Annotated in this window: 104 protein-coding genes and 1 tRNA gene (2 of these 105 only partly in view); 49 read left to right on the top strand and 56 right to left on the bottom strand. The window is 60.8% G+C overall.

Features of this window, described 5'->3' with window-relative positions; genetic code table 11:
• The 3 genes from NE357_RS26520 to fdhA all read left to right on the top strand — a co-directional run.
• Positions 1-17 carry the 3' end of a sarcosine oxidase subunit gamma gene (locus NE357_RS26520; protein ID WP_169432213.1) on the top strand. It extends 616 nt beyond the left edge of the window, so only the last 17 of its 633 coding nucleotides appear in the window; the start codon falls outside the window, past its left edge; its stop codon occupies positions 15-17.
• 218 nt (positions 18-235) lie between these two features.
• Positions 236-1,093, top strand: a complete 858-nt coding sequence (purU, locus tag NE357_RS26515) for a formyltetrahydrofolate deformylase (RefSeq protein ID WP_007959808.1) — start codon at positions 236-238, stop codon at positions 1,091-1,093.
• 202 nt (positions 1,094-1,295) lie between these two features.
• Entirely contained in the window at positions 1,296-2,495 is a 1,200-nt protein-coding gene (fdhA, locus tag NE357_RS26510) for a formaldehyde dehydrogenase, glutathione-independent (protein ID WP_011336270.1), read from the top strand.
• A 55-nt stretch (positions 2,496-2,550) separates the two neighbouring features.
• Here the strand turns inward: fdhA and NE357_RS26505 are convergent, their stop codons facing one another.
• On the bottom strand, positions 2,551-2,853 hold the full coding sequence (locus NE357_RS26505; protein WP_074692150.1) for a hypothetical protein: 303 nt from the start codon (positions 2,851-2,853) through the stop codon (positions 2,551-2,553).
• Positions 2,854-3,119: 266 nt separating this feature from the next.
• On the opposite strand from NE357_RS26505, the gene NE357_RS26500 reads away from it, so the two are divergent.
• Positions 3,120-3,677: a DUF2780 domain-containing protein gene (locus NE357_RS26500; RefSeq protein WP_011336267.1), complete on the top strand. Its 558-nt coding sequence runs from the start codon at positions 3,120-3,122 to the stop codon at positions 3,675-3,677.
• A gap of 1 nt (position 3,678) precedes the next feature.
• Here NE357_RS26500 and NE357_RS26495 read toward each other — a convergent pair whose 3' ends face one another.
• Complete coding sequence (locus NE357_RS26495) at positions 3,679-4,566, bottom strand: acyltransferase (RefSeq protein WP_169432212.1); 888 nt, start codon at positions 4,564-4,566, stop codon at positions 3,679-3,681.
• 174 nt (positions 4,567-4,740) lie between these two features.
• Here NE357_RS26495 and rloA2 point away from each other — a divergent pair, with 174 nt between their 5' ends.
• The 3 genes from rloA2 to creC all read left to right on the top strand — a co-directional run bounded on the left by rloA2 (position 4,741) and on the right by creC (position 7,575).
• Positions 4,741-5,244, top strand: a complete 504-nt coding sequence (gene rloA2 / locus NE357_RS26490) for a retropepsin-like aspartic peptidase RloA2 (RefSeq protein ID WP_169432211.1) — start codon at positions 4,741-4,743, stop codon at positions 5,242-5,244.
• Between the two features lie 232 nt (positions 5,245-5,476).
• Positions 5,477-6,157 carry a two-component system response regulator CreB gene (gene creB / locus NE357_RS26485; RefSeq protein WP_169432210.1) on the top strand — a complete coding sequence of 227 codons (681 nt, stop codon included), beginning with the start codon at positions 5,477-5,479 and terminating at the stop codon, positions 6,155-6,157.
• Positions 6,157-7,575, top strand: a complete 1,419-nt coding sequence (gene creC / locus NE357_RS26480) for a two-component system sensor histidine kinase CreC (RefSeq protein ID WP_169432209.1) — start codon at positions 6,157-6,159, stop codon at positions 7,573-7,575. Before creB ends, creC begins: the two co-directional genes overlap by 1 nt.
• An 11-nt stretch (positions 7,576-7,586) precedes the next feature.
• On the opposite strand, the gene NE357_RS26475 is transcribed toward creC, so the two are convergent.
• Positions 7,587-8,597: an acyltransferase family protein gene (locus NE357_RS26475; RefSeq protein ID WP_169432208.1), complete on the bottom strand. Its 1,011-nt coding sequence runs from the start codon at positions 8,595-8,597 to the stop codon at positions 7,587-7,589.
• 167 nt (positions 8,598-8,764) lie between these two features.
• On the opposite strand from NE357_RS26475, the gene creD reads away from it, so the two are divergent.
• Positions 8,765-10,135, top strand: coding sequence for a cell envelope integrity protein CreD (creD, locus tag NE357_RS26470; RefSeq protein ID WP_169432207.1), 1,371 nt, complete (start codon positions 8,765-8,767; stop codon positions 10,133-10,135).
• A gap of 87 nt (positions 10,136-10,222) precedes the next feature.
• Here the strand turns inward: creD and NE357_RS26465 are convergent, their stop codons facing one another.
• From NE357_RS26465 to NE357_RS26430, 8 genes are all read right to left on the bottom strand, one after another.
• Complete coding sequence (locus tag NE357_RS26465) at positions 10,223-10,852, bottom strand: glutathione S-transferase (protein ID WP_169432206.1); 630 nt, start codon at positions 10,850-10,852, stop codon at positions 10,223-10,225.
• A 161-nt stretch (positions 10,853-11,013) separates the two neighbouring features.
• Complete coding sequence (locus NE357_RS26460; RefSeq protein WP_169432205.1) at positions 11,014-11,193, bottom strand: hypothetical protein; 180 nt, start codon at positions 11,191-11,193, stop codon at positions 11,014-11,016.
• A complete protein-coding gene (locus NE357_RS26455) occupies positions 11,190-12,320 on the bottom strand; it encodes a PepSY-associated TM helix domain-containing protein (RefSeq protein ID WP_169432204.1) in 1,131 nt (376 codons plus the stop codon). The genes NE357_RS26460 and NE357_RS26455 overlap by 4 nt, the downstream gene beginning before the upstream one ends.
• 74 nt (positions 12,321-12,394) lie before the next feature.
• Complete coding sequence (locus NE357_RS26450) at positions 12,395-14,821, bottom strand: TonB-dependent siderophore receptor (protein ID WP_169432203.1); 2,427 nt, start codon at positions 14,819-14,821, stop codon at positions 12,395-12,397.
• A gap of 122 nt (positions 14,822-14,943) precedes the next feature.
• Positions 14,944-15,915 (bottom strand): FecR domain-containing protein, encoded by a 972-nt coding sequence (locus NE357_RS26445; protein ID WP_169432202.1) that lies wholly within the window; start codon positions 15,913-15,915, stop codon positions 14,944-14,946.
• The gene (locus NE357_RS26440) at positions 15,912-16,430 is read right to left on the bottom strand and encodes an RNA polymerase sigma factor (protein ID WP_169432201.1); all 519 of its coding nucleotides are present in this window, start codon (positions 16,428-16,430) and stop codon (positions 15,912-15,914) included. The genes NE357_RS26445 and NE357_RS26440 overlap by 4 nt, the downstream gene beginning before the upstream one ends.
• Positions 16,431-16,541: 111 nt before the next feature.
• Positions 16,542-17,249, bottom strand: a complete 708-nt coding sequence (locus NE357_RS26435) for a 3'-5' exonuclease (protein WP_169432200.1) — start codon at positions 17,247-17,249, stop codon at positions 16,542-16,544.
• Positions 17,246-19,186, bottom strand: a complete 1,941-nt coding sequence (locus NE357_RS26430; RefSeq protein WP_169432199.1) for a putative nucleotidyltransferase substrate binding domain-containing protein — start codon at positions 19,184-19,186, stop codon at positions 17,246-17,248. The genes NE357_RS26435 and NE357_RS26430 overlap by 4 nt, the downstream gene beginning before the upstream one ends.
• Before the next feature lie 253 nt (positions 19,187-19,439).
• Here NE357_RS26430 and NE357_RS26425 point away from each other — a divergent pair, with 253 nt between their 5' ends.
• Positions 19,440-19,886 (top strand): response regulator, encoded by a 447-nt coding sequence (locus NE357_RS26425; protein WP_169432198.1) that lies wholly within the window; start codon positions 19,440-19,442, stop codon positions 19,884-19,886.
• 69 nt (positions 19,887-19,955) lie between these two features.
• Here the strand turns inward: NE357_RS26425 and NE357_RS26420 are convergent, their stop codons facing one another.
• The gene (locus tag NE357_RS26420; protein ID WP_169432197.1) at positions 19,956-22,133 is read right to left on the bottom strand and encodes a malate synthase G; all 2,178 of its coding nucleotides are present in this window, start codon (positions 22,131-22,133) and stop codon (positions 19,956-19,958) included.
• A 454-nt stretch (positions 22,134-22,587) separates the two neighbouring features.
• On the opposite strand from NE357_RS26420, the gene NE357_RS26415 reads away from it, so the two are divergent.
• Positions 22,588-23,106, top strand: a complete 519-nt coding sequence (locus NE357_RS26415; RefSeq protein WP_011336250.1) for a glycine cleavage system protein R — start codon at positions 22,588-22,590, stop codon at positions 23,104-23,106.
• A 223-nt stretch (positions 23,107-23,329) separates the two neighbouring features.
• Here the strand turns inward: NE357_RS26415 and rarD are convergent, their stop codons facing one another.
• The 5 genes from rarD to NE357_RS26390 all read right to left on the bottom strand — a co-directional run bounded on the left by rarD (position 23,330) and on the right by NE357_RS26390 (position 28,911).
• Entirely contained in the window at positions 23,330-24,217 is an 888-nt protein-coding gene (rarD, locus tag NE357_RS26410; protein ID WP_169432196.1) for an EamA family transporter RarD, read from the bottom strand.
• A 66-nt stretch (positions 24,218-24,283) separates the two neighbouring features.
• The gene (locus NE357_RS26405) at positions 24,284-25,258 is read right to left on the bottom strand and encodes a serine/threonine protein kinase (protein WP_169432195.1); all 975 of its coding nucleotides are present in this window, start codon (positions 25,256-25,258) and stop codon (positions 24,284-24,286) included.
• A gap of 115 nt (positions 25,259-25,373) precedes the next feature.
• Positions 25,374-27,275 carry a PhoX family protein gene (locus NE357_RS26400; RefSeq protein WP_169432194.1) on the bottom strand — a complete coding sequence of 634 codons (1,902 nt, stop codon included), beginning with the start codon at positions 27,273-27,275 and terminating at the stop codon, positions 25,374-25,376.
• 72 nt (positions 27,276-27,347) lie between these two features.
• Positions 27,348-28,112 carry a TOBE domain-containing protein gene (locus NE357_RS26395; RefSeq protein WP_169432193.1) on the bottom strand — a complete coding sequence of 255 codons (765 nt, stop codon included), beginning with the start codon at positions 28,110-28,112 and terminating at the stop codon, positions 27,348-27,350.
• Positions 28,113-28,170: 58 nt separating this feature from the next.
• Positions 28,171-28,911: a ComF family protein gene (locus NE357_RS26390; protein WP_169432192.1), complete on the bottom strand. Its 741-nt coding sequence runs from the start codon at positions 28,909-28,911 to the stop codon at positions 28,171-28,173.
• A 91-nt stretch (positions 28,912-29,002) separates the two neighbouring features.
• On the opposite strand from NE357_RS26390, the gene bioB reads away from it, so the two are divergent.
• The 11 genes from bioB to NE357_RS26335 all read left to right on the top strand — a co-directional run bounded on the left by bioB (position 29,003) and on the right by NE357_RS26335 (position 43,718).
• Positions 29,003-30,058 carry a biotin synthase BioB gene (bioB, locus tag NE357_RS26385; RefSeq protein WP_169432191.1) on the top strand — a complete coding sequence of 352 codons (1,056 nt, stop codon included), beginning with the start codon at positions 29,003-29,005 and terminating at the stop codon, positions 30,056-30,058.
• 67 nt (positions 30,059-30,125) lie between these two features.
• Complete coding sequence (bioF, locus tag NE357_RS26380; RefSeq protein WP_169432190.1) at positions 30,126-31,304, top strand: 8-amino-7-oxononanoate synthase; 1,179 nt, start codon at positions 30,126-30,128, stop codon at positions 31,302-31,304.
• Entirely contained in the window at positions 31,297-32,028 is a 732-nt protein-coding gene (locus NE357_RS26375; protein ID WP_169432189.1) for an alpha/beta fold hydrolase, read from the top strand. Before bioF ends, NE357_RS26375 begins: the two co-directional genes overlap by 8 nt.
• Positions 32,021-32,833 (top strand): malonyl-ACP O-methyltransferase BioC, encoded by an 813-nt coding sequence (gene bioC, locus NE357_RS26370; RefSeq protein WP_169432188.1) that lies wholly within the window; start codon positions 32,021-32,023, stop codon positions 32,831-32,833. The genes NE357_RS26375 and bioC overlap by 8 nt, the downstream gene beginning before the upstream one ends.
• Positions 32,830-33,510: a dethiobiotin synthase gene (gene bioD, locus NE357_RS26365; protein ID WP_169432187.1), complete on the top strand. Its 681-nt coding sequence runs from the start codon at positions 32,830-32,832 to the stop codon at positions 33,508-33,510. The genes bioC and bioD overlap by 4 nt, the downstream gene beginning before the upstream one ends.
• 106 nt (positions 33,511-33,616) lie before the next feature.
• Positions 33,617-33,913, top strand: a complete 297-nt coding sequence (locus tag NE357_RS26360) for a pyrroloquinoline quinone biosynthesis protein PqqE (RefSeq protein ID WP_169432186.1) — start codon at positions 33,617-33,619, stop codon at positions 33,911-33,913.
• A gap of 274 nt (positions 33,914-34,187) precedes the next feature.
• Positions 34,188-35,993, top strand: a complete 1,806-nt coding sequence (locus NE357_RS26355) for a phenylacyl-CoA dehydrogenase (RefSeq protein ID WP_169432185.1) — start codon at positions 34,188-34,190, stop codon at positions 35,991-35,993.
• Between the two features lie 262 nt (positions 35,994-36,255).
• Positions 36,256-38,370, top strand: coding sequence for a cytochrome-c peroxidase (locus NE357_RS26350; protein ID WP_169432184.1), 2,115 nt, complete (start codon positions 36,256-36,258; stop codon positions 38,368-38,370).
• A gap of 208 nt (positions 38,371-38,578) precedes the next feature.
• The gene (locus tag NE357_RS26345; RefSeq protein ID WP_169432183.1) at positions 38,579-39,868 is read left to right on the top strand and encodes a GGDEF domain-containing protein; all 1,290 of its coding nucleotides are present in this window, start codon (positions 38,579-38,581) and stop codon (positions 39,866-39,868) included.
• A gap of 90 nt (positions 39,869-39,958) precedes the next feature.
• Positions 39,959-41,755, top strand: coding sequence for an acyl-CoA dehydrogenase C-terminal domain-containing protein (locus tag NE357_RS26340; protein ID WP_169432182.1), 1,797 nt, complete (start codon positions 39,959-39,961; stop codon positions 41,753-41,755).
• 184 nt (positions 41,756-41,939) lie between these two features.
• Positions 41,940-43,718, top strand: a complete 1,779-nt coding sequence (locus tag NE357_RS26335; RefSeq protein ID WP_169432181.1) for an acyl-CoA dehydrogenase C-terminal domain-containing protein — start codon at positions 41,940-41,942, stop codon at positions 43,716-43,718.
• A 228-nt stretch (positions 43,719-43,946) separates the two neighbouring features.
• Here the strand turns inward: NE357_RS26335 and NE357_RS26330 are convergent, their stop codons facing one another.
• Positions 43,947-44,876, bottom strand: a complete 930-nt coding sequence (locus NE357_RS26330; RefSeq protein WP_169432180.1) for a LysR family transcriptional regulator — start codon at positions 44,874-44,876, stop codon at positions 43,947-43,949.
• 169 nt (positions 44,877-45,045) lie between these two features.
• Between NE357_RS26330 and NE357_RS26325 the strand changes: the two genes are divergently transcribed.
• The 4 genes from NE357_RS26325 to NE357_RS26310 all read left to right on the top strand — a co-directional run bounded on the left by NE357_RS26325 (position 45,046) and on the right by NE357_RS26310 (position 47,517).
• A complete protein-coding gene (locus NE357_RS26325) occupies positions 45,046-46,329 on the top strand; it encodes an aspartate aminotransferase family protein (protein ID WP_169432179.1) in 1,284 nt (427 codons plus the stop codon).
• A gap of 252 nt (positions 46,330-46,581) precedes the next feature.
• Entirely contained in the window at positions 46,582-46,938 is a 357-nt protein-coding gene (locus tag NE357_RS26320; RefSeq protein ID WP_169432712.1) for a type II toxin-antitoxin system RelE/ParE family toxin, read from the top strand.
• Positions 46,931-47,251: a helix-turn-helix domain-containing protein gene (locus NE357_RS26315; RefSeq protein ID WP_169432178.1), complete on the top strand. Its 321-nt coding sequence runs from the start codon at positions 46,931-46,933 to the stop codon at positions 47,249-47,251. The genes NE357_RS26320 and NE357_RS26315 overlap by 8 nt, the downstream gene beginning before the upstream one ends.
• Positions 47,252-47,358: 107 nt before the next feature.
• Positions 47,359-47,517, top strand: a complete 159-nt coding sequence (locus NE357_RS26310; protein ID WP_065259115.1) for a YqaE/Pmp3 family membrane protein — start codon at positions 47,359-47,361, stop codon at positions 47,515-47,517.
• A gap of 3 nt (positions 47,518-47,520) precedes the next feature.
• Here the strand turns inward: NE357_RS26310 and NE357_RS26305 are convergent, their stop codons facing one another.
• The 15 genes from NE357_RS26305 to rpsU form a co-directional block, all read right to left on the bottom strand.
• Positions 47,521-49,329 carry a S9 family peptidase gene (locus NE357_RS26305; RefSeq protein WP_169432177.1) on the bottom strand — a complete coding sequence of 603 codons (1,809 nt, stop codon included), beginning with the start codon at positions 49,327-49,329 and terminating at the stop codon, positions 47,521-47,523.
• Complete coding sequence (gene pqqE, locus NE357_RS26300) at positions 49,295-50,467, bottom strand: pyrroloquinoline quinone biosynthesis protein PqqE (protein WP_169432176.1); 1,173 nt, start codon at positions 50,465-50,467, stop codon at positions 49,295-49,297. The genes NE357_RS26305 and pqqE overlap by 35 nt, the downstream gene beginning before the upstream one ends.
• Positions 50,439-50,714 carry a pyrroloquinoline quinone biosynthesis peptide chaperone PqqD gene (gene pqqD, locus NE357_RS26295; protein ID WP_007959876.1) on the bottom strand — a complete coding sequence of 92 codons (276 nt, stop codon included), beginning with the start codon at positions 50,712-50,714 and terminating at the stop codon, positions 50,439-50,441. Before pqqD ends, pqqE begins: the two co-directional genes overlap by 29 nt.
• On the bottom strand, positions 50,711-51,463 hold the full coding sequence (pqqC, locus tag NE357_RS26290) for a pyrroloquinoline-quinone synthase PqqC (RefSeq protein ID WP_166223334.1): 753 nt from the start codon (positions 51,461-51,463) through the stop codon (positions 50,711-50,713). The genes pqqD and pqqC overlap by 4 nt, the downstream gene beginning before the upstream one ends.
• Positions 51,464-51,484: 21 nt before the next feature.
• On the bottom strand, positions 51,485-52,396 hold the full coding sequence (gene pqqB / locus NE357_RS26285; protein WP_169432175.1) for a pyrroloquinoline quinone biosynthesis protein PqqB: 912 nt from the start codon (positions 52,394-52,396) through the stop codon (positions 51,485-51,487).
• Between the two features lie 84 nt (positions 52,397-52,480).
• Positions 52,481-52,555: a pyrroloquinoline quinone precursor peptide PqqA gene (gene pqqA / locus NE357_RS26280; protein ID WP_003444522.1), complete on the bottom strand. Its 75-nt coding sequence runs from the start codon at positions 52,553-52,555 to the stop codon at positions 52,481-52,483.
• Between the two features lie 159 nt (positions 52,556-52,714).
• Positions 52,715-55,141 (bottom strand): pyrroloquinoline quinone biosynthesis protein PqqF, encoded by a 2,427-nt coding sequence (pqqF, locus tag NE357_RS26275; RefSeq protein WP_169432174.1) that lies wholly within the window; start codon positions 55,139-55,141, stop codon positions 52,715-52,717.
• Positions 55,142-55,179: 38 nt separating this feature from the next.
• A complete protein-coding gene (locus tag NE357_RS26270) occupies positions 55,180-55,974 on the bottom strand; it encodes a carbon-nitrogen hydrolase family protein (RefSeq protein WP_169432173.1) in 795 nt (264 codons plus the stop codon).
• Between the two features lie 12 nt (positions 55,975-55,986).
• Positions 55,987-57,669 carry a flavin monoamine oxidase family protein gene (locus tag NE357_RS26265; protein ID WP_085709206.1) on the bottom strand — a complete coding sequence of 561 codons (1,683 nt, stop codon included), beginning with the start codon at positions 57,667-57,669 and terminating at the stop codon, positions 55,987-55,989.
• A gap of 146 nt (positions 57,670-57,815) precedes the next feature.
• Complete coding sequence (locus NE357_RS26260; RefSeq protein WP_169432172.1) at positions 57,816-58,277, bottom strand: Lrp/AsnC family transcriptional regulator; 462 nt, start codon at positions 58,275-58,277, stop codon at positions 57,816-57,818.
• Between the two features lie 56 nt (positions 58,278-58,333).
• Positions 58,334-58,410 (bottom strand) — tRNA-Ile (locus NE357_RS26255).
• A gap of 15 nt (positions 58,411-58,425) precedes the next feature.
• Complete coding sequence (locus NE357_RS26250; RefSeq protein ID WP_169432171.1) at positions 58,426-62,172, bottom strand: bifunctional diguanylate cyclase/phosphodiesterase; 3,747 nt, start codon at positions 62,170-62,172, stop codon at positions 58,426-58,428.
• 125 nt (positions 62,173-62,297) lie between these two features.
• Positions 62,298-64,145 carry an RNA polymerase sigma factor RpoD gene (rpoD, locus tag NE357_RS26245; protein ID WP_039768067.1) on the bottom strand — a complete coding sequence of 616 codons (1,848 nt, stop codon included), beginning with the start codon at positions 64,143-64,145 and terminating at the stop codon, positions 62,298-62,300.
• 67 nt (positions 64,146-64,212) lie between these two features.
• Positions 64,213-66,180, bottom strand: coding sequence for a DNA primase (dnaG, locus tag NE357_RS26240; protein ID WP_169432170.1), 1,968 nt, complete (start codon positions 66,178-66,180; stop codon positions 64,213-64,215).
• Between the two features lie 484 nt (positions 66,181-66,664).
• Positions 66,665-66,880: a 30S ribosomal protein S21 gene (gene rpsU / locus NE357_RS26235; RefSeq protein ID WP_002551877.1), complete on the bottom strand. Its 216-nt coding sequence runs from the start codon at positions 66,878-66,880 to the stop codon at positions 66,665-66,667.
• Between the two features lie 199 nt (positions 66,881-67,079).
• Here rpsU and tsaD point away from each other — a divergent pair, with 199 nt between their 5' ends.
• Positions 67,080-68,108 (top strand): tRNA (adenosine(37)-N6)-threonylcarbamoyltransferase complex transferase subunit TsaD, encoded by a 1,029-nt coding sequence (gene tsaD, locus NE357_RS26230; protein ID WP_169432169.1) that lies wholly within the window; start codon positions 67,080-67,082, stop codon positions 68,106-68,108.
• 20 nt (positions 68,109-68,128) lie between these two features.
• Here the strand turns inward: tsaD and plsY are convergent, their stop codons facing one another.
• Positions 68,129-68,698 (bottom strand): glycerol-3-phosphate 1-O-acyltransferase PlsY, encoded by a 570-nt coding sequence (gene plsY, locus NE357_RS26225; protein WP_169432168.1) that lies wholly within the window; start codon positions 68,696-68,698, stop codon positions 68,129-68,131.
• 74 nt (positions 68,699-68,772) lie between these two features.
• On the opposite strand from plsY, the gene folB reads away from it, so the two are divergent.
• Complete coding sequence (gene folB / locus NE357_RS26220; protein WP_034155079.1) at positions 68,773-69,129, top strand: dihydroneopterin aldolase; 357 nt, start codon at positions 68,773-68,775, stop codon at positions 69,127-69,129.
• The gene (gene folK, locus NE357_RS26215; RefSeq protein WP_169432167.1) at positions 69,120-69,641 is read left to right on the top strand and encodes a 2-amino-4-hydroxy-6-hydroxymethyldihydropteridine diphosphokinase; all 522 of its coding nucleotides are present in this window, start codon (positions 69,120-69,122) and stop codon (positions 69,639-69,641) included. Before folB ends, folK begins: the two co-directional genes overlap by 10 nt.
• A 41-nt stretch (positions 69,642-69,682) precedes the next feature.
• Here the strand turns inward: folK and NE357_RS26210 are convergent, their stop codons facing one another.
• The 11 genes from NE357_RS26210 to NE357_RS26160 form a co-directional block, all read right to left on the bottom strand.
• Positions 69,683-70,912, bottom strand: a complete 1,230-nt coding sequence (locus tag NE357_RS26210) for a multifunctional CCA addition/repair protein (RefSeq protein WP_169432166.1) — start codon at positions 70,910-70,912, stop codon at positions 69,683-69,685.
• A 63-nt stretch (positions 70,913-70,975) separates the two neighbouring features.
• Positions 70,976-72,538, bottom strand: a complete 1,563-nt coding sequence (locus NE357_RS26205; RefSeq protein ID WP_169432165.1) for a SpoVR family protein — start codon at positions 72,536-72,538, stop codon at positions 70,976-70,978.
• A complete protein-coding gene (locus tag NE357_RS26200) occupies positions 72,535-73,806 on the bottom strand; it encodes a YeaH/YhbH family protein (protein ID WP_169432164.1) in 1,272 nt (423 codons plus the stop codon). Before NE357_RS26200 ends, NE357_RS26205 begins: the two co-directional genes overlap by 4 nt.
• 203 nt (positions 73,807-74,009) lie before the next feature.
• Positions 74,010-75,932 (bottom strand): PrkA family serine protein kinase, encoded by a 1,923-nt coding sequence (locus tag NE357_RS26195; protein ID WP_064599839.1) that lies wholly within the window; start codon positions 75,930-75,932, stop codon positions 74,010-74,012.
• Between the two features lie 298 nt (positions 75,933-76,230).
• Positions 76,231-76,560 carry a thiosulfate sulfurtransferase GlpE gene (gene glpE / locus NE357_RS26190; RefSeq protein ID WP_007959911.1) on the bottom strand — a complete coding sequence of 110 codons (330 nt, stop codon included), beginning with the start codon at positions 76,558-76,560 and terminating at the stop codon, positions 76,231-76,233.
• Between the two features lie 33 nt (positions 76,561-76,593).
• Positions 76,594-77,475 carry a symmetrical bis(5'-nucleosyl)-tetraphosphatase gene (locus NE357_RS26185; protein ID WP_169432163.1) on the bottom strand — a complete coding sequence of 294 codons (882 nt, stop codon included), beginning with the start codon at positions 77,473-77,475 and terminating at the stop codon, positions 76,594-76,596.
• Entirely contained in the window at positions 77,475-77,855 is a 381-nt protein-coding gene (gene apaG, locus NE357_RS26180; RefSeq protein ID WP_169432162.1) for a Co2+/Mg2+ efflux protein ApaG, read from the bottom strand. Before apaG ends, NE357_RS26185 begins: the two co-directional genes overlap by 1 nt.
• A 113-nt stretch (positions 77,856-77,968) precedes the next feature.
• Positions 77,969-78,793 carry a 16S rRNA (adenine(1518)-N(6)/adenine(1519)-N(6))-dimethyltransferase RsmA gene (gene rsmA, locus NE357_RS26175; RefSeq protein WP_169432161.1) on the bottom strand — a complete coding sequence of 275 codons (825 nt, stop codon included), beginning with the start codon at positions 78,791-78,793 and terminating at the stop codon, positions 77,969-77,971.
• Positions 78,790-79,779, bottom strand: coding sequence for a 4-hydroxythreonine-4-phosphate dehydrogenase PdxA (gene pdxA, locus NE357_RS26170; protein ID WP_169432160.1), 990 nt, complete (start codon positions 79,777-79,779; stop codon positions 78,790-78,792). The genes rsmA and pdxA overlap by 4 nt, the downstream gene beginning before the upstream one ends.
• Entirely contained in the window at positions 79,776-81,092 is a 1,317-nt protein-coding gene (gene surA / locus NE357_RS26165) for a peptidylprolyl isomerase SurA (RefSeq protein WP_169432159.1), read from the bottom strand. Before surA ends, pdxA begins: the two co-directional genes overlap by 4 nt.
• Positions 81,073-83,874 (bottom strand): LPS-assembly protein LptD, encoded by a 2,802-nt coding sequence (locus NE357_RS26160; protein ID WP_169432158.1) that lies wholly within the window; start codon positions 83,872-83,874, stop codon positions 81,073-81,075. Before NE357_RS26160 ends, surA begins: the two co-directional genes overlap by 20 nt.
• A gap of 130 nt (positions 83,875-84,004) precedes the next feature.
• Here NE357_RS26160 and NE357_RS26155 point away from each other — a divergent pair, with 130 nt between their 5' ends.
• The 3 genes from NE357_RS26155 to NE357_RS26145 are packed head-to-tail and all read left to right on the top strand — an operon-like array spanning position 84,005 to position 86,461.
• The gene (locus NE357_RS26155; protein WP_169432157.1) at positions 84,005-85,024 is read left to right on the top strand and encodes an aminoglycoside phosphotransferase family protein; all 1,020 of its coding nucleotides are present in this window, start codon (positions 84,005-84,007) and stop codon (positions 85,022-85,024) included.
• A complete protein-coding gene (gene murU, locus NE357_RS26150; RefSeq protein ID WP_169432156.1) occupies positions 85,021-85,692 on the top strand; it encodes an N-acetylmuramate alpha-1-phosphate uridylyltransferase MurU in 672 nt (223 codons plus the stop codon). The genes NE357_RS26155 and murU overlap by 4 nt, the downstream gene beginning before the upstream one ends.
• A 1-nt stretch (position 85,693) precedes the next feature.
• Complete coding sequence (locus NE357_RS26145; protein WP_169432155.1) at positions 85,694-86,461, top strand: TerB family tellurite resistance protein; 768 nt, start codon at positions 85,694-85,696, stop codon at positions 86,459-86,461.
• A gap of 48 nt (positions 86,462-86,509) precedes the next feature.
• Here the strand turns inward: NE357_RS26145 and NE357_RS26140 are convergent, their stop codons facing one another.
• Positions 86,510-87,499 carry an alpha/beta hydrolase family protein gene (locus NE357_RS26140; protein ID WP_169432154.1) on the bottom strand — a complete coding sequence of 330 codons (990 nt, stop codon included), beginning with the start codon at positions 87,497-87,499 and terminating at the stop codon, positions 86,510-86,512.
• Positions 87,500-87,572: 73 nt separating this feature from the next.
• On the opposite strand from NE357_RS26140, the gene NE357_RS26135 reads away from it, so the two are divergent.
• The 10 genes from NE357_RS26135 to trpE all read left to right on the top strand — a co-directional run bounded on the left by NE357_RS26135 (position 87,573) and on the right by trpE (position 99,696).
• The gene (locus tag NE357_RS26135) at positions 87,573-89,972 is read left to right on the top strand and encodes a PAS domain-containing sensor histidine kinase (protein WP_169432153.1); all 2,400 of its coding nucleotides are present in this window, start codon (positions 87,573-87,575) and stop codon (positions 89,970-89,972) included.
• Positions 89,973-90,602 (top strand): response regulator, encoded by a 630-nt coding sequence (locus tag NE357_RS26130; RefSeq protein ID WP_007959929.1) that lies wholly within the window; start codon positions 89,973-89,975, stop codon positions 90,600-90,602.
• Positions 90,603-90,820: 218 nt separating this feature from the next.
• Positions 90,821-91,945: an ABC transporter ATP-binding protein gene (locus NE357_RS26125; RefSeq protein ID WP_007959931.1), complete on the top strand. Its 1,125-nt coding sequence runs from the start codon at positions 90,821-90,823 to the stop codon at positions 91,943-91,945.
• 48 nt (positions 91,946-91,993) lie between these two features.
• The gene (locus NE357_RS26120; RefSeq protein ID WP_121187472.1) at positions 91,994-93,037 is read left to right on the top strand and encodes an ABC transporter substrate-binding protein; all 1,044 of its coding nucleotides are present in this window, start codon (positions 91,994-91,996) and stop codon (positions 93,035-93,037) included.
• Between the two features lie 163 nt (positions 93,038-93,200).
• The gene (locus NE357_RS26115; protein WP_085709229.1) at positions 93,201-94,448 is read left to right on the top strand and encodes an ABC transporter permease; all 1,248 of its coding nucleotides are present in this window, start codon (positions 93,201-93,203) and stop codon (positions 94,446-94,448) included.
• Between the two features lie 12 nt (positions 94,449-94,460).
• Positions 94,461-95,285: an ABC transporter permease gene (locus tag NE357_RS26110; protein WP_085688449.1), complete on the top strand. Its 825-nt coding sequence runs from the start codon at positions 94,461-94,463 to the stop codon at positions 95,283-95,285.
• 108 nt (positions 95,286-95,393) lie between these two features.
• Entirely contained in the window at positions 95,394-96,542 is a 1,149-nt protein-coding gene (locus tag NE357_RS26105; RefSeq protein WP_169432152.1) for an iron-containing alcohol dehydrogenase, read from the top strand.
• A gap of 114 nt (positions 96,543-96,656) precedes the next feature.
• The gene (gene rpe, locus NE357_RS26100) at positions 96,657-97,331 is read left to right on the top strand and encodes a ribulose-phosphate 3-epimerase (protein WP_003228808.1); all 675 of its coding nucleotides are present in this window, start codon (positions 96,657-96,659) and stop codon (positions 97,329-97,331) included.
• Positions 97,328-98,146, top strand: a complete 819-nt coding sequence (locus NE357_RS26095) for a phosphoglycolate phosphatase (protein WP_169432151.1) — start codon at positions 97,328-97,330, stop codon at positions 98,144-98,146. Before rpe ends, NE357_RS26095 begins: the two co-directional genes overlap by 4 nt.
• 71 nt (positions 98,147-98,217) lie before the next feature.
• Positions 98,218-99,696, top strand: coding sequence for an anthranilate synthase component I (trpE, locus tag NE357_RS26090; protein WP_169432150.1), 1,479 nt, complete (start codon positions 98,218-98,220; stop codon positions 99,694-99,696).
• Positions 99,697-99,766: 70 nt separating this feature from the next.
• Here the strand turns inward: trpE and estP are convergent, their stop codons facing one another.
• Complete coding sequence (gene estP, locus NE357_RS26085) at positions 99,767-101,677, bottom strand: esterase EstP (RefSeq protein WP_169432149.1); 1,911 nt, start codon at positions 101,675-101,677, stop codon at positions 99,767-99,769.
• A 403-nt stretch (positions 101,678-102,080) separates the two neighbouring features.
• Between estP and NE357_RS26080 the strand changes: the two genes are divergently transcribed.
• From NE357_RS26080 to NE357_RS26065, 4 genes are all read left to right on the top strand, one after another.
• On the top strand, positions 102,081-102,674 hold the full coding sequence (locus NE357_RS26080; protein WP_025113531.1) for an aminodeoxychorismate/anthranilate synthase component II: 594 nt from the start codon (positions 102,081-102,083) through the stop codon (positions 102,672-102,674).
• Between the two features lie 9 nt (positions 102,675-102,683).
• Complete coding sequence (trpD, locus tag NE357_RS26075) at positions 102,684-103,733, top strand: anthranilate phosphoribosyltransferase (RefSeq protein WP_169432148.1); 1,050 nt, start codon at positions 102,684-102,686, stop codon at positions 103,731-103,733.
• The gene (gene trpC, locus NE357_RS26070; RefSeq protein ID WP_119427656.1) at positions 103,730-104,566 is read left to right on the top strand and encodes an indole-3-glycerol phosphate synthase TrpC; all 837 of its coding nucleotides are present in this window, start codon (positions 103,730-103,732) and stop codon (positions 104,564-104,566) included. The genes trpD and trpC overlap by 4 nt, the downstream gene beginning before the upstream one ends.
• A gap of 135 nt (positions 104,567-104,701) precedes the next feature.
• On the top strand, positions 104,702-105,400 hold the full coding sequence (locus NE357_RS26065) for a lipoate--protein ligase family protein (RefSeq protein ID WP_169432147.1): 699 nt from the start codon (positions 104,702-104,704) through the stop codon (positions 105,398-105,400).
• Positions 105,401-105,410: 10 nt separating this feature from the next.
• Here NE357_RS26065 and crp read toward each other — a convergent pair whose 3' ends face one another.
• Entirely contained in the window at positions 105,411-106,055 is a 645-nt protein-coding gene (gene crp / locus NE357_RS26060; RefSeq protein WP_169432146.1) for a cAMP-activated global transcriptional regulator CRP, read from the bottom strand.
• Between the two features lie 235 nt (positions 106,056-106,290).
• On the opposite strand from crp, the gene NE357_RS26055 reads away from it, so the two are divergent.
• A complete protein-coding gene (locus tag NE357_RS26055) occupies positions 106,291-106,713 on the top strand; it encodes an OsmC family protein (RefSeq protein ID WP_003228794.1) in 423 nt (140 codons plus the stop codon).
• A 237-nt stretch (positions 106,714-106,950) separates the two neighbouring features.
• The gene (speD, locus tag NE357_RS26050; protein WP_007956315.1) at positions 106,951-107,745 is read left to right on the top strand and encodes an adenosylmethionine decarboxylase; all 795 of its coding nucleotides are present in this window, start codon (positions 106,951-106,953) and stop codon (positions 107,743-107,745) included.
• A 61-nt stretch (positions 107,746-107,806) separates the two neighbouring features.
• Here speD and coq7 read toward each other — a convergent pair whose 3' ends face one another.
• The 6 genes from coq7 to hemJ all read right to left on the bottom strand — a co-directional run bounded on the left by coq7 (position 107,807) and on the right by hemJ (position 112,304).
• Entirely contained in the window at positions 107,807-108,454 is a 648-nt protein-coding gene (gene coq7 / locus NE357_RS26045) for a 2-polyprenyl-3-methyl-6-methoxy-1,4-benzoquinone monooxygenase (RefSeq protein WP_007956317.1), read from the bottom strand.
• A 106-nt stretch (positions 108,455-108,560) separates the two neighbouring features.
• Positions 108,561-108,899 carry a histidine triad nucleotide-binding protein gene (locus NE357_RS26040; RefSeq protein WP_003228789.1) on the bottom strand — a complete coding sequence of 113 codons (339 nt, stop codon included), beginning with the start codon at positions 108,897-108,899 and terminating at the stop codon, positions 108,561-108,563.
• An 80-nt stretch (positions 108,900-108,979) separates the two neighbouring features.
• Entirely contained in the window at positions 108,980-109,768 is a 789-nt protein-coding gene (locus NE357_RS26035; protein WP_169432145.1) for an SDR family NAD(P)-dependent oxidoreductase, read from the bottom strand.
• Between the two features lie 61 nt (positions 109,769-109,829).
• Positions 109,830-110,780, bottom strand: coding sequence for a DUF805 domain-containing protein (locus tag NE357_RS26030; RefSeq protein ID WP_169432144.1), 951 nt, complete (start codon positions 110,778-110,780; stop codon positions 109,830-109,832).
• 93 nt (positions 110,781-110,873) lie between these two features.
• On the bottom strand, positions 110,874-111,842 hold the full coding sequence (locus NE357_RS26025) for an NAD(P)H-dependent flavin oxidoreductase (protein ID WP_169432143.1): 969 nt from the start codon (positions 111,840-111,842) through the stop codon (positions 110,874-110,876).
• Positions 111,843-111,875: 33 nt separating this feature from the next.
• Positions 111,876-112,304, bottom strand: a complete 429-nt coding sequence (gene hemJ, locus NE357_RS26020) for a protoporphyrinogen oxidase HemJ (RefSeq protein WP_169432142.1) — start codon at positions 112,302-112,304, stop codon at positions 111,876-111,878.
• Positions 112,305-112,439: 135 nt separating this feature from the next.
• Between hemJ and argC the strand changes: the two genes are divergently transcribed.
• Both argC and erpA read left to right on the top strand, forming a co-directional pair.
• On the top strand, positions 112,440-113,474 hold the full coding sequence (gene argC / locus NE357_RS26015; protein WP_115079390.1) for an N-acetyl-gamma-glutamyl-phosphate reductase: 1,035 nt from the start codon (positions 112,440-112,442) through the stop codon (positions 113,472-113,474).
• 166 nt (positions 113,475-113,640) lie between these two features.
• Positions 113,641-113,991 carry an iron-sulfur cluster insertion protein ErpA gene (erpA, locus tag NE357_RS26010; RefSeq protein ID WP_003228776.1) on the top strand — a complete coding sequence of 117 codons (351 nt, stop codon included), beginning with the start codon at positions 113,641-113,643 and terminating at the stop codon, positions 113,989-113,991.
• A gap of 74 nt (positions 113,992-114,065) precedes the next feature.
• Here the strand turns inward: erpA and NE357_RS26005 are convergent, their stop codons facing one another.
• Positions 114,066-115,157 (bottom strand): anhydro-N-acetylmuramic acid kinase, encoded by a 1,092-nt coding sequence (locus NE357_RS26005; RefSeq protein ID WP_169432141.1) that lies wholly within the window; start codon positions 115,155-115,157, stop codon positions 114,066-114,068.
• 3 nt (positions 115,158-115,160) lie between these two features.
• Positions 115,161-115,343, bottom strand: partial view of a peptidoglycan DD-metalloendopeptidase family protein gene (locus NE357_RS26000; protein WP_169432140.1) — the 3' portion only. Its footprint extends 1,242 nt past the window's final position; 183 of the gene's 1,425 nt are visible here — the last part of the coding sequence; its start codon lies beyond the right edge, outside the window; its stop codon occupies positions 115,161-115,163.

Raw genomic sequence — 115,343 nt, 5'->3', positions numbered from 1 at the left:
TTAGCGTTCAGGCCTGAAAGATCAAAAGCCACCCCCTCACCCCAACCCTCTCCCCCAGAGGGGAGAGGGGGAAAGGGAGCCGATCTCGGTTGTTCTTGCGATCTATATTCAACCGCGAACTTCAGGTCGATGTAGCTCTGCAGACACTTCGGTCAGTCCCCTCTCCCTCCGGGAGAGGGCTAGGGTGAGGGGAAACTCCCTGACACTCCGCACAAAGAACAGGAGTCACCGCACCATGAGCCGCGCCCCAGACACATGGATTCTGACCGCCGACTGCCCCAGCGTTCTCGGCACCGTGGACGCGGTGACGCGTTTTCTGTTCGAGCAGGGCTGTTACGTCACCGAGCACCACTCGTTCGATGACCGGCTCTCGGGCCGCTTTTTCATTCGTGTGGAATTCCGTCAGCCCGACGGTTTTGACGAGCAGTCCTTCCGCGCCGGCCTCGCCGAGCGTGGTCAGGCGTTCGGCATGATCTTCGAGCTGACCGCGCCGAACTACCGGCCAAAAGTGGTGATCATGGTCTCCAAGGCCGATCACTGCCTCAACGACTTGCTCTACCGCCAGCGCATCGGCCAGTTGTCGATGGACGTGGCGGCGGTGGTGTCGAACCATCCGGACCTCAAGCCGCTGGCCGACTGGCACCAGATTCCCTACTACCATTTCCCCCTCGACCCCAACGACAAACCGGCCCAGGAGCGGCAGGTGTGGCAGGTGATCGAGGAGGCCGGTGCCGAACTGGTGATTCTCGCCCGCTACATGCAGGTGCTGTCGCCGGAACTGTGCCGCAAGCTCGATGGCAAGGCGATCAACATTCACCACTCGCTGCTGCCGGGCTTCAAGGGTGCCAAGCCGTATCACCAGGCCTACAACAAGGGCGTGAAACTGGTAGGCGCCACCGCGCACTACATCAACAACGACCTGGACGAGGGGCCGATCATCGCCCAGGGCGTCGAGGCGGTGGATCACAGTCATTACCCCGAGGACCTGATCGCCAAGGGCCGCGACATCGAAGGCCTGACCCTGGCCCGGGCTGTCGGGTATCACATCGAGCGGAGGGTGTTTTTGAACGCCAATCGCACCGTCGTTCTTTAGATCGCCATCGCGAGCAGGCTCGCTCCCACAGGGTTTTGTGCTGATCACAGATCTCAGTGACACCAGAAATCAACCGTGGGAGCCAGCCTGCTGGCGATAAGGCCATAACAGGCAACACAAGAATCAGCATCTGTACCCGAGCACTTAACGCGCTGCCTGCCTGGGTGGCGCGGTTCCATAAAAACAACAGCGAGGTGAAAGCATGTCTGGCAATCGTGGTGTGGTGTATCTCGGCGCTGGCAAGGTCGAAGTACAGAAAATCGACTATCCGAAAATGCAGGATCCGCGCGGCAGGAAGATCGAGCACGGTGTCATCCTGCGTGTGGTTTCAACCAACATTTGCGGCTCCGACCAGCACATGGTGCGCGGCCGTACCACCGCCCAGGTCGGTCTGGTGCTGGGGCACGAGATCACCGGTGAAGTGATCGAGAAGGGCAGCGACGTCGAAAGCCTGAAAATCGGCGACCTGGTGTCCGTTCCGTTCAACGTGGCTTGCGGGCGCTGCCGTTCCTGCAAGGAGCAACACACCGGCGTCTGCCTGACCGTCAACCCGGCTCGCGCCGGCGGAGCCTACGGTTACGTCGACATGGGCGACTGGACCGGCGGCCAGGCCGAATACGTGCTGGTGCCGTACGCCGACTTCAACCTGCTGAAACTGCCGGACCGCGACAAGGCCATGGAGAAAATCCGTGACCTGACCTGCCTCTCCGACATCCTGCCGACCGGTTACCACGGCGCCGTTACCGCTGGCGTCGGTCCGGGCAGCACCGTGTACATTGCCGGCGCAGGTCCGGTCGGTCTGGCTGCTGCCGCTTCCGCCCGCTTGCTGGGCGCTGCGGTCGTGATCGTCGGTGATGTCAACACCATCCGCCTGGCCCACGCCAAGGCTCAGGGTTTTGAAATCGTCGACCTGTCGAAAGACACTCCGCTGCACGAACAGATCGCCGCGCTGCTGGGCGAGCCTGAAGTGGATTGTGCGGTGGACTGCGTCGGCTTCGAAGCCCGTGGTCATGGTCACGACGGCGTCAAATCCGAAGCCCCGGCCACCGTGCTCAACTCGCTGATGGGCGTGGTGCGCGTAGCCGGCAAGATCGGTATTCCGGGCCTGTACGTGACCGAAGATCCGGGTGCCGTGGACGCTGCCGCAAAAATGGGCAGCCTGAGCATCCGCTTCGGCCTCGGCTGGGCCAAATCCCACAGCTTCCACACAGGGCAAACCCCGGTGATGAAGTACAACCGCCAGCTGATGCAGGCGATCATGTGGGACCGCATCAACATCGCCGAAGTGGTGGGCGTGCAGGTCATCAGCCTCGACCAGGCGCCGGAAGGTTACGGCGAGTTCGATGCGGGTGTGCCGAAGAAGTTTGTGATTGATCCGCACAAGTTGTTCAGTGCGGCGTAAGTCGTAGCCAAAAAAAAGAGCAACCGGTTCGGTTGCTCTTTTTTAAACATCTAACTCACAATTTAACCGAGCATTTGCTGGCATCACCATCGGTGACTGCACACTCAAGGTTTTTATCCCAACCCGATCCAGTAGGCGTAATTGGAGTGCTTGACTCTAAAACAGTCGTGACGCCCAGACTGCCTTTACCATCATTCTGACAAATGAGCTTGTTTCCGCTTTTAATGCGTGCAGCTGTAAATACCGGATCTTCCGCGCCTCCGGAATCGGTCACGGAGACCTTTGGGCATTCCAGTGCATGAGCAGTGCTCAGCATTGCCAGGCAAGCCAGCGCACCCGCGAGAACTTTCAGTTTCATTGGTCGTACTCCGTTACGTAATTGGAGTTCAGATATTCCATTTCCCCTTCTAGATTTCCAACTGTCATAAATGACAGGTTTTTAGTTCTATTTGTAATGGTTGCTGCAGAGCTTAGAAGTAAATGAACTCAGGACGAAATGTTTTCCTGTGGTTGATGCAAGAAAACACAGCTTCTGTCTGGGGGAACATGCTGCCGCCAACTCGGTCAAACCGGCAGATTGAGCGCCTGTATCCGGCGCAATCCACGCCACAAGAGGATGTCTGAATGAAGATTTCACGCGGTTTTGCCCTGGCATCGCTCCTGACCCTGGCGGCAGGGCCGGTGTTTGCCGGTTTCAGTTTGAATGACGTGGCCGGTGCGGTATCGGGCATGCAGGGCGGCGACAAGGCCGCCGCCGCGGCGCCGACGTCGGAAACCGCCGGTCTGTTGAGTGCCTTGAGCGCGCTGAACGTCACGCCGCAGCAAGCGGTCGGCGGCACCAGTGCGATGTTGGGACTGGCGAAGAACCAGCTGAGCAACACGGACTATTCCGAACTGGCCAAGGAAGTGCCGGGCATCGACAAGCTGTCGGGCGGCGCAGGCAATCTGGCGGCGTTGAGCGGCTTGCTCGGCTCATCGGGCAAGTCCGCCGGACTGGAAAATGCGCTGGGCAACGTCAAGGACACCAATGACCTGAACAACGCCTTCGGTGCGTTGGGCATGGACAGCGGGATGGTCGGCCAGTTTGCCCCGATCCTGCTGCAATACCTCGGTCAGCAGGGTGTCGGCGGTTCGCTGCTGCAAAGCCTGGGCAGCATCTGGGGCACCGGCACCAACGGTTGACTCAGCGGCGCTCGCCCTTGAGTTCGGCGATACGCTGATCCTTGAGGGTCCAGAGCTGGTTGACCCAGTTCTGGACCTTTTCGCGAAACACCGGATCGTTTTCGTAATCGCCCTGCCACAGGGCCGGATCCAGCTCGCGGGTCTGGATGTCGATGATCACGCGTGGCACGTTGCCGCTGATCAGGTCCCAGAACCCCGGAATCTTCGGCTGTGGATAAACCACGGTCACATCGAGAATCGCGTCCAGTTGTTCGCCCATCGCCGCCAGTACAAACGCCACTCCGCCCGCCTTGGGCTTGAGCAGGTGGCTGAACGGTGACTGCTGCTGAGTGCTTTTGGCAGCGGTGTAACGCGTGCCTTCCAGATAATTCACCACCGTCACCGGCTGACGCTTGAACAACTCGCAGGCAGCCTTGGTGATTTCCAGATCCTTGCCCGCCAGCTCCGGGTGCTTCGCCAGGAACGCCTTGGTGTAGCGCTTCATGAACGGGTAATCCAGCGCCCACCAGGCCAGGCCCAGGAACGGTACCCAGATCAGTTCCTTCTTGAGGAAGAACTTGAAAAACGGTGTGCGCCGGTTGAGGGTCTGGATCAGTGCCGGGATATCGACCCACGACTGATGGTTGCTGATCACCAGATACGACGTGTCGCCACGCAGATCATCGCCGCCCCGGATGTCCCATTGCGTCGGGATGCACAGGCGGAAGATCAGTTTGTCGATTTCCGCCCAGGTTTCGGCGATCCACATCACCGCCCACGAGGCGTAATCGCGAAAGCGTCCCGGCAGGATCAGCTTGAGCAGGGCGAACACCATCAGCGGGCCGAAGAGCACGAGGGTGTTGGACAACAGCAGCAGGGTGACGAGACAGCCGGTGAGCAGGCGGCGCATAAGCAACTCTATGAAAGCGGATGGGCGCGCCATGATAAGTGGCTTCGGCTGACAGGCCAAATCGGCGGTGACGAATGTTTCACCTTTGGCGCGTTAGCCTTGCGGGAACGATCAAGCGAACAGCGGTCTAAAATCTCGCGTCAGACGCCCCCATTTCCGAAGGAAGCCCATTACGTGAAATCCCTCCTTGCATTGCTTTCCCTCGTTGCCCTGCCGGTGCTGGCCGCCGAGCCGACCCTGTACGGGCGCTACGAATACATCGCGCTGCCGGAAATCGGCGGGCAAGTGCTCAAGGCGAAAATGGACACCGGCGCGCTGACCGCCTCGCTGTCGGCCAAGGACATCGAGACGTTCAAGCGCGACGGCGAAGACTGGGTGCGTTTCCGCCTGGCCACCAAGGACGCCAGCAACAAGGTGTACGAGCACAAGGTTGCGCGGATCAGCAAGATCAAGAGTCGCTCGGATGAAGAAGACGAGGGCGAAAGCACCGAAGTGGCCAAGCGCCCGGTGGTCGATCTGGAGCTGTGCCTGGGCGACGTCAAGCGTACCGTGGAGGTCAACCTGACCGACCGCAGCAACTTCAACTACCCGTTGCTGATCGGTGCCAAGGCCCTGCGCGAGTTCGGCGCGGCGGTGAACCCGGCGCGGCGCTTCACGGCCGACAAGCCGGACTGCTAGTCGAGCGTCGAGTCTCGCAAATGCTGTTCCTTTTTGACGGTGTCTGTTGCCGTCATGCTGCGTTGCCGCTCCTTGCCATAGCGGGCTATGACTCGTCGCGGCGCCTTGCCTGACGACAACAGCCACTCGTCAAAAAAGAAACGCATTTGTGAGACGCGACGCTGGTGGTCTCATTGACGTAACGCCGGGCTTGGGGCACCGTTCGCGCACTTAATCCACAGGCTCGGACGCCATGCCTCATATCCTGATTGTCGAAGACGAAGCGGCGATTGCCGACACGCTGATTTTTGCCTTGCAGGGCGAGGGCTTCACCACGACCTGGCTGAGTCTCGGTGCGGCGGCGCTTGAGCATCAGCGCCAGACGCCGGCGGATCTGATCATCCTCGACATCGGCCTGCCGGACATCAGCGGTTTCGAAACCTGCAAGCAGTTGCGTCGTTTCAGCGAAGTGCCGGTGCTGTTCCTCAGCGCCCGGGATGCCGAGATCGATCGCGTGGTAGGACTGGAAATCGGCGCCGACGATTACGTGGTCAAGCCGTTCAGTCCACGGGAAGTGGCCGCGCGGGTCCGGGCGATTCTCAAACGCATGGCGCCCCATGCGCCGGTCGACGCCTGGTCGGGGATGTTTCGCATTGATCCCGAGCGCGTGCAGATCAGCTATCGCGGTCAGCCCTTGAGCCTGACCCGCCACGAATTCCGTCTGCTGCAATGCCTGCTCGAACAACCCGAGCGGGTGTTCAGCCGCGAGCAACTGCTCGATGCGCTGGGCGTGGCGGCGGATGCTGGTTACGAGCGCAGCATCGACAGCCACATCAAAAGCGTGCGCGCCAAATTACGTCTGGTGCGCGCCGAAGCCGAGCCGATCCAGACCCATCGCGGCCTCGGCTACAGCTACAGCCCGGGACACAGCTGATGCCGCTGGGGCTGCGGATCTTTCTGGTCTACGTGCTGTTCATCGGCCTGACCGGTTATTTCGTGCTCAACACCGTAATGGAGGAAATCCGTCCCGGCGTGCGCCAGTCCACCGAGGAGACCCTGGTCGATACCGCCAACCTGATGGCGGAAATCCTCAAGGACGACTTCAAGGCCGGCACCCTCAGCCAGAATCGCTGGCCCGAGCTGCTCCGGGCTTATGGCGAACGCCAGCCGAAAGCGACGATCTGGGGGCTGCCGAAAAACCAGGTCAACCACCGCATCTACGTCACCGACGCCAAGGGCATTGTGGTGCTGGATTCCAGCGGTCTGGCGGTCGGTCAGGACTACTCGCGCTGGAACGACGTCTACCTGACCCTGCGCGGTGAATACGGCGCGCGCTCCAGCCGCAGCGATCCGAATGATCCGAATTCTTCGGTCATGCACGTCGGTGCGCCGATTCGCGATGAGGGCAAGATCATCGGCGTGGTCACCGTGGCCAAGCCCAACAGTTCGTTGCAACCTTACGTCGACCGTACCGAGCGCCGCCTGCTGGCTTACGGCGCCGGGCTGATCGTCCTGGGCCTGCTGTTGGGTGCGCTTCTGTCGTGGTGGTTGAGCCGGGCGCTGCACCGCTTGACCGGTTATGCCCAGGCAGTCAGCGAAGGGCGTCGGGTGCAAGTGCCGCATTATCGCGGCGGCGAGCTGGAACAATTGGCGAGTGCCGTGGAGCAAATGCGCACCCAGCTTGAAGGCAAGGCCTATGTCGAACGCTACGTCCATACGCTGACCCACGAATTGAAAAGCCCGCTGGCGGCGATTCGTGGTGCCGCCGAACTGTTGCAGGGCGAAATGCCGTTGGCGCAACGCCAGCGTTTCGTCGGCAATATCGATCGTGAAAGCGCACGGATGCAGCAGTTGATCGAACGCCTGCTGAACCTGGCGCAGGTCGAGCAGCGGCAAGGTCTTGAAGAGCGCGTCGCGGTGCCGCTGGCGACATTGATGGCGCAAACACTGCAAGCGCAGATGGCCCGGATCGAAAGCCGTCGGTTGCGGGTCGAGCAAGTCGTCGAAGCGGATCTATCGGTGATCGGCGAGCCTTTCCTGCTACGACAGGCCCTGGGCAATCTGCTGGAAAACGCGCTCGACTTCACCCCTGAACAAGGTTTGCTGCGCTTCAGCGCCGAGCGGGCCGGTGAGCAGGTCGTGTGTTGCCTGTTCAACGAAACCGCGCCGATTCCCGACTACGCTCTGCCGCGTCTGACCGAGCGTTTCTACTCGCTGCCACGCCCGGACAGCGGGCGTAAAAGTACAGGGCTTGGGCTGAACTTCGTCGAAGAAGTGGTCAAGTTGCATGGCGGCTCGATGCACATCGCCAACGTGGCGGATGGCGTGCGGGTGTGTCTGCGTCTGCCTTGACCGTCAAACAATCAGGATGCTTTTGGCACTTCTGCGACCCTGGCTCCGTTTCTGCGGCGTGCCCATTGCAGGGCCGGTTTCTCGATCCACCGCCAGGACACGCTGGCCAGAACCATCACGATGAGGGCTGACACCAGCATTGACGGGATGAACGCCAGCGAAGTCTTGTTGATCACCAGTTGTTGAACAGGGAACGCGTAAAGATAGAGGCCGTAAGAGATGTCGAAGCGCCCCCGGATGGTGTGATCGACATATGAAAGGCCCAGGCTCAGTGTCGCAAGAGCCATGCACAGTGTGGAGACCACACCGGTCAGCGGGGTTCCCGCGACGGCAACCATCAGGCCGGCGCAGGCCGCCAGTATGGTCAGTCTGCGGCGTGTCGAGCAAAAGACACGGGTGCAGAACGCCCCTAGCGATCCAGTGAAAAACGCTATACCGGCGCAGCCATACACGGCCAGCTTCTGTGTCAGGGCGCTCGGCGTGCTGTTTCCCAGTACATAGGTTGCAATGCAAAACATCATCAGCAAAGCGGCGGGCATCATGGCCCGGCGAAACAGACTCAGCGCGCCCGCCACCAGAATGTAAAAGGCGAATTCGATCTTCAGCGTCCACAGGCTGCCGTTGAAAGACTCGCTGAAGATAAAGCCTTCGGTAATTTCATCGATTGCCGCGCGGCCGAACAACGAGATGCGCAGGAAGTCGATCAGTGCCGAAGGGCGTGTGATGTACCCCTGCGCAAATATCCCTCCCGCCACAAACGTCATGACGAAGGCGCAGGCAATCAGCGCCGGGAAAATTCGCGCGACACGTTTGGCCAGGTAGTCGGCGAAATTTCTGGCATTGAGAAAGCTGTGGGTAATCAACAGACCGGAGATCGCGAAGAAGGCAATGACGGCCATTCCACCCAATGAGTTGTAGCCGGCGATGCCCGGTTCTTCCTGACCCCAAAGTGCGAAGTGGTGACTGACCAGCACCATCAGTGCCGCAAAATGCCTGATCAAGTCGAATGAGTTGTTTCTCAACGGAATAATCCTTGTCCAAATCCTGTCCCGAATAACGTGTAGCGATCCTGCACTCGATAATGGGAAAAGCGTTTTACAGGGTTTTCCACACAAAGCCCACAGAACCTCCATCACAAACCCACACAGCATTTGCAGACTTGCTCCATTCCAAACAAGGGAGCGTTCTGATGAACCGAAATCTGACTTTCAAGCTCGGGGCCATTGCCCTGCTGATCCTGGTACTGCTGGTCCCGCTGCTGATGATCGACGGCATCATCGATGATCGCCAGCAACGGCGTGACGGTGTGCTTGAAGACATTGCCCGCAGTTCCAGCTACAGCCAGCAGATCAGTGGGCCGGTGATGGTGGTGCCGTACCGCAAGGTGGTACGCACCTGGAAGACCAAAGAGAAGAGTGACGAGCGTTATCAGGAAATCAGCGAAGAACGTGGCCGCCTGTACTTCCTGCCGGAGCGCTTCGAACTCGACGGCCAGGTGCAGACCGAACTGCGTGCCCGTGGGATCTACGAGGCGCGGCTGTTCCATGCCGACAACCGCATCAGCGGGCATTTTTCGCTACCGGCGCAGTTGGGGATCAAGGAAGACTTCGTCGATTACAAATTCGATGCGCCGTTTCTGGCAATCGGCATCAGTGATATTCGAGGCATTGAAAATGCCCTGAAACTGGAACTCGGTTCGCAACGCCTGGACTTTGTGCCCGGCACGCAAGTGGGCTGGCTCGGCGAAGGTGTTCGGGCGACGTTGCCTGCACTCGATACCACTCAGGTCACGGAACTGGCCTTCGGCTTCGATCTGCGCCTGCAAGGTACCGGTTCGCTGCAGGTGCTGCCGGTGGGCAAGACCAGCCGCGTGAACCTCGCTGCCAACTGGCCGCACCCAAGCTTCATCGGCAACTTCCTGCCGGCCAAGCGCGAGATCACCGATCAGGGTTTCACCGCCGATTGGCAGACCTCGTTTTTCTCCACCAATTTGCAAGAAGCCATGAACCGTTGCGTGTCGGGCAATGATTGCGAGGCGTTCAACGGGCGCAGTTTCGGCGTGAGCTTCATCGATCCGGTGGATCAATACCTGAAGAGCGACCGGGCGATCAAATATGCGCTGCTGTTCATCGTCCTGACATTCGCCGGTTTCTTCCTGTTCGAAGTGCTGAAAAGCCTGGCGGTGCACCCGGTGCAATACGCGCTGGTGGGTGTGGCGCTGGCGTTCTTTTATCTGCTGCTTTTGTCGTTGTCCGAGCACATCGGTTTTGCTCTCGCGTATCTGTTGTCGGCCAGCGGTTGCGTGGTGTTGATCGGGTTTTATGTCTGCCACGTGCTGCGCAGCGTGCGCCACGGCTTGAGTTTTTCGGCGGGGCTGGCGGCGTTGTACGGTTTGCTCTACGGCTTGCTGAGCGCCGAGGATTACGCGCTGCTGATGGGTTCGCTGCTGCTGTTCGGTCTGCTCGGTGTGTTCATGGTGCTGACCCGCAATCTGGACTGGTACGGGATCGGGCAGAAACCGGCCAAACCGCTGGAATTCGATATCGGAGCGGTGCAATGAGTCGGTTCGTGGGGCTGCGTGAGGAGCAGCGGGAGGCCGAGGTGTTGATGACGCTGATCTTTGCGTCGTTGCCTCCCGCCCCGCGCATCAAACTTTCGGCATCGTCGCTATCATCGACGGCCGCTGGCTCACTTCAAAGAACCAATTGGCCAGCTGCGGGTTGGCTTCACGCCAGCCCAGATCCGGGAAGCGCAGATCCAGATAACCCAGCGCACAGGCCACGCTGATCGAAGCGACGTCGAAGTGGCAGGTCAGTTCGGCAATCGCGTCGCGCTCCAGCAGGGCGAGGGCGCGGCGGATCTTTTCGCGCTGGGCTTCGAGCCATTCGTCCCAGTGTTTTTCCGGGGCGCGCAGCACTTGCTCGTAACGCACCATGACCGAGGCGTCCATGATCCCGTCGGCCATCGAGGCCAGCGTCAGGCGCCGCCAGCGGGCCGAGCCGTCGCGGGGAATCAGCGGATTGCCGACGTGCTGGTGGTCGAGGTAATCGAGGATCACCCGACTGTCATGGATGACATTGCCGTCGGCCAGGCGCAGGGCCGGGATCTTGCCCAGCGGGTTGTCTTCGTTGAGGGCAGGATCCGGGCTGACAGGGCTGAGCACACAGTCCTGCAGCGCGACGCGATCCTGCTGGCCGGTCTCGTGCAGCAGCACCATGACTTTGCGCACGAACGGGGACAGGGTGTTGTGGAACAGGGTCATGCTGGGAGCGGACATCGGCAGGATCTCGGTCAGGGGCAATGACGGGCAGCATAGCCTGTCAGCGCCTTGGCTCAAGCTCTTTGTGGGAGCGAGCCTGCTCGCGATAGCGTCTGTTCATTCACAATCCAGGTGACTGAAAATCCGCTATCGCGAGCAGGCTCGCTCCCACAGGTTTTTCAGCTTCGCTGCAGTAATCCCTTCAATCCCAGAATTGCCGGCACTCCGAGGCCAATCCAGCTCAAACCATCCCAGATCCCGTCCCCCAGCAGCGCCGCGAACAGGCCCGCTGCACTCAGCAGCGCGATCACCAGCGGTGTGCTGAAGACCTTCCAGAAATTCGACTGACGCGGCTTCATGCAGAGGCCTGCGCCGGTTCCAGCACCGGTCTTGCGGCCCTGCGTCGCACCACCCACAGATACACGCCGCTGGCGAGGACGATGATGGTCAGCACGTCCAGCGTGGCCCAGAGGATTTTCATCGGCATGCCGCCGTAGTCACCAAAGTGCAGCGGCTGCGACATGCCCATGGCGTCCATGTACCACGGCCGTTCGGCGACTGCCGTGACCTGCAGGTTGCTGGCGTCGATCAGCACCGGCGTCAGCAGATGCGAGGTCAGGTGGGTGCCGCCCTTCATGAACACCGAGTAATGGTGCTCGCTAGAGAAGCGGGTGCCGGGGAAGGCGATGAAGTCCGGTTTCATCCCCGGAGCGACTTCGCCGGCGATATCCAGCAGGCGGGTGGCCGGGGCGAGGTGAGTCAGCGGTGGCGCATCGCGGTAGGGCGCGATCATGGTGTTGAGCGAATCGTTGCGCCAGGCCGCGATGATCAGATCGGCACAGGCGCTGATCACCCCGGTGACGCCGACCACCAGTGCCCAGGTCAGGGTCACGATGCCGATCAGGTTATGCAGGTCGAGCCAGCGCAGTCGGGTGGATTTGTCCCGGCGCACGCTGCCGAAATCCAGGCGACGCATGAACGGCAGGTACAACACCGTCCCGGACACGATGGCGACCACGAACAACACACCCATGAACGCCAGCAGCAACTTGCCCGCCAGACCGGCAAACATGTCGACGTGCAGGCGCAGGATGAACAGCATCAGCCCGCCATTGGCCGATGGTGTTTCCAGGGCTTCTCCGGTCCGCGCATCAAGCATGAAGGTGTGCGAGGCATTCGGCTCGGTGCCGGCAGTCTTCGCCATGATCGTCAGCACGGTGTTCGGCTCGTCGTCTTCGAAACCGAAATACTGCACGACTTCGCCGGGGCGATGGGTTTCGGCGGCTTGCACCAGTTGCGCCAGATTCAGGTGCGGCGTATCGGCCGGCATCTCGCGCACTTGGGGTGCGTCACCGAGCAGATGCTCGATCTCGTGATGAAAGATCAGCGGCAGGCCGGTCAGGGCCAGCAGCAGCAAAAACACGGTGCAGATCAGGCTGGTCCAGGTGTGGACGAACGACCAGCGGCGAATTGTTTTACTTTTCATTTGATGACCTTAAAGAGCACCAAAGCCGTCCACGAGGGACGGCCTGGTTGCCGGGCCGGTTTCAGCTCAGACGCTTACCACTTGTAGGTGGCGCTGGCGATGACGCTGCGCTGGTCGCCGTAGTAGCAGTAGAAGCTGTCACAGGTAGAGATGTAGTCCTTGTCCAGCAGGTTGGTGGCGTTGACTGCCAGCGACGCGCCTTTGAGGCTGTTGTCCAGGCGACCGAGGTCGTAATGCACGCTGGCATCGAACACGGTGTAGGCGTCCGCCTTGCCCAGCCAGGTGTTGGCCTTGTCGCCGTAGGTGTTGCCGGTGTAGCGCGCACCGGCGCCGATGCCGAAGCCGTCGAGCACGCCGCTGTGCCAGGTGTAGTCGGCCCATAGCGAGGCCTGCTGGTTCGGCATCAGTTGCAGACGATTGCCCTTGTCGACGCCGTTCTGCACTTCGGATTTGGCCAGGGTGTAGGCGGCGATGACTTTCAGGTTGTCGGTGACATCGGAGGTGGCTTCCAGCTCCAGGCCTTTGACTTTCACCTCGCCGGTCTGGCTGGTGATCGATACGCCGTTGACGAACGAGCTGACCGAGACGTTTTTCTGGGTCAGGTCATACACGGCTGCGGACAGCAGGGTCTTGCTGCCCGGTGGCTGGTACTTGATGCCCAGTTCCCATTGCTTGCCTTCGGTGGGCTTGAGCGATTCAGTGGAGGAGGCGTCGGCGCCACTGGTGGGCTGGAAGGATTCGGCGTACGACAGGTACGGCACGAAACCGGAGTCGAACACGTAGCTGATCGCCGCGTTACCGCTGAAGGCCTTGTCGCGCTCGGTGTTGGTCGCATCGGCCTTGTTGATGAACTGGGTACCGGTGTGCACCCAGTCTTCACGGCCACCGAGGGTCAGGCGCCATTGGTCCAGGGCCATCTGGTCCTGGATGTAGAGGCCGGTCTGGTAGGTCTTCTGGTTGTAGTCATAGAACGCGGTGGAGCGCGCCGGACGCACGATCGGCTGACCATGGATCGGGTTGTTCACGTTGATGTCCGGCGCACTGCCGAAGATCGAGGTGTAGTTGGTATTGCTGCGCTGGTGATCCAGACCCAGCAGCAGGGTGTGGCGGATGTCGCCGGTGGCGAAGTCGGCCTGGAAGTTGTTGTCCACGGCGAACTGGCTGATGTCTTCGTCGACGATGGTGGTCGAGCGGCCAACGTTGCCGTCATTGTCCACTTGAGTGAACGGGTAGGAGCCGACGGTAATGCCCTGGAACGACAGATCCGACTTGGTGTAACGCAGGTTCTGCTTGAACTGCCACACATCGTTCAGGCGATGTTCGAAGGCATAGCCCAGCGCGTAGTAGGTGCGGTCGTAGTATTCCCAGTCCGGATCGCCGAGGTTCTTGTGATGGGAAACCTTGCCGAACGGCATGTCGATCTTGGTGCCCTGCACCGGCAGGAACTGGCTGGTGATGCCGGTATCGTCGCGGGTGAACTGGGTCAGCAGGGTGAATCTGGTGTCGTCGTCGATGTTCCAGGTCAGGCTCGGCGCGATGTTGTAGCGCTTGTTTTCGATGTGGTCGATCTGCGTGTCGCTGTCACGCACCACGCCGCTGAGGCCATACAGGAACTGACCCGCTTCGTCGATCTTGCCGGTGCTGGCGAAGTTGATCTGACGGTGGTTGTCGCTGCCGTATTGCAGCTGGATTTCGCTGCTCTGCACATCGCTCGGGCGACGGCTGACCATGTCCAGCAGGCCGCCCGGCGGGGTCTGGCCGTACACGGACGAAGCCGGGCCGCGCAGCAGGGCGAGGCGGTCGAGGTTCCAGGTTTCCTGTTTCGGGTTGGCGTACACGCCTTTTGGCAGCGGCAGGCCGTCGAGGAACTGAGTCGGTTCGAAGCCGCGCACGCGCAGCCAGTCGGCGCGGGTGTCGCTGCCGTAGCTGCTGGCGGTGATGCCCGGCATGTAGCGCACGGCGTCATCGAGACTGTGCACGCTGCGATCGTCCATCTGCTGGCGGGTGGCGACGGAAATCGAACGCGGCGCTTCGACCAGCGCGGTGTCGGTCTTGGTGCCGGCGGCAGTGCGAGTGGCGGTGTAGCCTTCGACCGGGCCCCAGGCCGTTTCGGTGTTTTCCACACTGATCACGGAAGTTTCCGGCAACGCCAGCACGCCATCCGGCACGGCGACCAGAGTGTAGGTCCCGGTGCCGCTCTGTTGCAGTTGCAGACCCGTGCCACGCAGGGCCGCGCGCAGGGCGCCGGCCGCGTCATATTGGCCGTTGACCGGCGCCGAGGTCTTGCCCGCCGCCAGTGCCGGGTTCAGCGACAGCGTGAGGCCGCCCTGGCTGGCGATCTGGTTAAGGGTGGTCGACAGGGGCGCGGCCGGCAGGTTGTAGGCGCGTACGCTCGAGGCCTGTTCAGCGGCGATCAGTTGGCTGCTGGCCAGCGGGGTGCAGAGGACAATGGCGACCGCCAGCAAACTGGGGCGCAACAAGGTGTCTAGCGAACGGGACATACGGCGGCTCCTGAATGGAAATATTTCTCAATTGCCTGTGTGCCGGACGAGATTCGAAAAGTGATAGGGCTGGATGAAAATAATGTCGATTAACGCGAAACGGCCCGCGCCATGACAGAGGATCAAGGCTTCGGATCAGCCTTGGCCACGGTGACCCACCATGGCGTGTGCTGCTCGATCTGCACTGGCAGCGTCGGCAGCAGGGCGTTCAGCGCCTTGTCGGTATCGTGCAGCGGGAAACTGCCGGTGATGCGCAGATCGGCCACCTCCGGTGAGATGCCCAGATGGCCACGACGATAACGACCGAGTTCATGCACCAGGTCTTCCAGGCGGGCGTTGTCCACCACCAGCATGCCGCGGGTCCAGGCATCGACGCCGGGGTTGAGCGCCACCACCGAATCCAAGCCGTTATTGCGGATCAGCACTTGCTGGCCTTCGCGCAGGATCTGTTCCTGCGGATCGGATTGCGGATGCGCCGCCACCGCTGATTGCAGCACACTCAGGCGCGTGCCGGCGTCTTCTCGCTTGACCAGGAAACGCGTGCCGAGGGCGCGCATGCTGCCCTCGGCGGTTTCGACGAGGAACGGCCGCGCATCGCCATGACCGGTTTCGATAAGGATTTCACCTTCCTGCAGCACGATCAGCCGCTGCTTTTCATCGAACCGCACATCCATGGCGCTGTGAGTGTTGAGATTGACCACGGTGCCGTCCGCCAGCCGCACGGTACGTTGTTCACCGGTGGCGGTGCGTTGATCGGCGAGCCAGTAATCCAGCGGCAGGTAATGGTCGGCGGCAAACAATGTCAGACCGACCACCGCCACGACACTGGCCAGCCCGCTGCCCAGTTTGCGTACCCGACGCCGGATGCCTTCGCGCGATTGCAGCAATGCGCTGCGTGCCGGGCCGTTGGCCACGCTGAAACGCTGGTCGAGCATGCCCAGCTGGCGCCAGGCGCGGGCATGCTCTTCATTGGCAGCGTGCCATTTGGCGAACTCTTCGCGCTCCAGCGGACTGCTGGAGTCGAGGGTCAATTGCCAGGCGATCGCTGCATCCAGCACATGGGCCGGCACCGGTCTGGAACTGGCCGGGTTCACGTCGGCTCACCGTACAGGGCGATGTAGCACTGACGGATGCCCTGGGCCAGGTACTGGCGCACGCGGGGGACCGAAACGCCGAGTTTGTCGGCGATCTCGGCATGGGTCAGGCCGTCGAGACGGTTATAAAGGAAAGCGGCGCGGGCCTTGGTCGACAATTGGCCGAGGAGGCGGTCGATGGCCTTGAGGTCTTCGAGGATCAGTTGTTGCTCTTCCACCGACGGCTGCTCGCCTTCGGGAATCAGCATCAGTTCGGTCAGATACGCCTGTTCCAGCGCTGCCCGGCGGAAGTAGTCGAACAACAAGCCCTTGGCGATGGCTACCAGAAAGGCCCGGGGTTCGCGGGGCGTCAGCAGTTCGTCGCGGCCGAGCAGGCGGACGAAGGTGTCCTGGCTCAGGTCCTCGGCGCGTTGCGGGCAGGCCACGTTGCGCCGCAGCCACGCCAGCAGCCAACCGCGGTGGTCGCGATACAACGCACCGACGAGCTCACTGTGAGGGCTTTGGGCTGACGACACGAAAACACCGACTGGGAAATGTTAACCAACGAGAATTGTTCGCGATTGTGGCAGAGGTGGGAATGGTTAGCAATTGGCCACCGGTCGGGTTGTCGGGCGACAACCCGGGACTCAGAACGAATGTGTCTGCTGACGGCGCTTCCATTGGCTCAGGCGTTGTTGCAGATTCAGTGGACTGTGGATCTGTTGCTGACGCGCGCGACTGAACAGAATCAACGCCAGTTCCGCCGTGGCCAGCGCATCGGCGCTGGCGTGGTGGCGTTCGAACACTTCAAGCCTGAACCAGTCGATCCATTCGTCCAGTCCTGCCTCGCGGATGTGCGCTTGTGGGCAAACCAGTGGTGCGATGTCGGCGACATCCAGAAACACCTGCTGCAATTTGTACCCCAGGTGTTCTTTCATGGCGCGGCCCAGCATGTGTTGATCGAACGGCGCATGAAACGCCAGCACCGGACTGTCCCCGATAAACTCCAGCAAATCGACCAGAGCCTCGGCCGGTTCGCTGCCGGCGGCAATCGCGTTCGGCCCCAGTCCATGGATCAACACACTGGGGCCGAGTTTCAGTTCGCGACATTGCAGGGTGCGTTCGAATTGCTGGCTGAAATCGATCGCACCGTCCTCGATCACCACCGCGCCGATCGACAGCACCCGATCCTTGTTCAGATTGAGCCCGGTGGTTTCCAGATCCAGCACCACCCAGCGCTGTTCGCGCAGACTGCACTCGCTCAGTCCGCGGATCGCCGGCAGTTTCGCCAGGCGTTGTCGCAGATTGTCCGGCAGAACGGGGCTGGCCGGGCGCAGCCACGAAAACAGGCTCATAGCTGATACCGCAAGGTCAGGCTGCTTTGCAGGCGCTGGGCCTGGCGCAGGGATTCGCGCAGGATGCGCCGGTCCAGATGATTGAGGCTGTCGGGATCGACCCGGTTCGAATACGGCAGGTTTTCCCGGGTCTGCAGTTGATGCTGCTGCATGCGCGTCTGCTGGATGAAGTGATACGCCTCTTCGTACGCGGCGCCATCCAGTCGGTCGATGACTTCTTTATCCACAAGCTGGCGGAAGCGTTCGAGGGTGTTGTTGGCGTCGATGCCGTTGGCCAGCGCGAGCAGGCGCGCACCGTCGACAAACGGGGTCAGGCCCTGGATCTTCAGGTCCAGCGTGGCTTTCTCGCCGTTCTTTTTCGTCAGCACGAACTCACGGAAACGCCCAACCGGCGGACGGTTGCGCAAGGCGTTCTCGGCCATCATCCGCTGGAACAGGCGATTGTCGCCGACCTGATCGAGAATCCCCCGGCGCAATTGCTCGCAACCCTGTTCATCACCCCAGACCACCCGCAGGTCGAAATAGATGCTGGAACCCAACAGGTTCTCCGGCGTCGCCTCGCGAATGAACGCGGCAAACCGTCGGGCCCATTCGGCACGGGACAGACATAGCTGAGGATTGCCGGCCATGATGTTGCCCTTGCACAGGGTGAAGCCGCATTGCGCCAGGCTGTTGTTGATCTGCTGGGCAATCGGCAGCAGTTTGCCGCGAATCTCCGCCGCGTGGGCCGCATCCCGGGCTTCGAACAGAATGCCGTTGTCCTGATCGGTGTGCAGGGTCTGCTCGCGCCGGCCTTCGCTGCCGAAACACAACCAGCTGAATGGCACGCCGGGGTCGCCTTTCTCGACGAGGGTCAGTTCGATCACCCGGCACACGGTGTGATCGTTGAGCAGGGTGATGATGTGGGTGATCTGGGTCGAGGACGCGCCGTGAGCGAGCATGCGTTCCACCAGTTGGCCGATCTCGCCGCGCAGGGTCACCAGTTGCTCGACTCGCTGGGCGCTGCGGATGGTCCGGGCCAGGTGCACCAGATCGACCCGCTGCAGCGAAAACAGATCCCGTTCGGAAACCACGCCGCACAGGCGCTGATCCTTGACCAGGCACACGTGGGCGATGTGCCTTTCGGTCATGGCAATCGCCGCGTCGAAGGCGCTGTGATCCGGCGACAGATAGAACGGCGAGTGCGTCATGTGGCGTTCGATCGGCTCGCTGAAATCGCCAACCCCTTCAGCCACGACATGCCGCAGATCGCGCAGGGTGAAAATCCCCAGCGGCGCCTTGTGTTCATCCACCGCGACGATGCTGCCGACCTGTTGTTCATGCATCAGCTTCACCGCTTCGCGCAGAGGGGTGGAAGGGCTGCAGGTCACTGGATGGCGCATCGCCAATTCGCCCAGGCGGGTGTTCAGCGAGTATTGGGTGCCGAGGGTTTCCACGGCTTTCTGCTGGACTTGCTGGTTGACCTGATCCAGCAGGCTGCTGACCCCGCGAAGGGCGAAGTCGCGGAAGGTATTGGAGAGGGCGAACAGCTTGATGAACGCCAGTTTGTTCAGTTGCAGGCAGAAGGTGTCTTCGCCGGCCAGATGCTCGGTGCGGGTCGCCCGTTCGCCGAGCAGCGCGGCGAGGGGAAAACACTCACCGGTGGTGATTTCAAACGTGGTTTCGGTGCCGCCCTTGGCCGTGTGTGGGCGCTCACCGACCACCCGGCCCTGCTTGACGATGTAGAAGTGTTCGACCGGCCCGTCGGCGGGCTTGATGATGCTCTCGCCCTGACCATAGAAGCGCAGCTGGCATTGCTCCACCAGATAGGCCAGGTGGGCGTGTTCCATTTGATTGAAAGGGGGGAAGCGCTGGAGGAATTGCAAAGTGCCCTGAATGTTCTGCAACACCGCGGTTTTCCCTGCCTGGGTGAAGGCGTCCGCTTTACTCATAACCATTACCGCAGTCTTTTTCGAATTGTTGTTGTCGGATCGTTGCAGCCATGGTCGACCCCATCGCGCGGGGTGCCCATTGGACGTAAGTCTAGGTTGGGCATGCCGTTGGGGAGTTTTCGGATATGCCCTACAAAATCAGTCGGAAATTCTTCGGTTCGCCCCTTGGAAAAAAATCCGACGAAGTGCACATTGAAGCTCTGCCCAGCGATGTCTGACCACTGTGCCAGGGGACTGAATTGAAAACGTAGAGAACGCCATGTCCGACCACGATATTTTGAGCGACGCCGAGCGGGAAGCGCTCAGCGCTGTAATGCTCGAACCCGATTTGCCACCGCAACGTGTATTGATCGTCGACGACGACAAGGACGCCCGGGAGCTGTTGTCGGAGATTCTCGGATTGGATGGCATTCGCTGCCTGACCGCGGCCAGCGGCGAAACCGCTCTGAAAATGCTCGCGGAAAAACCTTCGATCGGACTGGTGATCACAGACCTGCGCATGGGCAACGTCGATGGTCTGGAGTTGATCCGCCAGGTGCGCGAGTCAGTGCGGGCGGCGTTGCCGATCATCATTGTGTCGGGCGATGCCGACGTGAAGGACGCGATTGCGGCGATGCATTTGAGTGTGGTGGATTTTCTGCTCAAACCGATCGATACCGCCAAATTGCTTGGACTGGTCAGGCATGAGCTGGGCATCGAGCCCTAGCCAATCCGGCGCAAACAAAAAAGCCCTGATCAAAAGATCAGGGCTTTTCATGTCCGGCATCCGCGCAAGTTACAGGCCGTTGGCAGCCTTGAACTCGCGGCGACGACGGTGCAGGACCGGCTCGGTGTAGCCGTTCGGCTGTTTGGTGCCCTCGATCACCAGTTCGACCGCCGCCTGGAAGGCGATGTTGCTGTCGAAGTTCGGGGCCAGCGGACGGTACAGCGGGTCGTTGGCATTCTGACGGTCCACTACCGGCGCCATGCGCTTGAGGCTTTCCATCACTTGCGCTTCGGTCACCACACCGTGGCGCAGCCAGTTGGCGATGTGCTGGCTGGAGATACGCAGCGTCGCACGGTCTTCCATCAGGCCGACATCATTGATATCCGGCACTTTCGAACAGCCCACGCCCTGGTCGATCCAGCGCACCACGTAACCGAGAATGCCCTGGGCGTTGTTGTCCAGTTCGTTCTTGATCTGCTCCGGGGTCCAGTTCGGGTTGACCGCCAGCGGGATGGTCAGGATGTCATCGACCGAAGCGCGGGCGCGTTTGGCCAGCTCGGCCTGACGGGCGAACACGTCGACCTTGTGGTAGTGCAGCGCGTGCAGCGCGGCAGCCGTCGGCGACGGAACCCAAGCAGTGTTGGCGCCGGCCAGCGGGTGAGCGATTTTCTGTTCGAGCATCGCTGCCATCAGGTCGGGCATCGCCCACATGCCTTTACCGATTTGCGCACGACCTTGCAGGCCGGTGCTCAGACCGATATCGACGTTCCAGTTTTCGTAGGCGCCGATCCACTTCTCGGCCTTCATGTCAGCCTTGCGCACCATCGGGCCGGCTTCCATGGAGGTGTGGATTTCGTCGCCGGTGCGGTCGAGGAAACCGGTGTTGATGAATACCACGCGCTCGCTGGCAGCCTGGATGCACGCTTTGAGGTTGACCGTGGTACGGCGTTCCTCGTCCATGATCCCGACTTTCAGGGTGTTGCGCGCAAGGCCCAGCACGTCTTCGATGCGACCGAACAGCTCGTTGGTGAACGCCGCTTCTTCAGGGCCGTGCATCTTCGGTTTGACGATGTAGACCGAACCGGTGCGGGTGTTCTTGCGTGAAGTGTTGCCGTTCAGGTTGTGCATCGCTGCGAGGCAAGTCACCAGACCGTCGAGGATACCTTCCGGCACTTCGTTGCCGTGCTTGTCGAGGATCGCGTCGATGGTCATCAGGTGACCGACGTTACGCACGAACAACAGCGAGCGGCCGTGCAGGGTCAATTCGCTGCCGTCGACCTTGGTGTAGGTGCGATCCGGGTTCATGGTACGGGTGAAGGTCTGGCCGCCCTTGGACACGGATTCCGCCAGGTCGCCCTTCATCAGGCCGAGCCAGTTGCGGTAGATCACCACCTTGTCGTCGGCATCGACAGCCGCCACGGAGTCTTCGCAGTCCATGATGGTGGTCAGCGCCGCTTCCATCAGGATGTCTTTGACGCCGGCGGCATCGGTCTGGCCGACCGGGGTGCTGGCGTCGATCTGGATTTCGAAATGCAGGCCGTTGTTTTTCAGCAGGATCGCGATCGGCGCATTGGCGTCGCCCTGGAAGCCGATCAGTTGTGCATCGTTGCGCAGGCCGCTGGTGCTGCCGCCCTTGAGGGTGACCAGCAGTTTGCCGTCAGCGATCTTGTAGCCGGTGGAATCGACGTGGGAGCCTGCGGCCAGTGGCGCGGCTTCGTCGAGGAACGCACGGGCGAAGGCGATGACTTTATCGCCACGCACCTTGTTGTAGCCTTTGCCTTTTTCCGCGCCGCCGGCTTCGCTGATGGCGTCGGTGCCATATAGAGCGTCGTACAGCGAACCCCAGCGGGCGTTCGAGGCGTTGAGGGCGAAGCGGGCGTTCATCACCGGAACCACGAGTTGCGGGCCGGCGGTACGGGCGATTTCGTCGTCGACGTTTTGCGTCGTTGCCTGGAAATCAGCCGCTTCTGGCAGCAGATAACCGATCTCTTGCAGGAAGGCTTTATAAGCCACGGCGTCGTGCGGCTGACCGGCACGGCTCTGGTGCCAGCCGTCGATACGAGCCTGGAAGTCATCGCGTTTGGCGAGTAGGGCTTTGTTCTTCGGCGCCAGGTCGTGAATGACCTTGTCGGCACCTTCCCAGAATTTGTCGGCGGTGAGGCCGGTACCGGGAATGGCTTCGTTGTTCACGAAGTCGAACAGGACTTTGGCGACCTGCAGGCCACCGACTTGAACGTGTTCAGTCATTGCTTGCCTCACTCTGCTCAGCTATTTCGCTTTTCAGCTCTTCAATTTAACAATGAAGCCTCTGGCCATTTAAACCACAAACCCCTTGACCAGTACATGCCATCGCTGGCGGCTGGGTTGGGACCAATCAACGGCTTGGGGGCCTTGCTGACGGGGCTTTCAGGGTTGCGAACGTGCCTTGGGCAGACATCGATCCAGCGTTATGTAGTGCGCGCTGCGGCATACTACATGATGAGTTGCGGTTGTGAAAATCAGACTAATTACGTCGTTCTGCGACCCCATGACGCATTGCGGTCACGGCGCGGAACGGGATGTTCTCAAAAAACCAATGGATTGTTCCAGTTAAATATAAAAAGTTGTACACGATTGGTTAATTCGAGCGTCTGAGGCGTCTGTCGAACGCTTGCCTATACTTGCTTTTCTATAACAAAAGTCATGACAAGAGGGCTGCGCCATGGATCACCTCGTACTCACCGTCTTCGCGCCGGACAAGCCCGGGCAGGTCGAGCGCATCGCCCAATGCATCGCCGAGCACGGCGGCAACTGGCTGGAAAGCCGCATGTCGCGAATGGCCGGGCAGTTCGCCGGGATTCTGCGGGTTGGCGTGCCGGCAGAGGCTTACGACGAATTAGTCGATGCCTTACAAGCGCTGTCGGCGCAGGGCATTCGTGTGCTGGTGGCCGAAAGCGGTATCGAGCAGGCCTGCACGTGGAAACCGATCGCCATGGAACTGGTGGGCAATGATCGTCCGGGCATCGTGCGCGATATCACCCGGTTGCTGAGCGAGCAGGGCGTGAACCTCGAACGGCTGGTGACCGAAGTGCGCCCGGCACCGATGAGCAGTGAACCGCTGTTCCACGCCGAAGCGATTCTCGCGGTGCCGCTGACTTTGTCGCTGGACGTGCTGCAATCGCGCCTGGAAACCCTGGCCGATGACTTGATGGTGGAATTGGTGCTGCGCACCGACCTGTGAAGACGGATCGGGTTATCCAGTTTAAACGTGCACCTGCCTGTGGATAACCTGTAGAGACTGACCGCCAGGCCACGTCCGCCGTGGCTTTGCGTGAATTGATCAAAAAAACGCCAGCATTCAGTGACTTGCGCACAAACAGCGGGGATCACGCTGTGGATAACCTTGGGAAGGAACGATGCAGGCCACGAGAACCGTGGCCTGCGGAGCTTTGTACGTTTTTTGATCAGCTGCGCCGGCGCAGACTTATCCACGCATCGACGCTGTACACCGCCAGACCGGCCCAGATAAACATGAAGGCGATCAGCGTGCTGGACGACAAGTGCTCACCGAACAGCAGCACGGCTTGCAGCAGCACCAGAGTCGGTGCCAGGTACTGCAGGAAGCCGAGGGTGGTGTAGGGCAGGTGCCGCGCCGCCGCGTTGAAGCAGACCAGCGGCACCAGCGTCACCGGACCGGCCGCCACCAGCCACCAGGCTTCGGAGGTCGTCCAGAACTCGGCCTGAGCACTGGTCGCGGTCGGATTGAACAGCAGCCATGCGAGGGCGATCGGCACCAGCATCCAGGTTTCCACCACCAGCCCCGGCAGCGCCTTGACCGGCGCCTGCTTGCGGATCAGCCCGTAGAAACCGAAGGTCAGCGCCAACACCAGCGAAACCCACGGCAGACTGCCGACTTGCCAGACCTGCTGCGCTACGCCGGCCGCCGCCAGACCGACCGCCAGCCACTGCATGCGCCGCAGGCGTTCGCCGAGGATCAGCATGCCCAGCAGCACGTTCACCAGCGGGTTGATGTAGTAACCGAGGCTCGCTTCCAGCATCCGGCCGTTGTTCACCGACCACACGTAAGTCAGCCAGTTGGCGGCGATCAAGGTACCGCTGAGTGCGAGAATCGCCAGGCGTTTGGGGTTGTCGCGCAGTTCCTGCCACCAGCCGGGATGCTTCCACACCATCAACAGCAGCGCGCCGAACAGCGCTGACCAAAGCACCCGGTGGATGATGATTTCCACCGCCGGCACTTCGGCGATGGCTTTGAAGTAGAGCGGGAACAGTCCCCAGATGATGTAGGCGCTGAGGCCCAGAATGTACCCGCGACGCGGGTTGGCGGCTTGCATGCAGAGTCCTTGCTTAGGCAGCTAACAAAACAGCAATTGTACGGGCAGTTGTATAGACGTGTCGTGTCAGAAAAGCTTCAACGGCTCTTCGTTCAGCGCCGCCAGCTGCTCACGCAACGCCAGCACCTGATCGCCCCAATACCGCTCCGTGCCGAACCACGGAAAACTGTGAGGGAACGCCGGATCGTCCCAGCGTCGGGCCAGCCACGCGCTGTAATGCATCAGGCGCAAGGCGCGCAGTGGTTCGATCAGCGCCAGTTCGCGGGGGTCGAAATCGTGGAACTCGTTGTAGCCGTCCATCAACTCCGACAGCTGTCCGAGACACTCCTGGCGATCGCCGGCGAGCATCATCCAGATGTCCTGCACCGCCGGCCCCATGCGGCAGTCGTCGAGGTCGACGATGTGGAACATCTCGTCGCGGCACATCATGTTGCCGGGGTGGCAGTCGCCGTGTATGCGGATGTTCTGGTGCGGCGTGGCGGCGTAGACGTCTTCCACACGCTTGAGCAGATCGCGGGCGACAGACTCGTAGGCCGGCAACAGACTTTTCGGAATGAAGTTGCCTTCCAGCAAAGTGGTCAGCGACGCATGGCCAAAGTTCTGCACGGTCAGCGCTTCTCGGTGTTCGAACGGCTTCGTTCCGCCGACCGCGTGCATGCGCCCGAGCAACTGGCCGAGGCGATACAGCTGATCGAGATTGCCCGGCTCCGGCGCGCGGCCACCGCGACGGGGAAACAAGGTGAAACGGAAGCCAGCGTGTTCATGCAGGGTTTCGCCGTTGTGGACAAGTGGCGCCACCACCGGGATCTCGACGTCGGCCAGTTCGAAGGTGAACTGGTGTTCTTCGAGAATGGCCTCGTTGGTCCAGCGCTTCGGGCGATAGAACTTGGCGATCAGCGGTTCCGAGTCTTCGATGCCGACCTGATAGACGCGGTTTTCGTAACTGTTGAGCGCCAGGATGCGCGCATCGCTCAGGAAACCGATGCTTTCGACGGCATCGAGCACGAGGTCTGGGGTGAGGGTTTCAAACGGGTGGGCCATGCTGACTCCTGCGCGCAGCAGGCTGCCGCGTCCGGCCCAGCATGGTAGCGCAGACGGGCTGTCTTGAGGGGATCGTTCCCGTGCAGGGCACGGGAACGATCAGAGCGTCGCAGCATCAGGCGCCGACGATCCCGCCATCCTCACGGGTAATCGCTATCACCGAAGAGCGTGGCTTGCCGTTCGGCAGGTGCTCGGGGAAGGTCGAGCCGCCGTTCTCGCCCGGATGCTGAATCCCGACAAACAGGGTTTTCTGATCCGGCGAGAAACTGATCCCGGTGACTTCGCAACCGATCGGTCCGACCATGAACCGGCGAATCTCACCGGTCGCAGGATCGGCGCAGAGCATCTGGTTGTTGCCCATTCCGGCAAAGTCCCCGGCGTTGCTCGAATCACCGTCGGTGAGAATCCACAGTCGGCCGGCCTTGTCGAAACCGAGGCCGTCAGGGCTGTTGAACATGTTTTGCGGCGTGATGTTCGACGAGCCGCCCTTCGGCGTGCCGGCGTGCACGCTCGGGTTGCCGGCCACCACGAACAGGTCCCAGACGAAAGTTTTGGAGCCGTGATCGTCGCGGTCAGTGCGCCAGCGCAGGATCTGCCCGTAGACGTTTTTCTCGCGGGGGTTCGGCCCGCCCACCGGTTGCCCGTCTTCGCCGCGTTTGGCGTTGTTGGTCAGGGTGCAATAAACCTGGCCGTCTTTCGGGCTGACCACGATCCATTCCGGACGGTCCATGCGTGTGGCGCCGACCACGCTGGCGGCAAGACGCGCGTGAATCAGCACTTCGGCCTGATCGGCGAAACCGCTGCTGGCGTCGATGCCGTTCTTGCCGTGGGTCAGTTCGATCCACTGGCCCTGGCCTTTCGGGTGGTCGGGGTTGCCGTCGCCCGCATCGAACTTCGCCACGTACAGGGTGCCGTGATCGAGGATGTCGCGGTTGGCTTTCGCGTTGCGGTGGTTGATGCGGTCGCGGCTGATGAACTTGTAGATGAACTCGCCGCGTTCGTCGTCGCCCATGTACACCACGGCGCGACCGTCGTCGGTCTCGGCCAGGGCAGCGTTTTCGTGTTTGAAGCGACCGAGGGCGGTGCGTTTGACCGGCGTCGATTGCGGGTCGAACGGGTCGATTTCCACCACCCAGCCGTGACGGTTGAGCTCGTTCGGGTTTTTGGCCATGTCGAAGCGCGGATCGAACGGATGCCAGTTGATCTCGCGGCTGGCGGCCGTCACGCCGTAGCGCTTCTGCGCCGGATCGAACTGTTGCTGGGCATTGCTGCTGCCGAAGCAGTCGGTGAAGTTCTCTTCACACGTCAGATAAGTGCCCCACGGGGTCTTGCCGTTGGCGCAGTTCTGGAAGGTGCCGAGGACTTTCTTGCCGTGCTTGTCGGCGCTGGTTTTCATCAATTCATGACCGGCCGCCGGGCCGCTGATGCGCAGCGGTGAGTTGCCGTGGATGCGGCGGTTGTAGCGCGAACCCTGAACGAACTGCCATTGACCGTTCTTGCGCGCCACTTCGATCACCGAGACACCTTCGCAGGCCAGGGCCTTGCGCACGTCTTCCGCCGATTGCGGCAGGCCGCCGTGAGGGTAGAGGTAGCGGTAGTTGGTGTATTCGTTGTTGATCGCCATCAGGGCGCGGTTTCTGTCGTCCGGAAAGGCGAACAGGCTCATGCCGTCGTTGTTGTCACCGAACTGCACTTCCTGTGCGGCTGCAGTGCCGTTGCCGCTCGGGTCGAAGGCCGGGCCGTTCTTGTGCAGGGGCTGGCCCCAGCTGATCAGCACCGACGACTTGTAACCCTTGGGCAGGCTGATGACGTCGGTGGTGGCGGCCGCAATGCTGTCGAAGCCCAGCAGGCGGCTGTTGCCGGCGCTGACACCGGTGGCCAGGGCGCTGCGACTCAACAGGCTGCCACCGAGGAACATCGCCGCGCCGCACAGCGCACCGGCACCGATGAAACCACGACGGCTCAGGCCGACCATTTTTTCCAGGTCAGTGGATTGGTTTTCTTCTAATAGGCTCACATCAGGCTCCCTGCTTGGTTTTGGCAGCCACCTTAATGAGAGGCGATGACGCTTTTGTTGCAGGAACCCGGGCTAGAGTGGTGTGCCGATGATCACATTGGACGGCGAGAACTGCACCCGTACCGGTTGTTCGACGGTCAGTTTGTGGGTGCGCAGGTGCAGCGGCTCAGCCAGGGCGCAGAGTGTCTGGCCGTTGGGCAGGGCGATGCGCACTTCGCTGGGGCCGTCCTCGGCATCGAGAATGGCTTCGAGGGTGCCTTCGAGAAGATTGTGACCAGATGTTGCGGCTTGCCCGTTGCCCAGTAATTCAAGCCAGCCAGCCTTGATCAGTGCCACCACTTCGGTGTTCGGTTGCAGCTCCAGATGCACGGTGCTGTCGTGGGTGATCTGCGCGTCGATGCACAAGCCTTCGGCCAGTTCGAGGCGGATCAGGTCATTGCGGCCCTGATGCTCGATGCTGATGACTTTGCCGTGCAATTGATTGCGGGCGCTGGTGCGAAGCATCAAACGGCCGAGCAGATCCAGATCACTGGCGTCCTCGGCGGCTTCCAGCACCTGCGCCTGCAAGGCTTGGAGCTTCTGATAAAGACGCAGCACCCGTTCACCTTCGCTGGACAGTTTCGCGCCGCCGCCGCCCTTGCCGCCGACAGCCCGCTCGACCAAGGGTTTCTGCGCCAGATTGTTCAGTTCATCGATGGCGTCCCATGCCGCTTTGTAGCTCAGGCCCGCGCTTTTTGCGGCGCGGGTAATCGAGCCCTGTTCGGCAATGTGCTGCAGCAGGGCGATACGCTGCGGGCGGCGGACGATGTGCTGGGACAACAGGCTGGGCAGGGACATGTCGAGTGCTTTGTTCTGGGTTGATGGAGGAGGAAGTTGGCCGCTTGGCGCGTGTGAGTCAAGCCGCGTCGCCAGGTTTCGGTGTGCGGGCCAGGCAGTAGACGTCGACCCGCGTGGCGCCCGCGTCCAGCAGCAACCGGGCCAGTGCTTGAGCTGTGGCGCCGGTGGTCAGCACATCATCCACCAAGGCCAGATGCCGGCCTCGTACATCGGCCTCCGGCACCCGCTTGAAGGCATTGCGCAAATTGCGTTTACGCGCCCTGGCGTCGAGCGCCTGCTGGGCGCTGGTGTCCTGGGTACGGCGCAGGACATTTTCTTCACAGGGCAGATCCAGTTGCTTGCCGAGCCATTGCGCCAGCATTGCCGCCTGATTGAATCCGCGCTGACGCAGGCGCTTGTTCGCCAATGGCACCGGCAGCAGGGCGTCCGGACGTGGCAGGCCCTCGTCGAAGCGATGTTGCAGGAACTGCCCGAGAACCTCGCCCAACAGGCGGCCAAACGGCCATTTGGCGTTGTGTTTGAAACGGGTGATCAGACTGTCCACCGGGAAGCCGTAGGACCAGGGCACCACCACCTGTTCGAAGGCGGGTGGATCCTTCAGGCACTCGCCGCATGTCAGGCCTGCTGCGGGCAGCGGCAATGCACAAGTCATGCATTGATCGCCAAGCCAGGGCAGGTCGGTTTCGCAGGCTACGCAGAGGGGCGTTTCGGTTTCCGCCGGCTCATCGCAAATCAAACAGGTTTGGTTGTTATTTAACCAGATGTAAACCGGTCTATCTTGATGTGGTTGACAGTGCATGGCTCTTCCTTAAATATGCCGAACATCCGTGTCGTGCCTGTGGGTATTCCGTTTCCCCAGGCGCAAGCCAAGCATAACCAAGGAATCGCCCATGAGCGCCAGCACCACTGCCACCCTGCGTCACGACTGGACTTTGGCCGAAGTCAAAGCACTCTTCGTTCAGCCATTCAACGACTTGCTGTTTCAGGCGCAGACGGTGCACCGCGCGCATTTCGACGCCAACCGCGTCCAGGTTTCCACCCTGCTGTCGATCAAGACCGGCGCCTGTCCGGAAGATTGCAAATACTGTCCGCAGTCCGGTCACTACAACACGGGCCTGGAAAAAGAAAAGCTGATGGAAGTGCAGAAGGTCCTCGAAGAGGCTGCCCGCGCCAAGGCCATCGGTTCGACCCGTTTCTGCATGGGCGCGGCGTGGAAGCACCCGTCGGCCAAGGACATGCCTTACGTGTTGAAAATGGTCGAAGGCGTGAAGGCCATGGGCCTGGAAACCTGCATGACCCTCGGTCGTCTCGATCAGGACCAGACTGAAGCGCTGGCCAAGGCCGGCCTCGACTACTACAACCACAACCTCGATACCTCGCCGGAGTTCTACGGCAGCATCATCACTACCCGCACCTATGCCGAGCGTCTGCAGACCCTGGCCTATGTGCGCGATGCGGGGATGAAGATCTGCTCCGGCGGCATCCTCGGTATGGGCGAGTCCCTCGATGACCGCGCGAACCTGCTGATCCAGCTGGCCAACCTGCCGGAGCACCCGGAATCGGTGCCGATCAACATGCTGGTGAAAGTCGCCGGCACGCCGCTGGAAAACGCTGACGATGTCGATCCGTTCGACTTCATCCGCATGCTCGCCGTGGCGCGCATCCTCATGCCGCAATCCCACGTGCGCCTGTCCGCCGGCCGCGAAGCGATGAACGAGCAGATGCAGGCCCTGGCGTTCTTCGCCGGCGCCAACTCGATTTTCTACGGCGACAAACTGCTGACCACCGCCAACCCGCAGGCCGACAAGGACATGCAGTTGTTCGCACGTCTGGGCATTCAGCCGGAAGCCCGTGAAGAGCATGCCGACGAAGTGCATCAGGCCGCCATCGAGCAGGCGCTGGTGGAGCAGAAGAGCAGCGGGCAGTTCTATAACGCGGCGGTCTGATCGCCCGTTTTTTCAGGCGCTGCCTCGGGCGGCGCCTGCTGATTCATTTGCCACCCGTGAGGCTTGCATGTCTTTCGATCTCGCCGCACGCCTTGCTGCCCGTCGTGCCGAAAATCTCTATCGCCAGCGCCCGCTGCTTGAAAGCCCGCAAGGGACGCAAGTGGTGGTCGACGGTCAGCCGTTGCTGGCGTTCTGCAACAACGATTACCTGGGCCTGGCCAATCATCCGCAAGTGATCGAAGCCTGGCGCGCCGGTGCCTCGAAGTGGGGCGTCGGCGGCGGTGCCTCGCATCTGGTGATCGGCCACAGCGGCCCGCATCACGAATTGGAAGAGGCTTTGGCAGACCTCACCGGAAGGCCCCGTGCGCTGTTGTTCACCACCGGCTACATGGCCAACCTCGGCGCGGTTACGGCGCTGGTCGGGCAGGGCGATACGGTGCTGGAAGACCGGCTCAATCATGCCTCGTTGCTGGATGCCGGATTGTTGTCCGGCGCGCGCTTCAATCGCTATCTGCACAACGACGCCGACAGCCTCGCCAAGCGTCTGGAGAAAGCCACCGGCAATACTTTGGTGGTCACTGACGGCGTGTTCAGCATGGACGGCGATCTTGCCGACCTGCCGGCGCTGGCCCGAGAGGCCAAGGCCAAAGGCGCTTGGTTGATGGTCGATGACGCCCACGGATTCGGTCCGCTGGGAGCGAACGGTGGCGGGATCGTCGAGCATTTCGGTTTGAGCCAGGAGGATGTGCCGGTGCTGGTCGGCACGCTCGGCAAAGCGTTCGGCACGGCGGGCGCGTTTGTCGCCGGCAGCGAAGAGCTGATCGAAAGCCTGATCCAGTTCGCCCGCCCGTACATCTACACCACCAGCCAGCCGCCGGCGCTGGCCTGTGCAACATTGAAAAGTCTGGAACTGCTGCGCAGCGAACACTGGCGCCGCGAGCATTTGCAGACGCTGATCCGCCAGTTCCGCCACGGCGCCGAACAGATCGGTCTGGAACTGATGGACAGCTTCACGCCGATCCAGCCGATCCTGATCGGCGATGCCGGTCGCGCCGTGCGTCTGTCGCAGATGCTGCGCGAGCGTGGGCTGATGGTCACTGCGATCCGCCCGCCGACCGTGCCTGCCGGCAGCGCGCGGCTGCGCGTCACCCTGACCGCCGCCCACAGTGAGGCGCAGGTGCAACTATTGTTAGAAGGACTGGCCGATTGCTTTGCCCAACTCAAGTCGGAGCCAAGCCATGCGTGATCGTCTGATTCTGCTCCCGGGTTGGGGCCTCGGCGTTTCGCCGCTGGAGCCTCTGGCCGCTGCGTTGCGTGGGCTGGATGAACACCTGACGGTCGAAATCGAACCGCTGCCGGAGCTGGAATCCAGCGATCCTGCGGACTGGCTCGACGAACTCGATGAGCGCATTCCCGAAGATGCCTGGTTGGGTGGCTGGTCGCTGGGTGGGATGCTCGCCTCGGAGCTGGCGGCGCGACGTGGCGAACATTGCTGCGGCTTGCTGACCCTGGCGAGCAATCCTTCGTTTGTCGCCCATGAACAATGGCCGAGCGCGATGCCGGCAGAGACCTTCGATGCGTTTCTGGCCGGTTGCAATGCCGACCCGCGACAGACCCTCAAACGTTTCTCTCTGTTATGTGCTCAAGGTGCGCAAGACCCGCGCGGCTTGTCGCGACTGTTGCTCGGCGGCGCGCCGAACACTTCGCCGGCGGCGTTAATGGCTGGTCTGGCGTTGTTGGCGCAGATCGATACGCGTAATGCCTTGCAAGTGTTTCGAGGCCCGCAATTGCATCTGTTTGGCGGGCTGGATGGGCTGGTGCCGGCGGAAGCCGCGGGCGAGTTATTTGCGCTGCTGGCGGATGTCGAGGTCGGGCTGATCGAGAAGGCCAGCCATGGGTTTCTTCTGGAAGATCCCCACGGTGTGGCCGGTGCTATCCAGGCGTTTTTAAGTGAGTGTGGTGATGACTGATTTGTCTTTTGCTGCGCTGCCCGGCGGCTTGCCTGACAAACGCCAGGTAGCGGCTTCCTTCTCACGTGCAGCGGCCAGCTACGACAGCGTCGCCGAGTTGCAGCGTGATGTCGGCACGCAGTTGCTGAATCGTCTGCCGGTGGATTTTCTGCCGTCGCGCTGGCTGGATCTCGGCTGTGGCACCGGCTATTTCACCCGGGCGCTGGCCGAACATTTTGCCGGGAACGAAGGGCTGGCGCTGGATATCGCCGAAGGCATGCTCAATCACGCCCGGCCATTGGGTGGTGCCACACACTTTATTGCGGGCGATGCCGAGCGTCTGCCGTTGCAGCATTCGACCTGCGACCTGATTTTCTCCAGCCTCGCCGTGCAGTGGTGCGCAGACTTCGAATCGGTGCTCGGCGAAGCGTTTCGGGTGCTGAAACCAGGGGGGATTTTTGCGTTTGCTAGTCTTTGTGTAGGGACGTTGTACGAATTGCGCGACAGTTGGCGCCAGGTCGATGGTCTGGTACACGTCAACCGCTTCCGCGAATTCGCCCGGTATGAACAATTGTGCGCGGCCAGTGGGTTGCGTACGGTCAGTCTTGAGAACCGGCCGCATGTGCTGCATTACCCGGATGTGCGCAGCTTGACGCACGAACTCAAGGCACTGGGCGCACACAATCTGAATCCCGGTCGGCCGGGCGGACTCACCGGGCGGGCGCGGATTCTCGGGCTGGTCGAGGCGTACGAGCAGTTCCGTCAGCAACAAGGCTTGCCGGCGACTTATCAGGTGGTTTACGCCGTGTTGGAGAAACCCTTATGAGCGCAGCCTATTTCATCACCGGAACCGACACTGACGTTGGCAAGACCACTGTCGCCGCCGGGTTGCTGCATGCGGCGCGGTCGGCGGGGCTGAGTACGGCGGCGGGCAAGCCGGTGGCGTCCGGTTGTGTCGTGACACCCAGAGGCCTGCGCAACTCCGATGCCTTGGCGTTGCAGGCCGAGTGTTCGTTGCCGCTGACGTATCAACAGGTCAATCCGGTGGCGTTCGAGCCGGCGATCGCGCCGCATCTGGCGGCACGAGAGGCAGGTGTGGCGCTGACGGTGCAATCGCTGCTGGTGCCGATGCGCGAGATTCTGGCGATGAACGCCGATTTCACGCTGATCGAAGGTGCGGGTGGCTGGCGGGTGCCGTTGGCGGATCAGGACAATCTGTCGGATCTGGCGATTGCGCTGAAGCTGCCGGTCATTCTGGTGGTCGGCGTGCGTCTGGGTTGCATCAGTCATGCGCTATTGACTGCCGAGGCGATTGCCCGGGACGGGCTGCAACTGGCGGGATGGGTGGCGAACATCATTGATCCGAAGACGTCGCGGCTGGAGGAAAACCTGGCGACGCTGGCCGAGCGGATTCCAGCGCCATGCCTGGGGCGAGTGCCCAAGCTCAAGGCGATCAGCGCCGAGGCGGTCGCCGAGCATTTGCAACTGGACTTGCTCGACTGATTTTGGCTATGACAAGGCACAGTGCCATTAGTGTTTTTGACGGGTGTTTTTCTGACGTCTCTGGTTCAATGGCAGCCATTGATCCTTCCCAAGGACGAGAGCTCCCATGGAAATCTCCGGAAACACGGCTTTTTATGCAGGTTTGAGCACGATTCAGACCGGGCAGAACCGCGTCGATCAGGCTGCCAGCCAGATCGCCAACAACACCATCGAGCGTTCGGTCACCAGTCAGTCCTCCGAAGCCCAGATCGATCGCCTGCGCGGCGTGGATCGCAGCCAGCAACTGGATCCGGGCAGCGCCATGGCCGAGATGGCCCAGGGCAAGTTTCAAGTGGAACTGGGCACGAAAGTCGCCAAGGCATCCGATGAAATGCTCGGCACGATCATCGATACGTTCGCCTGATTTTCTGATACCCGCTTTGCCAGACGCCGCGACTGTTCGCGGCGTTTTTCGTTGTAAGTCCTTCTCCCTCAACTAATCTTTTTTTGTGTGCATGGCCCTTTCGGATGCATGTCGAGGTGCTGTGTCCGGCGTTTGAAAAATGTGATGACGAACGGCAAAAGATCGACGCTTGACAAGGTTTCGGCGTAAACGTATGTTTCAAACAACTGTTTGACCGTCACAACAAATCAATGCGGTCGTTCATTCCCGGTTACATCAGCAGAGGTTTATCGCTATGCCTGACTACAAGGCCCCCTTGCGTGATATTCGCTTCGTTCGTGACGAACTGCTCGGCTACGAAGCGCACTATCAGAGCCTTCCAGCTTGCGCAGACGCAACGCCGGACATGGTTGACGCCATTCTCGAAGAAGGCGCCAAGTTTTGTGAGCAGGTACTGGCGCCGCTGAACCGCGTGGGCGACATCGAAGGTTGCACCTGGAGCGAGTCCGGTGTGAAAACCCCGACTGGCTTCAAAGAGGCTTACAAGCAATTCGTCGAAGGCGGCTGGCCGAGCCTGGCCCACGACGTCGAGCACGGTGGTCAAGGTCTGCCAGAGTCGCTGGGTCTGGCTGTCAGCGAAATGGTCGGCGAAGCCAACTGGTCGTGGGGCATGTACCCGGGCCTGTCGCACGGCGCGATGAACACCATTTCCGAGCACGGCACCCCGGAGCAGCAGGAAGCCTATCTGACCAAACTGGTCTCCGGCGAATGGACCGGCACCATGTGCCTGACCGAACCGCACTGCGGCACCGACCTGGGCATGCTGCGCACCAAGGCCGAACCTCAGGCCGACGGTTCCTACAAAGTCTCCGGCACCAAGATTTTCATCTCGGCCGGTGAACACGACATGGCCGACAACATCGTCCACATCGTACTGGCCCGCCTGCCGGATGCACCGGCTGGCACCAAGGGCATTTCCCTGTTCATCGTTCCGAAGTTCCTGCCGAATGCCGATGGCACTGTGGGTACTCGCAACGCTGTGAGCTGCGGCTCGCTGGAACACAAGATGGGTATCCACGGCAACGCCACTTGCGTGATGAACTTCGACGGCGCGACCGGTTTCCTGATCGGCCCGGCGAACAAAGGCCTGAACTGCATGTTCACCTTCATGAACACCGCACGTCTGGGCACCGCGCTGCAAGGTCTGGCCCACGCCGAAATCGGCTTCCAGGGCGGTCTGAAATACGCTCGTGATCGCCTGCAAATGCGCTCCCTGACCGGCCCGAAAGCGCCGGAAAAGGCCGCTGACCCGATCATCGTGCACCCGGACGTACGCCGCATGCTGTTGACCATGAAGGCATTCGCCGAAGGCAACCGTGCGATGGTGTATTTCACCGCCAAACAGGTCGACATCGTCAAATACGGCGTGGACGAAGAAGAGAAGAAGAAAGCCGACGCACTGCTGGCCTTCATGACTCCGATCGCCAAAGCGTTCATGACCGAAGTCGGTTTCGAATCCGCCAACCACGGCGTACAGATCTACGGTGGACACGGCTTCATCGCCGAGTGGGGCATGGAGCAGAACGTTCGCGACAGCCGCATTTCGATGCTGTACGAAGGCACCACCGGCATCCAGGCACTCGACCTGTTGGGCCGTAAAGTGCTGATGACTCAAGGTGAGGCTCTGAAAGGCTTCACCAAGATCGTCCACAAGTTCTGCCAGAACAACGAAGGCAACGAAGCCGTCAAGGAATTCGTCGCACCGTTGGCTGCACTGAACAAAGAGTGGGGCGAGCTGACCATGAAGGTTGGTATGGCCGCCATGAAAGATCGCGAAGAAGTCGGCGCGGCCTCCGTGGATTACCTGATGTACTCCGGTTACGCCTGCCTGGCTTACTTCTGGGCCGACATGGCGCGTCTGGCGGCTGAAAAACTGGCTGCCGGCACCACCGACGAGGCCTTCTACACCGCCAAGCTGCAAACCGCGCGCTTCTACTTCCAGCGCATCCTGCCGCGTACCCGTACGCACGTGGCCACCATGCTGTCGGGCGCCAACAACCTGATGGACATGAAAGAAGAAGACTTCGCACTGGGCTACTAAGCCTTAACGCGGTCTTTCGAAAAACCGCTGTTCCTTCGGGGGCAGCGGTTTTTTTTTATGCCCGGATTTCCCCAATCCCGGGGCTGATTCCCCAGCATTGATGAAGTAGTCGCTCAGCCAAACCCCGGCGCTTATTGATTCAAAATGTTTCCAGAAGAGTGGCCAATTAATTGCACTGCCCGAATTACCGGTGCTAACCAGAACTGCCTGCTCAAAGAAGCATGACGCCCGGCACTTAACAACAACAGTCAGGGTGAAGCCTATGAACATCAGTCGACTCGCTCGTTTGACCTTCTGGTTACCCATCGCGCTGTCAGTCCACAGCGCCTGGGCCGCCGCTCCCGCCGAAGTCGATCCCCCGGTGCCGGAGGTCCCGTCGCTGCAATCGTTGCGCGGGATGGTGCCTCCCGATCCCTCCGGGACCGAAGGCGGACGCAAGGTCGACCTGATGACCGACTACGTGCTCAACCGCTCTGCTGCGATCCTGCTGGGCAAGGCGTTGTTCTGGGACATGGAGATCGGCAGCGACGGCGCGACGGCCTGCGCATCCTGCCACTACCATGCAGGCGTCGATCATCGCATCACCAACCAGCTCAACCCCGGCCAGGCCAACACCAACGCCAACGTTGCGTCGATTTTCAACAAGCCGTTCATGGCCTCCGATATTCCCGGTGACGTGGCGACCTACGCGACGTTGTCCGGCGGCAAGGGCGGCCCGAACTACACGCTGAAGAAAACCGACTTCCCGACCCACGTACTGAGCAACCCGCTGGAGCGCAACTCGCCCATCGTGTACTCGACGGACGACGTGGTCGGCTCGCAAGGTGTGTTCGATGCCAACTTCGTCAAACCCAATCAGGCGCGTTTCGACAAATGCACCCAGCAGCCGGACGGTATTTTCCAGGTCGGCGGCATCAACGTGCGTCGCAGCACCGGGCGCAATGCGCCGTCGGTGATCAACGCCGCGTTCAACGTGCGCAACTTCTGGGACGGTCGGGCCAACAACGTGTTCAACGGCTTCTCGCCGTTCGGCAATCGCGACCCCGATGCCGGGATCTACGTGACCAGCGAACGCAGCACGGTCGCCACCAAAGTCAGGCTGGCGCTCAACGATGCGTCAGCCGCCTCGCAAGCCGTCGGCCCGCCCGGAAGTCCGGTGGAAATGTCCTGCGGCGGTCGCACCTTTGCCGACATCGGCCGGCGGATGCTCGACACGCTGATGCTCAAGCAGCAACGGATCTCGTCCACTGATTCGGTGCTGGGCCCTGTGTCTGGTGCGCGGCGTCCGACCTATCGCGAACTGATCAAGAATGCCTTCAAGCCCCGGCTGTGGAACGCCACGCAAAACGTGTTGGTGGGCGGTGCGCCATACACTCAGATGGAAGCCAACTTTCCGCTGTTCTTCGGCCTGGCGATCCAGATGTATGAAGCCACGCTGGTTTCCGATCAGGCGCCGATCGATGCCTACCTGCAAGGCGACCACACCGCGATGAACGCGCAGCAGGTCGAGGGCATGAACCTGTTCCTCGGCAAGGGCAAATGCGTCAATTGCCACGGCGGGCCGGAGTTGACCAATGCGGCCAGTCGCCTGCTGATGCATCCGCGCGAACGCATCGAACGGATGGTGATGGCCGATAACCTGACGACCCTCTACGACAACGGCTTCTACAACACCGGTGTCCGCCCGACCTCGGAAGATCTCGCCCTCGGCGGTGCGGATGCCTGGGGCAATCCGTGGTCGTTCACCCGTCAGTACAACTCCGTACTGCAGGGCGGCAAATCGGTCGATCCGCTGGATGTCGACGTCTGTACCTTCGAAGCACCGCTGAGTGCAGCGATTCCGTGCGACGCCACGCTCAAGCCCAATGTCGGTTTCCGCGACTCGGTCGACGGCGCGTTCAAGACCCCGACCCTGCGCAATATCGCTCTGACCGGCCCGTACTTCCACAACGGCAGCCGCTCGACGCTCAAGCAGGTCATGGAGTTCTACAACCGTGGCGGCGACCGGCGCGGCGAGGATGCCAACAACACCAGCGGCTTCGAGCACCCGGCGGTGAATCAGCACAACACCTCCAACCTCGACCCGGACATGACGGCGCTGAACCTGACGCCTGATGAAATCGACGCCCTGGTGAAATTCATGGAAGTCGGCCTGACCGACCCGCGCGTCGCCTGGGAGCGGGCGCCATTCGATCACCCGTCGCTGGTCATCCCGCAAGGTCACATCGGGGATGAAAACGCCGTGACCCAGCGCCCGGCCAGTCCGAAAGTCACGACCCGCCAGGCAACGGATGCATTGCTCAATCTCAAGCCTTATGGCGCTGAAGGTCGGCCGACGGCGGAGGGGCCATTGCTGCCGTTCTACAACGATCTTTGAGGGGAAATGAGCGTCATGGCCATCAAGCATGATGGCCATGACGGAAGTTTCGTGTTTGTCAGGGAAAAAACCTTGATTGAAGGCTCAGAAACCGAGGGGGGCGGCCGTTAAAGAGACAACCTGTGATCTGGATCACATTGTGTGTGCTTAACTGGCCACATTGCAGGCACAATGCCATCTCTTTGCCAAGACGGTCGGAGCTTTACCCTTGCCGCGTTCTTCCGCTGTACGTTTCAGTCATTTCATACCTTCACTGCTGTTGTTGCTTGCGGGGTTGGCGGCTGCGTACGTCAAAGACCTCAACGTGTTCTTCACCTCGCTGTTCAACGTGCTGCCAACTCTGGTGCTGTTGCTGGGCGGGTCGTATTGCGCGGTTTACCGACGCCAGCGCGAACTGTTTCTGATGGTCACGGTGTACATCGCCTACTTCCTGCTCGACACCCAGACCGACTATTACCGCGACAACGGCAAGGTGCGCGAGGACGCGGCCGTGGTGTTCCATCTGGTGTGTCTGCTGCTGCCCTTGTTGTTCGGTCTGTTCGCCGCGTGGCAGGAGCGCACGCATCTGTTTCAGGACATGGTGGCGCGTTTCGCCGTGTTGCTGGCTTTCGGCAGCGTGGCGCTGGGACTTGAACAAAGCTATCCCCAGGCTCTGCTGATGTGGCTTTCGGAGATCCGTTGGCCGGCCCTGCACGGCGCTTGGATGAGCCTGATCCAGATGTCTTATCCGGTGTTCCTCTCGGCGTTCCTGTTGCTGGCCTGGCAGTACTGGCGCCATCCGCGTCCGCTGCACGCGGCGCAACTGGTGGGATTGCTCGGGGTGTTCTGGATGCTGCCGAAAACCTTCATCCTGCCGTTCACCCTGAACATCATGTGCAGCCAGGTCATGTTGATGATTGCAGCGGCGGTGGCGCACGAGGCTTATCAAATGGCCTTCCGTGACGAACTCACCGGTCTGCCGGGCCGTCGCGCACTCAACGAACGCATGCAGCGTCTGGGTCGCAACTATGTGCTGGCGATGAGCGACGTCGATCACTTCAAGAAATTCAACGACACCCACGGTCACGACGTGGGTGACCAGGTTCTGCGACTGGTCGCCAGCAAGCTGTCCAAAATCAGCGGTGGCGGCAGGGCTTATCGCTACGGTGGCGAGGAATTCGCCCTGGTGTTTGCAGGCAAGACCCTTGAAGAGTGCATGCCGCACCTGGAAGTCATCCGCGAGTCGATTGCGTCCTACAACATTCAGCTGCGCAATCAGGAAAACCGCCCTCAGGACGATCAACAGGGGCGCCAGCGGCGGGGCGGCTCCGGTGCGTCCAGCGTATCGGTCACGGTCAGTATCGGCGTCGCCGAACGAGTCGAGCAGCGTACCCCGGAAGAAGTGCTCAAATCCGCCGACCAGGCGCTATACGCCGCCAAGGGCGCGGGCCGCAACTGTGTGATGGCGTTCGGTCAGAACCGCCGTGGCGCGGTGCGCATGGATAACGCTGCGGGTTGAGTGATGACGGCGCATTCAGCGTCTGGACAGTGATTGTGGGGCAGGGTGGCCGGCAGTAGGTTGAAACGATCTGCTGACGGAGAAGCCACCATGCCCGAGTACAAAGCTCCCCTGCGCGACATGCGCTTTCTGATCGACCACGTCTTCGACTTCCACACCCAGTACGCGGCCCTGGGCGCTCACGATGCCAGCCCGGACATGATCAACGCGATCCTCGAGGAGGGCGCGAAGTTCTGTGAGAACGTTCTGGCGCCGCTCAATCGCAGCGGTGACGAAGAGGGCTGCCATTTCGACAATGGCGTGGTGACAACGCCTGCAGGCTTCAAGCAAGCCTTCGCACAATACGTGGAAGGCGGCTGGCATGGTCTGGCGGCCGACCCGGCCTACGGCGGCCAGGGCCTGCCGAGTTCGCTGGGGCTGGTGATCAGCGAGATGGTCGCCTCCAGCAACACTTCCTGGGGCATGTACCCGGGCTTGACCCACGGCGCCATGTCGGCGATCCACGCCCACGGCACCGAGGAACAGAAAAACACCTATCTGCGCAAACTCACTGCGGGCCAGTGGACCGGCACCATGTGCCTGACCGAAGCCCATTGCGGCACCGACCTGGGCATCATCAAGACCCGCGCCGTGCCTCAGGCCGACGGTAGTTACGTGGTCACCGGCAGCAAGATTTTCATCTCCGCCGGCGAGCACGACATGAGCGACAACATCATTCATCTGGTATTGGCCAAACTGCCGGACGCACCGGCGGGGACCAAGGGGATTTCGCTGTTCATCGTGCCGAAATTCCTGCCGGATGCAGCCGGCGAGGCGGGGGAGCGCAACGGCGTTTCCTGCGGTTCGATCGAACACAAGATGGGCATAAAAGCCTCGGCCACTTGCGTGCTGAACTTCGATGACGCCAAAGGTTTCCTGATCGGCGAGCCGAACAAAGGCCTGAACTGCATGTTTACCATGATGAACCATGCGCGGCTTGGCACCGGGATGCAGGGTCTTTGTCTGGGCGAAGCGAGTTTCCAGGGCGCGATCAAATACGCCAACGACCGCTTGCAAATGCGCGCCCTGACCGGCGCCAAAGCCCCGGACAAACCGGCCGATCCGATCATCGTCCATCCGGACGTGCGGCGCATGCTGCTGACCATGAAAGCCTTCAATGAAGGCAACCGCGCACTGACCTATTTCACTGCGCAGATGCTCGATGTCGCGCACCTGAGCCCGGATGCCGGCGCGCGTCAGGAGGCCGAAGACCTGCTGGCATTCCTGACCCCGATCTGCAAGGCGTTCATGACCGACACCGGCCTGGAGGTGACCAACCACGGCATGCAGGTGTTTGGCGGCCACGGTTTTATCCGTGAGTGGGGCATGGAGCAACTGGTTCGCGACTGCCGCATTGCACCGATCTACGAAGGTACCAACGGTATCCAGGCGTTGGACTTGCTGGGGCGCAAAGTCCTTGGCAGCCAGGGCAAGCTGCTGCGTAACTTCACGAAGATCGTTCACAAGTTCTGTGCAGCGAACGCCGGACATGCGCAATTGGGCGAGTTTGTGGCGCAGCTCGACAGCCTCAATCAGCAGTGGGGTGAGTTGACCATGCAGGTCGGCATGGCCGCGATGAAGAATCCGGATGAAGTCGGCGCCGCATCGGTGGATTACCTGATGTACAGCGGATACATCGTTCTTGGCTATTTGTGGCTTCGCATGGCGCTGGTCGCCCAGGCACAGCTGGAGTCGGGCGAGGGTGACGGCGATTTCTGCCAGGGCAAACTGGCGACGTGCGAGTTTTACTTCAAGCGTCTGTTGCCGCGTACCGTAGCCCATCGTTCGGCGATCGAGGCGGGCAGCGATTGCCTGATGAAACTGCCGGCCCAGTTGTTCGCGCTGTAACACGCCACTGTTAAACAAAAGAGCCCGCTGATTGCGGGCTTCTTTATGGTTGATCGCTGGTGACTAAAAATAACAAAACAGTCACCGCCTGACCCTATGTGTCGCAAAAGTTGTTGGGGTACACTCCAGCTCAATGACATCACCCTTCCACGAATCACCTGTTTAGATCTTTGCGAGGTTTGCCATGGCTGACTACAAAGCGCCGCTGCGCGATATGCGCTTCGTCCTCAATGAAGTGTTCGAAGTCGCCAAACTCTGGGCCGAGCTGCCGGCCCTGGCCGAGACCGTCGACGCGGAAACCGTTGAAGCCATTCTCGAAGAGGCCGGCAAGGTCACCAGCAAAAGCATCGCGCCCCTGAGCCGTGCCGCCGACGAAGAAGGCTGCCACTGGGCCGACGGTGCCGTCACCACGCCGGCCGGTTTCCCACAGGCCTATCAGACTTATGCCGAAGGTGGCTGGGTCGGTGTTGGCGGTGATCCGGCCTACGGCGGCATGGGTATGCCCAAAGCCGTGTCGGCTCAGGTTGAAGAGATGGTCAACTCCGCCAGCCTGTCCTTCGGTCTGTACCCGATGCTGACTGCCGGCGCGTGCCTGTCGATCAACGCCCACGCCAGCGAAGAGCTGAAAGCCGCTTACCTGCCGAACATGTACGCCGGCGTCTGGGCCGGTTCCATGTGCCTGACCGAGCCGCACGCCGGCACAGACCTGGGCATCATCCGCACCAAGGCCGAACCTCAGGCCGACGGCTCCTACAAGGTCAGCGGCACGAAGATCTTCATCACCGGCGGTGAGCACGACCTGACCGAAAACATCATCCACCTGGTGCTGGCCAAACTGCCGGACGCACCGGCGGGGCCGAAAGGCATTTCGCTGTTTCTGGTGCCCAAGTTCATGGTCAATGCCGATGGCAGCCTGGGCGCACGCAACCCGGCCAACTGTGGTTCGATCGAACACAAGATGGGCATCCAGGCGTCCGCTACCTGCGTGATGAACTTCGATGAAGCCGTGGGCTACCTGGTCGGCGAGCCGAACAAAGGCCTGGCCGCCATGTTCACCATGATGAACTACGAGCGGCTGGGCGTCGGTATCCAGGGCCTGGCCACCGGCGAGCGCTCGTATCAGAACGCCATCGAATACGCCCGTGATCGCCTGCAAAGCCGTTCGCCGACCGGCGCGCAGAACAAGGACAAGGTCGCTGACCCGATCATCGTCCACCCGGACGTGCGTCGCATGCTGCTGACCATGAAAGCCTCGAATGAAGGCGGTCGTGCGTTCTCCACCTACGTGGCAACGCAACTCGACACCGCCAAGTTCAGCGAAGACGCTGCCACCCGCAAGCGTGCAGAAGATCTGGTGGCCTTGCTGACGCCAGTGGCCAAGGCGTTCCTGACCGATCTGGGTCTGGAAACCACCGTTCACGGCCAGCAGATTTTCGGCGGCCACGGCTACATCCGCGAGTGGGGTCAGGAGCAACTGGTGCGTGACGTGCGCATCACCCAGATCTACGAAGGCACCAACGGTATTCAGGCGCTGGACCTGGTGGGCCGCAAGATCGTCGGCAGCGGCGGCGCGTTCTACAAACTGTTCGCCGACGAGATCCGCCATTTCATCGCAACCGCCAGTGCCGATCTGGGCGAGTTCACCAAGCCGCTGAATGACGCCGTCGACACCCTCGACGAGCTGACTTCATGGCTGCTGGACCGGGCGAAAACCAACCCGAACGAAATCGGCGCAGCGTCGGTCGAGTACCTGCAAGCCTTCGGTTACACCGCCTACGCGTACATGTGGGCACTGATGGCCAAGGCAGCGCTGGGCAAAGAAGCGCAGGACGATTTCTACGCGAGCAAACTCGGCACGGCGCGCTTCTATTTCGCCCGTCTGCTGCCGCGGATTCACTCGTTGAGCGCGTCGGTCAAGGCCGGCAGCGAGTCGCTGTTCCTGCTGGACGCTGCGCAGTTCTGATGATGTAACGTCATGTAAGCGATCTCTTACATGACGTGCTGCTTTTCTCCCATAGGCGTAGATTGGATCCAGAGCTAATCTACTTTCCATGGACGTAGCGCAGGAAGCGCAAAGTAACAACACGGACACGTAAGGATTCTGCCAGGGTGGCGGAGTGAAATGGATGTCAGGGAAACAGTCTGCAAAGCCCCGCTTCGGCGGGGTTTTCTTATGCCCGCAGAAAAGTTTTCAGCTCAGCGCGTCCAGTGGCGGCGCCCCCTTCAGCGGTTTGTCTTCGCGCTGCATCACCTCTTCCAGCAACGTTCGCAGCAAGGCCAATGGCGCCTGCTGGCGTTGCACATCGCGACACACCAGCCCGACCGTCAACGGTACACGTGGCTCACTCAACGGTTTCCACAGTAGGTCCTGATCGTCGTACTCCTTCTGCGAACGACCGGGCAGCACCGTCGCCAGACGGGTGTGCGGCAGGCTGTCGAGAATCCCCACCATGTTGTTCAGTTCTGCCTGCACTTGCGGGCGACGTCCAAGACTGGCCAGTTGCGCCTGCCAGATCTGGCGGATCTGGAATTCCTCGCCCAGCAGCAACATGGGCAGTTCGGCGGCTTGGCTCATCGAGACTTTCTTGAATTCCCGCAGCGGATGATCCGCCGGGATGACCAGCGTCAGTTCATCTTCGTACAGCATCACGCCGTGCAGCCCCGGCTGGCGCGGTGGGAGATAGCTGATGCCAATGTCCAGCGAACCGTTGAGCAGTCGCCGCTCGATCTCCAGCCCCGTCAGTTCATAAATCTGCACCACCAGATGCGGCTGAGCCTTGCGTACCCGTTCAAGCATTTGCGGCACCAGACTGGTGTGCACGGTTTGCAGCACGCCGATCGCCAGCGTACGCAGCGCCTGCCCCTTGAAGTTGCCCAGCGCTTCACGCGCCCGCTGCATGCCATCAAGCAGTGGCAGTGCGTGGTTGTACAGCGTATGAGCGGCCAGGGTCGGCAGCAGGCGTTTGCTGCTGCGTTCGAATAGCGTGACATCGAGGTTCTGTTCCAGGTGGCGGATCTGCTGGGACAGCGCGGGTTGGGAGATCGAAAGCCGCTCCGCGGCCCGTCCGACGTGACCTTCTTCGTAGACCGCGACGAAATAACGCAGTTGTTTGAAATCCATAAGTAACACTTATCGAAAATGCTGGTAAATCGAAATGGCTCGACGCCGAGAACAGGCCTAGTCTAACCGCATTCACAAGGCTTACAGGGCCGGAAAGCGCAATGACCAGCGTTTGTTTTGAAAGTGTTTGCATAGGCAGTTCAAAAAACCTCGATCGAGGTCTTTTTCAATGAATCTGTTCAGTTTGCGGCGTCAGACGCCGAGCCTTGATGACCTGGCTTTTGAAACCCATGAATCGACCGCCGCTGATGGCCTGAATGCCGAGCGCCTGATGCCTGGCGTGGAACGCCCGCAACAGGTTTTCGTTCGCGGCCAGGGCTCCTGGTTGTGGGACAGCAATGACCGCGCCTACCTGGACTTTTCCCAGGCCGGTGGCGCCAACAGCCTCGGCCACAGCCCTTCGGCGCTGGTCAAAGCCATTGCCAGCCAGGCACAGGCCCTGATCAATCCCGGATTCAATCTGCACAACCGCGGCATGCTCAGCCTCACCGAGCGTTTGTGTGCCAGCACTTCCAGCGATCAGGCGTATCTGCTCAACAGTGGCAGCGAAGCTTGTGAAGCCGCGATCAAATTGGCGCGCAAATGGGGTCAACTGCATCGTGGTGGCGCCTCGCGGATCATTGTCGCCAGACAAGGCTGTCACGGACGCAGTCTGGCGACGATTTCGGCGTCGGACAGTTGCAATCTGCACAATCGCTTCGCGCCGCTGCTGCCGGGTTTCGATCTGGTGCCGTTCAATGATCTGCCGGCGCTGCATGCCGCAGTCGATGCGCAGACCGTGGCGATCATGCTTGAGCCAATCCAGAGCGATGCCGGTGTGGTTCCTGCGACCGAGCATTACCTCAAGGGCGTCGAACGCCTGTGCCGTGAACTGGGGATTCTGCTGATCCTCGACGAAGTGCAGACCGGCATCGGCCGCTGCGGCACCTTGCTCGCCGAACAGTCCTACGGCGTGCGCGCCGATATCGTCGTGCTCGGCAAGGGCCTCGGCGGTGGCGTTCCACTGGCTGCATTGCTGGCGCGAGGCAAGGCGTGCTGTTTCGAGCCCGGCGAATTGGGCGGCACTCATCACGGCAACGCGCTGATGACCGCCGCAGGGCTGGTGGTGCTCGACAGCGTGCAGGATCGCGCATTCCTCGAACAGATCCGGGACAACGGCCAGCATTTGCGCGAAGGGCTCGCTCGTCTGGCCCGTCGTTATGAACATGGCGAGTTGCGCGGGCAGGGTCTGTTCTGGGGGCTGACGCTGTCGGAAGACTCCGCCGAGGCTGTCGTCAAAGCCGCCCTCCATGAAGGCTTGCTGCTCAACGCTCCACAAGCCAACTGTCTGCGCTTCACCCCGGCACTGACCGTCAGCAAGGCCAACATCGACGAAATGCTCCTGCGTCTGGCCCGAGCTTTCTCCCGGGTACGCACCGCGCAACTGCAATGCCGCAAAGGGATTGCCGTCTGAGCTGAAGTTTCCCACCCGAATTCAAGAACCGTCTCGCGGTATAACGCACGCCCCACGCCTGATTCTTTTGGCGTGGGGCGTTTTTTTGTGGCCGGGTTTTTCCATCGCGGTTTATTGCTTGAGGGACCGCCGCTGCAGTGTTTATTTAATGGGCTTCGGCAAGGATTGCCGAAGCTGGCGGAACACCCTTGTCGCAAGGCAGGCTTTGTAATCTATACCACTGAGTGGTATGTTTTTTTGGAAGGGATACCGATGTCGTTCAGGTTGTTCAAGACAAAAGGTTTTGCGATACAGGCCAACAAAGCATGGATCACCGACGACGAGCTTCGCGAGGCTTTTGCCGAGATGCTCGATGGGCAAGCGGACAATCTGGGAGGCGGAGTCTGGAAGAAGCGCCTGAACGAAAACCGCCACCGTTCAATTGTTCTGGCCAAGGGCGGGCGTTACTGGATTTATCAGGTGCTGTTCGCCAAAAAGGATCGGAGCAATATCAATTCTGCAGAGTTGAAGGAGCTGCGCAAACTGGCGAAAGCCTATGCACAACTTACCGAAGAGCAGATTCAAGGCTTGTTGGTCATGAAGGCGTTTGTGGAGATAACTCATGAGTAAAAAATTCAAGAGTGACGTATTTGAATCAGTGCACGGGTCGGCCAGCGCCCTGCATGCAGTCGGTGCGATCAGCAAGGCAACGATGCGTGAGTTTGATGAGTCGTGCCTTGCTGCGGTCCCGGATGCGATCCCGGCGGAGCAGATCAAGGCATTGCGTGAGCTTAACAACGTCAGCCAGCCAGTGTTCGCGCGTTATTTGAACACCAGTGCTTCGACTGTTAAACAATGGGAATCAGGGGATAAGCATCCAAGCGGAATGGCTTTGAAGCTGCTCAGCATTGTGCAGAAACACGGTCTGCAAATACTGGCTTGAGTGGTCTTGCGCACTCTGTCTGGCGATAGCACTGAACCCTGACAAACGGCGCAGGTCGATTAGCTTGTATGGCTCAGTCGAGCCAACCCCCAATCAGGAGCTGCCCCATGGACTTTATCCGCATCATCATCGCCATTATCTTGCCGCCACTGGGTGTGTTTCTTCAGGTCGGGTTCGGCGGCGCGTTCTGGCTGAACATTCTGCTGACGCTGTGCGGTTACATCCCGGGGATCGTGCACGCGGTGTACATCATCGCCAAGCGCTGAGTTTCAATCGGCCAGGCCCATCACTTGCCGGTAGAAGCGCCATTCCTGCTCCAGCGCGTGGGCCTGGTTCGCGGCCCGGCGGAAGCCGTGGCGTTCGTCGGCGTAGTAATGCGCTTCGACCTCAATGCCGTTTTGCTCCAGGGCTGCGACCATGTCGCGGGTCTGTTGCGGCACGACCACGGCGTCCAGCTCACCCTGGAAGAAAATCACCGGCACGCGAATGTTGCCGGCGTGCAGCAACGGCGTGCGGGCGGCATAGCGTTCGCCGTCTTGCTCGGGATCGCCGATCAGCCAGTCCAGATAATCACCTTCGAACTTGTGTGTTGCACGGCCCAGAGCTACCGGGTCGCTGACGCCGTAGAGGCTGGCGCCGGCGCGGAACACCTGGTGGAACGCCAATGCACAAAGCGTGGTGTAGCCACCGGCGCTGCCGCCACGGATGAATGCACGCTCGCCGTCGATCATGCCGCGTTCGGCCAGATAGGCCACCACTGCGCAGGCATCCTCGACATCCACTGCTCCCCAACTCAGATGCAGCGCCTTTCGATACTCCCGGCCATAGCCGCTGCTGCCTCGGTAGTTGAGGTCGGCCACGGCGAAGCCGCGTTGCGTCCAGTACTGGATGCGCGGATCCAGCAGCGGATAGCAGGCCGACGTCGGACCGCCGTGGATGAACACCACCAGGGGCGGTTTTTCATCACCATGGGTGGCCGGATAAAAGAAGCCGTGAGCCTGGCCCGAGCCGCTGGGATAACACAGGGTTTGCGGTTGGCTGATGCGCTCGGCGGGAAGCGGAGCAACGCCGCCGGCGAGGATTTTCACTTCACGCGACTCGCGATCAATGGCGATCACGGCTGAAGGGCTGATTGGTGAAGCGGCGATGCAGTAAATGAACTGATCATCGACCGCCAGATGACGGAAGCGGCTGTAGTCGCCGGTGAAGTCTTCGCCGTTAAGCGCCAGACGCCCGAAACCGCCTTCACTCCAACTGGCCAGGAATCCTTCGTCGGTGGGCAGCCAAGTGCAACCGCCAAGTTGCCATGGGGCTGGCGCGTGATCGGCCGGGGCGCAACGCAGTGGTTGCAATCCTTCTGCAGACTCGACCCACGGTTGCCAATATCCGCCACGGTCGGTCAGGCAGCCCAGTCGTCCGCTGGCATCGAAACGGGGTTGCTGGATCGACTCTTCCAGCGTTTCTCCGGCCACGCAATGAGGGGCGGAAAAGCCGTTATCGGTTCGCTTGGCGATCATCAAACGGGTGGCGGTCCACGGCTGATGCGGGCGGCTCCATTCGATCCACGCCAGGCGCTGGCAGTCCGGGCTGATGATCGGTGCCGCATAGAAATCCGCACCTTCTGCCAGCAAACTCTCGGTGCCGTTAACCAGATCAATGGCCACCAACCGATGGCGATCACCGTTCTCTTCTACGGCCAGGACCTGCCCGTTGGCAAAATGCAGATCGCCATATCGGCACTCACCCGTCGTCAGAGCTTCGGGCGCGCCATCCAGTGTCTGCCGGTAAAGCTGTTGATCTGCCTCGTTGACGAAAACAATCCCGTCAGGCGTCAGACAAAACGCCCCCCCACCATATTCGTACACCCGGCTGCGCACGCTGAAGCCCGCAGGCGTCAGACATTTCGCTACGCCATCGTGCCAGTGCCAGATCCGGCAGGCAGCGTCTGCCGGGCGATATTCATTCCAGAACAAACCCTGGGCGCCGAGCTGCAATTCGGCGAAATCCACGCCGGCAGCAACGGCGGCGGTAGCGCTGAAAGGCTCAGCCTTTGGCGATGAGGCGCGAGTTTCGTTCATTGCGAAAGGCCAGTTGTTCGATGGTCTGGGTGGCGTGCTCGGCTTCTTCGCGGGCCTTGAGGATCACGCCGTGATGTTCGGACTTGCTGCACACCGGGTCGGCGTTGCTGGCATCGCCCGTAAGCATGAACGCCTGGCAGCGGCAGCCGCCGAAGTCCTGTTCTTTCTCGTCACAGGAGCGGCACGGCTCGGGCATCCAGTCATAGCCGCGAAAGCGGTTGAAGCCGAACGAGTCGTACCAGATGTGCTGCATGCTGTGGTCGCGCACATTGGGAAATTGTACCGGCAGCTGTCGGGCGCCATGACAGGGCAGGGCGGTGCCGTCCGGTGTGACCGTCAGAAACAGACTGCCCCAGCCATTCATGCAGGCTTTCGGACGTTCTTCGTAATAGTCCGGGGTGACGAAAATCAGCTTGCACGGATGCCCTTCGGCTTCCAGTCTGGCGCGGTATTCGTTGGTGATGCGTTCGGCGCGGACCAGTTGCTCTTTGGTCGGCAACAGGCCGACACGATTGAGCTGTGCCCAGCCGTAGAACTGGCAGGTGGCGAGCTCGACGAAATCCGCTTCCAGAGCGATGCACAGCTCGATGATGCGGTCGATCTTGTCGATGTTGTGCCGATGGGTGACGAAGTTCAGCACCATCGGGTAGCCGTGGGCCTTCACGGCGCGGGCCATTTCCAGCTTCTGCGCGAAGGCTTTTTTCGAGCCCGCGAGCAGGTTGTTCACTTGCTCGTCGCTGGCCTGGAAGCTGATCTGGATGTGATCGAGCCCGGCCTTCTTGAAGTCGCTGATCTTCTGCTCGGTCAGGCCGATGCCTGAGGTAATCAGGTTGGTGTAAAAACCCAACTGACGCGCCTCACGAATCAGCTCGGCAAGGTCCTGGCGCACCAGCGGCTCGCCCCCGGAAAAGCCCAGTTGCGCCGCACCCATCTCCCGCGCTTCGCGAAATACCTTGATCCACTGTTCGGTGCTCAGCTCTTTGCCCTGCTCGGCGAAGTCCAGTGGATTGGAGCAGTACGGGCATTGCAGCGGGCAACGGTAGGTCAGTTCGGCGAGCAGCCACAGCGGCAGGCCGACTTCCGGTTTGGCCGGGACTTGCGCCGATGTCTCAGGCAAGTTCGATCCAGTGCTGCGCACGGGCAACCTCCATGAATTGCTCGATGTCGTCACCGAGCTCGGGTACGCCGGGGAACTGTCTGTCGAGTTCGGCGATGATCGCCGCGACATCCCGCTCACCGTCGATCAGGCCGCCGATCAGTGCGGCACTTTCGTTGAGCTTGATCATGCCTTCCGGGTACAGCAGCACGTGGCCTTTCTGCGCCGGTTCGTACTGGAAACGGTAGCCGGGACGCCAGGTCGGGGTCTTGCTGCGGTCGAAACTCATAAGGCGATTCCTTTATGCCAGACCCGTTGATCGGTGACGCTGTGATACGGCGGGCGGTTCAGTTCGTAGGCCATGCTCATGGCATCGAGCATGCTCCAAAGGATGTCCAGTTTGAACTGGAGAATTTCCAGCATGCGCTCTTGACCTTCGCGGGTCTTGTAGTGCTCCAGCGTGATCGCCAGGCCATGCTCGACATCGCGTCGGGCCTGGCCGAGACGGGTGCGGAAATATTCGTAACCCGCCGGGTCGATCCACGGGTAATGCTGCGGCCAGCTGTCGAGGCGCGACTGGTGGATCTGCGGCGCGAACAGCTCGGTCAGCGAGCTGCTGGCAGCTTCCTGCCAACTGGCGCGGCGGGCGAAGTTGACGTAGGCGTCGACGGCGAAGCGTACGCCGGGCAGCACCAGCTCCTGGGAACGCAATTGATCCGGGTCGAGACCGACGGCCTGGCCGAGGCGCAGCCAGGCTTCGATGCCGCCGTCCTCACCGGGGGCGCCATCGTGGTCGAGCAGGCGCTGGATCCACTCGCGGCGGATCTCGCGATCCGGGCAGTTGGCGAGGATTGCCGCGTCTTTCAGGGGAATGTTCACCTGATAGTAGAAGCGGTTGGCGACCCAGCCCTGAATCTGCTCGCGGGTGGCCCGGCCTTCATACATCGCCACGTGATACGGGTGATAGATGTGGTAGTAGGCGCCCTTGGCGCGCAGGGCCGCTTCGAATTCGGCGGGGGACAGCGGGGTGTCGGTCATTGCGGTTCTCCGGGCCATTCGTTACAGGACAATGCTCATGCCGTCATACGCCACTTCAACATTGCGTCGCACCAGTTCCGCGCGCTCCGGGGAGTCTTCGTCGAGAATCGGGTTGGTGTTGTTGATGTGGATAAGCACCTTGCGCTGCTCGGGAAGCTGTTCCAGCACTTCGAGCATGCCGCCGGGACCTTTCTGGGCGAGGTGACCCATTTCGCCGCCGGTGCGGGTGCCAACGCCACGGCGCTGCATTTCATCGTCGTCCCACATCGTTCCGTCCACCAGCACGCAGTCGCTGTCGGCCATGATTTCCAGCAACGGCGCATCGACCTTGCCCAGACCTGGCGCATAGAACAGCTTGCCGCCGGTGCTGAGGTCTTCGACGATCAGGCCGATGTTGTCGCCCGGGTGCGGATCGAAGCGGTGCGGCGAGTAGGGCGGTGCCGCGCTGCGCAGCGGCAGCGGGGTGAAGCGCAAATTCGGGCAGGCGGCGACGGTGAAGCTCTGGTCGAGTTCGATGCGGTTCCAGTCCAGCCCGCCGTTCCAGTGCTTGAGCATGGTGAACAGCGGGAAACCGGTGCTCAGGTCCTCGTGGACCATGTCCGTGCACCAGACCTGATGCGGGCAGCCTTCGCGCAGGCTGAGCAGGCCGGTGGTGTGGTCGATCTGGCTGTCCATCAGGATGATCGCGCTGATGCCGGTGTCACGCAGGGCACGGCCCGGTTGCATCGGGGCGAAGCTCTGAAGCTGCGCGCGGATGTCCGGCGAGGCATTGCACAGCACCCAGTTCACGCCGTCATCGGAAATCGCGATGGACGATTGGGTACGGGCCTGGGCATTCAGGCTGCCGTCGCGAAAACCGGCGCAATTGACGCAGTTGCAGTTCCACTGCGGAAAACCGCCACCGGCGGCCGAACCCAGAATCTGGACGAACATGAACGCTCCATCATTTCAACGCTGAAAATAAAACGCCCCGGCGAGCCGAGGCGTTGCACTGCAGTGTTCTGCTTGAGGCAGGACTCAGCGGCTGGCGAAGTACATGGTGACTTCGAAGCCGATGCGCAGGTCGGTGTAAGCAGGTTTGGTCCAGGCCATCGGGTGACTCCTTTTTCAGGTGGGTGAGATAGCGCTATCCATAGGTATAGTCCACGGCAGCGCAGGGATGTTCCAAATAGTTAGGTGGCTATGTTACTCAAAATTTCAGGGGGTTTGCCCGTGAATCTTTGAGAAAGCTCCTTGCAGCCCCGGTAATGATCATTTTGTCGCTTGCCATGGCGCGCCTGGCGCAGGTCTGTTGGCCATGCCGTGCCAGCCGCCTTCGGCGCGGATCAGGCGCTGTGCGGCGGCTTGCAATGCCGGGCGATCCAGTTGAGTGATGGCCTTGCTCAGTTGATCCAGGTAATCCGACGAGTGGCCAGCCAGTTTTGCCTGCCACAGAAGTTCGGCAGCGTCTTTGGCGGGCAGGACATCGGCATCCAGATGCGCGGCGAGGATCTGGCGCTGCTCGATGAACAGCGCGTCATCGATTTTCTCGATCAGCGCGGGAATGCCTTCGATAAACGCTTGAACGTGGCCCAGCAGTTGCTCAGGAGTGACTGTCGGCGATTGCACGCCGAACTGCCATCCACTCTGGCCATGCGCCTGTCTGAAGGCGCTGAACACCGCGTATCCCAGCTGCAACTCGCCCCGTAGCCGCTGATAGTACGGCGTGTGGCACAGGTGCGCGAGAAAACGCCATGCGGCTTCGTCGGCTATGTTCGGGCTGGCGGTCGGGCAGAACAGCAGCAATGCGTGTTCGCTGGAGGCGGTGTCGATCTGACTCCATCGGTAGTGGGCGTGGACTGCCGACGGGGTTGGTATTTCGTTGTCTGGCTTGCCTGGAATGCGACTCAGGGCCAGCCCCATGGCCGATTGGGTCTGGGCATCGAGACACAGGGCCAGGCCATCCCAACGGGAAGTTGCCCACAGCTGATTGGCGTCGTCGGATTGCACAACCGCTGGAAGACAGTGCTCGGGCCATGCCTTGAGCAATTGGCGGATCGGCATCGACGGCACGTCCGGCTCGTTTGTCGCGGAATCAGCGTCAACTTGCGTCAGATGTTTCAGCGCATGCTCCAGGACGCCGGGTAGTACGTCCTGCAGACCGGTCACCTTCAATATCCACTGATTCCCCGTGGTGCTGAACGAGAGCTCGACCCCGGCCTGACGCGCGTCGTCAGACACCTCCCGCAGACTGCGTTGCAGTTTCGCTTGCAGCTCGGCCGTGGCCGCTGCTTCCGTCTGCCAGCGCACATACACCGCACCTTCGTCGCCGTTATCCGGCAGCGCCTGGCTGAATTGCATCGGCGAGCGTTCGCGGCGGCTGCGCGAGCGATCCTGAGCAAACGTGCGCAGGCCTCGGTGGGCGCTGGTCTGGCCGCGAATCAGGCCGGCGTTGGCCAGCGGTTCTGCTGCGCGCAGGAACGGATTGGCAGTGGGCAGATGCCAGTGACTGCTGAAGTTATCCACAATGCCGATTTTGCCGAGAATCACTTTGAGCGCTGCAACCGCCGATTCGGAGAGGCCGCTTTCGAGTTGTTCGCTGTCGAGTCGCGCCCGTTGCAGCGCGCCACTGACCTGCTGCTGACGCTGAAGCTGCGCCGAATATTCCTCACGCAATGCCGGCCAGTCCTGCTGTTCGGCGAAGAAACTCAGCCAATCCAGCCATTGCTCGCGAATGGCATCGAGTGACCCGCTGGGTGCAGTGAACTGAAGATGCAGCAAGGCTTGCCCTGCGAACTGGTACTGCACGCAGGCTTGCAGGCTGTCAGCGAGACCCAGCTGCTGCAAATGCGCGAGCAACCCACCGGGTTTGGTGCTGTTCAACCAGTGGCAGAGAAACGCCAGCGCTTCGGCCGACGACTCCGGCAGATCCTCCAGCGCTACCAGCAGATTGCCGCATCGCTCGCCGACCTGTTGATAACTTGCCTGTGGGTTGTCCATCAAGCGAACGGGGGCTGCCTGTGCAGTTTTATCCCCAGGCGTCAGCGTGGCGGCAAACTGTTCGGCCAGCGTGCGCAGCTCTTCAACGCTCTGCGGCCCGACCAGACTCAGGGTCATCTGCCCGGTGCGGTAAAACTGCCGATGGAAATCTTTCAGTGCCTGCTGAAACTCCGCCTCTTCTACCGGCAGCGTGTCGCGGTTCCCGGCATGAAAGCCGCGCAAAGGATGCGCTGCCGACAATCCCTCGAACAGTGCCTCTTTCTGCTGAGCCGCAGCATCCTGGGACCACGCGACAAACTCCGCCTGCAACACTTCCCGTTCCCGCAACTGATCGTCCGGATTCATACGCGGCCGGGCGAGCATGTCTGACAGACGCTCCAGCCCGCCACTGAAGGACGCTGGCGGCAACTCAAAGAAGAAATCGGTGGTGCGCTCACGGGTGCTCGCATTCACTTGGCCGCCGTGACCTTGCACATAGGCCATCAGCCCTTGCTGCACAGGAAAACGCTCGGTGCCGAGGAACAGCAAATGCTCAAGGAAATGCGCCAGCCCCGGCCACGCCAACGGCACGTCATGACTGCCGGCAGCCACTCGCAACGCAGCGGCGCTGCGCTTGAGGCCGGGCACGCGACGCAGGGTCACGCGCAAGCCGTTGGCCAGGGTTTCGGTGTGAGGGCGGGGGTGAGTCGGCGCAGGCATGGGCACTTCCAGAACAGTGAAGTGCCAATGCTAGCGGATTAGCGCTTGTTGAGCGCGTCGTAAAGTTCGGGGCGGCGGTCGTTGAAGTAGCGGTTGGCGTTACGCGAATCGATCATCAACTGGCGATCCAGCTCACCGACGATCAAGGCTTCGTCCAGTCCGGCCTGGGCGATACGGCTGCCATCCGGTGCGGCAATGCTGCTTTGCCCGCAGTAATGGATATCGCCTTCGTGGCCGCAGTAGTTGGCGTAAGCCACGTAGCACTGGTTCTCAAAGGCGCGGGAGCGCACGGAAACATCGGCAATGAAATCGAAAGGAATCATGTTGGCGGTCGGCACCAGGATCAGCTCGGCACCTTCAAGGGCCAGGCGCCGGGCGTTTTCCGGGAATTCCAGGTCGTAGCAGATCAGGAAACCGAGCTTCCAGCCGTTGAGCTCGACGATGGGAAACTCGCCATCGCCGGGGCTGAACATCGAACGGTCCAGATCGCCGAACAGGTGCGTTTTACGGTAATTGCACAGGCGCTCGCCGTTCGAATCGATCAACTGCACGGCGTTGTAAATCTGTCCTTCGGCGGTGCGCTCCGGGTATCCATAGAGAATCGCCAGGCCGGCAGCCTTGGCGATCCGTCCAACCTGCTGCGCCCACTCACCGTTATAGACCTCGGCCAATGTCGCGACCGCTTCCTTGCCGATGTTGTAGCCGGTCAGGAACATCTCCGGCACCACCAGCAGATCGGCGCCTTTGGCCTCCATCGCCAGTTGATGCAGGCGCTGGAGGTTGGCGGCCGGTTCCAGGGGCAAAGGTGGACATTGGTAAAGGGCAACACGCATCGGGGATTCCTCTTACTCGGGCAGGGCGATCGGGCCGATGTCGTTGAACACATCACCCGGGCCGGGGTTCTCTTTATGTGTGGACCCGCCGAAGTGCTTCATGATTCCCCACACCGCATTGAGCGACGTTTGTACCGCGCCTTCAACCCAGGCTGGCGTCCACGATACGTCGTCGCCGGCGATGAAAATCCCGCGCTGCTCCGGCGGCATGTCGTCCTGCATGAAATGTGCGTACATGCGCTGGTTATAGCGATAGTGACCGGGCAGGGCGCCTTTGAATGCACCGAGGAAATGCGGGTCGGCTTCCCAGGATACGGTGATCGGATCGCCGATGATCCGCGCGGCGATGTCGACTTTCGGGTAGATCTTCTTCAACGCATCGAGCGCCAGTTTCACGCGTTTTTCCACCGGATGCGGGAGCATTTTCAGCGCATCGCTCATCCACGAGTACGACAGGCAGATCACGCCTGGCTTGTCGTCACCGTTGTCGAACAGATAGGTGCCACGGGTCAGGCGATCGGTGAGGGTCATGCTCATCAGGTCGCGGCCGGTTTCCGGGTCCTTGTCCTTCCAGAACGGACGGTCAACCATCACGAAGGTCTTCGACGATTGCATGTAGCGCGTGCGGTCGAGGGCCATCCACATTTTTTGCGAGAACAGGGTTTCGTCGCACTCGATCTGGGTGGTCAGCAGCCAGCTCTGACAGGTGGTGAGTACGGCGGCGTATTCGCGGGTGTCGCCGTTGTTGTCGGTGACCGCGAAGCGCCCGTCAGGCGCGTGGGCAATTTTCTTCACCCCGGAACGTGGCGCGCCGTGGTGCAGCGACTTGAGGCTGGTGCCTTGCGGCCAGTGTACGCAGCGTTCCGGCGCATGACGCCAGATGCCTTGTGGCACTTGTTCCACACCGCCGACCACCAGGTGTTGGTGGTCGTCGCAGTTGGTCATCACCACGCGGAAGATTTCCAGCATCGAGTTGGGGAAGTCCGAGTCCCAGCCACCGGTGCCGAAACCGACCTGGCCGAACACTTCACGGTGATGGAACGACAGTTTGGCGAAGGCTTTCGAGGTGGCGACGAAGTCGTAGAACGTGCGGTCGTCCCACAGCGGCACCAGGGTGTTCCACAGCTCTTTGAGGCGCGGCACATCGCGGTCGCGGATCGCTTGCTGGATATCGGCAAACTGCGAGCCGGCCTCCAGAGCGTCGGCCCAGGCGTCAGCCACTTCCTGGAACAGTGCAGGAAGATCCTTCAGGCTCTGTGCGTAATGGGTTTTGCCTTCCAGGTCGATCACGGTACTGCCGGAGGCCGGGGTCAGCGGGTTGGGGAAGGGTTTGGTTTCCAGACCGAGTTTGTCGACGTAGTGATAGAACGCGGTGGAGGATACCGGGAAGCGCATGCCGCCGAGCTCGGCGACGATGCCGTCAGTGCCGTTGAATGCCTGGGAGCGCAGACGGCCGCCGAGCTTCGAGGCCTCATAAACGACCGGTTTCAAACCGAGTTTCATCAGTTCGTAAGCCGCCACCAGACCTGCGATGCCGGCACCGACGATTGCAACTTCGGCACCGTGGTTGTGCTCGGGAATGCTACCCAGACCGGCCGGGTGTTCGATCCAGTCGTCGAAGGCGAACGGAAAGTCCGGGCCGAAAATGGTGATCGGTTTCTTACCGTCTGCAGGATGGCGATTGTTCTTGTTCATGGCTGACCTTGCTGGCGACCCGACGCCGGATGCGCGTCTGAGTATAGGAAAAGATGCCAGCCATTCTAGGGAGCGTAGAACACGTTAATAAGACGCAAAGTGTCGTCGATTTGAGTGTTGCTGCTGCAATATGACGACAATGTTGGTCAGACTGGATGCCCGCGATCGATTTTGCTGCTGAGGATGATCGAGGTCGTGGTCTTGTCCACGCCGTCTACGCTGCCGATCTGATCCAGCAGTTGATCCAGCTGTTCTGGCGAGTCGGTACGCAGCCACGCCACGTAATCAAATTCGCCACTCACCGCACACAGCTGCTGCACCTGGGCCATCGCACTCAACCGTCGCAGTACCTCTTTGCCGGAGCGCGGCTGCACCTTGATCCCGACATAGGCCTGCAACCCGCCATCCACGACACGCTGGCCCAGACGCACGCCGTAGCCAGTGATGACTTTGGCCTTTTCCAGTCGTGCGAGACGTGAGGTGACCGTGGTGCGGGCAATGCCGAGCTGCCGGGCGAGCATTGCCACGCTTTCGCGGGCATTGATTTGCAGGGCGGCAATCAACTGGCGGTCGATTTCATCAAGAACGGGTGGGCGGATGTCGGACAAGGGACTTCTCCACGCAGATACGAAAAAGCCGCACATATGTGCGGCTTTTTGATGTTTGGTGGGCCCACACGGACTTGAACCGTGGACCAAAGGATTATGAGTCCTCTGCTCTAACCAACTGAGCTATAGGCCCTCAGTAGGCCGCGGATTATAGCGACGGTTTCTCGGCTGTGCTATCCGAAAAATCTGATACGGCTATACGAAGAAACGTCGCGGCGAACTCTTCGGGTGGCAGCGGCAGGCTGACGATGTAGCCCTGGATCTGTTCGCAGCCCTCGGTGGTGAGGAATTGTTGTTGGGCCTGGGTTTCCACGCCTTCGGCGATCACGGTGAATTGCATGCTGCGGCCCAGGGCGATGATGGCGCGGACAATTGCCGCGTCGTGCGGATCGTCAGGCAGGCCGCGGACGAAAGACTGGTCGATCTTGAGGATATCCAGCGGCAGGCGCTTGAGATAACTCAGCGAGGAATAACCGGTGCCGAAGTCGTCGATGGCCAGTTGCACGCCGAGGTGTTTGAGTTGGTGCAACACTGCCAGCGCCTCTTCGGCCTGGCTCATGATGAAGTTTTCGGTAATTTCCAGTTGCAGTAAATCCGGCCTCAGGCGGTTGTCCTTGAGCAGCTGTTCGATGCGCCCCAACAGGTTCGGCTGGCGCAGTTGCGCGCCGGCGAGGTTGACCGACAACGGGCCCAGGGATTCATAGATCTGTCCCCATTCGAACATTTGCCGACAGGCGGTTTCCAGCACCCAGTCGCCGATTTGCAGAATCATGCCGTTCTCTTCCGCCAGTGGGATGAAATGCTCCGGCGGCACCTCGCCGAAGGTCGGGTGACGCCAGCGGATCAGGGCTTCGGCCCCGACCAGACTGTGATCGTCGAGGCTGATTTTCGGTTGGTAGTAGAGGTACAGCTCTTCCCGCTCGATGGCCCGGCGCAATTCATGTTCCAGCGCCACCCGCTCGCTGGCCTGGGCGGTGAGGTCCCGGGTGTAGCTTTCGACGCGATTACGACCCTTGGCCTTGGAGCGATACATCGCCGCGTCGGCGTTCTTGATCAGGGTGGCGACGTCGCAGCCGTCGCGGGGATAGAGGCTGGTGCCGATGCTGGCGCTGATGAAGAACTCATGCTCGCCGGCTTGAAACGGTGCGGCGAAGCAATTCAGCAGTTTGGTGGCAATGTTGTCTGCATCAGCGGCCTGTTGCAGGCCCGGTAGCAGGATGATGAATTCATCGCCGCCCAGCCGCGCCACCGTGTCGATATCGCGAAGCTGTTCCTTGAGGCGCACGGCGATGCCTTTGAGCAGCAGGTCGCCGACCGGATGGCCGAGACTGTCGTTGATGTGCTTGAAACGATCGAGATCGAGAAACAACACCGCGCCCAGGCTGTCGTTTTCCTGCTGACTGTTCAGCGCCATCAACAGGCGGCTTTCGAACAGTGTCCGGTTTGGCAGACCGGTCAGCGGGTCATGGTGGGCCTGGTAATCGAGTTTGGCCTGAGCGTGCTTGAGGCTGGAAATATCGGCAAACACCGCGACGAAGTGAGTGATGAACCGGTCGCGGTTGCGCACGGCGCTGATGGTCAGCCAGCTGGGGTACAACTCGCCATTCTTGCGCCGGTTGGAGATTTCGCCTTGCCAGTGGCCTTCGTCGGTCAACTGGTGCCACATCGCCGCATAAAATGCGCTGTCATGCAGCCCGGAAGCCAACAGGCGTGGGGTATGGCCTAGCGCTTCGCTTTCGCTGTAGCCGGTAATTTCCGTGAATGCGCGGTTCACTGCGCTGATGTGCTGCTGGGTGTCGGTAATCAGCACGCCCTCGGCGGTGCTTTCGAAGACGGTTGCGGCCTGTTGCAATTTTTCCTGCATCAGGTGGCGTTCAGTGATGTCACGGGCAATGGTCAGCATGCAGTCTTCGTCGCCGATCGGCAGCGGCCGGCTGGACACTTCGCAGAGGCGGATCTGCCCGTCGCTGCGGCGGATGTGACAACTGAAGTCACGGACGAAACCGTCACGGTGCAACAGATCGAGCATCTGTTTGCGTTCGTTGAGGTTGACCCAGATCCCCAGATCCAGTGCCGAACGATCCACCGACATGGCGCTGTTGAAACCGGTGATGCGGCTGAAACCTTCATTGACCTCCAGCAACAGACCATCACTCTGGCGTGACAGCAGCAGGCCGTCCGGCGAGGCGTGAAAGGCCTTGGCGAACTTTTCTTCGGAGGTTTGCAACTGCTGTTGGGTTTCCTTGAGCTGCGTAATGTCGCGCACCACGACGACCAGCGCTGGTGTCGTGTCGAGCTCGAACGGTTCGGCGGAAATCAGCCCGGTGAACACCTGCCCATTGTTGCGACGAAAGGGCATCTCCAGGTTGCGAATGCTGCCGGCCTGCAGGCGTTGCAGCAGGCCGGGACCCACGCCGGGAATGCCCCAGATATTGAGTTCGGTAGCAGTCTGACCAATGACGTCTTCGGCTTTGAGCCCGATCTGTTCCTCAAAGGCTTCGTTCACTTCCAGCAGGCAGCCGTCGGATAGCCGGGCGATGACCAGAATATCCGGGCATTGCTGGAACACCGAGGCGAACTTCTGCTCCGACAGGCGCAGGGCCTCTTCAGTACGCTTGGTTTCACTGATATCGATCATCAGGCCGCGCATCACCGGCTCGTGGCCGTGCTCGATGAGGCTGACGATGTCGCGCACCCACAGGCAGCGGCCATCAGCGGTGATCACCCGGTAATCGAGACTGTGATCGCGCCCGGCGAGGACCTCGTGATCGCAGAAGCTCTGTGCGCGGGTCAGGTCGGCGGGGTGGATGATGTTGCGCCAGAAGCCCGGAATCAGCCAGTGCGACAGTGGATAACCCAGTAGGTCTTCGGCATGGGGCGACACGTAGCTGTAGGTGAAGTCGCTGATTCGTGCTTCCCAGGCAATGGCCGACAGGCTCTCCACCAGCCCGCGATAGTGGTATTCGCTGCTGCGCAGTTCCTGTTCGAGGTCGATGCGTCGGGCGATTTCCGAGCTCAAGCGGCGGTTGATGCGGATCACCACTGCCAAGATGATCACCAGCAACAGCAGGCCTGGCAGGCCATAGACCAGCAGATCCGACCAGAATGTCCGATGATCGAGGACGTTGCCCACCCAGTGTTCCTGGATGCTGCTGATCTGCTCAGGGGACATGTCGGCCAGGACTTTGTCCAGAATGCCCACCAGCATTTTGCTGTCGCGGGGAACCCCCATTGCCAATTGATAGCGATAAGGGGTTTCGCCGCTGACATACAGCCCGTCGAGCTTGAGCTGGCGCAGGCTCCAGACACTGGAGGCGAGGTCGCCGACCACCGCGTCCACCTCATCGGTGGCCAGGGCCTGCAACGCCGAGCTGACATTGGGCATGGCCACCAGATTCAGATCGGGATGATGGGTACGCAGAAGCTCATGGGGGGCGTAGTTTTCGACGACCGCGATCTTCAGCCCATACAGCTCCTCGATCTTGCGCGGTTGTGGACCGCCGACGTGGGCGAGGATGACGATCGGAAAGTCCAGGTAAGGGCGAGTGAATGCCAGATAGTTCTGACGTTCCGGGGTGGACATGATGCCCGGCAGCAGATCGATCGTGCCGTTTTTGGCCTGTTCGAGCACGGCTGTCCAGCTTGAGGGTTCGACGGGCGTAAGTTTGATGGCCAGGCGTTGGCGGATCACGTCGATATAGTCCGCGGCCAGGCCCTGATAGCGGTTCTGGTCGTCGCGAAACTCGAATGGCGGCCACGAAGCATCGACACCCAGGCGCAAATCCGGGTGAGCCGCCAGCCAGCTACGTTCTTCGTCGGTCAGAGTCAGCGCGTCAGCCGTTGCGGTCCAGATCATCAGTGACAGCAAAAAGAGCACGGACGCCAGTCTGGGCATAACGGTCTCGGTATGGCTCGGGGGAATGTTTCGAGTGTAGACGGGCTGTGCGCGAGGGGGGGAGTGCGAGGTATTTAATATGCCCTGAAAAACAAAACCCCCGGCCTGGGCCGGGGGTTCTGGTATCACTCGTCGAGGAACGAACGCAGGTGTTCGCTTCGCGTCGGGTGGCGCAGCTTGCGCAGCGCCTTGGCTTCGATCTGACGGATCCGTTCACGGGTCACGTCAAACTGTTTGCCGACTTCTTCGAGCGTATGGTCGGTGTTCATGTCGATACCGAAACGCATGCGCAGTACCTTGGCTTCACGGGCAGTCAGGCCGGACAGTACTTCGCGAGTCGCTTCTTTCAGGCTCTCGACAGTGGCGACATCGATTGGCGACTGCATGGTCGAGTCTTCGATGAAGTCACCCAGATGAGAGTCTTCGTCATCACCGATCGGGGTTTCCATGGAGATCGGTTCCTTGGCGATCTTCAATACCTTGCGGATCTTGTCCTCAGGCATCTCCATGCGCTCGCCCAGCTCTTCCGGGGTCGGCTCGCGACCCATTTCCTGCAGCATCTGGCGGGAAATACGGTTGAGCTTGTTGATCGTCTCGATCATGTGCACCGGAATACGAATGGTGCGGGCCTGGTCGGCGATCGAGCGAGTGATCGCCTGACGGATCCACCAGGTGGCATAAGTCGAGAACTTGTAACCACGACGGTATTCGAACTTGTCCACCGCTTTCATCAGGCCGATGTTGCCTTCCTGGATCAGATCGAGGAATTGCAGGCCACGGTTGGTGTACTTCTTGGCGATGGAAATCACCAGACGCAAGTTCGCTTCAACCATCTCTTTCTTCGCACGGCGGGCTTTCGCCTCACCGATCGACATGCGACGGTTGATGTCCTTGATCTCGGCGATGGTCAGGCCGGTCTCGGTTTCCAGCGCGGTCAGCTTCTGCTGGCAACGGATGATGTCCGGTTGCACACGGGCGATGGCTTCGGCGTACTTGCTCTTGCCTTTGGCCAAGGCGTCGGACCAGCTTTCGTCGACTTCGTTGCCCGGGAACTGACGCAGGAAGTCTGCGCGCGGCATACGTGCATCACGTACGCACAGTTGCATGATCGCACGCTCTTGCTGACGCAGACGATCCAGGGCGCTGCGAACACGCTCGACCAGGGCTTCGAATTGCTTCGGCACCAGTTTGATCGGCATGAACAGCTCGGCCAGCGCCAACAGTTCGGCAATCGCCGCCTTGTTGTGACGACCGTGCTTTTTCAGGGCCTTGCGGGTGATTTCCATCTGATCGGCGACAGCACCGAAGCGCTGTGCGGCAATGACCGGATCCGGACCGCTTTCGGCTTCTTCTTCGTCATCGGAAGCTTCGGCATCGTCATCGTCGTCGGATTCTTCGGCTTTCGCCGCTTTCGCGTCGATCGGCGGCGGCACTTCGGCGGCAGGCGGCGCAATGCCGTCGTCCGGGTCGATGTAACCGCTCAGAACGTCGGACAGGCGACCACCTTCGGTGGTGACCCGAGTGTACTCGGAGAGAATGTGGTCAACCGTGCCGGGGAAGTGCGCGATTGCGCTCATCACCTCACGGATGCCCTCTTCGATACGTTTGGCGATTTCGATTTCGCCTTCACGAGTCAGAAGCTCGACCGTACCCATTTCACGCATGTACATGCGCACTGGGTCAGTGGTGCGACCGATATCGGTCTCCACCGCCGCCAACGCAGCGGCTGCTTCTTCCGCAGCGGCCTCGTCGGTATCGGCGTCGGCCAACATAAGGGCGTCCGCATCCGGAGCACTCTCGTGTACGGGGATCCCCATGTCGTTAATCATGCGGATGATGTCTTCCACCTGCTCCGGATCTGAAATATCCTCGGGCAGGTGGTCGTTGACCTCGGCGTAAGTCAGATACTTCTGCTCACGACCCAGTTTGATCAACTCAATAATACGAGACTGCTGTTGCGCTTTTCCGGACATAACACCCTATCCACTGAAGGTCTTGGCGGGCAAAAAACAAGCCGAGGATTATACCTGAGCTATGACCTCACGCGCCAGTTGAGGTCGGGTTTGATGCAGGAACATCCCGTTTGAGCAATTCGAGCAGCAAAGATTTTTCTTCGGTGCTCAGATCGCTTTGACGTGATTTCCTGAGAAGTTGTTCCAGCTTTCGCTCGCGCTGGCGGGCTGACAAGCTAGTTATGGTGTCGAAAAACTGTTGTTCAAGGTTTTCTCCGTTGATCAACCACTCCTTTTCTGCCAGGCGGGTCAGCAATCGACCTTGTTCGGTGCCATGCCATCGCGAGATCAACTGAAAAGAGTTTAGCTGAGGATTCTTTTGCACGGCTTCCAGTGAGGCCACCAGCAGTTGGGTATTGGTATTGTCTTCATCCGCGAAATGGCTGGCCGTCTCGACCTTCAGCGCCAGTTGCGGGTGATGGATCACCGTTCGCAGGGCGGCCATGATCGGTGGCTCGACCGGGGCCGGTACTCTTGGTGCGCGCGGTTGATCGCGATCACCGCCACGCTTGCCATTCTTGTCCCAGGTTTTTTTGTCCCATTTCTTGCCGCCGGCGCCGGGTTTTTTCGGGGTCCATTCCTGCTGCGGCACATACATGTCCTGTGCCTGCGGCTGATGGTAGTCGCTGAAGTCCGGCATCGCGTCATAATCGATGCCCGGATCGTAGGCGGGCGGCGCTTCCTGCGGCGCGCTCTGAGCAAGCTGGCTGACGGTCTCGCTGCTCAGGCCGGTGATTTCGGTCAGGCGCTGGCGCATCAGGATCCGCAGATTGGCCCCCGGCACTTTATCGATCAGCGGTGCGGCAAGCGTTGCCATATGCGCCTTGCCTTCGAGCGAACGTGGGTCGGCCTCTTCGGTCAGTTGCTGGAAGAAGTAGTCTGCCAGGGGCTGCGCGTGCTGATTGATCCGCGCACGGAAGGCGTCTGTGCCTTCGGCGCGGATCAGGGTGTCCGGGTCCTCGCCTTCGGGCAGGAACAGGAACCGTGCGCGGCGACCGTCCTGCAGGCTGCTCAGTGTCGCTTCCAGTGCGCGCCATGCGGCGTTGCGGCCGGCCTGGTCGCCGTCGAAGCAGAACAAGACGTTCGGCACTACGCGAAAAAGACGCTTCAGGTGCTCTTCGCTGGTGGCTGTACCCAGCGTCGCGACGGCATTGCGCAGGCCTTGCTGGGCCAGAGCGATGACGTCCATGTAGCCCTCGACGACGATGATTTCGTCGAGGTTGCGGTTGTTCTTGCGGGCTTCATACAGGCCGTAGAGTTCCTGGCCTTTATGGAATACCGGGGTTTCCGGCGAGTTCAGGTATTTCGGCTTGTCGTCGCCGAGGACTCGGCCGCCAAAGGCGATGATGCGCCCGCGAGTGTCGCGGATCGGGAACATCACGCGATCACGGAAGCGGTCATAGCGCTTGCCTGTTTCGGCGTTCTCGATCAGCAGGCCGGCATCGATCATGGCTTTCTGCTGCAGGGTGTCGCTGCTCAGGTGCTTGTACAGATTGTCCCAGCCCGGGGGAGCGAAGCCGAGGCCGAAGTCCCGGGCGATCTCGCCAGTCAGGCCACGACCCTTGAGGTAATCCACTGCCGCCTTGCGTGCCGGATGGCTCTTGAGCGCCTGCCGATAAAAGTCGGCGGCGGCGCTGAGTAGCGGGTACAGCGGTGAGTCGGTCGGCTGGCGCGGTTTGTGCGAGCGGCCGCCTTCTTCGCGCGGCACTTCCATGCCGGCGGCTTTGGCCAGATCCTCGACGGCCTGGGGGAAGTCCAGGTTGTCGTGATCCATGAGAAAACCGAGAGCGTTGCCACCTGCGCCGCAGCCGAAGCAGTAATAGAACTGCTTGTCGGGGCTCACGCTGAACGACGGGGTTTTCTCTTTGTGGAACGGGCAGCAGGCGGTGTAGTTCTTGCCGGCCTTCTTCAATTGCACGCGCGAGCTGACCACGTCGACGATGTCGGTGCGGTTCAGCAGGTCGTCAATGAAGCTCTGGGGAATCAGCCCGGCCATGGCGTTCTCGTCGTCTGCGCTGTAATGAGTCCGATGCGAAGGGCGGCCGGACGCGGGTCATGCTTGAAAGCGCACGAAGAGTGCGGCTCGACCGGTGTCGTCTGCGTAATCGCTGTCGGGAAGTGTATCTGCCGAAAATCCACTGACGTTAGTACCTATCAGTCTTCGACTATTTGAAAGTGTTGCGCTGAATCCGCTGACGGCCGGTTGATGGCCTCGGATAGCTCAATAAAGCGGGCACGCAAGCAGGTGCCTTGGGCTGATCGTCGTAAGAGGAATCAGTGGGTGTGCTCGTCAGTAGCCTTGAAAGGCTCGTCAGAAAAGACGTGCACCGCTGGCAAAAGAGCCAGGCCTGACGCGGTGAAGCGGATTTGTCTCGGTCGCGTGTGCGGCTTCGACGGTGAAGCATCAAGCGTTTTACGCAAATGCCATTAGCCCGGCTGAGGGCCGGGCTTGGCAGAAGCTTGCTACGATCGTCTGTGTATTAGTACAGACGAACGGCGCGGCGCTGTTCGCGCTGAACTTTCTTGGCGTGACGCTTGACAGCGGCTGCTGCCTTGCGCTTACGCTCGGAAGTTGGCTTCTCGTAAAATTCGCGGCTACGAACTTCAGCCAGTACACCGGCTTTTTCGCAGGAGCGCTTGAAACGACGCAGAGCTACGTCGAAGGGTTCGTTCTCTTTAACTTTGACGGCTGGCATCCAGAGCTACCTTCATTCATTACCGGGGTCAACATCCTCGCGGCAAAAGAGCACTTGAAGACGTCGGTTTTTAAGGGTTGCGGATGTTAACCCCTCAACGCTCGGAATGCAAAGCCTCTGATCGAAAACCGCTGGTCGGGGCATCCAGTGGCGACTATTATGCGCGCCTTCGAATTCAGCCTAAACAAGGCGCAAACCCATGCTAGTACTGGGATTAGAAACTTCCTGCGACGAAACCGGCGTCGCTTTATACGACAGTGAGCGCGGCCTGCTGGCCGACGCACTGTTCAGCCAGATCGACCTGCACCGCGTCTACGGCGGCGTCGTGCCGGAGCTGGCATCGCGCGATCACGTCAAGCGCATGCTGCCCTTGATCCGTCAGGTGTTGGCAGAGGCTGACTGCGTGCCGACCGAGATCGACGCCATCGCCTATACCGCGGGTCCCGGCCTGGTCGGGGCTTTGTTGGTCGGGGCTTCCTGCGCCCAAGCGCTGGCATTTGCCTGGGGTATTCCGGCACTCGGCGTGCACCACATGGAAGGCCACTTGCTGGCACCGATGCTGGAGCCAAAACCGCCGGAGTTTCCGTTCGTCGCTTTATTGGTGTCCGGTGGTCATACGCAGTTGGTTCAGGTCGATGGTATCGGCCAGTACAGCCTGCTTGGCGAGACTCTCGATGATGCTGCAGGCGAAGCCTTCGACAAGACTGCGAAGATGATGGGCCTCAATTATCCGGGCGGGCCGGAAATCGCCAAGCTGGCGGAGAAGGGCGTCGCAGGACGTTTCACTTTCCCGCGTCCGATGTGTGATCGCCCGGGCCTGGATTTCAGCTTCAGCGGTCTGAAGACCTTCGCCCTCAACACCTGGCAGCAATGCGTCAGCGCCGGGGACGACAGCGAGCAAGCCCGTTGCGACATCGCGCTGGCGTTCCAGCAGGCCGTGGTGGAGACTTTGACCATCAAGTGCAAGCGTGCGCTGAAACAGGCCGGCATGAAGCGTCTGGTGATCGCCGGTGGCGTGAGTGCCAACAAGGCGTTGCGGGCTTCGCTCGAGAAAATGCTCGGCGACATGAAGGGCGATGTGTTCTACGCCCGCCCCGAATTCTGTACCGATAACGGCGCGATGATTGCGTTCGCCGGTTGCCAGCGTTTGCAGGCCGGCCAGCAGGAAAGCCTGGCGATCAGCGTGCAGGCGCGCTGGCCGATGGAGCAATTGTCGGCGCTGGGATGAGCGACGCTCACGTGTGCTATTTAAAAATGCCGTTCGCGCCCGGCAAACAGGTCGCGTAGATTGCCCCGGTGACGCCAGACGATCAGCAGCGTGAGCGTGCTCATCGGCAACAGCGCCGCCGGTTCCTGCCAGGCCAGCAATGGCAGGGTCAGGGGCGTGGCGATCAGGGCCGCCAGTGAGCTGGTGCGGGTCAGGTAGAACGTCAGCAGCCAGGCACACACGGCCAGCAGTGCGGCAGGCGGATACAGGCCCAGCAGCATGCCGGCGGCCGTGGCGACGCCCTTGCCACCGCGAAAGCGGAAGTACAGCGGGAACAGGTGACCGATCACGGCACAGACGCCGATCCACGCCTGATCCTGCAGCGAGAGGCCCGATGCCGAAGCGATCAGCACCGGCAGCAGGCCTTTGCACAGATCGCCCAGCAGGGTCAGGATCGCGAGTTTGCGGCCGGCCAGGCGCAGCATGTTGGTGGCACCGGCATTACCCGAGCCACTCATTCGCGGGTCCGGATTTCCGGTCAGGCGGCTGAGCAAAATGGCGAAGGACAGAGAGCCGAGCAGGTAGGCGAGGATCGCCAGTAACCAAAACATGCTAACTATTCCGGGCGAGGACGCCCTGATTCTAACGGCGCATTGCGCCCTTGTCGTGCAGTGGAGAGAAGTGCTTGGACAGAGTGTTTATCGAGGGCCTGGAAGTCGACACCGTGATCGGTGCCTACGACTGGGAGCGCGGCATCCGACAGTGCCTGCGTCTTGATCTGAGCTTCGCCTGGGACAACCGTCCGGCCGCAGCCGGTGACGACCTGACCCTGGCGCTCGATTACGCCAGTGTTTCCACGCGGATCCAGGCTTTTGCCGAGCAGGCTCAGTTCCAGTTGGTCGAAACCTTCGCCGAGCGCCTGGTCGAAGTGCTGATGAACGAATTCAAGATCACCTGGGTGCGCCTGAAGCTGACCAAGCCTGGCGCGGTTCCGGCCGCCAAGGGTGGTGTCGGTGTGGAGATCGAGCGCGGATGTCGCTGACTCAGGTCTATCTCGGGCTCGGTAGCAATATCGAGCGCGAAACCCATCTGCGCGCAGGTCTGGATGCTCTGGACGGTTTTCTGGTGGATATCCGCTGTTCGGCGGTGTTCGAAAGCCAGCCGGTGGGGATCAAGAGTGGGCCGTTCTTCAACTTTGTGGTCTCGGCCTACACCGATCTGCCCCTGATGGAACTGGATCGCCGGCTGAAATTCATCGAGGCGGATAACGGTCGCTACGCCCCGGACCGCAAGGGATTGCCGCTGGACATCGATGTCCTGCTGTACGGCGAGCTGACCGGCAATTTCGACGGGCTGATCCTGCCTCGGGCCGAGATTCTGAAAAATGCTTTTGTGTTGTGGCCGCTGTCGCTGATTGCGCCGGATCGGGTACATCCTGGGGTGGGAAAAAGCTTTGCCACCTTGTGGTCCGAGGCGCAGATCGATCAGGTACTGGCACCGGTCGGATTTGAATGGCGCGGTATTCAACTCACCTCTTCGGATTTATTGAACTGACTGACGCCATCGCGACCGGTGCGCGATGGCATCAGATGTTCTCAAGAAGACGCTGACTCCTTGTAAGCCTTCAACGCCTTGAGCCTTTCACGCTTGAGTGCTTCGCCCAGCTCCGGGCCTTTGAAACCCTTTTCCAGCAACGGTTGAACCGCAACGGCCCGGGCAGCGCTGGCGGCGCCGCGCAGGTAATCCGCCTGTGGGTAACTTCGCTGTTCAAGTCCTTTGCGTCCCCGGGCGTCCATCTCGCACGCCACGATGAATGCTTCGAAGCGCTGCGGTCGACGATAAACATCAAAACTTTGCAGCAACTCCAGCAAGGTCGAAGCCTTCAGTTCCAGCGCGCGATGGCCGTGGGTGTGGTACTGACCGACCAGAAGAGCCAGTTCCTGGCAGTCCTTCGGCGCCTTGAAGCGTTCATTCACGGCCGTGATCAGCTTCAAGCCCTTGTGTTCGTGGGCGATGTGCCGCGGCCATTGCTCTTCCGGGGTCAGGCCCTTGCCGAGATCATGCAGCAGGCAGGCCCAGCGTACCGTCAGTGGTTGTTTGTGCAGGGCGGCTTGCTCAAGCACGCTCAGTGTGTGAATACCGCTGTCGATTTCCGGGTGATGAACTTCCGGTTGCGGGATCCCGAATAATGCATCGACCTCTGGCATCAGCACCTTCAGGGCGCCGCAATCACGCAATACCTGAATGAAAATCTGAGGCTGGTCTTCCATCAAGGCACGGGAAATCTCTTTCCAGCTACGCTCGGCAGTCAACGCTTCGAGTTCGCCGGATTCACTGAGCTGGCGCATCAGGTCCATCGTTTCGGGGGCCACCGTAAAACCCATTCCCGCATAACGGGCGGCAAAGCGCGCAACACGCAGGACTCGCAGCGGATCTTCGGCGAAAGCGGGGGAAACATGACGCAGAACCCGGTCTGCGAGATCGCGCTGGCCGTGGTAGGGATCGGTCAGGTTCTGCTGATCGTCTTCGGCCATGGCATTGATCGTAAGGTCGCGGCGGATCAGGTCTTCTTCAAGCGTGACCTCGGGGCTGGCGTGAAAGGTGAAGCCGCCATAACCGCGACCGCTTTTGCGCTCGGTGCGGGCCAGGGCGTACTCCTCACCGCTTTTCGGGTGAAGAAAGACGGGGAAATCCGCACCTACCGGGCGAAAGCCCTTGGCGAGCATTTCTTCGGTGGTGGCACCGACCACCACCCAATCGATATCGGTGACCGGTTTGCCCAGCAGGCGATCACGTACTGCGCCGCCGACCTTGTAAATCTGCATAAAAAACCTCCGTTGGCCCGACAGGATAACCCTTGCGCCGGACTTTCGGAGGCCAGAACGGGATCAAAGATGAATGACAGCCAGATCGAGCCGACCGTAATCCCCTTCACCGTGTTCGCTGCGGGGTGGAACGTGGTGGGTTTTCATGATCTGGTCGCCCTGCAGGGTCTCCAGATGAATGTCGAAACCCCATAGCCGATGCAGATGTTTGAGTACCTCTTCGGTGGAATCGCCCAGCGGTTTTCGGTCGTGCTGCTGGTGACGCAGGGTCAGTGAGCGGTCGCCGCGTCGGTCGATACTGTAGATCTGCACGTTCGGCTCGCGGTTGCCCAGGTTGTATTGCGCAGCAAGCGTTTCGCGAATGATCCGGTAACCGCCCTCGTCATGAATGGCGGGTACCAGCAGATCGTCTTTCTGGTCGTCATCGAGGATGCTGAACAGCTTCAGGTCGCGGATCACCTTCGGCGACAGGTACTGCAGGATGAAACTCTCATCCTTGAAGCTGCTCATGGCGAACTTGATGGTCGACAGCCAGTCGCTGCCGGCGATTTCCGGGAACCAGCGGCGGTCTTCCTCCGTAGGCTCTTCGCACATGCGCCGAATGTCGCGGTACATCGCAAAACCCAGGGCATAGGGGTTGATGCCGTTGTAGTAGGGGCTGTCGAATCCCGGCTGGAATACCACGCTGGTGTGGGACGTCAGGAATTCCATCATGAAACCGTCGGTGACCAGCCCTTCGTCGTAAAGGTCGTTCATCAGCGTGTAGTGCCAGAAAGTCGCCCAGCCTTCGTTCATCACCTGGGTCTGGCGCTGTGGATAGAAATATTGGGCGATCTTGCGCACGATCCGCACGATTTCCCGTTGCCACGGCTCCAGCAGCGGCGCGTGTTTCTCGATGAAGTACAGGATGTTTTCCTGCGGCTCGGCCGGGAAGCGTGCGTTGTCCTTGTCGCTGAACTTGTCCGCGCCTTTTGGAATGGTGCGCCACAGGTCGTTGATCTGTTTCTGCAGATGCTCTTCACGGTCCTTCTGCCGACGCCGCTCTTCCTCGGCGGAAATCGGGTATGGGCGTTTGTAGCGGTCGACGCCATAGTTCATCAAGGCATGGCAGGAGTCGAGCAGGTCCTCTACCGCGTCGATGCCGTGGCGCTCTTCGCACTGCATGATGTACTGCTTGGCGAACACCAGATAGTCGATGATCGAACTGGCATCGGTCCAGGTGCGGAACAGGTAATTGCCCTTGAAGAAGCTGTTGTGGCCATAACAGGCGTGGGCCACGACCAGTGCCTGCATGCAGATGGTGTTCTCTTCCATCAGATAAGCGATACACGGGTCCGAGTTGATCACGATCTCGTAGGCGAGTCCCATCTGCCCGCGGCTATAGGATTTCTCGGTACTGAGGAAGTGTTTGCCGTAGGACCAGTGGTGATAGCCCAGCGGCATGCCGACCGAAGCATAGGCGTCCATCATCTGTTCGGCGGTGATCACTTCGATCTGGTTGGGATAGGTGTCCAGGGCGTAGCCGGCCGCGATCCTGGCGATTTCGCGGTCGTAGGCCTGGATCAGCTCGAATGTCCATTCGGAGCCGGTGGATATCGGTTGGCGCTTCTGCTCTTTGGCGGTCATGTCACTAACCTGCGCTGGAAGAGTTCACGGAAGACCGGATAGATATCTCCGGCCGAGACCAGCTGCTGCTGGGCAAAAGTGTCGGAAAAGGCTTCGGCGATGCGTTCGTATTCGTACCACAGGGCCTGATGTTCGCGCGGGGTGATCTCTACGTAAGTGTAGTACTGCACGAACGGCATGATCTGGTTGATCAGGATGTCACGGCAGATCGGCGAATCGTCGTTCCAGTTGTCGCCGTCGGAAGCCTGGGCCGCGTAGATGTTCCATTCGTTGCTCGGGTAGCGCTCGGCCATGATCTCCTGCATCAGTTTCAGGGCGCTGGAGACGATGGTGCCGCCGGTTTCCCGGGAATAGAAAAACTCTTCTTCGTCCACTTCCCTGGCGCTGGTGTGGTGGCGAATGAACACGACGTCGATCTTGTCGTAGTTGCGCTTCAGGAACAGGTACAGCAGGATGAAAAAGCGTTTGGCGATGTCCTTGGTCGCCTGGGTCATGGAGCCGGAAACGTCCATCAGGCAGAACATCACGGCCTTGGAGCTGGGGTTTGGCTGCTTGATCAGCAGGTTGTACTTGAGGTCGAAGGTGTCGAGGAAGGGCACGCGATGAATGCGCGCGCTGAGTTTCTCTATTTCCGCTTCCAGGTCTTGAATGTCGCCGAAATTGTCCGGTTCTTCGCGTTTCAGGCGCGCCAGCTCTTCCTTGGCCTCGCGCAGTTTGGCGCGACTGCTGCCGGACAGCGCGATTCGTCGGGCATGGGCCGAGCGCAGGGTGCGGATGATGTTGATCCGGGACGGATTGCCTTCATTGCTGATCCCGGCACGCACAGTCTTGAAAGTATCGGTACCGGTCAGATTGCGTTTGACCAGGTTCGGCAGTTCAAGGTCTTCGAACATGAACTCGAGGAATTCTTCCTGGGTGATCTGGAAGACGAATTCATCCATGCCTTCCCCGGAGTTGCCGGCCTTGCCCGGTCCGCGGCCTCCGCCACCTCCCGGAGGACGCGCAATGTGTTCGCCTGCGGTGAATTCCTTGTTGCCGGGATGAACCACGGTCTGCTTGCCGCCGCGACCATGGTGAAGCACCGGTTCGTCGATATCGCGACCGGGAATGCTGATCTGCTCGCCGTGCTCCATATCGGTGATGGAACGCCGGCTGACCGCCTCTTCGACAGCCTTCTTGATGTGGTCACGGTAACGCCGCAGGAAGCGCTGACGGTTCACCGTGCTCTTGTTCTTGCCATTGAGACGTCGGTCGATCACATAACTCATGACTGCTCCTTAGAAGCTGTCCTGCAAAGGGCGAGCGGTCATGCAGCATTTAACCGAAGACTGGGGACGCAAACGCTCCCCCAAGCGCTTTGGGTGCTGCCTGAACCTTGCTAACGCCTTTTGAACACCTTCCAGAGGCCTGTGTAGCAGAAAATGCGTGCGCAGGCCTCGGGCTGACGACAACCGGTCTGACCGGCCGCGGTTTACTGTGATTTTCTGACCCGCAGATACCACTCGGAGAGCAGTCGTACCTGTTTGTCGGTGTAGCCGCGCTCGACCATTCGTGTAACGAAGTCGTTGTGTTTCTGTTGATCCTCTTTGCTGGCCTTGGCATTGAAGCTGATGACCGGCAGCAGGTCCTCGGTGTTCGAGAACATTTTCTTCTCGATGACCACCCGCAGTTTTTCGTAGCTGAGCCAGGTCGGGTTCTTGCCGTTGTTGTTGGCCCGTGCGCGCAATACGAAGTTGACGATTTCGTTGCGGAAATCCTTCGGATTGCTGATGCCGGCCGGTTTCTCGATTTTTTCCAGTTCCTCGTTGAGGGCGACGCGGTTGAGGATCTCCCCGGTTTCCGGATCGCGGTATTCCTGATCCTGAATCCAGAAGTCCGCATACAGCACGTAGCGATCGAAGATGTTCTGGCCGTACTCGCTGTAGGACTCGAGGTAGGCGGTCTGGATCTCCTTGCCGATGAACTCGATATAACGCGGTGCCAGGTACTCTTTCAGGTAACGCAGATAGCGTTCGCGGGTCTCGGCCTGGAACTGTTCCTGTTCGATCTGCTGTTCCAGTACATAGAGCAGGTGTACCGGGTTGGCGGCGATTTCATGGGGATCGAAGTTGAAGACCTTGGACAGGATCTTGAACGCGAAGCGGGTCGACAGCCCATTCATGCCTTCGTCGACACCTGCTGCATCGCGGTATTCCTGGATCGACTTGGCCTTCGGATCGGTGTCCTTGAGGTTTTCGCCGTCATACACGCGCATCTTCGAATAGATGTTGGAGTTTTCCGGCTCCTTCAGGCGTGACAGTACGGTGAACTGCGCCAGCATCTTCAGGGTGTCCGGCGCGCAATGGGCCTTGGACAGAGAACTGTTGAACAGCAGCTTGTCGTAGATCTTCACTTCGTCGCTGACCCGCAGGCAGTACGGCACCTTGACGATGTAGATCCGGTCGATGAAGGCTTCGTTGTTCTTGTTGTTGCGGAAGGTGTGCCACTCCGATTCGTTGGAGTGGGCCAGCAGGATCCCGGTGAACGGAATCGCGCCGAGGCCTTCGGTACTGTTGTAGTTGCCTTCCTGAGTGGCGGTCAGCAATGGGTGGAGCACCTTGATCGGTGCCTTGAACATTTCGACGAATTCCATCAGGCCCTGGTTGGCCCGGCACAGCGCACCGGAGTAGCTGTAGGCGTCGGCATCGTTCTGCGGGAATTCTTCAAGTTTGCGGATATCGACCTTGCCCACCAGCGCGGAGATGTCCTGGTTGTTCTCGTCGCCCGGTTCGGTCTTGGCCACGGCGATCTGGTTGAGGATCGACGGGTACAGCTTGACCACGCGGAACTGGCTGATGTCGCCACCGAATTCGGCCAGGCGCTTGGTGGCCCATGGCGACATGATGGTGTTCAGGTAGCGCCGGGGAATGCCGAAGTCCTCTTCGAGGATCGCGCCATCTTCGGTGGCGTTGAACAGACCCAGCGGGGACTCGAATACCGGTGAGCCCTTGATGGCGTAGAAGGGCACTTTTTCCATGAGCTGCTTCAGCTTCTCGGCCAGGGACGATTTACCGCCACCGACAGGGCCGAGCAGGTAGAGGATCTGTTTCTTCTCCTCGAGTCCCTGGGCGGCATGGCGGAAATACGACACGATCTGGTCGATGCATTCTTCCATCCCGTGGAAGTCTTCAAAGGCCGGATAGCGGCGGATCACCTTGTTGGAGAAGATTCGCGACAGCCTCGAGTTGGTCGAGGTGTCGAGCAGCTCCGGTTCGCCGATAGCCATTAACAGACGCTCGGCGGCGGAAACGTAGGCGCTGCGATCCTTTTTGCACAGTTCCAGGTATTCCTGCAGCGAGAATTCTTCCTGGCGTGTGGACTCGAAGCGTTGTTGGAAGTGGCTAAAGATACTCATGACGTCACCTCGCTCGATACGTGGAGCCGACGCCGGATCACTCAGTCGATGCTGGCAAGCAGCCGCGATGGCAGCTGTTGTTTACCCCCCAGAACCCTTTCGCGATCGACAACCGCGAAAGTCACTCCCGATGACCCGTGCGCCGGTGTACCGGCTCTCCCCTGTTTTGGATGGCCTGGGCTTAAGGATAGTTGGGAATTCGGGAGGTAAAGGCGAGATACGTAATAATGTGTGGCAGACCGTTCGTCTGCCACCGCGCGAGCCCACGGAAGCCGGGGCCTCGCACGCTACAAAAAAATTATTCGGAGGTGCCTTGCGCGGTTTCCGAAGGAAAAGTCGTACGCCACAGTTCGAAGCCGCCGTCCATGCTGTAGACGTCGGAGAAGCCCTGACTGACGAGATAAGCCGCGGCGCCCTGGCTCGAGTTGCCGTGGTAGCAGACCACGACGGTCGGTGCGTCGAGGTCGGCCCCCTGGATGAAGGCATGCAGGGAATGATTGTCCAGATGCTTCGAGCCGCTGATGTGCAGCGCAGCAAATGTGGCTGGATCGCGGACGTCGACCACTACGGCACCTTGCTCGCGCAGGGCCTGGGCCTGTTCCGGGGGGATTCGTTTGAATTCGCTCATGGCGGGTTCCTGTGGCACGGCTGAAAGCACAGTCTAACGCGGGGCGCTGACTGGCGAAGTTTCGGTGATCGGTGGTGCGACGGGAGGCAGGGCGCCGCCGTGTTCGTCGCATTTGCACGACAGCCGTTCAAAGCTGTCCACGTTCATCAGGGTCAGGCTGCCGCCCCACACGCAACCGGTGTCGAGGGCTGAAATGCCTGGCTCGTGGACGTCGCCCTCAAGCGCCGCCCAGTGGCCGAAAATGATCCGCAGGCCGCGGGTCTTGCGTTCCTTGTGCTGGAACCACGGCTTGTAGCCCGGTGGCGCGGTCTCCAGACCTTCCTTGCTCTTGAGGTCGAGCTTGCCTTCGGCGGTGCAGAAGCGCATGCGCGTGAAGTAGTTGGTGATGACCCGCAGGCGGGCCACGCCTTTGAGTTCGTTGTCCCACTTCGCCGGTTCGTTGCCGTACATGCCGTCCAGGAAGAGGGGCAGCAGGTTATCGTCACGCAATGCGGTCTCGACTTCTTCAGCGTATTTGAGCGCTTTGCGCAGCGACCATTGTGGTGGGATGCCCGCATGCACCATGGCCACCTCGCGCTGTTCGTCGTAATGCATGAGTTTCTGTTGGCGCAGCCACTCCATCAGATCGGCGCAGTCCGGTGCTTCAAGGATTTCACGCAGCGTGTCGGACTTCTTCATGCGCTCGATGTTCTTCTCCGCTGCCAGCAGGTGCAGGTCGTGGTTGCCGAGCACGCAGACCAGCGAATCGCGCATGCCATACAGAAAGCGCAGGGTTTCCAGCGATTGCGGGCCGCGGTTGACCAGATCGCCCACCAGCCACAGCCGATCCACCGCCGGGTCGAACGCGACCTGCCTGAGCAGGCACTTGAGCGGTTCCAGGCAGCCCTGCAGGTCGCCGACGGCATACGTCGCCATCAGTGCAGGGCTCCGGGCACGGCGAGGCGGAAGGGTTTGATGATCGCATCGAAATGCTTGCCGTCACTGGCGACCATTTCATAGCTGCCCTGCATGGTGCCGACCTTGGTGGTCATGACCGTACCGCTGCTGTAAGTGTGGCTTTTTCCCGCATCGATGAGCGGTTGCTGGCCTACCACACCGGCGCCGCGCACTTCTTCGACATGCCCGTCGCCATCAGTGATTACCCAATGCCGGGACATCAGTCGGGCCGGTTGTTCGCCATTGTTCTGCACGGTGATGGTGTAGGCGAAGGCGAAGCGGTCGTGCTCGGGTTGCGATTGGTCTGCCAGATAGTGAGTAACGACGCTGACATCGACCTGATAACGAGGATCGGACATGCAAGAGGCCTTAAGGACTAAGCGAGACGCGGGGTGTCGCCGGTGGGTTGAGTCTAGGCAAGTATCGGGCAGGAGACCAGAGCGGCGTCCTGCCCGGGAGCGGTCCTTGCCTGTCAGTCGGCTGCCGGTGCCGGTGCCGGTGCCGGCTGATCGGCGAGCTGGTCGGCCAAACGCACGAAGGCAGCCAGATCGAGTTGCTCGGGACGCAGGCTGCCATCGACGCCGGCGGCCTCGATTTCGGCGTTGCTCAGCAATTGCTTGAGGGTGTTGCGCAGGGTCTTGCGGCGCTGGTTGAAGGCTTCGCGCACGACGCGCTCCAGCAGCCGGTGATCCTTGGCCGGGTGTGGCAAGACCGCGTGCGGCACCAGGCGCACGATGGCCGAGTCGACCTTCGGCGGAGGATTGAATGCGCCAGGGCCAACGTTGAACAGGTGTTCGACCCGGCAGTGATACTGAACCATGATCGACAGGCGGCCCCAGTCGCCGCCACCCGGGCCTGCGGCCAGACGCTCGACCACTTCCTTCTGCAGCATGAAGTGCATGTCGCGAATGATCGCGGCATTGCTCAGCAGGTGGAAAATCAGCGGCGTGGAGATGTTGTACGGCAGGTTACCGACCACGCGCAGGCTGTTCGGCGCAGCATTCAGGGTATTGAAGTCGAACTTCAGTGCGTCGCCCTGATGCAGGTTGAAGTTACTCTTGCCGGCAAACTGCTGGTTGAGGATCGGGATCAGATCCTTGTCCAGCTCCACCACGTCCAACTGTGCGCCGGAGTTGAGGATGCCGGCGGTCAGTGCACCCTGGCCCGGCCCGATTTCCAGCATGCGGTCGCCGGCCTTGGCACTGATGGAGCGCAGGATTCGGTCGATGACGCCGGCATCGTGCAGGAAGTTCTGGCCAAAGCGTTTGCGCGCCTTGTGTTGGTATTGCTCGGTCATAAACGGGTCTCGGCCATCTGGTAGGCGGTTTCCAGGGCGACCTGCAGGCTGCCGGTGTCGATCTTGCCGCTGCCGGCCAGGTCCAGGGCGGTGCCGTGGTCGACCGAAGTGCGGATGATCGGCAGGCCCAGGGTCACATTGACTGCGGCGCCGAAGCCTTTGTATTTCAGCACGGGCAGGCCCTGATCGTGGTACATCGCCAGCACCGCGTCGCAGTGCTCCAGATATTTGGGGGTAAACAGAGTGTCGGCAGGCAGCGGGCCACGAAGGTCCATGCCCTCGCCGCGCAGGCGCTCCAGGATGGGTTCGATGATGTCGATTTCTTCATGGCCCAGGTGTCCGCCTTCACCGGCGTGCGGGTTAAGCCCGCAGACCAGGATACGCGGTTGGGCGATGCTGAATTTGTCTTGCAGGTCGGCGTGCAGAATCCGCGTGACCCGTTCCAGTCGCTCCGGCGTGATCGCATCGGCGATGTCGCGCAAGGGCAGGTGAGTGGTGACCAGCGCCACACGCAAACCGCGGGTGGCAAGCATCATCACCACTTGGGCGGTGTGGGTCAGGTCGGCGAGGAATTCCGTGTGGCCGGAAAAGGCGATACCGGACTCGTTGATCACGCCCTTGTGTACTGGCGCTGTGATCATCCCGGCGAAGTCGCCGTTCAGGCAGCCATTGCCGGCGCGGGTCAGGGTTTCAAGAACGAATGCGGCGTTGGCCTTGTCCAGTTGCCCGGCGACCACGGGGGCGCTGAGCGGAGTATCCCAGACATAAAGGCTGTTGGCTGGCGCCGGAGCATCCGGCCAGTGACCGGGCAAAACGGGCAGCAGACTGACGGCCAGCCCCAACTGCGCGGCCCGCTCTTGGAGCAGGTCGCGGCTGGTGATGGCAATCAGGGGGTGTGGCTGGGCTTGCGAGGCGAGCAGCAGGCACAGGTCGGGACCGATGCCGGCTGGCTCACCGGGAGTCAGCGCGAAACGCTTGGGTTTCACTGCGCTGCCTGGTCTGCACCAGGGAGTTTGATTTCTACGTACGCTTCGTCACGGATCTGACGCAACCAGGTCTGCAGCTCTTCGTCGTATTTGCGGTTACGCAGTACGGTCATCGCTTGCTGCTCGCGGGCCTGTTCGGTGCTGTCGGTGGCGCGACGGCCAAGGACTTCCAGAACGTGCCAGCCATACTGGGTCTGGAACGGCTTGGACAGCTGACCCTGTGGGGACTTGGCCATCACGGCGCGGAATTCCGGTACCAGTGCGTTCGGGTCGATCCAGTTCAGGTCGCCACCATTGAGGGCGGAGCCCGGGTCTTCCGAGTATTTTTTCGCCAGTTCGGCGAAATCTTCACCGGCTTCGATGCGGTTATACAGCGACTGGGCCAGTTCCTTGGTCTTGGCTTCGTCGCGGACCGGACTTGGCTTGACCAGAATGTGGCGCACATGCACTTCGTCGCGCATCTGGCTTTCGCCACCGCGTTTTTCCAGCAGCTTCAGGATGATGAAACCACCCGGAGTACGTGCCGGTTGAGTGATGTCGCCCGGCGACATGCTGCTCAGCTCGCGGTCGAACGGTGGTGGCAGTTGAGCGGCTTTACGCCAGCCCATGTCGCCGCCTTCGAGGGCGTTGTCGCTACCGGACCTGGCAACGGCCAGTTGACCGAAGTCAGCGCCTTGCTTGAGTTGCTGGTAAACCTCCATCGCCTGGCGTGCAGCGCTCTGAATCGCTTCGGAGCTGGCGCTTTCCGGGGTAGGAATCAGGATGTTGGCCAGGTGCAGTTCTTCGGACAGTTGCATCTTGCCAAGGTCGGAGGCGAGGAAGTTCTTCACTTCCTGCTCCGATACCTGAATGCGTTCTGCAACACGACGCTGACGCACACGGCTGATGATCATTTCCTTGCGGATCTGCTCACGGGCGCCGTCGTAACTCAGGCCATCTCGGGCCAGGGCCGCGCGGAACTGGTCGACAGTCATGTTGTTGCGCTGGGCGATGGTGCCGACAGCCTGGTTCAGTTCTTCATCGGTGATGCGGATGCCGGAGCGTTCGCCGATCTGCAGTTGCAGGTTTTCGACGATCAGGCGCTCGAGCACCTGTTGATCCAGCACGCCCGGAGGCGGCAAGCCGCCGCCACGCTTGGCGATGGTTTGCTGAACTTCGTGGACACGTTGATCCAGCTGGCTCTGCATGACCACGTCGTTGTCGACGATGGCCACCACTTTGTCGATGGGCTGTACCGCGGCGTTGGCCGCGGTACCCAGGAACAGCGCGCCCAGCATCAGCGGGCGCAGACAATCAGAAAGCTTGGTCTTCACGTTGACGATAACCTTGGATGCCTTTGTCGAGGAAGCTCTCAGTCTTGGCGCCAGTGAGGCCGCCGAGTCCCTTCAGAACAATTTGGAGGAAGACGCCGTGGTCGCCTTTTTCGTTTTCCGGGGCCTGCTGACTGAACTCGTCGTAGGACACCCAGTAACGGTTGATCAGGCGCAGTTTCCAGCAGCAGTTGTCGTATTCGAAACCACCGAAGGCTTCCAGCGTACGATTGCGGTTGTAGTCATACTGCCAGCGGCTGATGGCGCTCCACTGTGGAACGATCGGCCAGATGACCGAGAAGTCATGCTGCTCGATCTTGTAGTAGTCCTTCACGTAATTGGCGTCGCCCGGACGACCGTAGTCGCCACCACCCACTGTCCATTTACCGGTGTTCTGGTCGTAACGGACCTGGTCGTTGCGATAGCGATAGCCGACGTTGACCACCTTGTTCGGGTTGTCTTCAGGCTGGTAGTGGAACATCGCACTGCCCGAACGCGGGCTGTGGCTGTCCGGATCCCAGTTGTAGTCGGCCGTGGTGCGCCAGTCGCGGTTCCAGCGATATTCGTATTCCAGTGCGTAAGGCGAAACGTTGGAGCGTGCGTCGTCGCGATCGGCGAAGTCGACGCCCGGCAGTTGAACCTTGCGATCCTTGAAGTACAGGGCCTGGCCGACGCTGATGCGTTGACGTTCGAAACCGTCGTCTTCGATCCAGCGGCTGGTCACGCCCAGCGACAGCTTGTTCTCGTCACCGACACGGTCGGCACCGGAGAAGCGGTTGTCGCGGAACAGCGACGCGTAGCTGAAGGTGTATTCGCTGGTGTCGAACGCCGGGATGTCTTTCTGGTCTTTCTCCGGAACATAGAGATAGAACAGACGAGGCTCGAGGGTCTGACGGTAGTTCTTGCCGAAGTAGGACGTGTTGCGGTCGAAGTACAGACCGCTGTCGATACTGGCAATCGGAACACCACGGTTCTGCGAGCTGTTGAACGACTCGCCCAGCTTGGATGCATTGTTGCGGTTGGTCACCAGGTCGTTTTTGCCTTGGCCGTCGAGGTCAAGGTCATACTGGGTGTACTGGTACTTCAGCGATGGCTTGATGAAGCCATACGTCCAGTTCATCGGCAGGCTGACGCCCGGTTTCAGATTCAGACGCGTGCCGTTGGCGCGATCCAGGCCTGCCACGTTGGTATCGAGACGAGGCTGAGGGTCAGTTCCGTCTTTATTCGTGTAGCTGCCAGTCAGCAGATCCCGATCAAAGCGAACCAGCTCCGTCTCGTAATCGAAATTCAAACCTTCCGGATGGAACGGCAGCTGACCATTGAAGGTGATCTGCGGCAGGCGGTCATACGGGGTGATGCTCGACACGGTCGCCAGCTGGTAGGCCTGGGCATTCAGACGGGCCGTGTAGCTGTCGCCACGATAAGAGATCGAACCCTGCTGGTTCACATAGTCGGCACTCTTCACGCCGATCTGATCGGTTTCCAGATCCTGGAAATAGTACGGATCGCTGATCTTGGTGTAGTCGACCTGCGTGAATACGCGCGAATCCAGGCCACCCTTGTGTTGCCAGTTGTACATGTATCGGGTTTGCTTGGAGTCGGTCTGCAGGTCGCGGTCGTGGTCCTCGTCGTTGAGGAACGCAGCACCGAACTGACCTTCGCTGGACTTGGTCAGGTAACGGAATTCGCCTTCCACCAGCATGCCGCGCTTGCTCATGTAGCGCGGGTACAACGTGGCATCGTAGTTCGGCGCCAGGTTGAAGTAGTACGGGGTCACCAGCATGAAGCCGGTGTCGGTGCTGGTGCCGATGGTCGGCGGCAGGAAGCCCGACTGACGACGGTCGTCGATCGGGAAGTAGATGTACGGGGTGTAAAGGATCGGAATGTCCTTGACCCGCAGCGTCACGTTGGTCGCGGTGCCGAAGCCGGTGGCAGGGTTCAGGGTGATGTTGTTGCCCTTGAGCTGCCAGGCGTTGCTGTTCGGTTCGCACGTGGTGTACGTGCCGTCCTTCAGGCGGATGATCGCGTTTTCGGCGCGCTTGGCGTACAGCGCGTTACCGCGGATGCGCGACTTGTGCATCACGTATTCGGCGTTGTCGACTTTCGCTTCACCGGTGTCGAGCTGCACATCGGCGTGGTCGCCGACGATCAGCGCGCCGTTGTCACGGATGCGCACGTCGCCCTTGAGTTCGGCGCGGCTCTCGGCCTGGTAGAGGCTCGCTTCCTGGGATTCGACCTGCATGCTGCCCTGACGCAGAACCACGTCACCGGCCAGTGTGCCGACCTGATCTTCGGTGTTGTAGCGCGAGGCTTTCGCGCCGATGAAGGTCGGGGCGTCACTTTTATTCGTCTTGTCATTCATGCCAGGACGAATCGGTTCGATATAGGAACCAGAGCAGTAAGGACCGGTCTCGGCCAGTTGGGCGGCGGTGAGCTTCTCGCGCGGAACCCAGTCGAGGTGACTGTAGTCTTCGCTACGGGATTTCAGGCCACGGCCCTTGGACTCGGTGACGAGCACGGGTTTTGGCCCGGCGTCCGAAACCGTACCGTTCTCGGCCGGGGCTTCGCCAGCGGCGCTGACGGCACTGCCGTCATGCACCGGACGCGGCGGCAATGCCGCTGCCGGCGTCTTCGGCGAACAGGCCCAGCCGCCCGTAGCCGAGACGGCGCAGTCATACTGCTCGGCGGCGACAACGAATGAACTGGCCAGAGGTTGCATAGCCAGCAGACTGCCGGTTACCAACAACGGAAATTTTTTACGAAACGCGGGGGATTTCAATGCCATCTTATTAGTCCGGGCTTCCTGCGTGCCATCTGCCCGCGGTGTGGGCCGCACGCCTCTCGATGGTCTGAAAAAGATGCTGGATAATAAAGCATGACCCGCTTGACGGCTAGCGCCGTCGGAGACCCTTGCAATGCCTGACCAAGATGTACGCTTGCAACACCTGAAAGTTTGGCTCGATGAGCAGTTGGCAATCCTTTTCGCTGACCAGGGCTGGGGGGCCGTACCCCCGGCCACGTTGACTGCGGCCAGCAGCGACGCGAGTTTTCGCCGTTACTTCCGCTGGGAAGGCGCGGGTCGCAGTTTCGTCGTGATGGACGCACCGCCACCCCAGGAAAACTGCAAACCCTTCGTGGATATCGCCTTTTTGCTGGCGAAATCCGGTATCAACGTGCCGAAAATTTATGCGCAAGACCTCGATCGCGGATTTCTTTTGCTCAATGACCTGGGCAACAAGACCTATCTCGACGTGATCAATGGCGAAAATGCCGAACTGTTGTTCAGCGACGCCTTGCAGGCGCTGTTGGCATTTCAGCAGTTGCCGATGGTGGCACCGCTGCCCAGCTACGACGTCGCGCTGTTGCGCCGCGAGCTGGAACTGTTCCCCGAGTGGTACGTGAAGCGCGAGCTGGGCATCGAGTTCGATGCCGCCCAACAGCAGCAATGGCAACAGGTCAGCGATCTGCTGATCAATAGCGCTCTGGCCCAGCCCAAGGTGCTGGTGCACCGTGACTACATGCCGCGCAACCTGATGCTCAGCGAGCCGAACCCCGGCGTGCTGGACTTCCAGGACGCGGTATATGGTCCGGTGACCTACGACGTGACCTGCCTGTTCAAGGACGCGTTCCTCAGCTGGCCTGAAGAACGTGTACGCGGCTGGCTCGAAAGCTACTGGCGGCAGGCGACGGCGCTGAACATTCCGGTACAGCCGGACTTCGAAGACTTCCTGCGCGCCAGCGACCTGATGGGTGTGCAACGCCATTTGAAGGTCATCGGCATTTTCGCCCGCATCTGTCACCGCGATGGCAAACCCCGCTACCTCGCTGACGTGCCACGCTTCTTCTCCTATATAGATGCGGTGATCGCACGCCGTCCCGAGCTTGCAGAACTGCAGGCGCTGCTGGGCAGCCTGCGTGCCGGAGTGACTGCATGAAGGCAATGATTCTGGCGGCAGGCAAAGGCGAGCGCATGCGCCCGCTGACCCTGACCACCCCCAAGCCACTGGTGCGCGCCGCTGGCGTGCCATTGATCGAATACCACCTGCGGGCCCTCGCGGCGGCAGGTTTCAGCGAAATCGTGATCAACCATGCCTGGCTCGGCCAGCAGATCGAAGATTACCTGGGTGACGGCTCGCAGTTCGGCCTGAGCATCCGCTACTCGCCCGAAGGCGAGCCGCTGGAAACCGGTGGCGGTATCTTCCGCGCCTTGCCGCTGCTTGGTGACGAGGCGTTCCTGGTGGTCAACGGTGACATCTGGACCGATTACGACTTCAGCATGCTGCACCAGCCGATCACCGGACTGGCGCATCTGGTGCTGGCGGACAATCCGGCGCATCACCCGACAGGCGATTTCACCCTGACCGACGGCCAGGTGCGTGATGGCCAGGCCGATGCGGCGACCCTGACCTACAGTGGCATTGCCGTACTGCATCCGCAGTTGTTCGACGGCTGCACCGACGGTGCCTTCAAGCTGGCGCCGCTGCTGCGTAAAGCCATGGCGCAGGGGCAGGTCACCGGCGAGCGGCTGAAAGGTCACTGGGTCGATGTCGGCACGCACGAGCGGCTGGCTGAAGCCGAATCCTTGATAGAAGCGAGTCGCTGATATGTTGTGGCCAGGGACTCTGATTGGAGCCGGAGCGGGTTTTGCTATCGCCAGCATTCCGGGGGCCATGCTTGGGGCTTTGTTGGGGCAGGCGCTGGATCGGCGCCTGCATCTGCAGAGCTGGGGGCATTTGCGGGAAAGACTCGGCGGTCGGCCGGTGCTGCGCAACGACGAACTCTTGTTCGTCCTGCTCGGGCGTCTGGCCAAGAGCGACGGGCGGGTCACCGATGGTCATATCCAGCAGGCGCGTCAGGAGATGCGCGCGCTGGACATGAGCGAGCCGGCACAGCGCCGTGCGATTGCCGCGTTCAATCGCGGCAAGTCCGGTGGGGATCGCCTGCGCGGTTATCTGCGTCGCCTGAGCACTCAGCCTCACGCCGCCGAAGGGGTATTGCGAGCCTGTTGGCGGATGGTCTGGGCCGATGGCCGGGCCGGTAGCAGTGAGCGCGAACTGCTGGCGCAGTGGGGCAAGTGGCTGGGCTGGACGACTCACCAGATCCAGGCGCTGGCAGCGGATTACGAACCGCACAAGCGTCCGATCGTCAGTGCGGCCGTGAGCTATCAGGATGCGATGCGACTGCTCGGGGTGTCGGCAACCAGCGAACCGGCGCAGATCAAGCGTGCCTACCGCCGTCTGCTCAGTCGCCATCATCCGGACAAGATCGCCGGCACTGGGGCGACACCGGCCCAGGTGCTTGAAGCGACCGAAAAGACCCGCGAATTGCACAATGCCTACACCTTGATTCGCGAGCGGCGGGATTTCCGCTAGACGAAAAAAAAGATCGCAGCCCAGGCTGCGATCTTTTTGGGTGGTCGGTCAGTCCGGGGTTTGCGGATTCAACCAACCGCGCACTCGACGGAACAGTTGCTCCTGCTCAGCCTTGTTGTCCGGCAAGGCCTTGAGCGCCACCTGGCTGAACGCCGTGGTCTTCAGGCGCTTGCTGGCCTGCAGGCGCTCCAGTGCGGCGTTGCGATCCTGAGGTTTGTCCATATAGAAGATGTCGGCGGTCGGCAGCTTCAGCAGCGGTGTCAGTTCCGCCAGTTCCGGCGTGGCCTTGGTCGGCATCTGCGCGGCGACCATCAGCAGTTTTTCCACTTGTGCGGTCTGTTTTTCGTTCAGGAAACGGGCCGCCCAATAGGCGCCGGTGCCGTGCCCGAGCACTACGATGCTGCGCGCGCCCTGTTGTTCGGCGTAGCCGATAGCTGCGTCGATGCGGGCGAAGATTCGCTCGGCGTCGGCCTTGGACTGTTCTTCGGCGGTCTCGGCGACGACTTTGTCAGCGACCTCCGCTTCACCGCCGGCAGCCTGTTCGATAGGTTGGGCGGTGGTGGCGTCCTTGCTGCCTGAGTCGGCGGTTTTCGCCGCAGCTGGCGCCTCGATCACGCGGGGAGCGATGGTGTCGCTTTGCAGGTCGGGCAAGGTGATACTCAGCGTGTTCCACTGCGCATCCGGCAGCTTGCGGCGTAGCGGGCCGACCACCTGGGGCCAGTCGGCGGTTTCACCGACACTGGGGAGGATGATGACCGCGCCTTTGGGCTCGGCGGTGTTGGCCGGTTTCCACAGGGCGAGGAAGGTGTCGCTGCCGGCCTGCAACTGTTGTTGTTCCTGCGCCGGGACTTTGCGTTCGAGTGCCGAGGCCTCTTCCTGACTACGCTCAAGCAGCGGCTGGCGTTCGACCGGTTTTTCTTCAGCCGGTTTTTCTGCGGAAGGGGCGGGCGCCGGATCGGCGGCTTCGACGGAAAACGCACAAGGCAGGATCAGCGACAGGCACAATGCTGGCATTGCCAGGCGAGAGACAGGGAGCATCGGTTATTCCAGGCCAGAAAGTATCCCGGCAGCCTAAAGGGTTGGTCAGAATTTGTCAGGTTATGAGATGTCAATGATGCGGTTTTGCTGCCTGTGGGTTATCGGCTGTCTGGCGTTTCCCTTGATGGGGTGGGCGGCACCTGCGCCTGCGAGTCATGTCGCGCAGTTGTCGGCGAGCGAGCGTCAATGGCTGGCGCAGCACCATGAATTGCGGGTCGGCCTGGTGTTGCAGGCACCGTACGCGCAATACGACCGGCGCCTGCAGCGCTTGTCCGGGGTCAACGTCGAGTTGATGAAATGGCTGGCCAGGGCGCTGGACATCGAGCTCAGCTGGCGCAATTTTCCAGACCTGGAGCAGCTTGAAGCCGCCGCACGTGATGGTGAGATCGATCTCGCCCCGGGTCTGACCCAGACGCCGGGTGCGCTGCGCCTTTGGCAGTTCTCCGATCCCTACATGCGCGTGCCGCAACTGGTGGTCAGCGACCAGAAGGCCAGCGGTTCGGTGGAGCTGGAAAAACTCGACACTCAGGTCCGGGTTGCGGTACGCATGCCCAGCGTCACGGCCGATTATTTGCGCGGCAACTATCCCCATCTGAATCTGCAAGGCGTGCCGCTGGAGCGTCAGGCGTTGCAGTTGTTGTTGAGTCAGCAGGCGTCTTACGCCGTGGTGGATGAAGCGCAACTGGGGCGTCTGTCGACAGAGCCGGAGTTTGCCGGGCTGGTGGTGGTCGGCGACATCGGTCTGCCGCAACTGCTGCGGGTCGCCACCCGTCGTGACTGGCCCGAGCTGGCCGGGATCGTCGAAAGTGCCTTGCGGGCGATCCCGGCGAAAGATCTGGAACGCCTGCACACCCAATGGCTGCAACCCAAATACCCACGGTTCTCGGAATCGCCCGGGTTCTGGCAGAACCTGACCCTGCTGCTGGCCCTGTTGCTGCTCAGTTGCGCGGCGATCATCGTCTGGCAGCGGCGTCAGCAACACAGCCTCGAGTTACGCCTGCTGGCCGCCCGGGAAGACATCGCCCTGCGCGCCGCCAGTGAAGAGGCCTTGCGCCTGACCCAGTTTTCCATCGACCAGAGCACCGTCGGCATTCTCTGGGTCAACTGGGACAGCCACGTGCGCTACGCCAACCGTGCGGCGGAACACATGCTCGGTTATCCACAGGGCGCGCTGATCGAGCGACCGCTGATCGACTTCGAACCCGGTCTGCACATGGATCGCTGGCTCAACCTGTGGAAGCGCGCCCGGGCCAGCGAAGAAGGACCCCTCAGCTTTGAAACCAGCTGTGTGCGAGCCGATGGCAGCGTGTTGCCGGCGGATGTGTCGCTGAGTTTCCTGCGCTTTCGCGACAGCGAGTATCTGGTGGTCTACCTCACCGACGTGACCGAACGCCGACGTGCCCTGGCCGCGTTGCAGGAAAGCGAGGCGCGCCTGCAAGGCATCGCCGCCAACGTGCCGGGGCTGGTGTTCCGCCTGGAGCGGGCGCCGGTGACCGGGCAGATCGACTTTGCCTACATCAGCGAGGGCAGCGAGAGTCTGGTCGGCTACGCGCCGGCCGCCATCGCCCATCGCGACATGGGCCTGCGCAGTCTGGTGCATCCGGATGACCGGGCCGCTTATCACCAGACCCAGGATCAGGCGCTGGACACCGACAGCGACTGGTCGTGGCAGGGGAGGATCCTTACGCGACAGGGCGAACAGCGCTGGGCCGAGATCAAGGCCATCACCCGGCAACTGGAGGACGGCACCTACGTCTGGGACGGCATTGTCTGGGACATCACTGAAAGCAAACGCATCGAGCTGGAGCTGGCGGCATCGCGCGAACAACTGCGCGAACTGTCGGCGCACCTCGAAAGCGTGCGGGAAGAAGAGAAGGCGCGCATCGCCCGCGAGGTTCACGATGAACTGGGGCAGATGCTGACGGTGCTGAAACTGGAGACATCGATGTGCGAACTGGCCTACGCGCAACTCGATCCGGGTCTGAACGAACGCCTGAACAGCATGAAACGCCTGATCGCCCAGTTGTTCCAGTTGGTGCGCGATGTGGCGACGGCATTGCGCCCGCCGATCCTTGATGCCGGGATTGCCTCGGCCATCGAGTGGCAGGCGCGGCGATTCGAGGCGCGCACGCAGATTCCGTGTCTGGTGCAGGTACCGGACAATCTGCCGCCGCTCAGCGATGCCAAGGCCATCGGCCTGTTCCGCATTCTGCAGGAGGCGCTGACCAACGTCATGCGCCATGCCCAGGCGCATACTGTAGAACTGACGCTGGCGCAGGAAGGCGACGAATTGTGTCTGACGGTCAGCGATGATGGCGTAGGATTTGTCGCCGCTGCTGGCAGGCCGACATCCTTTGGACTGGTGGGCATGCGCGAGCGGGTGTTGATCATGGGCGGGCAACTGTCACTCGACAGCGAGCCGGGCGAGGGCACCACGCTGAGCGTGAGGGTGCCATTGGATGAGGAGAAGTAAGTGATCCGTGTACTGGTAGCCGAAGACCACACCATCGTTCGCGAAGGCATCAAGCAATTGATCGGCCTGGCCAAGGATCTGCAAGTGGTGGGGGAGGCGAGCAACGGCGAGCAATTGCTGGAAACCCTGCGCAACGTGCCCTGCGAAGTGGTGTTGCTGGATATCTCGATGCCTGGCGTCAACGGGCTCGAAGCGATTCCTCGGATTCGCGCGCTGAACCATCCGCCGGCGATTCTGGTGCTGTCGATGCATGACGAAGCGCAGATGGCCGCCCGGGCGCTGAAGGTCGGCGCCGCCGGGTATGCGACCAAGGACAGCGATCCGGCGCTGCTGTTGACGGCAATCCGCAAGGTCGCGGCGGGCGGGCGCTACATCGATCCGGAGCTGGCCGACCGGATGGTCTTCGAAGTCGGCCTGACCGATGCGCGACCGCTGCATTCGTTGCTGTCCGAGCGCGAGTTCTCGGTGTTCGAGCGCCTGGCGCAAGGCGCCAACGTCAATGACATCGCCCAGCAACTGGCCCTGAGCAGCAAGACCATCAGCACCCACAAGGCGCGGTTGATGCAGAAACTCAACATCACTTCGCTCGCCGAGCTGGTGAAGTACGCGATGGAACACAAGCTCCTCTGAGCGACATATCCAATAGCGACAGGCACTTTTACCGGTTCTGGCGGCTTGAGCCCCGACCCTTGCGTCGGGTTTGCCAAAACGCGCCATCCTTGTAGGGCAATCCCTACCCCCGGCCTTCCATCCGGCTGAGGCGATTCTCTCCTGCGCCCCGATTTGCGTGACTGCAAGCAGCCACTAGGCTTACTCCCACAGCAGTCATCAATAACAAAGGTGTGGGTATGAGCCAGGTCGAATCAAACGCAGGGGCCAGCGATGTGCTGGTCAGCTTTCGTGGAGTGCAGAAGAGCTACGACGGCGAGAACCTGATCGTCAAAGACCTCAACCTGGACATTCGCAAGGGCGAATTCCTCACCTTGCTCGGACCGTCCGGCTCCGGCAAGACCACCAGCCTGATGATGCTCGCCGGTTTCGAGACGCCGACCGCCGGCGAAATTCTCCTTGCCGGGCGGGCGATCAACAACGTGCCGCCGCACAAGCGCGACATCGGCATGGTGTTCCAGAACTACGCGCTGTTTCCGCACATGACCGTTGCTGAAAACCTGGCGTTTCCGCTGACCGTGCGTGGCCTGAACAAGAGCGATGTCAGCGACAAGGTCAAGAAAGTCCTGAGCATGGTTCAGCTCGACGCTTTCGCATCGCGTTACCCGGCGCAACTGTCCGGCGGCCAGCAACAGCGTGTGGCTTTGGCCCGTGCGCTGGTGTTCGAGCCGCAGCTGGTGCTGATGGACGAACCCCTCGGCGCTCTCGACAAGCAACTGCGCGAACACATGCAGATGGAAATCAAACACCTGCACCAGCGTCTCGGCGTGACGGTGGTCTATGTGACCCACGACCAGGGCGAAGCCCTGACCATGTCCGACCGTGTCGCCGTGTTCCACCAGGGCGAGATCCAGCAGATCGCCCCGCCGCGCACCCTCTACGAAGAACCGAAAAACACCTTCGTCGCCAACTTCATCGGCGAGAACAACCGCCTCAACGGTCGCCTGCTCAGCCAGAACGGCGAGCGTTGCGTGGTCGAGCTGGGGCGTGGGGAAAAGGTCGAGGCGCTGGCGGTCAACATCGGCCAGACCGGCGAGCCGGTCACCCTGTCGATCCGTCCGGAGCGCGTCAGCCTCAACGGTTCGAGCGACCAATGCGTCAACCGCTTCTCCGGGCGGGTGGCCGAATTCATCTATCTGGGCGACCACGTCCGGGTGCGCCTGGAAGTCTGCGGCAAGACCGACTTCTTCGTGAAACAACCGATTGCCGAGCTCGATCCAGCGCTCGCGGTCGGCGACGTGGTTCCGCTTGGCTGGCAGGTCGAGCACGTTCGCGCGCTTGATCCTCTTCTAGAGGCGCACTAAGCGCCCCGGCAATACCAACACCAACCCTGCACGTGGAGAGAACAATAAATGTTGAGATCCCTGAAGTTCACAGCCCTGACCCTGGGCCTGATGGGTGCGGCAAGCGCAATGGCCGCTGGGCCGGATCTGACCGTGGTGTCGTTTGGCGGGGCGAACAAGGCGGCGCAAGTCAAAGCCTTCTACGCACCGTGGGAAGCGGCGGGCAACGGCAAGATCGTCGCCGGCGAGTACAACGGTGAGATGGCCAAGGTCAAAGCCATGGTCGACACCAAAAGCGTGTCCTGGGATCTGGTAGAGGTTGAATCGCCGGAGCTGTCCCGTGGCTGCGACGAAGACATGTTCGAACAACTCGACCCCGCGTTGTTCGGCAAGACCGAAGACTACGTCAAAGGCGCGATCCAGCCGTGTGGCGTGGGCTTCTTCGTGTGGTCGACCGTGCTGGCCTACAACGCCGACAAGCTGAAAACCGCACCGACCAGCTGGGCGGATTTCTGGGACACCAAGAAATTCCCCGGCAAGCGCGGCCTGCGCAAGGGCGCCAAGTACACCCTCGAATTCGCACTGATGGCCGACGGCGTTGCGCCGAAAGACGTCTACAAGGAACTGGCGAGCAAGGGCGGACAGGATCGCGCATTCAAGAAACTGGATGAGCTGAAACCGAACATTCAGTGGTGGGAAGCCGGCGCTCAGCCGCCGCAGTATCTCGCTTCCGGCGACGTGGTGATGAGCTCGGCCTACAACGGTCGTATCGCTGCGGTGCAGAAAGAATCCAACCTGAAAGTGGTGTGGAACGGCGGCATCTACGACTTTGACGCGTGGGCCATCCCGAAAGGCCTGGACGCCAAGCGCGCCGAAGCGGCGAAGAAATTCATCGCGTTCTCGGTGCAGCCACAACAACAGAAGACCTACTCGGAAAACATCGCCTACGGCCCGGCCAACTCTCAGGCAGTGCCATTGCTGGACAAGGCGATCCTGAAAGACATGCCGACCACCCCGGAAAACATCGCCAACCAGGTGCAGATCGACGTCAGCTTCTGGGCTGACAACGGCGAGCAACTGGAGCAGCGCTTCAATTCCTGGGCTGCGAAGTAACCAGAGGGCTTGCCCTCCTGGGAGCGGGCTTGCTCGCGAAAGCGTCAGCACATTCACATTGATGTCGACTGACACGCCGCCTTCGCGAGCAAGCCCGCTCCCACATTAAAAGTTCGAGGTGGCTTGCCGCCTCTGTAACGATCAAAGATTTGCGGAGTACGTCATGGCCATCGCCGTTCCCCTGAACGAGGGCAACAGCCCCACCTTGAAGCAGCGGCTCAAGCACGCCGAGCGGGTCAACCGCTGGAAGGCCCAGGCGCTGATCGCGCCGCTGGTGCTGTTTCTGTTGCTGGTGTTCCTGGTACCGATCGTGGCGCTGCTCTATAAAAGTGTCGGCAACCCGGAAGTGGTCGGCGGCATGCCGCGCACCGTGGCGGCCATTGCCAGTTGGGACGGTCGCGGCCTGCCCGCCGAGCCGGTCTACAAGGCCGCCGGCGAAGACCTCGCCGAAGCCCGTAAAAACCAGACGTTGGGCGATCTGTCCAAGCGCCTGAACATGGAGTTGGCCGGCTATCGCAGCCTGCTGACCAAAACCGCCCGCTCGCTGCCATTCGCCAGTGAGCCGGCCTCTTATAAAGAAGCGCTGGAAGGCCTCGACGAGCGTTGGGGTGATCCGGCCTACTGGCAAGCGGTGAAGCGCAACACCAGCAGCATCACGCCGTTCTATCTGCTGGCGGCGGTGGATCATCGCATCGACGACCTCGGTGAACTGGCCCCGGCCACGCCGGATCAGGCGATCTACCTCGACATCTTCGCCCGAACCTTCTGGATGGGCCTGATCATCACCGTGATCTGCCTGGTGCTGGCGTATCCGCTGGCCTACCTGCTGGCCAACCTGCCGTCGCGTCAAAGCAACCTGCTGATGATTCTGGTGCTGCTGCCGTTCTGGACGTCGATCCTGGTGCGGGTCGCCGCGTGGATCGTGTTGCTGCAATCCGGCGGATTGATCAACAGCGCGCTGATGGCGATGGGCATCATCGATAAACCGCTGGAGCTGGTGTTCAACCGTACCGGGGTCTACATCTCGATGGTGCACATCCTGCTGCCGTTCATGATCCTGCCGATCTACAGCGTGATGAAAGGCATCTCGCCAACCTATATGCGCGCCGCGATTTCTCTGGGCTGCCATCCGTTCGCCAGTTTCTGGCGGGTGTACTTCCCGCAGACCTACGCCGGTGTCGGCGCCGGTTGTCTGTTGGTGTTCATCCTCGCCATCGGCTACTACATCACCCCGGCGCTGCTGGGCAGCCCGAACGATCAGATGGTCAGCTACTTCGTCGCGTTCTACACCAACACCAGCATCAACTGGGGCATGGCCACTGCGCTCGGCGGCTTGTTGCTGCTGGCGACCGTGGTGCTTTATCTGATCTACAGCTGGCTGGTGGGCGCCAGTCGCCTGCGCCTGAGCTAAGGGGAATTTGAAATGCTGAGTCCTTATATGTCGCCCGTCGAGCGGGTGTGGTTCTACAGCTTGCGGATCCTCTGCGGCTTGATCCTGTTGTTCCTGATCCTGCCGGTGCTGGTGATCGTGCCGCTGTCGTTCAACTCGGGCAGTTTCCTGGTGTACCCGCTGCAAGGTTTTTCGCTGCACTGGTATCAGGACTTCTTCGCCTCGGCGGAATGGATGCGCTCGCTGAAGAACAGCATCATCGTCGCCCCGGCCGCGACGGTGCTGGCAATGGTGTTCGGTACGCTGGCGGCCATCGGCCTGACCCGTGGCGACTTCCCCGGCAAGCCGCTGGTGATGGCGCTGGTGATTTCGCCGATGGTGGTGCCGGTGGTGATCATCGGTGTGGCCAGTTACCTGTTCTTCGCGCCGCTGGGCCTGGGCAACAGTTTCTTCTCGCTGATCGTGGTGCACGCGGTGCTCGGTGTGCCCTTCGTGATCATCACGGTGTCGGCGACGTTGCAGGGGTTCAACCATAACCTGGTGCGGGCGGCGGCCAGTCTTGGGGCTTCACCGCTGGTGACGTTCCGCCGGGTGACCTTGCCGCTGATTGCGCCGGGGGTGATTTCCGGTGCGTTGTTTGCCTTTGCGACCTCGTTCGATGAAGTGGTGGTGACGCTGTTTCTTGCAGGTCCCGAGCAGGCGACGTTGCCACGACAGATGTTCAGCGGGATTCGCGAGAACCTGAGCCCGACGATTGCGGCGGCTGCGACGTTGTTGATTGCCTTCTCGGTGATTCTGTTGCTGACGCTGGAGTGGTTGCGTGGGCGGAGTGAGAAATTGCGTACTGCTCAAGTCTGACGACTGCAAGTTCCGGGTTGTCTGCCATTCATGCGCTGAATGACAGACAACCCGAATTCCCCAGCTACGCTTGTGCTCAGCTCCCACATCTATAAGAGGCTGCGCACGATGAGTCTTTCCTCGTTCAAGATCGCTCACAAATTGATCACCGGCGCCGGGGCCATCGAGCAACTGGCGGCTGAGCTCACGCGGCTGGATATCGACAACCCATTGATCGTCACCGACGCCGCGCTGGTCAAGTCCGGTACGGTGGAGCTGGCGCTGGCGCAGATTGGCGAGCGCGAGTATGAGATTTTCGACCGGGTATTGCCGGATCCGGAAATCGCCATCGTCGAGGACTGCATGCGCGTCTACCGAGAGGGCGGGCATGACGGGTTGATCGGCCTGGGCGGCGGCAGTGCCATCGACATTGCCAAGAGTGTCGCGGCGTACGCCGGTTATCACGGCGCGCTGGAAGATCTGTTCGGCGTCGATCAGGTGCCGCGCAAAGGCCCGCCGCTGATCGCCATCCCGACCACCGCCGGCACGGGGTCTGAAGTGACCAACGTCGCCATTCTTTCGGACAAGGTCGCGCAACTGAAGAAAGGCATCGTCAGCGACTACCTGTTGCCGGATGTGGCGCTGGTCAGTCCGCAGATGACCCTGACCTGTCCGCGCAGCGTCACCGCCGCCAGTGGTGTCGATGCGCTGGTGCATGCCATCGAATCCTACCTTTCGCTGAATGCCTCGCCGATCACCGATTCGCTGGCCATCGGCGCAATCAAACTGATTGCCCGGTCCTTGCCCAAGGCTTACGCCAACCCCTCCAACCTGCAGGCCCGGGAAGACATGGCCACCGCCAGCCTGATGGCCGGCATGGCGTTCGGCAATGCCGGGGTCGGCGCGGTGCATGCGCTGGCGTATCCACTGGGCGGACGTTTCAACATTGCCCACGGCGTCAGTAATGCGCTGTTGCTGCCGTATGTCATGAGCTGGAACAAGATGGCCTGCGTCGAACGGATGCAGGATATCGCCGAAGCCATGGGGGTGAAGACCGCTCATCTGAGTCTCAATGAAGCGGCGGACAGTGCCGTCACGGCGATGACCGAACTGTGTGCCGCGGTGGAAATCCCGCAGGGGCTGCGCAGTTTCGACGTGCCCGAAGAGGCGATTCCGGCCATGGCCGTGGAGGCCGCCGGGATCGAGCGGCTGATGCGCAACAACCCGCGCAAGCTCAGCGCTGGCGACATCGAGAAGATCTACCGGGCGGCGTACTGAGAACCCGACAGTCATCGGTCATGGCACAACCCAATCATCGCGGTCACGGTGCGCGCGCGGAAACTTGAGGTATACAATGCGCGCCATCGTGATTTAGCTCAGAAAAGGTGCGTCATGCAGCCCTTCGTTATTGCTCCGTCGATTCTCTCCGCCGACTTCGCCCGCCTGGGCGAGGAAGTGGACAATGTTCTGGCCGCCGGTGCCGACTTCGTCCACTTCGATGTCATGGACAACCACTACGTGCCGAACCTGACCATCGGCCCGATGGTCTGCGCCGCGCTGCGCAAGTACGGCATCACCGCGCCGATCGACGCGCACCTGATGGTCAGCCCGGTGGATCGCATCGTCGGTGACTTCATCGAGGCGGGCGCCACCTACATCACCTTCCACCCGGAAGCCACGCTGCACGTCGATCGTTCGCTGCAACTGATCCGTGAAGGCGGCTGCAAGTCCGGCCTGGTGTTCAACCCGGCGACCCCGCTGGACGTGCTCAAGTACGTGATCGACAAGGTCGACATGGTCTTGCTGATGAGCGTCAACCCGGGCTTCGGCGGGCAGAAATTCATCCCCGGCACCCTCGACAAGCTGCGTGAAGCGCGGGCGATCATCGATGCCTCGGGCCGTGACATCCGCCTGGAAATCGACGGCGGCGTCAACGTCAACAACATCCGTGAAATCGCCGCTGCCGGCGCCGACACCTTCGTGGCCGGCTCGGCGATCTTCAATGCGCCGAACTATCAGGAAGTCATCGACAAGATGCGTTCCGAACTGGCGCTGGCCCGCCCATGAGCGGATTTGAGCAGCTGTTCCCGGGGCAACTGCCGCGGTTGGTGATGTTCGATCTGGATGGCACGCTGATCGATTCGGTCCCCGATCTGGCGGCGGCGGTGGATAACATGCTGCTCACCCTCGGGCGCAAGCCTGCCGGTATCGAGTCGGTGCGCGAGTGGGTCGGCAACGGCGCGCCGGTGCTGGTGCGCCGGGCGCTGGCGGGCGGCATCGACCATGCCAGCGTGGATGACGTCGAAGCCGAGCATGCGCTGGAGGTGTTCATGGAGGCCTACGGCGCCAGCCATGAGCTGACCGTGGTCTATCCCGGCGTGCGCGACACCCTGAAATGGCTGCACAAGCAGGGCGTGGCCATGGCGCTGATCACCAACAAGCCGGAGCGCTTCGTCGCGCCGCTGCTGGATCAGATGAAGATCGGCCGCTACTTCAAGTGGATCATTGGCGGCGACACCTTGCCGCAGAAGAAACCTGACCCGGCGGCGCTGTTCTTCGTCATGAAGATGTCCGGCATTCCTGCCTCGCAATCACTGTTCGTCGGCGATTCGCGCAGCGATGTGCTGGCGGCGAAAGCGGCGGGGGTCAAATGCGTTGGGCTCAGTTATGGCTACAACCATGGCCGGCCGATTGCCGAGGAATCACCGGCGCTGGTGATCGACGATCTGCGCAAGCTAATTCCCGGTTGCCTGGATACGGCCGCTGAGATAACGTTGCCCGACGCTTCTCAACCCCCTTCTGGAAACGCCATCGTGGTGGTCACCCGCAAACTCTGGATGAAAGTCATCAAGGCCCTGGCCCGCTGGCGTTGGCGCGCCTGACTTGTTCCTGGCCGGCCTGCCGGCGCGTTTGCACACCTGACTGATATGCCCCTCACACCACGAGGCACCCTATGATCCGCGAAGAATTCCTGCGTCTGGCCGCTGACGGCTACAACCGCATCCCGCTGGCCTGCGAAACCCTGGCCGACTTCGACACCCCGCTGTCGATCTACCTGAAACTGGCCGACCAGCCCAACTCCTACCTGCTCGAATCGGTGCAGGGCGGCGAGAAATGGGGGCGTTACTCGATCATCGGCCTGCCGTGCCGCACCGTACTGCGGGTTCATGACCATCACGTCAGCATTACCGTCGATGGCGTCGAGACCGAAAGCCACGACGTCGAAGACCCGCTGGCCTTTGTCGAAACCTTCAAGGCCCGCTACAACGTGCCGACCATTGCCGGTCTGCCGCGCTTCAATGGCGGCCTGGTGGGTTACTTCGGCTACGACTGCGTGCGTTATGTAGAGAAGCGCCTGGGTAAATGCCCGAACCCGGATCCGCTGGGTGTGCCGGACATTTTGCTGATGGTCTCCGATGCGGTGGTGGTGTTCGATAACCTCGCCGGCAAGATGCACGCGATCGTGCTGGCCGACCCGGCGCAGCCCGATGCCTACGAGCAGGGCCAGGCGCAATTGCAGCAACTGCTGGAAAAACTGCGTCAGCCGATCACCCCGCGCCGTGGCCTGGACTTCAGCAAGCAGCAGGCGGCCGAGCCGGTGTTCCGCTCCAGTTTCACCCAGGACGACTACGAAAAAGCCGTCGACACCATCAAGGAATACATCCTCGCCGGCGACTGCATGCAGGTCGTGCCGTCCCAGCGCATGTCGATCGACTTCAAGGCTGCCCCGATCGATCTGTACCGCGCACTGCGTTGCTTCAACCCGACGCCGTACATGTACTTCTTCAACTTCGGCGATTTCCACGTCGTCGGCAGTTCGCCAGAAGTGCTGGTGCGGGTCGAGGACAACCTGATCACCGTGCGCCCGATTGCCGGCACCCGCCCTCGTGGGGCTACCGAAGAAGCAGATGTGGCGCTGGAAGAAGACCTGCTGTCCGACGACAAGGAGATCGCCGAGCACTTGATGCTGATCGACCTCGGTCGCAACGACACCGGTCGTGTTTCGGAAATCGGTTCGGTGAAACTCACCGAGAAGATGGTCATCGAGCGTTATTCCAACGTGATGCACATCGTGTCCAACGTCACCGGCCAGTTGAAGGCCGGGCTGACGGCGATGGACGCGCTGCGGGCGATCCTGCCGGCCGGCACCTTGTCCGGCGCACCAAAGATCCGTGCGATGGAAATCATCGACGAGCTGGAACCGGTCAAGCGTGGCGTTTATGGCGGTGCGGTCGGTTACTTCGCCTGGAACGGCAACATGGACACGGCCATTGCGATCCGCACCGCGGTGATCAAGAACGGCGAACTGCACGTGCAGGCCGGTGGCGGCATCGTTGCCGACTCGGTGCCGGCGCTGGAATGGGAAGAAACCATCAACAAGCGTCGTGCGATGTTCCGTGCTGTTGCACTGGCCGAGCAAACCCCGGACTGAGTGACGGGGGACTCAGCCACAAAAAAAACGCGGCGCCTGTAAGGGCGCCGCGTTTTTTATTGCCTTCTGATCAGAAGTCCAGACTTACGCCAACATTGATCCCTTGCTGGGAAAAGTCGTCATCCTTGCGAATGTTGTAGCTGGCGCGCAGGGCTACCTCCTTGGTGAGGTTGTGGCTGACGCCCAGGTTCAGGCGGTTGAGGTTGGTTTGCGGTGTGTAGCCTTCCAGGGTGTAGCGATTGTTCGGCAGGCTGTTGAGGTTCATCGTCAGATCCTGCGCGTCGTCGTTGTATTCGCGCTCGTGGGCGAATTCGCCGAAGACCTGGGTCTGTGCAGTGATCTGGTATTTGCCCTGGATGCCGAGGCCGAGACGGCGGGAGTTGCGCGACTGGTCATCGAAGGTCAGCGCAGTAGAGTCCGCGCCTTTTTCCGAGTAACCATCGACTTCCACCTTGCCGAAATCGGCGCTGACGAAGGGCGACAAGTGCCACGGACTGCTGGCCTCTGGCGCGATGTCGTAGCCGACGCGGCCACCGATGGCCAGCACATAGCCGTCGGTATCGCCTTTCTCGCCACGTTCGTTGACCCCCAGCTGGAACTTGCGCTTCAGGCTGTCGTAGTCCAGATGTCCGGCGGTAACGGCCAGGTCACCCCACCAGCGGTTCTGCTGGTACTGGGCGAACGCGGTGCCCATGTAGGAGTTGAGTTTGTACTCGGAGTCGTTGTCGCCGGCTTCGATTTTCTGATGGTAGAGACCGGCTGCCACACCGACGCGCCAGGCATCGTCGAGGCGGTAGCTGCCGCCGATGTTCAGGTTATATCCGTTGCCGTCGGCGCTTGCCGCGGCGTGCTGGTCATCGAAATCCTGATGCTGACCACCGCCGGAGACAATCGCCCGCCATTGGCCAACACCTTGCCAGTTCTCCCAGTCGGCCAGCCATTGATTGCGCAGTTCATCCTGATGCGCACGTAACGTGCCCTGGGCCATTTCCGGCAGCAGGGTCAGTTCCCATGGGGCGGCCAGCAGCGAGTAGGCATAATCGGCAATCAGACGTTGCCCGGCTTCGGTCGGATGCACGGCGTCGTTGTAGATCAGTTTGGTCGGATCCGGTGTGGCGCTGTTGATCCCGTAACGGGCGTTCTCGGTGCAGCCGCTGCCGCTGAAGCAGGTGCCGACCAGATTCTGGTCGGTTGCCAGACCGAACTGTGCCGGATTGGCGAACGCCTCTTTTAGCAATACCGGAACGTTCAGCGGGATGACGTTGGCGTTGACGCTCTGCAACTGGCTGACCAGTTCGGTGTTGAACTGGGCGCTGAGTTGCGAGGTGAAGGCTTGCAGCGGCGAGCCGTTGATGGCTGGCGTCAGGCCGATGTCCGGCAGCAGCCAGACCATGATGTAGCGGGCACCGGCGCCTTGCAGTGTGCGTACGCTGTCGACCAGGCGGTCGGCGGCGGCGTTGGCCTGAGGCAGGCTGGTGACGCGGCCCTGGAGGAAGTCGTTGCCGCCCCCGCTGAGGTAATACAGGGCATTGGGGTCGGCACGGAAACCGTTCGACGGCAGATAACCGGCGCGGGTGCGTTCCCCGGTGGCGGACTGGCTGGTGATCGAGTCGAGAATCTGGTCGGTGCGGTAACCGCCCACGGCCCAGTTGTTACCGTCCGGCTGGCCTTGGCCGGCACGTACCGCTGAGGACGAGGAGGCGGTCTGATCCGGTGTGAAACCGAGGCGGCCTCCAAGCAGTTGCGTCGAGTTCAACGAGCGCAGTTCGCCGCTGCCGTCCAGATAGACCGGGCCGGTGCGGTTGGTGTAGCGCTGGGTGGCGCCGGCCGGGCCGCCGCTGTCGGTGAAAGTCCCCGCATCGCTCAGGCTGTCGCCGAAGACCACGAAATTCGAATAAGGATTGGGTGCGGCGTTCGCCTGGGCGCAGGCCATCGCGAGCAGGCATCCGGCAAGCGGTACAAACAACGTCTGTTTGATCATGAGCAAGTCCGTTTATTTATTGTTGTATGGAACGAAACGACAGTACCAAAAACTTCCGGCGTTTTGCCATCGGTCGTCAACCCTCCCATAGTTTTCCCCCCCTTCAGGCCCGGCCATATTGCACGCTCTGCCCAGCTAAGTTACTGTGCCGAGACGTATGAATGAGACCTTCCCCGTGTTGATCACCAGCAAACTTCTGGATCAAGTCATCAAGGCCCACGCCCGCTGGCGTTGGCGCGCCTGAATCTTTTCTGCCGGCCCCGCCGGATCTGTATCGCTTTGCCTTCCTTGCCCGTTTGAAATGCCGCCTTGCCGTCGCCACTTGCGCGTCCGACATCGCGCAGCGTCGCGGCAAGTCTTCCGAAGGCTGTTTCAAGTCAGAATTCAAGAGGTTCGAAACGCCATGTTGCTGATGATCGACAACTACGACTCCTTTACCTACAACGTTGTGCAATACCTCGGCGAGCTGGGTGCCGAGGTCAAGGTTGTGCGCAACGACGAGCTGACCATCGCCGAAATCGAAGCGCTCAATCCTGAGCGCATCGTGGTGTCCCCCGGTCCGTGCACACCGACCGAAGCCGGTATCTCCATCGAAGCCATCAAACACTTTGCCGGCAAACTGCCGATCCTCGGCGTCTGCCTCGGTCACCAGTCCATCGGCCAGGCTTTTGGCGGCGACGTGGTGCGTGCCCGCCAGGTGATGCACGGTAAGACTAGCCCGGTATTCCACGAGGACAAGGGTGTTTTTGCCGGCTTGAACCATCCGCTGACCGTCACTCGTTACCACTCGTTGATCGTCAAGCACGATACTTTGCCCGATTGCCTGGAACTAACCGCGTGGACGCAACACGATGACGGCTCGGTCGACGAAATCATGGGCCTGCGTCACAAGACCCTGAACATCGAGGGCGTACAGTTCCACCCGGAATCGATTCTCACCGAGCAGGGCCATGAACTGTTCGCCAACTTCCTCAAACAAACCGGCGGCACGCGCTAAGGACTCTCCATGAATATCAAGACAGCCTTGAGCCGTATCGTCGATCACCTCGACCTCAGCACCGAAGAAATGCGCGACGTGATGCGCGAAATCATGACCGGCCAATGCAGCGACGCGCAGATCGGCGCGTTCATGATGGCCATGCGCATGAAGAGCGAAAGCATCGACGAAATCGTCGGCGCGGTGTCGGTGATGCGCGAGCTGGCGGACCAGGTTGAACTCAAGACCCTCGACGGCGTGGTCGACGTGGTCGGCACCGGTGGTGACGGGGCCAACATTTTCAACGTTTCCACGGCTTCGGCTTTTGTCGTTGCCGCTGCCGGCTGCACCGTGGCCAAACACGGCAACCGTGCGGTGTCGGGCAAGAGCGGCAGCGCCGACCTGCTCGAAGCCGCCGGCATCTACCTCAACCTGACGCCGGTTCAGGTGGCACGCTGCATCGACAACGTCGGCATCGGTTTCATGTTTGCCCAGACTCATCACAAAGCCATGAAGTACGCCGCCGGTCCACGCCGCGATCTGGGCCTGCGTACCCTGTTCAACATGCTCGGCCCGCTTACGAATCCGGCCGGCGTTAAACATCAGGTAGTCGGCGTTTTCACCCAGGCCCTGTGCCGGCCATTGGCCGAAGTCTTGCAACGTCTGGGCAGCCAGCATGTGCTGGTGGTGCATTCGAAGGACGGTCTGGACGAGTTCAGTCTCGCCGCGCCGACCTACGTGGCCGAGCTGAAGAACAACGAAATCACCGAATACTGGGTCGAGCCGGAAGATCTGGGCATGAAGAGCCAGAGTCTGCACGGCCTGTCGGTCGAAGGTCCGGAAGCGTCGCTGGCGCTGATCCGCGATGCACTGGGCAAGCGCAAGACCGAGAACGGCCAGAAGGCTGCGGAAATGATCGTGCTCAATGCCGGTGCGGCGCTGTACGCCGCCGATCTGGCAACAAGTCTGAAAGAAGGCGTGGCACTGGCCCACGACGCTCTGCACACCGGTCTTGCTCGGGAAAAGCTCGAGGAGTTGGGTGCCTTTACCGCGGTATTCAAAGTGGAGAATGAGGGATGAGTGTACCGACGGTTCTGGAAAACATTCTGGCCCGCAAGGTTCAGGAGGTCGCCGAGCGTAGCGCCCGTGTGAGCCTGAGCGAGCTGGAAAGTCTGGCCAAGGCGGCCGATGCACCCCGTGGTTTTGCCCAGGCATTGCTGGCACAGGCCAAGAAGAAACAGCCGGCCGTGATCGCCGAAATCAAGAAGGCGTCGCCGAGCAAAGGCGTGATCCGCGAGAACTTCGTTCCCGCCGACATCGCCAAGAGCTACGAGAAGGGCGGGGCGACCTGCCTGTCGGTGCTGACCGACATCGACTACTTCCAGGGCGCCGATGCCTACCTGCAACAGGCCCGCGCCGCGTGCTCGCTGCCGGTGATTCGCAAGGACTTCATGATCGATCCGTACCAGATCGTCGAAGCCCGTGCGCTGGGCGCCGATTGCGTGCTGCTGATTGTTTCCGCGCTGGATGATGTGAAGATGGCCGAACTGGCCTCGGTGGCCAAAGGCGTCGGCCTCGATGTACTGGTAGAAGTCCACGACGGCGATGAACTCGAACGCGCATTGAAGACCCTGGACACGCCGCTGGTCGGGGTCAACAACCGTAACCTGCACACCTTCGACGTGAGTCTGGAAACCACCCTCGACCTGCTGCCACGGATTCCGCGCGATCGTCTGGTGATCACCGAGAGCGGGATTCTCAACCGTGCCGATGTCGAACTGATGGAAATCAGTGATGTTTATGCATTCCTGGTCGGTGAAGCGTTCATGCGCGCCGAAAGCCCGGGCATTGAACTGCAACGTCTGTTCTTCCCTGAGCGCGGCGTTCCGGTGAGCGGTTCGACCCTCGACTGATTCCTTCAGACCGAGTCGACTCGTTCGCGGGCAAGCCCGCTCCCGCAGGAGAAATGCATTCCTGATGTGGGAGCGGGCTTGCTCGCGAAGAGGCCATAAGATTCACCACAGACTGATCGTCTAACGGACTTCTTTATGACTCCAGTTTCCCTGCCCATCGAAGCCGGCCTGCAAGCCGAACAGGATCTGCTGGCCTCGGTCTGCGCCGGCGATGCAGAGTGCGGCCTGCTGTTCTGGCAGCCCAGTGATCGAGCGCTGGTCATGCCCCGCCGCTTGAATCGCCTCCCCGGATTCGATCACGCTTGCGAAGTCTCCGCTGCGGCCGGCTGGCCGGTGTTGCTGCGCGAAACCGGCGGTGAACCTGTTCCGCAATCGGCGTCGACGATCAACATTGCACTGGTCTACGCACCGCCTCGCAGCGAAGGCGATCTGAATCGCATCGAAACCGGTTACCGGCGCCTGTGTGATCCGATCTGTCAGTTGCTGGATGAGTTGGGCGGCGTGTCTTCGCTGGGTGAAATTGACGGTGCATTCTGCGACGGTCGCTTCAACGTCAACCTCGACGGCCGCAAGATGGTTGGCACCGCGCAGCGCTGGCGCCAGAGTCAAGGCGGTCAGCGCCCGGTGGGCCTGGTGCACGGTGCGATGCTGCTGGATGACGAGCGCGAATCGATGGTCGCGGCGGTCAACCGCTTCAATGAGGCGTGTGGCCTGGAGCAGCGGGTACGTGCTGCCAGCCACATCGCGCTGCATGAAAAATTTCCGGCGCCCCATGCATTGGCGCGACTCGATGAACTCTTTCGTTTGAGGCTGGCGCAGATCTACGCCGTCTGAGCTTTCGAACTCAGCGAGTGCCGAAGACCACCATGGTCTTGCCTTTCACATCTACCAGGTTGCGTTCTTCAAGATCCTTGAGCACGCGACCGACCATCTCCCGCGAACAACCGACAATCCGCCCGATCTCCTGGCGGGTGACCTTGATCTGCATACCGTCCGGGTGGGTCATCGCGTCAGGCTGTTTGCACAGCTCCAGCAGACAGCGAGCGACACGGCCAGTGACGTCGAAGAACGCCAGATCGCCGACCTTGCGCGTGGTGTTGCGCAGGCGTTGTGCGATTTGTCCGCTGAGCACGTAAAGAATGTCTGGATCCTGCTGCGATAACTCACGGAATTTGGTGTAGCTGATTTCTGCGACTTCGCACTCGACCTTGGCCCGTACCCAGGCACTGCGCTCCTGTTCCTGGCCGGCCTGTTCGAACAGGCCCAGTTCACCGAAGAAGTCCCCGGCATTCAGATACGCAATGATCATTTCGCGGCCGTCATCATCCTCGATCAGGATCGTGACTGAACCGCGGATGATGAAGTACAGCGTGTCCGAGCGGTCCCCGGCGCAGATGATGTTGCTCTTGGCCGCATGACGCCGGCGCTGGCAATGCATCAGCAGCTTGTCGAGGTTCTTGATTTTGGGTGTGGGGGTAATACCAACCATGGTTGTATCCCGAAAAGACTGCACGGTTATATTTGGTTTTATATGAGGCGCTGAGGCGATCGCTACAAATACTGACTGGGCGCCAGTGAATTGGCGCCAGCTTACCAGACACTTCGTCGAAAATTCGAGAAATTACCTACGCAGTAAGGGCATCCGTCCTAGGATCACCGCTCGCAGTCCAACCGGGGCCCTGTGCTAAGCTGGCGACCCTTTTTTCTACAGTGGAGTCTTGGCGATGAAGGCACGCATCCAATGGGCTGGCGAAGCCATGTTCCTCGGCGAATCCGGCAGCGGTCATGTCGTGGTCATGGACGGTCCGCCGGACGCCGGTGGTCGCAATCTGGGTGTTCGCCCGATGGAAATGCTCCTGCTGGGCGTTGGCGGTTGCAGCAATTTCGACGTGGTCAGCATCCTGAAAAAGTCCCGTCAGGCCGTTGAAAGCTGCGAAGCTTTCCTGGAAGCCGAACGCGCGACCGAAGATCCGAAGGTGTTCACCAAGATCCACATGCACTTCGTGGTCAAGGGTCGTGGCCTGAAAGAAGCCCAGGTCAAACGCGCCATCGAACTGTCTGCCGAGAAGTATTGCTCGGCCTCGATCATGCTCGGCGCGGCCGGCGTGGCAATCACCCATGACTATGAAATCGTCGAACTCGGCTGAACCGACATTCAACTATCATAAAAGCAGTGCAGACTCTGGCGATCCCCCGCTGACGTCTGCATAATGCGCCACTTTTTTCAGGGCAGTGATCGGTCAGCCGACGGGTCATCCGCCTGAACAGATAACCAAAATCGCCATCGCGAAGAGGTGTTAACCGTCCTACGCAGGTGCGTCGTTCGCACTTGACGGGCATGCTTGATCACGCGGCCGGGCCGCATACATAGAGAGTTTTTAACGGTGAAAAGCAAACTCAAGCTCCACGGGTTCAATAACCTGACAAAGACCTTGAGCTTCAACATCTATGACATCTGCTACGCGGAAACCCCGCAAGACCAGCAGGCTTACGTCGAGTACATCAATCAAGAGTACAACGCCGAACGCCTGACGCAGATCCTCACGGAAGTTGTCGAAATCATTGGTGCCAACATTCTGAACATTGCGAGTCAGAACTATGAGCCTCAGGGTGCCAGCGTCACGATTCTGATCTCGGAAGAGCCGGTGACCCCGACCGAAAGCCAGATCGAAGAGTCCCCGGGTCCGCTGCCGGAAATCATCCTGGCCCACCTCGACAAGAGTCACATCACGGTGCATACCTACCCGGAAATCCATCCGGACGCCGGTATTGCGACGTTCCGTGTGGACATCGACGTGTCGACCTGTGGCGTCATTTCACCGCTCAAAGCGCTCAACTTCCTCATTCACCAGTTCGATTCGGACATCGTGACTGTGGATTACCGTGTGCGCGGCTTCACCCGTGACGTTGAAGGCAACAAGCACTTCATCGACCACGAGATCAATTCGATCCAGAACTACCTCTCTGAAGACACTCGCGACGCGTACCAGATGACCGACGTGAACGTGTATCAGGAAAACCTGTTCCACACCAAAATGCTACTGAAGAACTTCGAACTGGATAACTACCTGTTCGGCGATGCCACCAGTAACCTGTCGTCCGAGCAACGCGCCCAGGTGACCGAGCGCGTGAAACACGAAATGCTGGAAATCTTCTACGCGCGCAATATGCCGAGCTAAGAAATCCAGGCCCAAAAAAAGGCGACTGCTTTGCGGCAGTCGCCTTTTTTATGGGCGTTTTTCAGATTCGGTAGGTGCTCTTGGTCATCACTTTGGCCAACAGGCTCATGCCGAACTTCACCGGCGCCGGGAAGCGGAATCCGCCGGCCTCCAGTGCACTTTCCGCGTGATGTTCTTCGTCGATACGCATCTGCTCAAGAATTGCCCGGGACTTTTCGTCCTCGGCCGGCAGTTGCTCCAGATGCTCGTTCAAGTGCTTGCACACCTGATGCTCGGTAGCTGCGACAAAACCGAGGCTGACCTTGTCGCTGATCAGCCCCGCAACCGCGCCAATCCCGAACGACATGCCGTAGAACAGCGGGTTGAGTACGCTGGTGTGGCTGCCCAACTGATGAATGCGCTGTTCACACCAGACCAGATGATCGATCTCTTCTTCGGCCGCATGTTCCATGGCTTCGCGCACCTGCGGCAGCTTGGCGGTCAGTGCCTGACCTTGATACAGCGCCTGGGCACAGACTTCACCGGTATGGTTGATGCGCATCAGGCCGGCGACGTGGCGGGTGTCTTCGTCGCTCATCTGCACGTCGGGCTGCACGATGGCGGGCGACGGACGGTACGGTTGGCCGCTGAAGGGCAGCAGGGTTCGCATCGCGGCATCGGCTTGCAGCAGAAGACGGTCAATTGGCGAATAGTGACGTTGGGTAGTCATGCTGACCTCCGGGAAGAATCTCGGCGACCAGTTTAACCGAATCGGCCGGGGAAGGTTTGCGCTGGGTCATGTGGGAGCAGGGCGCCCCCACAGATTTTGAGGTGGATCAGCCCGGTGGCCAGTTCATCTGGCGTTGACCGAGTACGTGCATATGAATGTGGTAGACCGTCTGCCCACCCTTTTCATTGCAGTTCATCACCACCCGGAAACCTTCTTCGCAACCCAGCTCCAGCGCCAGACGCTGGGCGGTGAACAGGATATGCCCGGCCAGTGCCTTGTCGTCTTCGGTCAGGTCGTTGAGGGTGCGCACCGGTTTCTTCGGGATCACCAGAAAATGCACCGGTGCCTGTGGGGCGATGTCGTGGAACGCCAGAACCTGGTCGTCCTCGTAGATGATCTTCGCCGGGATCTCCCGGTTGATGATCTTGGTGAACAGAGTATCCACAGCTGTTTTCTCCGTTGTGTGAGCTGGGCTGAGTGTACCCACGAGGGAACACCGCGCCCAGCCATTTGCCTGCCGGCCCTTCAGCGGGGGCAGTAAGCTTTGTTGACCATGCCGACGATGGTGCGGTTGAGCCAGCGCGAACCCAGTCGCGGCAGAAAGGCGAACCAGCGGTTCCGGCGCCCGGGAATGATGATTGCGCGGTTTTTCTCCAGGGCGCGCACGGTGTATAGCGCGACCTCTTCGGGGCTCATCAGCAGTTTGCTGGCGTTGAGTTTGTCGTTGTTCAGTTGCTCTGTGCGAAAGAACGCCGTGCGCGTCGGGCCTGGGCAGAGCACGGAGACTTTCACGGCACACTTTTTCAGTTCCACCCGCAGCGCTTCGGAGAAGTGCAGGACGTAGGCCTTGCTGGCGTAGTAAGTGCTCATCCACGGGCCGGGATTGAACGCGGCGACCGACGCCACGTTGAGAATCTGCCCGCCACCCTGCAGGGCCATGCTGTTGCCGATCGCGTGGCACAGGCGGGTGAGGGCGAGGATGTTCACCTCGATCAGGTCCTGCTCGGTCATCCAGTCCTGGGCCAGGAAAGGCCCGCAGGTTCCGATGCCGGCACAGTTCACCAGCAGATCGATCTGCCGGTCGCCTTCTTCAAGCTCCAGCAGGAATCCGGACAGGCGCAGCGGCTCGCCCAGATCGCAGGCCCGGAACAGTACCTCCACGCCGAAACGCTGGGTCAGTTCAATCGCAATGCTTTCCAGCTGATCACGCTGTCGGGCCACCAGAATCAGGCTGCGGCCACGGCGGGCCAGAGCTTCGGCCATGGCCAGACCGATGCCGCTGGAGGCGCCAGTGATCAGAGCGTAACGGGTCATGCAGTTCTCCATCGCAACAGCTCCGCGCCGTGGACGCAGGTGTCACGGCGGGGAGCGCTGTTCATTCTTTCGCAGAGTCTACAGGGGCCGGTGCGGCTTCGGCTGCATCGTCCACCGAATTCGGCACGGGCTCGACTTCGACATCGACTTCATCGGCAGTCACCGAACCACTTTCATAACTGCTTTCGAGGCTGGTTTCGTACTCCTGCTGGATGGCCGAGATCCCGCCCAGCATGCCGCCGACGAAGAACAGACCGATAAAGACGATCCACAGGGAGCACAGTACTTTGACGGCGGTGCTGTTCGGTGGAGGTGGCGGGCCATAGCGATTGGCGCCGGTATTGCCCGGCATGACCATGATCACCAGCGGGAAGAAACTGCCCACGAACGGTACCAGGGTCAGCAGCCAGAGCCAGCCCGACCAGCCGATATCGTGCAGACGCTGAACGCTGAACAGGATGCCGATGATTGCGAAGGCCAGGAACAGGAAGAAGGCGAAGATACCGCCAATGATCAGCCCCGACGTCGAGTCGGCGCTCACCAGGCCCAGACCGATCAGCGCAAACACACCGATGATTGGCAGGGTCACCAGACTCAGGACCATTGACCATGCCAGGTAGCGCAGACGTCCGATTCGTCCCTCGACACTCAATGGCTTGAGCGCGGCGAACTCCGGCAGTTGCTCTCCAACACTGGCTCGAGGCGGTGCATAAGGCGAATCGGGTTCGGCCACGGTGGCGGAATGTTCCTGGACATCGGCCAGATTCAGTTCGATGGCTGTTTCCGTCTCGATCCGGGCGTCGATCCCTGTTTTGCTTAGCGCTTGCAGATAAGTCTGGGCATCGCTGTGTGACAGGTCGCGTTTGAGGGCAACCGCGCGGCCATTGAACAGGCGTTCAATGGCGGCCACGTCGCTCTTGAACAGCTCGGCCAGATTGAGTTTGGCCGTGGTGATATCGACACCGGGCTGCAGGGCTCCGTCGAAAACGATCTTGTAGCGAGTTTCGCTCATGGCCGAGGCATCCTTGTCGCGAAAAAATGGGGTTGATACGTGTCGCAGCCGCCGAGTGTAAGGCCAGTCAGGCAGCGACCGGCCGGAATTTTCTCACCGCGGCCAGCGGTCCGGGAGCTGTGCTGCGTGTTCCAGGGCCTGGCGATACTCGGCATCGAGGCGCGCCACCAGTTGGTCCACACTCGGCAGATCCTCGATTTCGCCTACCCCCTGACCCGCCGACCACACGGTTTTCCAGGCTTTGGCTTCATCGTTGATCGGTTTGAGTTTGTCGCCGAAGTTCACTTCACCCTTGCCTTGCAACGCCGCCATATCGAAACCGGCAGCTTCCAGGCTTTGGCGCATGAAGCTGGCCGGGACTCCAGACACGGCAGGAGTATGAATGATGTCCGCAGCCTTGGCTGTCAGCAGCATCTCCTTGTAGGCGTCGGGCGCATGGCTTTCAGTCGTACCGATGAATCGCGTACCGAAGTAGGCCAAATCCGCGCCGAGCAGTTGTGCGGCGAGAATCTCATGGCCGTGGTTCAAACATCCTGCAAGCAGTAGCGTCTTGTCGAAGAACTGACGAATCTCGGCGATCAGCGAGAACGGGCTCCAGGTACCGGCATGTCCACCGGCGCCGGCCGCAACGGCGATCAAACCATCGACGCCGGCTTCGGCGGCTTTTTCCGCATGGCGGCGAGTCGTCACGTCGTGGAATACCAGGCCGCCGTAGCTGTGCACCGCATCCACCACTTCCTTCACTGCGCCGAGGCTGGTGATCACGATGGGGACTTTGTGCTCGACGCAGATGTTCAGATCCGCCTCCAGACGCGGGTTGCTCTTGTGAACAATCAGGTTCACGGCATAAGGCGCCGGGTTATCCAATGTCGCCAGTCCCGCTTCGATCTGTTCCAGCCAGGCCTTGAACCCGCTGCTCTCGCGTTGGTTGAGCGCCGGAAAGCTGCCGACCACGCCATTGCGACAGCAGGCGAGCACCAGTTCTGGATTGGAAATCAGGAACATCGGCGCGGCCACGACGGGCAAACGCAGACGTTGTTCGAGCAGAGCGGGCAGCGACATCGGAAGTACCCCGGAAAGTTGAACTCGTTGAAGTTAGAACGGCTTGACCACGACCAGAATTACGATAGCCAGCAATATCAGAACCGGCACTTCATTGAACCAGCGATAAAAGACATGGCTGCGGGTGTTCTCGCCACGGGCAAAACGTTTTACCTGCGCGCCGCACATGTGGTGATAGCCGATCAACAGTACGACCAGGGTCAGCTTGGCGTGGATCCAGCCACCTGTGCTGAAAATGCTCGGGTTCAGGTAAATCAGCCAGCCGCCGAAGATCAGCGCGGCGATCATCGCCGGGCCCATGATGCCGCGATACAGCTTGCGTTCCATGACGCTGAAGCGTTCCTTGCTGATCGAGTCTTCACTTTGTGCGTGATAAACGAACAGTCGCGGCAGGTAGAACAGTCCGGCAAACCAGCAAACGATGCTGACGATATGAAGCGCTTTGATCCATAGATAGAGCATTTTTGGTTATTCCCTCATTCACGGTAGGCCGGATAGTAGAGGCTTGAGCATCCGCACGTCACCTTGACGGTTGTCGCAGGGACGCGCGGCCCCTATTATCGACGCCTTTCCAGTGGGTTCGTTGAGGGCAGGTTTATGGTCAAGGTCGGTATCGTCGGCGGCACGGGTTACACCGGTGTCGAACTGCTGCGTCTGTTGGCACAGCATCCGCAGGCAGAAGTGGTTGTGATCACTTCCCGATCCGAGGCCGGGCTGGCCGTGGCTGACATGTACCCGAACCTGCGCGGCCACTACGATGGCCTGGCGTTCAGTGTGCCTGACATCAAGACCCTGGGCGCTTGCGACGTGGTGTTCTTCGCGACTCCGCACGGCGTTGCCCACGCATTGGCCGGTGAATTGCTGGCAGCGGGCACCAAGGTCATCGACCTGTCCGCGGACTTCCGTCTGCAGGACGCCGATGAGTGGGCCAAGTGGTACGGCCAGCCGCACGGTGCGCCGGAGCTTCTGGACGAGGCCGTTTACGGCTTGCCGGAAGTCAACCGTGAGCAAATCAAGAAAGCACGCCTGATCGCGGTGCCGGGTTGCTACCCGACCGCAACCCAGCTGGGTTTCCTGCCATTGCTCGAGGCGGGCATTGCCGATGCTTCCCACCTGATCGCTGACTGCAAATCCGGCGTCAGCGGTGCCGGTCGTGGTGCTGCCGTAGGCTCGCTGTACTCCGAGACGTCGGAAAGCATGAAGGCCTATGCGGTGAAAGGTCACCGTCATCTGCCGGAAATTCGTCAGGGGCTGCGTCGTGCGGCGGGCAAGGATGTCGGCCTGACCTTCGTTCCACACCTGACGCCGATGATTCGCGGCATTCATTCCACGCTCTATGCGACCGTGGTTGATCGCTCGGTGGATCTGCAGGCGTTGTTCGAGAAGCGTTATGCCAATGAACCGTTCGTCGATGTGATGCCGGCTGGCAGTCACCCGGAAACCCGCAGTGTGCGTGGCGCGAACGTTTGCCGTATCGCGGTTCATCGTCCACAGGATGGTGATCTGGTGGTGGTGCTGTCGGTGATCGACAATCTGGTCAAGGGCGCGTCGGGTCAGGCGGTGCAGAACATGAACATTCTGTTCGGTCTGGATGAGCGCTTTGGTCTGTCCCACGCGGGCATGCTGCCGTAACGGCTTGTTGTACTCGTGAAAAGGCCCGTTGAATGGGCCTTTTTGCATTCTGGTGGTTGATCAGCTTGATTGATATACCGTAACAATAGTTGACCGATTTTCTAGGACAAGCGGATAATGCGCGTCATCACGCATTATGGCGGCGTAACGCCGGGAGAAAGTCAGCATGAGCGTCGAATCCTTCACCCCCACGGCTTTGCAATTCACCCAGGGTGCCGCGCACAAGGTGAAGAGCCTGGTCGATGAAGAGGGGAATGATCGCTTGAAGCTGCGCGTATTCGTTACGGGCGGCGGTTGTTCAGGGTTTCAGTACGGCTTCACCTTCGATGAAGATGTGGCCGAGGACGACACCATCGTCGAGCGCGAAGGTGTGAGTCTGGTGGTTGATCCGATGAGCTTCCAGTATCTGGCAGGTGCCGAGGTGGACTACCAGGAAGGTCTGGAAGGTTCGCGGTTCGTGATCAAGAACCCGAACGCAACCACGACTTGTGGCTGTGGCTCTTCGTTCTCGATCTGATTCCGCCTCACCGAACACAACAAAACGCCGCAGAGCCTCAGGGTTCTGCGGCGTTTTGTCATCTGTGTTTTGTCTTAGTTGGGGTAGATGGCGCCAAGTACGCGCAAGCCTTTTGCACCGGTGACGCTGGGGCGATTGGCGGTGATGCCCTCCAGGCAGCAATGGGCCAGCCAGGCGAAGGCCATGGCTTCAACCCAGTCTGGATCTACGCCGTGGGTCACGGTGCTGGCGACTTTCGCGTTGGGCAGGAGGTCGGCCAGGCGCTTCATCAGCGTAGCGTTGTGGGCGCCGCCGCCGCAGACCAGAAGCTCTTCAGTATTCGATTGAGCGCTTTGCAGCGATTCGACGATGGTCAGCGCTGTCAGTTCGAGCAGCGTTGCCTGTACGTTTTCGGGTGCGAAACTCGGCTGGTGGGACAGTTGCTGTTCAAGCCAGGGCAGGTTGAACACTTCCCGGCCGGTGCTCTTTGGGCCTTTGGTCGAGAAGAAGGGGTCATTGAGCAATGCCTTGAGGAGGGTTGGCTCCACCTTGCCGCTGGCTGCCCATTGACCGTTACGATCATAGTTCTCGCCACGCTGCCGATGAATCCACGCGTCCATCAGAACATTCCCAGGCCCACAGTCGAATCCGGCTACAGGTTTGTTCGGCTCAATCAGGCTTAGATTGCTGAAACCGCCGACATTCAGAACGGCGCGGTTGCCGGTACGCTCTTCGAACAAGGCTTCATGGAAGGCTGGAACCAGAGGAGCGCCCTGGCCGCCGGCGGCTACATCACGGCTGCGGAAGTCACTGACAACGGTGATCCCGGTCAGCTCGGTCAGCAGGGCAGGGTTGCCGATCTGTACGGTAAAACCACGTGCCGGTTCGTGGCGAATGGTCTGGCCGTGGCTGCCGATCGCGCGAATGGCTGCGGGTTTGAGCTGTTGCTGTTCGAGCAGGACGTGGATACCTTCGGCCGCAAGCTTCACCCAATTCTGTTGGGCGATGGCCGAACGGGCGATCTCGTCATGGCCGCTGGCGCACAGGCCAAGCAGCTCGGCGCGCAGGGATTCAGGCATGGGAATGTAGTGTGTGGCGATCAGGTGGATCGCCGAGGTCTGCTCGATCAGGGCGATGTCCAGGCCATCGAGGCTGGTTCCGGACATCACGCCGATGTAGAGAGCCATGGCTTAACGCTTGCTCGAGGCTAGCATGGTGGCCTTCTCTTGATCCATGCGAGCCATCAACGGCTGGCTCTGCGCCAGGAAGCGAGCGCGCTCGGATTTGGCGATCGGGTCGGCCATCGGCAGCTTCTGGCCCAATGGATCGACGTGAACGCCGTTGACCTGGAACTCATAGTGCAAGTGCGGACC

The organism is Pseudomonas sp. G7(2022) (assembly GCF_052660475.1).
The sequence above is the reverse complement of the archived record's forward strand: the minus strand, read 5'-3'. Positions and strand labels throughout refer to the sequence as shown.

Bases quoted from the DNA above. Each gene is read 5' to 3' on its own strand.
- purU (WP_007959808.1), top strand. From the start codon at position 236: ATGAGCCGCGCCCCAGACACATGGATTCTGACCGCCGACTGCCCCAGC.
- fdhA (WP_011336270.1), top strand. From the start codon at position 1,296: ATGTCTGGCAATCGTGGTGTGGTGTATCTCGGCGCTGGCAAGGTCGAA.
- NE357_RS26505 (WP_074692150.1), bottom strand. From the start codon at position 2,853: ATGAAACTGAAAGTTCTCGCGGGTGCGCTGGCTTGCCTGGCAATGCTG.
- NE357_RS26500 (WP_011336267.1), top strand. From the start codon at position 3,120: ATGAAGATTTCACGCGGTTTTGCCCTGGCATCGCTCCTGACCCTGGCG.
- NE357_RS26495 (WP_169432212.1), bottom strand. From the start codon at position 4,566: ATGCGCCGCCTGCTCACCGGCTGTCTCGTCACCCTGCTGCTGTTGTCC.
- creB (WP_169432210.1), top strand. From the start codon at position 5,477: ATGCCTCATATCCTGATTGTCGAAGACGAAGCGGCGATTGCCGACACG.
- creC (WP_169432209.1), top strand. From the start codon at position 6,157: ATGCCGCTGGGGCTGCGGATCTTTCTGGTCTACGTGCTGTTCATCGGC.
- creD (WP_169432207.1), top strand. From the start codon at position 8,765: ATGAACCGAAATCTGACTTTCAAGCTCGGGGCCATTGCCCTGCTGATC.
- NE357_RS26465 (WP_169432206.1), bottom strand. From the start codon at position 10,852: ATGTCCGCTCCCAGCATGACCCTGTTCCACAACACCCTGTCCCCGTTC.
- NE357_RS26460 (WP_169432205.1), bottom strand. From the start codon at position 11,193: ATGAAGCCGCGTCAGTCGAATTTCTGGAAGGTCTTCAGCACACCGCTG.
- NE357_RS26455 (WP_169432204.1), bottom strand. From the start codon at position 12,320: ATGAAAAGTAAAACAATTCGCCGCTGGTCGTTCGTCCACACCTGGACC.
- NE357_RS26450 (WP_169432203.1), bottom strand. From the start codon at position 14,821: ATGTCCCGTTCGCTAGACACCTTGTTGCGCCCCAGTTTGCTGGCGGTC.
- NE357_RS26435 (WP_169432200.1), bottom strand. From the start codon at position 17,249: ATGAGCCTGTTTTCGTGGCTGCGCCCGGCCAGCCCCGTTCTGCCGGAC.
- NE357_RS26430 (WP_169432199.1), bottom strand. From the start codon at position 19,186: ATGGTTATGAGTAAAGCGGACGCCTTCACCCAGGCAGGGAAAACCGCG.
- NE357_RS26425 (WP_169432198.1), top strand. From the start codon at position 19,440: ATGTCCGACCACGATATTTTGAGCGACGCCGAGCGGGAAGCGCTCAGC.
- NE357_RS26420 (WP_169432197.1), bottom strand. From the start codon at position 22,133: ATGACTGAACACGTTCAAGTCGGTGGCCTGCAGGTCGCCAAAGTCCTG.
- NE357_RS26415 (WP_011336250.1), top strand. From the start codon at position 22,588: ATGGATCACCTCGTACTCACCGTCTTCGCGCCGGACAAGCCCGGGCAG.
- rarD (WP_169432196.1), bottom strand. From the start codon at position 24,217: ATGCAAGCCGCCAACCCGCGTCGCGGGTACATTCTGGGCCTCAGCGCC.
- NE357_RS26405 (WP_169432195.1), bottom strand. From the start codon at position 25,258: ATGGCCCACCCGTTTGAAACCCTCACCCCAGACCTCGTGCTCGATGCC.
- NE357_RS26395 (WP_169432193.1), bottom strand. From the start codon at position 28,112: ATGTCCCTGCCCAGCCTGTTGTCCCAGCACATCGTCCGCCGCCCGCAG.
- NE357_RS26390 (WP_169432192.1), bottom strand. From the start codon at position 28,911: ATGCACTGTCAACCACATCAAGATAGACCGGTTTACATCTGGTTAAAT.
- bioB (WP_169432191.1), top strand. From the start codon at position 29,003: ATGAGCGCCAGCACCACTGCCACCCTGCGTCACGACTGGACTTTGGCC.
- bioF (WP_169432190.1), top strand. From the start codon at position 30,126: ATGTCTTTCGATCTCGCCGCACGCCTTGCTGCCCGTCGTGCCGAAAAT.
- NE357_RS26375 (WP_169432189.1), top strand. From the start codon at position 31,297: ATGCGTGATCGTCTGATTCTGCTCCCGGGTTGGGGCCTCGGCGTTTCG.
- bioC (WP_169432188.1), top strand. From the start codon at position 32,021: ATGACTGATTTGTCTTTTGCTGCGCTGCCCGGCGGCTTGCCTGACAAA.
- bioD (WP_169432187.1), top strand. From the start codon at position 32,830: ATGAGCGCAGCCTATTTCATCACCGGAACCGACACTGACGTTGGCAAG.
- NE357_RS26360 (WP_169432186.1), top strand. From the start codon at position 33,617: ATGGAAATCTCCGGAAACACGGCTTTTTATGCAGGTTTGAGCACGATT.
- NE357_RS26355 (WP_169432185.1), top strand. From the start codon at position 34,188: ATGCCTGACTACAAGGCCCCCTTGCGTGATATTCGCTTCGTTCGTGAC.
- NE357_RS26350 (WP_169432184.1), top strand. From the start codon at position 36,256: ATGAACATCAGTCGACTCGCTCGTTTGACCTTCTGGTTACCCATCGCG.
- NE357_RS26340 (WP_169432182.1), top strand. From the start codon at position 39,959: ATGCCCGAGTACAAAGCTCCCCTGCGCGACATGCGCTTTCTGATCGAC.
- NE357_RS26335 (WP_169432181.1), top strand. From the start codon at position 41,940: ATGGCTGACTACAAAGCGCCGCTGCGCGATATGCGCTTCGTCCTCAAT.
- NE357_RS26330 (WP_169432180.1), bottom strand. From the start codon at position 44,876: ATGGATTTCAAACAACTGCGTTATTTCGTCGCGGTCTACGAAGAAGGT.
- NE357_RS26325 (WP_169432179.1), top strand. From the start codon at position 45,046: ATGAATCTGTTCAGTTTGCGGCGTCAGACGCCGAGCCTTGATGACCTG.
- NE357_RS26320 (WP_169432712.1), top strand. From the start codon at position 46,582: ATGTCGTTCAGGTTGTTCAAGACAAAAGGTTTTGCGATACAGGCCAAC.
- NE357_RS26315 (WP_169432178.1), top strand. From the start codon at position 46,931: ATGAGTAAAAAATTCAAGAGTGACGTATTTGAATCAGTGCACGGGTCG.
- NE357_RS26310 (WP_065259115.1), top strand. From the start codon at position 47,359: ATGGACTTTATCCGCATCATCATCGCCATTATCTTGCCGCCACTGGGT.
- NE357_RS26305 (WP_169432177.1), bottom strand. From the start codon at position 49,329: ATGAACGAAACTCGCGCCTCATCGCCAAAGGCTGAGCCTTTCAGCGCT.
- pqqD (WP_007959876.1), bottom strand. From the start codon at position 50,714: ATGAGTTTCGACCGCAGCAAGACCCCGACCTGGCGTCCCGGCTACCGT.
- pqqC (WP_166223334.1), bottom strand. From the start codon at position 51,463: ATGACCGACACCCCGCTGTCCCCCGCCGAATTCGAAGCGGCCCTGCGC.
- pqqB (WP_169432175.1), bottom strand. From the start codon at position 52,396: ATGTTCGTCCAGATTCTGGGTTCGGCCGCCGGTGGCGGTTTTCCGCAG.
- pqqF (WP_169432174.1), bottom strand. From the start codon at position 55,141: ATGCCTGCGCCGACTCACCCCCGCCCTCACACCGAAACCCTGGCCAAC.
- NE357_RS26270 (WP_169432173.1), bottom strand. From the start codon at position 55,974: ATGCGTGTTGCCCTTTACCAATGTCCACCTTTGCCCCTGGAACCGGCC.
- NE357_RS26265 (WP_085709206.1), bottom strand. From the start codon at position 57,669: ATGAACAAGAACAATCGCCATCCTGCAGACGGTAAGAAACCGATCACC.
- NE357_RS26250 (WP_169432171.1), bottom strand. From the start codon at position 62,172: ATGCCCAGACTGGCGTCCGTGCTCTTTTTGCTGTCACTGATGATCTGG.
- rpoD (WP_039768067.1), bottom strand. From the start codon at position 64,145: ATGTCCGGAAAAGCGCAACAGCAGTCTCGTATTATTGAGTTGATCAAA.
- dnaG (WP_169432170.1), bottom strand. From the start codon at position 66,180: ATGGCCGGGCTGATTCCCCAGAGCTTCATTGACGACCTGCTGAACCGC.
- rpsU (WP_002551877.1), bottom strand. From the start codon at position 66,880: ATGCCAGCCGTCAAAGTTAAAGAGAACGAACCCTTCGACGTAGCTCTG.
- tsaD (WP_169432169.1), top strand. From the start codon at position 67,080: ATGCTAGTACTGGGATTAGAAACTTCCTGCGACGAAACCGGCGTCGCT.
- plsY (WP_169432168.1), bottom strand. From the start codon at position 68,698: ATGTTTTGGTTACTGGCGATCCTCGCCTACCTGCTCGGCTCTCTGTCC.
- folK (WP_169432167.1), top strand. From the start codon at position 69,120: ATGTCGCTGACTCAGGTCTATCTCGGGCTCGGTAGCAATATCGAGCGC.
- NE357_RS26210 (WP_169432166.1), bottom strand. From the start codon at position 70,912: ATGCAGATTTACAAGGTCGGCGGCGCAGTACGTGATCGCCTGCTGGGC.
- NE357_RS26205 (WP_169432165.1), bottom strand. From the start codon at position 72,538: ATGACCGCCAAAGAGCAGAAGCGCCAACCGATATCCACCGGCTCCGAA.
- NE357_RS26200 (WP_169432164.1), bottom strand. From the start codon at position 73,806: ATGAGTTATGTGATCGACCGACGTCTCAATGGCAAGAACAAGAGCACG.
- NE357_RS26195 (WP_064599839.1), bottom strand. From the start codon at position 75,932: ATGAGTATCTTTAGCCACTTCCAACAACGCTTCGAGTCCACACGCCAG.
- glpE (WP_007959911.1), bottom strand. From the start codon at position 76,560: ATGAGCGAATTCAAACGAATCCCCCCGGAACAGGCCCAGGCCCTGCGC.
- NE357_RS26185 (WP_169432163.1), bottom strand. From the start codon at position 77,475: ATGGCGACGTATGCCGTCGGCGACCTGCAGGGCTGCCTGGAACCGCTC.
- apaG (WP_169432162.1), bottom strand. From the start codon at position 77,855: ATGTCCGATCCTCGTTATCAGGTCGATGTCAGCGTCGTTACTCACTAT.
- rsmA (WP_169432161.1), bottom strand. From the start codon at position 78,793: ATGACCGAGCAATACCAACACAAGGCGCGCAAACGCTTTGGCCAGAAC.
- NE357_RS26160 (WP_169432158.1), bottom strand. From the start codon at position 83,874: ATGGCATTGAAATCCCCCGCGTTTCGTAAAAAATTTCCGTTGTTGGTA.
- NE357_RS26155 (WP_169432157.1), top strand. From the start codon at position 84,005: ATGCCTGACCAAGATGTACGCTTGCAACACCTGAAAGTTTGGCTCGAT.
- murU (WP_169432156.1), top strand. From the start codon at position 85,021: ATGAAGGCAATGATTCTGGCGGCAGGCAAAGGCGAGCGCATGCGCCCG.
- NE357_RS26145 (WP_169432155.1), top strand. From the start codon at position 85,694: ATGTTGTGGCCAGGGACTCTGATTGGAGCCGGAGCGGGTTTTGCTATC.
- NE357_RS26140 (WP_169432154.1), bottom strand. From the start codon at position 87,499: ATGCTCCCTGTCTCTCGCCTGGCAATGCCAGCATTGTGCCTGTCGCTG.
- NE357_RS26135 (WP_169432153.1), top strand. From the start codon at position 87,573: ATGATGCGGTTTTGCTGCCTGTGGGTTATCGGCTGTCTGGCGTTTCCC.
- NE357_RS26125 (WP_007959931.1), top strand. From the start codon at position 90,821: ATGAGCCAGGTCGAATCAAACGCAGGGGCCAGCGATGTGCTGGTCAGC.
- NE357_RS26120 (WP_121187472.1), top strand. From the start codon at position 91,994: ATGTTGAGATCCCTGAAGTTCACAGCCCTGACCCTGGGCCTGATGGGT.
- NE357_RS26115 (WP_085709229.1), top strand. From the start codon at position 93,201: ATGGCCATCGCCGTTCCCCTGAACGAGGGCAACAGCCCCACCTTGAAG.
- NE357_RS26110 (WP_085688449.1), top strand. From the start codon at position 94,461: ATGCTGAGTCCTTATATGTCGCCCGTCGAGCGGGTGTGGTTCTACAGC.
- NE357_RS26105 (WP_169432152.1), top strand. From the start codon at position 95,394: ATGAGTCTTTCCTCGTTCAAGATCGCTCACAAATTGATCACCGGCGCC.
- rpe (WP_003228808.1), top strand. From the start codon at position 96,657: ATGCAGCCCTTCGTTATTGCTCCGTCGATTCTCTCCGCCGACTTCGCC.
- NE357_RS26095 (WP_169432151.1), top strand. From the start codon at position 97,328: ATGAGCGGATTTGAGCAGCTGTTCCCGGGGCAACTGCCGCGGTTGGTG.
- trpE (WP_169432150.1), top strand. From the start codon at position 98,218: ATGATCCGCGAAGAATTCCTGCGTCTGGCCGCTGACGGCTACAACCGC.
- estP (WP_169432149.1), bottom strand. From the start codon at position 101,677: ATGATCAAACAGACGTTGTTTGTACCGCTTGCCGGATGCCTGCTCGCG.
- NE357_RS26080 (WP_025113531.1), top strand. From the start codon at position 102,081: ATGTTGCTGATGATCGACAACTACGACTCCTTTACCTACAACGTTGTG.
- trpD (WP_169432148.1), top strand. From the start codon at position 102,684: ATGAATATCAAGACAGCCTTGAGCCGTATCGTCGATCACCTCGACCTC.
- trpC (WP_119427656.1), top strand. From the start codon at position 103,730: ATGAGTGTACCGACGGTTCTGGAAAACATTCTGGCCCGCAAGGTTCAG.
- NE357_RS26065 (WP_169432147.1), top strand. From the start codon at position 104,702: ATGACTCCAGTTTCCCTGCCCATCGAAGCCGGCCTGCAAGCCGAACAG.
- crp (WP_169432146.1), bottom strand. From the start codon at position 106,055: ATGGTTGGTATTACCCCCACACCCAAAATCAAGAACCTCGACAAGCTG.
- NE357_RS26055 (WP_003228794.1), top strand. From the start codon at position 106,291: ATGAAGGCACGCATCCAATGGGCTGGCGAAGCCATGTTCCTCGGCGAA.
- coq7 (WP_007956317.1), bottom strand. From the start codon at position 108,454: ATGACTACCCAACGTCACTATTCGCCAATTGACCGTCTTCTGCTGCAA.
- NE357_RS26035 (WP_169432145.1), bottom strand. From the start codon at position 109,768: ATGACCCGTTACGCTCTGATCACTGGCGCCTCCAGCGGCATCGGTCTG.
- NE357_RS26030 (WP_169432144.1), bottom strand. From the start codon at position 110,780: ATGAGCGAAACTCGCTACAAGATCGTTTTCGACGGAGCCCTGCAGCCC.
- NE357_RS26025 (WP_169432143.1), bottom strand. From the start codon at position 111,842: ATGTCGCTGCCCGCTCTGCTCGAACAACGTCTGCGTTTGCCCGTCGTG.
- hemJ (WP_169432142.1), bottom strand. From the start codon at position 112,304: ATGCTCTATCTATGGATCAAAGCGCTTCATATCGTCAGCATCGTTTGC.
- argC (WP_115079390.1), top strand. From the start codon at position 112,440: ATGGTCAAGGTCGGTATCGTCGGCGGCACGGGTTACACCGGTGTCGAA.
- erpA (WP_003228776.1), top strand. From the start codon at position 113,641: ATGAGCGTCGAATCCTTCACCCCCACGGCTTTGCAATTCACCCAGGGT.
- NE357_RS26005 (WP_169432141.1), bottom strand. From the start codon at position 115,157: ATGGCTCTCTACATCGGCGTGATGTCCGGAACCAGCCTCGATGGCCTG.